Annotated in this window: 88 protein-coding genes, 2 tRNA genes, 1 other RNA gene and 1 riboswitch (1 of these 92 running past the window's edge); of the genes, 50 read left to right on the top strand and 41 right to left on the bottom strand. The window is 70.2% G+C overall.

The window, feature by feature from the left end:
• From GF068_RS38515 to GF068_RS38500, 4 genes are all read left to right on the top strand, one after another.
• Positions 1-158: the 3' end of a DUF4349 domain-containing protein gene (locus GF068_RS38515; RefSeq protein WP_153824549.1), read on the top strand. Its footprint begins 934 nt before the window's first position; the window shows 158 of its 1,092 coding nt (coding positions 935-1,092); its start codon lies beyond the left edge, outside the window; its stop codon occupies positions 156-158.
• Between the two features lie 20 nt (positions 159-178).
• The gene (locus GF068_RS38510) at positions 179-646 is read left to right on the top strand and encodes a serine/threonine protein kinase (protein ID WP_153824548.1); all 468 of its coding nucleotides are present in this window, start codon (positions 179-181) and stop codon (positions 644-646) included.
• Positions 647-664: 18 nt separating this feature from the next.
• Positions 665-1,423 carry a CDP-alcohol phosphatidyltransferase family protein gene (locus GF068_RS38505; RefSeq protein WP_153824547.1) on the top strand — a complete coding sequence of 253 codons (759 nt, stop codon included), beginning with the start codon at positions 665-667 and terminating at the stop codon, positions 1,421-1,423.
• An 87-nt stretch (positions 1,424-1,510) separates the two neighbouring features.
• A complete protein-coding gene (locus GF068_RS38500; RefSeq protein ID WP_153824546.1) occupies positions 1,511-3,055 on the top strand; it encodes a sensor histidine kinase in 1,545 nt (514 codons plus the stop codon).
• On the opposite strand, the gene GF068_RS38495 is transcribed toward GF068_RS38500, so the two are convergent.
• Complete coding sequence (locus tag GF068_RS38495) at positions 3,003-5,231, bottom strand: PAS domain-containing sensor histidine kinase (RefSeq protein ID WP_338046747.1); 2,229 nt, start codon at positions 5,229-5,231, stop codon at positions 3,003-3,005. The genes GF068_RS38500 and GF068_RS38495 overlap by 53 nt on opposite strands.
• A gap of 147 nt (positions 5,232-5,378) precedes the next feature.
• Between GF068_RS38495 and GF068_RS38490 the strand changes: the two genes are divergently transcribed.
• From GF068_RS38490 to GF068_RS38480, 3 genes are all read left to right on the top strand, one after another.
• Positions 5,379-7,019 carry a L,D-transpeptidase gene (locus GF068_RS38490; RefSeq protein ID WP_153824544.1) on the top strand — a complete coding sequence of 547 codons (1,641 nt, stop codon included), beginning with the start codon at positions 5,379-5,381 and terminating at the stop codon, positions 7,017-7,019.
• Positions 7,020-7,096: 77 nt separating this feature from the next.
• Positions 7,097-7,312, top strand: coding sequence for a hypothetical protein (locus GF068_RS38485; RefSeq protein ID WP_153824543.1), 216 nt, complete (start codon positions 7,097-7,099; stop codon positions 7,310-7,312).
• The gene (locus GF068_RS38480; RefSeq protein WP_153824542.1) at positions 7,290-7,793 is read left to right on the top strand and encodes a hypothetical protein; all 504 of its coding nucleotides are present in this window, start codon (positions 7,290-7,292) and stop codon (positions 7,791-7,793) included. Before GF068_RS38485 ends, GF068_RS38480 begins: the two co-directional genes overlap by 23 nt.
• Before the next feature lie 400 nt (positions 7,794-8,193).
• On the opposite strand, the gene GF068_RS38475 is transcribed toward GF068_RS38480, so the two are convergent.
• Complete coding sequence (locus GF068_RS38475; RefSeq protein WP_153824541.1) at positions 8,194-8,580, bottom strand: OsmC family protein; 387 nt, start codon at positions 8,578-8,580, stop codon at positions 8,194-8,196.
• Positions 8,581-8,602: 22 nt separating this feature from the next.
• The gene (locus tag GF068_RS38470) at positions 8,603-9,250 is read right to left on the bottom strand and encodes a GNAT family N-acetyltransferase (protein WP_153824540.1); all 648 of its coding nucleotides are present in this window, start codon (positions 9,248-9,250) and stop codon (positions 8,603-8,605) included.
• 98 nt (positions 9,251-9,348) lie between these two features.
• Between GF068_RS38470 and GF068_RS38465 the strand changes: the two genes are divergently transcribed.
• Both GF068_RS38465 and GF068_RS38460 read left to right on the top strand, forming a co-directional pair.
• Entirely contained in the window at positions 9,349-9,855 is a 507-nt protein-coding gene (locus GF068_RS38465; RefSeq protein WP_153824539.1) for a DUF4362 domain-containing protein, read from the top strand.
• Positions 9,856-9,913: 58 nt separating this feature from the next.
• Positions 9,914-11,215: a UDP-glucose dehydrogenase family protein gene (locus GF068_RS38460; protein WP_153824538.1), complete on the top strand. Its 1,302-nt coding sequence runs from the start codon at positions 9,914-9,916 to the stop codon at positions 11,213-11,215.
• A 58-nt stretch (positions 11,216-11,273) separates the two neighbouring features.
• On the opposite strand, the gene GF068_RS38455 is transcribed toward GF068_RS38460, so the two are convergent.
• On the bottom strand, positions 11,274-12,740 hold the full coding sequence (locus GF068_RS38455; protein ID WP_338046746.1) for a DUF4178 domain-containing protein: 1,467 nt from the start codon (positions 12,738-12,740) through the stop codon (positions 11,274-11,276).
• A gap of 83 nt (positions 12,741-12,823) precedes the next feature.
• Here GF068_RS38455 and GF068_RS38450 point away from each other — a divergent pair, with 83 nt between their 5' ends.
• From GF068_RS38450 to GF068_RS38440, 3 genes are all read left to right on the top strand, one after another.
• Positions 12,824-14,365, top strand: a complete 1,542-nt coding sequence (locus GF068_RS38450) for a polyamine aminopropyltransferase (protein WP_153824537.1) — start codon at positions 12,824-12,826, stop codon at positions 14,363-14,365.
• The gene (locus GF068_RS38445) at positions 14,365-15,960 is read left to right on the top strand and encodes an NAD(P)/FAD-dependent oxidoreductase (protein WP_153824536.1); all 1,596 of its coding nucleotides are present in this window, start codon (positions 14,365-14,367) and stop codon (positions 15,958-15,960) included. The genes GF068_RS38450 and GF068_RS38445 overlap by 1 nt, the downstream gene beginning before the upstream one ends.
• Before the next feature lie 178 nt (positions 15,961-16,138).
• Positions 16,139-16,915 carry a PP2C family protein-serine/threonine phosphatase gene (locus GF068_RS38440; RefSeq protein WP_153824535.1) on the top strand — a complete coding sequence of 259 codons (777 nt, stop codon included), beginning with the start codon at positions 16,139-16,141 and terminating at the stop codon, positions 16,913-16,915.
• 74 nt (positions 16,916-16,989) lie between these two features.
• Here the strand turns inward: GF068_RS38440 and GF068_RS38435 are convergent, their stop codons facing one another.
• From GF068_RS38435 to groES, 4 genes are all read right to left on the bottom strand, one after another.
• On the bottom strand, positions 16,990-17,757 hold the full coding sequence (locus GF068_RS38435; protein ID WP_338046745.1) for an MBL fold metallo-hydrolase: 768 nt from the start codon (positions 17,755-17,757) through the stop codon (positions 16,990-16,992).
• A 5-nt stretch (positions 17,758-17,762) separates the two neighbouring features.
• The gene (locus GF068_RS38430) at positions 17,763-18,410 is read right to left on the bottom strand and encodes a Crp/Fnr family transcriptional regulator (RefSeq protein ID WP_153824533.1); all 648 of its coding nucleotides are present in this window, start codon (positions 18,408-18,410) and stop codon (positions 17,763-17,765) included.
• Between the two features lie 137 nt (positions 18,411-18,547).
• Entirely contained in the window at positions 18,548-20,251 is a 1,704-nt protein-coding gene (gene groL, locus GF068_RS38425) for a chaperonin GroEL (RefSeq protein ID WP_153824532.1), read from the bottom strand.
• Between the two features lie 50 nt (positions 20,252-20,301).
• Complete coding sequence (gene groES / locus GF068_RS38420; protein ID WP_153824531.1) at positions 20,302-20,607, bottom strand: co-chaperone GroES; 306 nt, start codon at positions 20,605-20,607, stop codon at positions 20,302-20,304.
• Between the two features lie 440 nt (positions 20,608-21,047).
• Between groES and GF068_RS38415 the strand changes: the two genes are divergently transcribed.
• The 3 genes from GF068_RS38415 (at position 21,048) to GF068_RS38405 (ending at position 22,234) form a co-directional block, all read left to right on the top strand.
• Positions 21,048-21,118 (top strand) — tRNA-Gln (locus GF068_RS38415).
• 42 nt (positions 21,119-21,160) lie between these two features.
• Positions 21,161-21,235: transfer RNA gene (locus GF068_RS38410), tRNA-Glu, on the top strand.
• A 63-nt stretch (positions 21,236-21,298) separates the two neighbouring features.
• Entirely contained in the window at positions 21,299-22,234 is a 936-nt protein-coding gene (locus GF068_RS38405; protein ID WP_153824530.1) for an alcohol dehydrogenase catalytic domain-containing protein, read from the top strand.
• 1 nt (position 22,235) lies between these two features.
• On the opposite strand, the gene GF068_RS38400 is transcribed toward GF068_RS38405, so the two are convergent.
• Positions 22,236-23,495, bottom strand: a complete 1,260-nt coding sequence (locus GF068_RS38400) for a metallophosphoesterase (protein ID WP_153824529.1) — start codon at positions 23,493-23,495, stop codon at positions 22,236-22,238.
• A gap of 63 nt (positions 23,496-23,558) precedes the next feature.
• Positions 23,559-25,370: a bifunctional serine/threonine-protein kinase/formylglycine-generating enzyme family protein gene (locus GF068_RS38395; protein ID WP_170319928.1), complete on the bottom strand. Its 1,812-nt coding sequence runs from the start codon at positions 25,368-25,370 to the stop codon at positions 23,559-23,561.
• Between the two features lie 135 nt (positions 25,371-25,505).
• Here GF068_RS38395 and GF068_RS38390 point away from each other — a divergent pair, with 135 nt between their 5' ends.
• On the top strand, positions 25,506-26,360 hold the full coding sequence (locus GF068_RS38390; protein WP_153824527.1) for an alpha/beta fold hydrolase: 855 nt from the start codon (positions 25,506-25,508) through the stop codon (positions 26,358-26,360).
• 7 nt (positions 26,361-26,367) lie between these two features.
• Here GF068_RS38390 and GF068_RS38385 read toward each other — a convergent pair whose 3' ends face one another.
• Positions 26,368-27,975 (bottom strand): hypothetical protein, encoded by a 1,608-nt coding sequence (locus GF068_RS38385; RefSeq protein WP_153824526.1) that lies wholly within the window; start codon positions 27,973-27,975, stop codon positions 26,368-26,370.
• A 483-nt stretch (positions 27,976-28,458) separates the two neighbouring features.
• Between GF068_RS38385 and GF068_RS38380 the strand changes: the two genes are divergently transcribed.
• Positions 28,459-29,082 (top strand): hypothetical protein, encoded by a 624-nt coding sequence (locus tag GF068_RS38380; protein ID WP_153824525.1) that lies wholly within the window; start codon positions 28,459-28,461, stop codon positions 29,080-29,082.
• On the top strand, positions 29,069-30,325 hold the full coding sequence (locus tag GF068_RS38375) for a hypothetical protein (protein WP_153824524.1): 1,257 nt from the start codon (positions 29,069-29,071) through the stop codon (positions 30,323-30,325). The genes GF068_RS38380 and GF068_RS38375 overlap by 14 nt, the downstream gene beginning before the upstream one ends.
• Here GF068_RS38375 and GF068_RS38370 read toward each other — a convergent pair.
• A complete protein-coding gene (locus tag GF068_RS38370; protein WP_170319927.1) occupies positions 30,322-30,759 on the bottom strand; it encodes a hypothetical protein in 438 nt (145 codons plus the stop codon). The genes GF068_RS38375 and GF068_RS38370 overlap by 4 nt on opposite strands.
• A gap of 100 nt (positions 30,760-30,859) precedes the next feature.
• Here GF068_RS38370 and GF068_RS38365 point away from each other — a divergent pair, with 100 nt between their 5' ends.
• The gene (locus GF068_RS38365) at positions 30,860-32,605 is read left to right on the top strand and encodes a PAS domain S-box protein (protein ID WP_170319926.1); all 1,746 of its coding nucleotides are present in this window, start codon (positions 30,860-30,862) and stop codon (positions 32,603-32,605) included.
• Here the strand turns inward: GF068_RS38365 and GF068_RS38360 are convergent.
• The gene (locus GF068_RS38360; protein ID WP_153824521.1) at positions 32,592-33,005 is read right to left on the bottom strand and encodes a PilZ domain-containing protein; all 414 of its coding nucleotides are present in this window, start codon (positions 33,003-33,005) and stop codon (positions 32,592-32,594) included. The two genes, GF068_RS38365 and GF068_RS38360, sit on opposite strands and share 14 nt — an antisense overlap.
• 88 nt (positions 33,006-33,093) lie before the next feature.
• Between GF068_RS38360 and GF068_RS38355 the strand changes: the two genes are divergently transcribed.
• Complete coding sequence (locus GF068_RS38355) at positions 33,094-34,266, top strand: Kelch repeat-containing protein (protein WP_153824520.1); 1,173 nt, start codon at positions 33,094-33,096, stop codon at positions 34,264-34,266.
• Positions 34,267-34,269: 3 nt separating this feature from the next.
• On the opposite strand, the gene GF068_RS38350 is transcribed toward GF068_RS38355, so the two are convergent.
• On the bottom strand, positions 34,270-35,103 hold the full coding sequence (locus GF068_RS38350) for a J domain-containing protein (protein ID WP_153824519.1): 834 nt from the start codon (positions 35,101-35,103) through the stop codon (positions 34,270-34,272).
• A gap of 56 nt (positions 35,104-35,159) precedes the next feature.
• On the opposite strand from GF068_RS38350, the gene GF068_RS38345 reads away from it, so the two are divergent.
• From GF068_RS38345 to GF068_RS38320, 6 genes are all read left to right on the top strand, one after another.
• Positions 35,160-35,972 (top strand): hypothetical protein, encoded by an 813-nt coding sequence (locus GF068_RS38345; RefSeq protein WP_153824518.1) that lies wholly within the window; start codon positions 35,160-35,162, stop codon positions 35,970-35,972.
• Positions 35,969-36,799, top strand: coding sequence for a S8 family serine peptidase (locus GF068_RS38340; RefSeq protein ID WP_153824517.1), 831 nt, complete (start codon positions 35,969-35,971; stop codon positions 36,797-36,799). The genes GF068_RS38345 and GF068_RS38340 overlap by 4 nt, the downstream gene beginning before the upstream one ends.
• Entirely contained in the window at positions 36,796-38,544 is a 1,749-nt protein-coding gene (locus GF068_RS38335; protein ID WP_153824516.1) for a tetratricopeptide repeat protein, read from the top strand. The genes GF068_RS38340 and GF068_RS38335 overlap by 4 nt, the downstream gene beginning before the upstream one ends.
• A gap of 36 nt (positions 38,545-38,580) precedes the next feature.
• Positions 38,581-39,315 carry a ferredoxin--NADP reductase gene (locus GF068_RS38330; RefSeq protein ID WP_153824515.1) on the top strand — a complete coding sequence of 245 codons (735 nt, stop codon included), beginning with the start codon at positions 38,581-38,583 and terminating at the stop codon, positions 39,313-39,315.
• A gap of 161 nt (positions 39,316-39,476) precedes the next feature.
• Positions 39,477-40,121, top strand: coding sequence for a hypothetical protein (locus GF068_RS44605; protein WP_206079646.1), 645 nt, complete (start codon positions 39,477-39,479; stop codon positions 40,119-40,121).
• Positions 40,122-40,235: 114 nt separating this feature from the next.
• Complete coding sequence (locus GF068_RS38320; protein ID WP_153824514.1) at positions 40,236-41,096, top strand: SIR2 family NAD-dependent protein deacylase; 861 nt, start codon at positions 40,236-40,238, stop codon at positions 41,094-41,096.
• A gap of 100 nt (positions 41,097-41,196) precedes the next feature.
• Here GF068_RS38320 and GF068_RS38315 read toward each other — a convergent pair whose 3' ends face one another.
• The 5 genes from GF068_RS38315 to GF068_RS38290 all read right to left on the bottom strand — a co-directional run bounded on the left by GF068_RS38315 (position 41,197) and on the right by GF068_RS38290 (position 53,900).
• Positions 41,197-41,583, bottom strand: coding sequence for a DUF4215 domain-containing protein (locus tag GF068_RS38315; protein WP_338046744.1), 387 nt, complete (start codon positions 41,581-41,583; stop codon positions 41,197-41,199).
• A gap of 7 nt (positions 41,584-41,590) precedes the next feature.
• Positions 41,591-42,439, bottom strand: coding sequence for a right-handed parallel beta-helix repeat-containing protein (locus tag GF068_RS38310; protein ID WP_240808047.1), 849 nt, complete (start codon positions 42,437-42,439; stop codon positions 41,591-41,593).
• 215 nt (positions 42,440-42,654) lie between these two features.
• Complete coding sequence (locus GF068_RS38300; RefSeq protein WP_153824510.1) at positions 42,655-47,082, bottom strand: VIT domain-containing protein; 4,428 nt, start codon at positions 47,080-47,082, stop codon at positions 42,655-42,657.
• Entirely contained in the window at positions 47,079-51,716 is a 4,638-nt protein-coding gene (locus GF068_RS38295) for a VIT domain-containing protein (RefSeq protein WP_170319925.1), read from the bottom strand. The genes GF068_RS38300 and GF068_RS38295 overlap by 4 nt, the downstream gene beginning before the upstream one ends.
• Before the next feature lie 198 nt (positions 51,717-51,914).
• Positions 51,915-53,900: an OmpA family protein gene (locus GF068_RS38290; RefSeq protein ID WP_153824508.1), complete on the bottom strand. Its 1,986-nt coding sequence runs from the start codon at positions 53,898-53,900 to the stop codon at positions 51,915-51,917.
• A 429-nt stretch (positions 53,901-54,329) separates the two neighbouring features.
• On the opposite strand from GF068_RS38290, the gene GF068_RS38285 reads away from it, so the two are divergent.
• From GF068_RS38285 to GF068_RS38275, 3 genes are all read left to right on the top strand, one after another.
• Positions 54,330-56,399 (top strand): TIGR04551 family protein, encoded by a 2,070-nt coding sequence (locus GF068_RS38285; RefSeq protein ID WP_240808039.1) that lies wholly within the window; start codon positions 54,330-54,332, stop codon positions 56,397-56,399.
• Positions 56,400-56,429: 30 nt separating this feature from the next.
• Positions 56,430-59,165 carry an alanine--tRNA ligase gene (gene alaS / locus GF068_RS38280; RefSeq protein WP_153824507.1) on the top strand — a complete coding sequence of 912 codons (2,736 nt, stop codon included), beginning with the start codon at positions 56,430-56,432 and terminating at the stop codon, positions 59,163-59,165.
• A gap of 141 nt (positions 59,166-59,306) precedes the next feature.
• A complete protein-coding gene (locus GF068_RS38275; RefSeq protein WP_153824506.1) occupies positions 59,307-60,212 on the top strand; it encodes a PAS domain S-box protein in 906 nt (301 codons plus the stop codon).
• Position 60,213: 1 nt separating this feature from the next.
• Here GF068_RS38275 and GF068_RS38270 read toward each other — a convergent pair whose 3' ends face one another.
• Positions 60,214-62,454, bottom strand: coding sequence for a S9 family peptidase (locus GF068_RS38270; protein WP_153824505.1), 2,241 nt, complete (start codon positions 62,452-62,454; stop codon positions 60,214-60,216).
• A gap of 138 nt (positions 62,455-62,592) precedes the next feature.
• Between GF068_RS38270 and GF068_RS38265 the strand changes: the two genes are divergently transcribed.
• A complete protein-coding gene (locus tag GF068_RS38265; RefSeq protein WP_153824504.1) occupies positions 62,593-63,477 on the top strand; it encodes a serine/threonine-protein kinase in 885 nt (294 codons plus the stop codon).
• 51 nt (positions 63,478-63,528) lie between these two features.
• The gene (locus GF068_RS38260; RefSeq protein WP_153824503.1) at positions 63,529-65,016 is read left to right on the top strand and encodes a serine/threonine-protein kinase; all 1,488 of its coding nucleotides are present in this window, start codon (positions 63,529-63,531) and stop codon (positions 65,014-65,016) included.
• On the opposite strand, the gene GF068_RS38255 is transcribed toward GF068_RS38260, so the two are convergent.
• The 4 genes from GF068_RS38255 to GF068_RS38240 all read right to left on the bottom strand — a co-directional run bounded on the left by GF068_RS38255 (position 65,013) and on the right by GF068_RS38240 (position 71,220).
• Positions 65,013-67,220 (bottom strand): cyclic nucleotide-binding domain-containing protein, encoded by a 2,208-nt coding sequence (locus GF068_RS38255; RefSeq protein ID WP_153824502.1) that lies wholly within the window; start codon positions 67,218-67,220, stop codon positions 65,013-65,015. The genes GF068_RS38260 and GF068_RS38255 overlap by 4 nt on opposite strands.
• Positions 67,172-68,713 (bottom strand): flavin-containing monooxygenase, encoded by a 1,542-nt coding sequence (locus GF068_RS38250; protein WP_153824501.1) that lies wholly within the window; start codon positions 68,711-68,713, stop codon positions 67,172-67,174. The genes GF068_RS38255 and GF068_RS38250 overlap by 49 nt, the downstream gene beginning before the upstream one ends.
• 63 nt (positions 68,714-68,776) lie before the next feature.
• A complete protein-coding gene (locus GF068_RS38245) occupies positions 68,777-69,982 on the bottom strand; it encodes a cytochrome P450 (RefSeq protein ID WP_153824500.1) in 1,206 nt (401 codons plus the stop codon).
• A 38-nt stretch (positions 69,983-70,020) separates the two neighbouring features.
• Positions 70,021-71,220: a cytochrome P450 gene (locus GF068_RS38240; RefSeq protein ID WP_153824499.1), complete on the bottom strand. Its 1,200-nt coding sequence runs from the start codon at positions 71,218-71,220 to the stop codon at positions 70,021-70,023.
• A 157-nt stretch (positions 71,221-71,377) separates the two neighbouring features.
• Here GF068_RS38240 and GF068_RS38235 point away from each other — a divergent pair, with 157 nt between their 5' ends.
• On the top strand, positions 71,378-71,959 hold the full coding sequence (locus tag GF068_RS38235) for a TetR/AcrR family transcriptional regulator (protein WP_153824498.1): 582 nt from the start codon (positions 71,378-71,380) through the stop codon (positions 71,957-71,959).
• Here the strand turns inward: GF068_RS38235 and thiC are convergent.
• On the bottom strand, positions 71,944-73,824 hold the full coding sequence (thiC, locus tag GF068_RS38230; protein WP_153824497.1) for a phosphomethylpyrimidine synthase ThiC: 1,881 nt from the start codon (positions 73,822-73,824) through the stop codon (positions 71,944-71,946). The two genes, GF068_RS38235 and thiC, sit on opposite strands and share 16 nt — an antisense overlap.
• A riboswitch (TPP riboswitch) is annotated at positions 73,813-73,927 on the bottom strand. Its footprint overlaps the gene before it by 12 nt.
• 103 nt (positions 73,928-74,030) lie before the next feature.
• Between thiC and GF068_RS38225 the strand changes: the two genes are divergently transcribed.
• From GF068_RS38225 to GF068_RS38210, 4 genes are all read left to right on the top strand, one after another.
• Entirely contained in the window at positions 74,031-74,507 is a 477-nt protein-coding gene (locus GF068_RS38225) for a nuclear transport factor 2 family protein (RefSeq protein ID WP_153824496.1), read from the top strand.
• Between the two features lie 138 nt (positions 74,508-74,645).
• Positions 74,646-76,658, top strand: a complete 2,013-nt coding sequence (locus tag GF068_RS38220) for a lysyl oxidase family protein (RefSeq protein WP_153824495.1) — start codon at positions 74,646-74,648, stop codon at positions 76,656-76,658.
• A gap of 5 nt (positions 76,659-76,663) precedes the next feature.
• Complete coding sequence (locus GF068_RS38215; protein WP_153824494.1) at positions 76,664-77,443, top strand: glycerophosphodiester phosphodiesterase family protein; 780 nt, start codon at positions 76,664-76,666, stop codon at positions 77,441-77,443.
• A gap of 91 nt (positions 77,444-77,534) precedes the next feature.
• Positions 77,535-77,918, top strand: a complete 384-nt coding sequence (locus tag GF068_RS38210; protein ID WP_153824493.1) for a hypothetical protein — start codon at positions 77,535-77,537, stop codon at positions 77,916-77,918.
• Between the two features lie 11 nt (positions 77,919-77,929).
• Here GF068_RS38210 and GF068_RS38205 read toward each other — a convergent pair whose 3' ends face one another.
• Positions 77,930-78,604, bottom strand: coding sequence for a response regulator (locus GF068_RS38205; protein WP_170319924.1), 675 nt, complete (start codon positions 78,602-78,604; stop codon positions 77,930-77,932).
• Positions 78,605-78,758: 154 nt separating this feature from the next.
• Positions 78,759-80,258 (bottom strand): ATP-binding protein, encoded by a 1,500-nt coding sequence (locus tag GF068_RS38200; RefSeq protein ID WP_170319923.1) that lies wholly within the window; start codon positions 80,256-80,258, stop codon positions 78,759-78,761.
• 157 nt (positions 80,259-80,415) lie between these two features.
• Here GF068_RS38200 and GF068_RS38195 point away from each other — a divergent pair, with 157 nt between their 5' ends.
• The 6 genes from GF068_RS38195 (at position 80,416) to GF068_RS38170 (ending at position 86,510) form a co-directional block, all read left to right on the top strand.
• Positions 80,416-81,864: a porin family protein gene (locus GF068_RS38195; RefSeq protein WP_170319922.1), complete on the top strand. Its 1,449-nt coding sequence runs from the start codon at positions 80,416-80,418 to the stop codon at positions 81,862-81,864.
• Positions 81,865-81,885: 21 nt separating this feature from the next.
• Entirely contained in the window at positions 81,886-82,575 is a 690-nt protein-coding gene (locus GF068_RS38190; RefSeq protein WP_153824489.1) for a plastocyanin/azurin family copper-binding protein, read from the top strand.
• Entirely contained in the window at positions 82,572-83,786 is a 1,215-nt protein-coding gene (locus tag GF068_RS38185) for a multiheme c-type cytochrome (protein ID WP_153824488.1), read from the top strand. Before GF068_RS38190 ends, GF068_RS38185 begins: the two co-directional genes overlap by 4 nt.
• Positions 83,783-85,576 carry a PP2C family protein-serine/threonine phosphatase gene (locus tag GF068_RS38180; RefSeq protein ID WP_153824487.1) on the top strand — a complete coding sequence of 598 codons (1,794 nt, stop codon included), beginning with the start codon at positions 83,783-83,785 and terminating at the stop codon, positions 85,574-85,576. Before GF068_RS38185 ends, GF068_RS38180 begins: the two co-directional genes overlap by 4 nt.
• Positions 85,577-85,641: 65 nt before the next feature.
• Positions 85,642-86,133 (top strand): hypothetical protein, encoded by a 492-nt coding sequence (locus GF068_RS38175; RefSeq protein WP_153824486.1) that lies wholly within the window; start codon positions 85,642-85,644, stop codon positions 86,131-86,133.
• Complete coding sequence (locus tag GF068_RS38170; protein ID WP_153824485.1) at positions 86,130-86,510, top strand: STAS domain-containing protein; 381 nt, start codon at positions 86,130-86,132, stop codon at positions 86,508-86,510. The genes GF068_RS38175 and GF068_RS38170 overlap by 4 nt, the downstream gene beginning before the upstream one ends.
• Positions 86,511-86,664: 154 nt before the next feature.
• On the opposite strand, the gene GF068_RS38165 is transcribed toward GF068_RS38170, so the two are convergent.
• The 7 genes from GF068_RS38165 to GF068_RS38135 are packed head-to-tail and all read right to left on the bottom strand — an operon-like array spanning position 86,665 to position 95,295.
• Positions 86,665-87,708, bottom strand: coding sequence for an ABC transporter permease (locus GF068_RS38165; protein WP_153824484.1), 1,044 nt, complete (start codon positions 87,706-87,708; stop codon positions 86,665-86,667).
• A complete protein-coding gene (locus GF068_RS38160) occupies positions 87,705-89,228 on the bottom strand; it encodes an ABC transporter permease (RefSeq protein WP_153824483.1) in 1,524 nt (507 codons plus the stop codon). Before GF068_RS38160 ends, GF068_RS38165 begins: the two co-directional genes overlap by 4 nt.
• A 5-nt stretch (positions 89,229-89,233) precedes the next feature.
• Positions 89,234-90,604 (bottom strand): FHA domain-containing protein, encoded by a 1,371-nt coding sequence (locus GF068_RS38155; protein ID WP_153824482.1) that lies wholly within the window; start codon positions 90,602-90,604, stop codon positions 89,234-89,236.
• Positions 90,601-91,629, bottom strand: a complete 1,029-nt coding sequence (locus GF068_RS38150) for a trypsin-like serine peptidase (protein WP_153824481.1) — start codon at positions 91,627-91,629, stop codon at positions 90,601-90,603. The genes GF068_RS38155 and GF068_RS38150 overlap by 4 nt, the downstream gene beginning before the upstream one ends.
• Before the next feature lie 16 nt (positions 91,630-91,645).
• A complete protein-coding gene (locus GF068_RS38145; RefSeq protein WP_153824480.1) occupies positions 91,646-92,920 on the bottom strand; it encodes a Stp1/IreP family PP2C-type Ser/Thr phosphatase in 1,275 nt (424 codons plus the stop codon).
• Between the two features lie 7 nt (positions 92,921-92,927).
• Positions 92,928-94,562: an FHA domain-containing protein gene (locus GF068_RS38140; RefSeq protein WP_153824479.1), complete on the bottom strand. Its 1,635-nt coding sequence runs from the start codon at positions 94,560-94,562 to the stop codon at positions 92,928-92,930.
• Between the two features lie 49 nt (positions 94,563-94,611).
• On the bottom strand, positions 94,612-95,295 hold the full coding sequence (locus GF068_RS38135; RefSeq protein ID WP_153824478.1) for a hypothetical protein: 684 nt from the start codon (positions 95,293-95,295) through the stop codon (positions 94,612-94,614).
• A gap of 292 nt (positions 95,296-95,587) precedes the next feature.
• Between GF068_RS38135 and GF068_RS38130 the strand changes: the two genes are divergently transcribed.
• Positions 95,588-95,971 (top strand): hypothetical protein, encoded by a 384-nt coding sequence (locus GF068_RS38130; RefSeq protein ID WP_153824477.1) that lies wholly within the window; start codon positions 95,588-95,590, stop codon positions 95,969-95,971.
• Positions 95,972-95,980: 9 nt separating this feature from the next.
• On the opposite strand, the gene GF068_RS38125 is transcribed toward GF068_RS38130, so the two are convergent.
• The 3 genes from GF068_RS38125 to GF068_RS38115 all read right to left on the bottom strand — a co-directional run bounded on the left by GF068_RS38125 (position 95,981) and on the right by GF068_RS38115 (position 98,868).
• Positions 95,981-97,087, bottom strand: a complete 1,107-nt coding sequence (locus GF068_RS38125; protein ID WP_153824476.1) for a tetratricopeptide repeat protein — start codon at positions 97,085-97,087, stop codon at positions 95,981-95,983.
• Positions 97,084-98,121 (bottom strand): low-specificity L-threonine aldolase, encoded by a 1,038-nt coding sequence (gene ltaE / locus GF068_RS38120; protein WP_153824475.1) that lies wholly within the window; start codon positions 98,119-98,121, stop codon positions 97,084-97,086. Before ltaE ends, GF068_RS38125 begins: the two co-directional genes overlap by 4 nt.
• Before the next feature lie 81 nt (positions 98,122-98,202).
• Positions 98,203-98,868: a hypothetical protein gene (locus tag GF068_RS38115; RefSeq protein ID WP_153824474.1), complete on the bottom strand. Its 666-nt coding sequence runs from the start codon at positions 98,866-98,868 to the stop codon at positions 98,203-98,205.
• A 565-nt stretch (positions 98,869-99,433) separates the two neighbouring features.
• Here GF068_RS38115 and GF068_RS38110 point away from each other — a divergent pair.
• The 4 genes from GF068_RS38110 to GF068_RS38095 all read left to right on the top strand — a co-directional run bounded on the left by GF068_RS38110 (position 99,434) and on the right by GF068_RS38095 (position 105,419).
• Complete coding sequence (locus tag GF068_RS38110) at positions 99,434-100,102, top strand: hypothetical protein (protein WP_153824473.1); 669 nt, start codon at positions 99,434-99,436, stop codon at positions 100,100-100,102.
• A 111-nt stretch (positions 100,103-100,213) separates the two neighbouring features.
• Positions 100,214-100,732 carry a hypothetical protein gene (locus GF068_RS38105; protein WP_153824472.1) on the top strand — a complete coding sequence of 173 codons (519 nt, stop codon included), beginning with the start codon at positions 100,214-100,216 and terminating at the stop codon, positions 100,730-100,732.
• Between the two features lie 106 nt (positions 100,733-100,838).
• Positions 100,839-103,691, top strand: a complete 2,853-nt coding sequence (gene fdhF, locus GF068_RS38100; protein ID WP_153824471.1) for a formate dehydrogenase subunit alpha — start codon at positions 100,839-100,841, stop codon at positions 103,689-103,691.
• A gap of 207 nt (positions 103,692-103,898) precedes the next feature.
• A complete protein-coding gene (locus GF068_RS38095) occupies positions 103,899-105,419 on the top strand; it encodes an SBBP repeat-containing protein (RefSeq protein ID WP_153824470.1) in 1,521 nt (506 codons plus the stop codon).
• A 5-nt stretch (positions 105,420-105,424) separates the two neighbouring features.
• Here GF068_RS38095 and GF068_RS38090 read toward each other — a convergent pair whose 3' ends face one another.
• The 4 genes from GF068_RS38090 to erpA all read right to left on the bottom strand — a co-directional run bounded on the left by GF068_RS38090 (position 105,425) and on the right by erpA (position 109,304).
• The gene (locus GF068_RS38090; protein WP_170319921.1) at positions 105,425-107,065 is read right to left on the bottom strand and encodes an ATP-binding protein; all 1,641 of its coding nucleotides are present in this window, start codon (positions 107,063-107,065) and stop codon (positions 105,425-105,427) included.
• Positions 107,066-107,269: 204 nt separating this feature from the next.
• Positions 107,270-107,678, bottom strand: an RNA gene (gene rnpB, locus GF068_RS38085) — RNase P RNA component class A.
• Between the two features lie 60 nt (positions 107,679-107,738).
• Positions 107,739-108,590 (bottom strand): RNA polymerase factor sigma-32, encoded by an 852-nt coding sequence (locus GF068_RS38080; RefSeq protein ID WP_338046743.1) that lies wholly within the window; start codon positions 108,588-108,590, stop codon positions 107,739-107,741.
• Between the two features lie 387 nt (positions 108,591-108,977).
• On the bottom strand, positions 108,978-109,304 hold the full coding sequence (gene erpA / locus GF068_RS38075) for an iron-sulfur cluster insertion protein ErpA (protein WP_153824468.1): 327 nt from the start codon (positions 109,302-109,304) through the stop codon (positions 108,978-108,980).
• Between the two features lie 158 nt (positions 109,305-109,462).
• Between erpA and GF068_RS38070 the strand changes: the two genes are divergently transcribed.
• The 3 genes from GF068_RS38070 to GF068_RS38060 all read left to right on the top strand — a co-directional run.
• Positions 109,463-110,170, top strand: a complete 708-nt coding sequence (locus tag GF068_RS38070) for a hypothetical protein (protein ID WP_153824467.1) — start codon at positions 109,463-109,465, stop codon at positions 110,168-110,170.
• Positions 110,171-110,179: 9 nt separating this feature from the next.
• Positions 110,180-112,738: a homocysteine S-methyltransferase family protein gene (locus GF068_RS38065; RefSeq protein WP_206079644.1), complete on the top strand. Its 2,559-nt coding sequence runs from the start codon at positions 110,180-110,182 to the stop codon at positions 112,736-112,738.
• A gap of 50 nt (positions 112,739-112,788) precedes the next feature.
• Positions 112,789-115,343: HD domain-containing protein (locus GF068_RS38060; protein ID WP_153824466.1), on the top strand; the 2,555-nt coding region annotated here is incomplete at its 3' end.

Raw genomic sequence — 115,343 nt, 5'->3', positions numbered from 1 at the left:
CGACGTTCTCGACGATCACCGTCGACGTCACAGGCCGACCCAAGCAACAGCAGGTCGTGGCGCAAGGCACGAACGCGCCGCCGCCGCCGCGGATGATCGACCTGCCCATCGAGTGGCTCTCGAGGGTCGGCCTCGAGACGCTGATGAGCCTTCGCTGAGGCAAGGAGGCAAAAGGACCATGAACCACAAAGCTTCGCTGCTCCTCTTCTGCCTCGCCGCCTCCCTCGTGGGGATCGGCTGTGGCCACGGCTTCAAGCTCGTGACGCCCGACGGCTTCGTCGAGCTCGAGGACCAGGAGGAGTACGCCTACCGAGCGACCACGGCCCAGGGCGTCGTGATGAGCGTACGCGTCGAGCCGAACCGGCCGAGGGGCAACCTCTCCTTCTGGACCGACGCGATCGACCTCAAGCTGCGCAACATCGGGTACACCGCGGCCGAGGCGCGCGACGTGAAGACGAAGAGCGGCGCCGTGGGCAAGCAGCTCCGCTACACGCGCACGATCTACGACCGCCCCCACATCTTCTGGCTCACGGTCTTCGTCACCGACGCCGACGTGTTCGTCCTGGAGACCGGCGGCGACGCGCGCGAGTTCGACAAGGCGAAGGACGAGATCGGCAAGGCGATCGAGGGCTTCGTCCCCGGCTGATGCGCTAGAGTCCCGCGCATGCCGGGCAGCCCCGTCGAGGTCTACCGCCTCACCCGCAAGAAGCACGATCAGCTCTGGAACACGTACGTGATGCGCCCGCTCGCGGCCGTGTTCGTCGCCGCGATCCACCGCACGCCCCTCACGCCGAACCAGGTCACCCTCCTCTCCCTCTTCATCGCGGTGACGGGCTCCGCGCTCTTCATCGCGCTGCCGAGCTACCGCGGCGGCCTCGTCGCCGTGCTCGTCCTCGAGCTCGCCTACCTCCTCGACTGCGCCGACGGCATGCTCGCGCGGTACAAGAAGCTCGCCTCGCCCACCGGCCACCTCTTCGATTTCTTCGTCGACGAGGCCAAGGCCGTGCTGCTCGTCGCGGTGATCGGCGTCCACCTCCACAGGAAGGGCGGGCTCGGCATCAACGGCGCCGCGTGGCCCGCGGGTGACGTCGGGTTCCTCTATGCGGCCATCGCCGGCGCGGTGATCGTGGCCTCGGGCATCTCACTCACGAACTTCGTCCGCAGGCCCGAGCTCACGGGTCAAGCGACGCCGACCGAGGCGCACTACGAGGCCGTCGGCGAGAAAAAACCGCAGTCGATGGTCGGGCGCGCCGCGTCCCTCGTCATGACCTTCCTGCGCTTCCTCAACCACTACCCGAGCCACGTCTGGATCTTCGCGCTCACGGATCGGCTCGACCTGTTTTTCTGGATGTATCTCGCGCTGAACGCCCTCTACCTCGCCCGCGGCTGGCTCGGGCTCGTGCTCCGCTTCGGGCGCGGATAAAACGCGGACCACCTCCCGACGAGCCTGCCTCCTCGATCTCCCTTCCTTTCCGCCCTGGCCCTCGCGCATTATGTCCTCTTGGGGGAGATGACCGTCACCGACAGCCCGAGCCGGGCCATGCCGTGCCTGCGTTCGGTCGAGGTGCTCGCGAGCACGCTCGATCGGCACGGGTCCATCGCGTGGTTCGTCGACGGAAGGACCTTCGACGCCGTCTGGACGAGCACGCGCGCGGCGGCGCTCTTCGGGCATCGCTCGGGCTTCTTTGCGTTCCTCACGCCTCCGGGGGACGAGGCTCTGCGCGCATCCCTCGGCGCGCTCGTGCAGGGCGCAGCGCCGTGGACGGGGGACGCCTGGGCCACGACCGCCACGGGGCGAGCCGTGTTCATGCGCATCGCGGCGAGCGTGATCGCCGAGGACCGGATCAGCTCGCCGTACGTGCTCGTCACGATGACCGACATCTCCGACCTCGCCGAGGCGCGCGAGGCGCTCTTCCTCGTCAGCGACGTCGGCAGCATCGTGTGGGAGTTCGACCTCGCCGCGCGCCGCTTCACCTTCGTGAGCCGCCAGGCCGAGCGCATCCTCGGCTACCCGGTCGAGGAGTGGCTCGGCGATCCGATGTTCTGGTACCGGTACATGCACCCCGAGGACGTGGGCTGGGCGCCGGCCTACTGCGAGAACGAGACGAAGCGCCTCACCGCGCACGAGTTCGTCTATCGCATGATCGCGGCGGATGGCCGCGTCGTGTGGCTGCGCGACATCGTGACCGTCGTGGTCGAGGGCAACGTGCCGAAGCGGCTGCGGGGCGTGATGGTCGACGTCACCGCGAGCAAGCAGGCCGAGGCCGAGCGTGATCGCCTCCTCGCCGAGGAGCAGGCCAGGCGCGCGGAGCTCGAGCTTGCGCGCGCGCGCATGGAGGACGCGCTGCGACGCAGGGACGAGTTCCTCTCGGCCGCCTCGCACGAGCTACGCACGCCGCTCACGCCGCTCTCGCTGCAGATCCAGAGCCTGCTCCGCGACGTGGAGCGCGGCGAGCTCCAGCTCGGCGCGGCGCAACGCAAGAAGATCGAGCTCGCGGATCGGCAGATCGAGCGCCTGTCCGCCCTCGTCAAGACGCTGCTCGACGTCTCGCGCGCGCTCGGCGAGAACCTCGGGCTCACGCGGGAGCCCTGCGACCTGCGCGAGTTGACGCGCGAGGTGCTCGACGAGCTCGAGAGCGAGCGGCGGCGCGGCGGCGCGGTCATCACGTTGAACGCGGACGCGCCTGCGATCGGGGTCTGGGACCGCGCCGCGGTCCAGCTCGTCATCACCCACCTCGTCCGCAACGCGATCAAGTTCGGGCTGGGCCAGCCCATCACGTTGTCCCTGTCGTCGGGGGACGGCGCGGCGAAGCTCCGCGTCTCGGACGGCGGCATGGGGATCGCGCCCGAGGACCACGAGCGCATCTTCGAACCCTACGAGCGCGCCGACGCGGCCAAGGTCTACGGAGGCCTCGGCCTCGGCCTCCACGCGGCGCGCCGCATCGTCGAGGCGCACGGCGGCCTCATCGAGCTCCGCAGCGCCAAGGGTCAAGGCGCGGAGTTCACCGTGACGTTGCCGATGGCGAAGGGGCCTGCGGCGAAAGCGGCAACGTGACCACGAACTCGGCGCCGCGCCCGGGCTCGCTGAAGGCGCAGATCGAGCCGCCGTGCGCCTCGCAGATCTGGCGCGCGATGTACAGGCCGAGCCCGAGGCCGCCGTGGGCGCCAGACGCCGCGGCGCGCTCGAATCGATCGAAGATCCGCGGCAGATCCTCGGGTGAGATGCCCTTGCCCTCGTCCCGCACCGAGATGCGCGCGCCGCCTTCGTCGACCTCGACGTGCACGTGCACGGGGGCGGGGGCCGCGTAACGGAGCGCGTTGCCGAGCAGGTTCGTCAGGACCTGCTCGATCCGGAGCACGTCGCCGTGGATCGTCCGATCGCAGCGCGCCCGGAGGTGCACCTCGCTGCCCACGCCCCGCGCCTCCTCGGTGATGCGGTCGACGAGATCGGTGCAGAGCGCGCAGAGATCGACCTCCCCGATCTCGAGGACGAGCCTGCCTGCGGCGATACGCGAGACGTCGAGCAGGCCGTCGACGAGGCGCTTCAGCCGCGCGAGCTGCCGCCGCGTGCCCTCGACCCGCGTCAGGCACGCGTCGACGCTCACCCCGCCCCGGAGGCCCCGCGCGAGCATGTCCACCGAGAGGCAGACCGTGGTCAGCGGCGATCGCAGCTCGTGTGAGGCGATGGAGAGGAACTCGTCGCGCGCCCGGAGCGCGTCCTGCGCCTCCTGGTAGAGCCGCGCGTTATCCATCGAGATGCCCACGCGATCGGCGAGCGCGATCGCGAGCGCGAGATCCTCGCTCCGGTAACGAGGCCCGAGGTTGCGCCCGAAGCTGATGCTGCCGAGGACACGCCCGCGCGCGCGCACGGGCACGGCCATCGCCGTGCTGATGCCGATGCGGCGCCAGTGCGCTCGTTGCTCCGCGTCGACGCCGCGGCGATCGAACGTGGCCTCGTCGATCTCGGGGTCGAGGATGGGCTCGTGCGAGCGCGCGGGGATCGCGCCGGGCTGAGCGCCGCGCGGGAGGTAACGCTCGACCAGATCGACGAGCTGCCGCTCCTTGTCCGGCTCCACGTGGGCGCAGCCGAAGCGGCACGCCTGGCCCTCCTGGTTCAGGAGGTACATCACGCACATGTCGCCGAGGAACGGGACCACGAGGCGCGGGACGAGGCGCACGAGCTCGTCGACGTCGAGGGATCCCGCGAGGCGCTCGGCGGCCTCGCCGAGGAACCGTTGCGCCGCCTCCGCGCGCTCGAGCTCGTGGTAGAGGCGCGCGTTGTCGAGGTCCCCCGCCACGCGTTGCGCGAACCGCTCGGCGAAGGCGCGATCGTCGTCGTCGAAGGCGGTCGGGGTCACGTCACGCAAAAAGACGAGCGTCCCGAGCCGCCGATCGCGCCCACGTAACGAGACGACGAGCAGCGCGTGGGGCCCGAGCGCGGCGAGCTCGACCGCGTCCGCCGCGCTCGGGGTGAACGAGGCGAGCGTCGCCGGATCGATCTCGTTCAGCACGAGCGGCGCGCCGGCCTCGAGCGCGGCGCGGGCCGGCTCCGAGAACCTCTCGACGAGGTTCGAGGTCTCGACGAGCCGGCGCCAGCGCGCTTCTCGCGCGGGGTCCGAGTGCGCGACGGCGACGCGGGAGGCGCCGCTCGCCGCGTCGACGAGGAAGATGCAGCCGTCGCCGCCCACGGGCAGGGCCAGCCGCGCCACTTCGAAGAGCGGCTCGCCGCCGTCGGGCGTGAGCGCTGCGCTCGCCTGCGCGAGGATGCGCTGTCGCTCGTCGGCCCGCCTGATCCGCTCCTCGAGGAGCTTGCGCTCGGTGATGTCCTCGGAGATGCCGAGCAAGAAGCGCGGCTCTCCTCTGCCGTCGACGATGGGGATCTTCTTCGTGTGGAGGACACGCAGGCCGCGGCGCGTGTGGATGGGCTCCTCGGAGATGTCGACGAGGCGCTTGCCCGAGAGCACCTCGCGATCCTTCGCCACGAAAAACGCCGCTTGCTCCGTGGGGAACAGGTCGGCGTCGTTCTTGCCGATCAGGGCGTCGCGGCGCAGCCCGAGCAGCTCTTCGCCGGCTCTGTTGAAGAGGACGAAGCGGAGCTCGGCCGCGTCCTTGACGAAGACCATGTGGGGGATGTGCTCGACGATGGAGTCGAGGAACGAATCCGTACCCTCGGCCGGCGCCGCCGCGGTTGCGGTTGCGGAGCGACCGGGTTCTCCGTCTGCCTTCGCCACGTCCCCTCCCGATTTCCATAAGGTGGCCTTGTGGGCGCTGCAACTCGACCCGCGTAGAGGGCCGGAAAATGTGGTGACCGCGGCGACGAGAGGGGCCGCGGAAAACTGGACATCGACGCGCAGGCATGCGCAAACGAGCCACACGTCATGCGACGCCACTGCTACGCGCTGCTCGTCCTCGCGGCGGCTAGCCTCGGCGGCTGCCGTGAGAAACCGGGACCCTTGCCGGGCCTCGTCGCCGACGCTCCGTCCGAAGCCGGCGCGCCCGCGACCACGAACGCCGCCGCGGACGGCGCGCCTTCTGCGGCGGCGGACGCGGACGCGCCGCCTCCCGAGGCGAGCGCCGCAGCGTTCGTCGATCTCTCGGGCATCGCGCACTTGCCGCCCCCGATCCCGGAGAGCGCGCCGCGGCTCGCGAGCATCGCGATGCGCACCGACGTCATGTCGAAGCCGGATCCGAAGGCCACGCGCGTGGGCTTCTTGCGCGCCGGCGCGATCGTCGAGATGGATCCGGAGATCGCGGGGACCTCGGGCTGCAAGGACGGATGGCGCAAGATCAAGCCGTACGGCTACGTCTGCGTGGGCCCCGAGGCGACGGTGGACCTCGACCACCCGATCGTGCGCGCATCGACGCGGCGACCCGACATCACGCAGAGGCTGCCGTACATGTACGGCATCGTGACGCGCGGCGGCCCGGTCTACGCGCGTATCCCGACGCCGGAGGATCTGAAGACGTACGAGCCGAGCCTGAAGAAGCACCTCGCGAAGTGGGTGAAGGACGAGGAGAGCGGGGCGACGTACGGGCTCGACGTGTGGATGAAGTGGAAGTCCGTGGCATCGCCGCCCGCGCTCGAGGCGATGGAGCAGCGGATCACGGACGAGGACATCCCGTGGTTCCTGAAGGACGGCGGCCGCGTGCCGAACCTGTCGGGTCTTTTGAAGTCGAACGATCTCGTGAAGATCGACCAGGTCGATCGTCGCACCGGCGTGGCCTTCGTGGAGACGTTCCTGCACGAGGGGCGTCGCTACAACGTGTCGACGGACCTGCGCGTGATACCGGCCGACCGGTTCCGCCCGATCCGCGGGAGCGACTTCCACGGCTACGAGATCGGCAAGGACATCAACTTCCCGTTCGCGCTGGTGCGCAGGCCCGGGGCGAAGCGCTGGGTGTGGGACGAGGGGAAGAAGAAGCTGGTCGCGAGCGGGGAGGTCCCGTACCGCGCGGCGGTCGAGCTGACGGGCAAGCAGAAGTTCGTGGGCAAGATCCTGCACTACGAGATGAAGGACGGCGGCTGGATCGACGACCGCCACGCGGGCCGCGTGGACCCTGCGAAGAAGATGCCGGCGTGGGGGAAAAACGGCGAGAAGTGGATCGACATCAACATCACGAAGCAGGTGCTCGTCGCCTACGAGGGGACGAAGCCGGTGTTCGCGACGCTGGTGTCGAGCGGCGAGAGCGGCCTCGGTGATCCGGAGACGAGCAAGGCGACGAAGCGCGGGATCTTCCGGATCCACACGAAACACGTGAGCGTGACGATGGACTCGGACGCGGTGGGCGAGGCGTTCGAGCTACGCGACGTGCCGTACGTGCAGTACTTCCAGGACGGCTACGCGCTGCACGGCGCCTACTGGCACGACCGCTTCGGCCAGCCGAAGAGCCACGGCTGCGTGAACCTGTCGCCGGAGGACGCGCGAAGGCTCTTCCACTGGACAGAGCCACAAGTGCCGTACGAATGGCACGGAGCCGCGAGGAACCTGACGGGGACGGTGGTGTTCATCCATCCGTGAGGGGCGCGGAGCGGACGGGCGCTGCGGCCGGTCCTGCCGCAGTGCCATCCGGCTCCGCGTTTGGTAAGCTCGTCTCCGTGATGCGGCCGTGGCGCGTGGATCGAACGGACGAGGAGCGCTCCGAGGGGACGGTTGTCTTGTTCCTCGACGCCGAGATCGTCCAAGCCGCGGCCGAGGTCGATCGAACGCTGATCCAGCTCGCGCTCGGCCGAACGTTGCGGGAGCGGCTCCGCGCAGGAGCGTCGCTCGCGCGTGTGGCGTCGAGGTTCCGTGCAGCACCCCCGGGTCGTTGACTCGGAGGCGTTCCTCGCGGAGCTCTTGGCCGCAGGGGTGGAGTTCATCGTCGTTGGCGGCGCGGCGGCGCTGCTCCATGGAGCTCCGATCACGACGCAGGACCTCGACATCGTCCACCGCAGGAGCCCCGAGAACGTCGCGCGCTTGCTCGACGTGTTGCTGCGCCTGGACGCGGTGTTTCGTTACGACCTCGCCAACCGGCGGCTACGGCCGACCGCGGAGATCCTCGCTGGGCACGGTCAGCTCAACCTCTCGACAACGCTCGGGCCGATCGATCCGCTCTGCGAGCTCGGCGAAGGACAGGGGTACGAAGAGCTCTTGCCTCACACCGTCGTGATGACGGACGGCGAGCTGTCCCTTCGCGTGCTGGATTTGCCGACGCTCATCGACGTGAAGTCGAAAACGGGGCGGGCGAAGGATCGCGCGGTGCTGCCCGTGCTGCTCGCGACGCTGGAAGAGAGTTCGAAGACGCAGCCGTAAGCAAGGCTCGGCGCCGCCTCGACGAGCCCGCGTAGAGCGGATCACGCATGGCTTCGGCTGCCCCACGCCGAAACGAACAACCGAGGCCCTCGCCCCTCGTCGAACGTCGCAGATCAACGTGACGCGTGAGGGTCGAGGCGTTCGAACACCCTCGCGTCATCGTGACGCGGGGGGGTCGCGTGGGCTCGAGACACCGTCGCGTCGACGTGACGCGTGAGGGTCGGCGCGTTCGAACACCCTCGCGTCATCGTGACGCGGGGGGGTCGACGCGTTCGAAGAGCCCCGCGTGACCGTGACGCGCGCACGTCGATCTCGCTCGGACACCCTCGCGTCACCGTGAGGAGCGAGGCTCGACGCGTTCGAACACCCTCGGTCGTCGGTTTCTTGCGCCCTCACCGCCTCAAGCGAGCGCGCTCTCGATCTCGATCTTCCCCGTCAGCATCTTGTGCACCGGGCACTTGTTCGCGATGTCGAGCAGCCGCGCCTGTTGCTCCTCCGTCAGGTCTCCCTGAAGCCGGATCGACCTCTTCGCTACGAACGCGCCCTCGCGCTTCTCGCCCGCGACGTCCACCTCCACCGAGACGAGCGGCCAGCCCTTCCGATCCGCGTACATCTTGATCGTCATCGACGTGCACGCGCCGAGGCCCGCGAGCACGAACTCGAACGGGTCGGGGCCACGATCGTCGCCGCCCGCGCTCGGCGGCTCGTCGCCTCGCAGCTCGTGCGGTCCGACGTGGATCGACTGACCGAACTTCCCCTCGCCCGTCTTCACCGTGACGTTTCGCATGTCCCCTCGTATCGCAGAATCGTTACCTCTCGTCGACCTCGCCTCGATCGTCCGCCTCGCCGAGCAGGGCGTCGCGCGTGGCCTCCGCCGCGGCGCGCAGCACGCGGAAGATCGCGAGATCCGACCAGCTCGGGCGAGGCTCTTCGAGCGGCGTGTCGACCACGATCGTCTCGCCGTCGTCGCTCCGCACGATGCCCCCCGCCTCGTCGAGCAGCCGCCGCATCGGCGCGTTCGAGACGAGCACCGTGGAGCGGAAGACGCGGATGCCACGCTCGCGCGCCGCGCGCGAGATGACGTCGAGCAAGATACGGCCGAGCCCCTTGCCCTGGTACGCGTCGATCACCGTCACCGCCGCCTCGGCCACGTCAGGCTCCTCGGGCAAACGCAGGAACCGCGCGACGCCGACGCCCTCTTCTTCCTTCAGATCGAGCGAGTCCGCCGTCGCGATGATCGCCACGTGGTCGCTGCCGTCGACCTCCGTCAGGTACCGCGCCATCGCGGGGCTCAGGAAGGGCATGTCGGCGAGGAAGCGGCGGTACCGCGACTCGCGCGAGAGCTTCCCGAACGCGCGCACGAGCGCGTCACGATCCTCGGGACGGATGCATCGCAACCTGACGACGCGGCCGTCCTCGAGCTCCCGCGCCTCGTGATACCCCCGGTCGTATTGCACGCCTCAGCATACCGCGGCGCCGTCCGTGCAGAACGGCGCTTCGATCTCCTCGCCGCGCGCTGTTGCCGAACGCCGAACGCGGCGTACCCTGGCCCTTCATGCATGGCTTCGAATCCCCTTTGAACTCGCGCGATTCGGCGCGACGTCTCGGACACGTCGTCGCCTCGCTCCTGCTCGTCGCATGCGGGTGCAGCTCGCCGCAGACCCCGGCCGAGGGCGACACGCGCTCGACCGCCGTCGTCGAGGCCGGCCGCATGCCGTCGGAGGAGGACGGCGCGAACTCCACGTGCGGGCGCGAGACCAACGTGCACGGCGCCGGTTACGACGCCGCCGCGCGCGCGTGCCTCTGGGACGCGTGGCGGAACGGGAGCCCCGCGGGGCTCGTGATCACGATGCACACCGTCGAGGGCGATCCGATCACGTACACGCTGCGCGTGCGGCCGAGCCGCGTCATCGAGGTGGTCGAAGACAACCGCGACAGGTTCGGAGCGCGCGGCGTACACCGCTCGACCTGCAAGGATCTGGAGAGGCGCGCATCCGGTGATCGCTTCGGGTTCGTGCTGCGTGGATGCGAAGGACACGCCGCCGAGATCGTGATTCCCTGAGTCGGCGTGGGTCGCGCCACGTACACACGAGCCCTCGCGAAATGATAGGGTGCGCGCCATGCAGCTGGCGGTGATTGGTACGGGTTACGTCGGCCTCGTGGCCGGCGCCGGGTTCGCGGATTTCGGCAACGACGTCGCATGCGTCGACGTGGACGAGGGCAAGATCGCGCGCCTCCTCCGCGGCGAGGTGCCGATCTACGAGCCGGGCCTCGACACGCTCATCGCCAAGAACACGAAGGCCGGGCGCCTGTCGTTCTCGACGGACGTGGCAGGCGCCATCCGCAACGCCGAGGTCGTGTTCATCGCCGTCGGCACGCCCTCCGCCGCCGACGGCTCCGCCGATCTCTCCGCCGTCTACGCCGTGGCCGAGACCATCGGCAAGAACATGAACGGCTTCAAGGTCGTGGCCACGAAGAGCACGGTGCCCGTCGGCACGGCCGATCAGGTCGAGGCCATCATCTCACGCCACACGACCCAGCCCTTCGGCGTCGCCTCGAACCCCGAGTTCCTCAAGGAAGGCGACGCGATCAACGACTTCATGAAGCCCGACCGCGTCGTGATCGGCTCGAACAACACACGCGCGCTCGAGGTGCTCCGGAGCCTCTACGATCCGTTCGTGCGCACGAGCGACCGCATCCACGCGATGGGCGCGCGCTCGGCGGAGCTCACGAAGTACGCCTCGAACGCGCTGCTCGCGACGCGTATCTCGTTCATGAACGACCTCGCGCTGCTCGCGGAGAAGCTCGGCGCAGACATCGACCGCGTACGCAAGGCCGTGGGCGCCGATCCGCGCATCGGCCCGAAGTTCCTCTTCCCCGGCCCGGGCTTTGGCGGCTCGTGTTTCCCGAAGGACATCTCCGCGCTGATCCACACGGCGCGCGTGATGGGCCACGACCTCGAGCTCGTGCGCGCCGTCGAGGAGGTGAACAAGCGGCAGAAGCACGTGCTCGGCAGCAAGGTCCTGCACCACTTCGACGGCGCACTCGCGGGGCGCGTGATCGGCGTCTGGGGCCTCGCCTTCAAGCCGCAGACCGACGACATCCGCGAGTCACCCGCGCTCACGTTGATCGAGGACCTGCTCGCCGCAGGCGCGACGGTGCGCGCGCACGATCCGCAGGCGATGGACAACGTCCGCCCGCTCTTCGGTGATCGCGTGACGTTCGTGGACACGATGTACGCCGCAGCCGAAGGCGCCGACGGTCTCGCGCTCGTGACGGAGTGGCACGAGTACCGGCGGCCCGATTTCCACCGCATCAAGCGGCTCATGCGCACGCCGTCGCTCTTCGACGGCCGCAACATCTGGGACCCGGAGGAGCTGCGCTCGATCGGGTTCTGGTACACGGGGATCGGTCGAGGCTAGGCGGGGCGACGCTCTCACCCCCAAGCCCCCTCTCCCTCGCGGGAGAAGGGGGCTTTTGTCATTTGCCGCCGCCGAAGCTCGGGCCGCCGATGAAGACGCCGCCGCCGCCACCACCGCTGCCGCAGTCGCTGAAGACGATCAGGAGGATGAAGAGGATGACCACGATCACGATGAGCGTGCCGCATCCCTGGGTGCATCCGCCGTTCTCACCACCCGCCATGAGCGAGGCCGCCGGAGGCTTGATGCCGAAGGCCGCGCCGATGTCGCCCGCCGAGAGGCGCTCGCAGAACGAGTAGGTCACCTCTTTCGGCGTCTGCTCGACGCTGACCTTGCCACCAGGCCCCTCGTACTCCGTCGCCTGGACAGCCTCGCCGATCTCGACCTTCCAGTAGAACTCGCCGACGACGTACTCGGTCTCGGCGCGGACGCTCTGCTTCCAGTTGTAGTGCTGCTGGCGGAACATCGCGGCGCCGCCGGAGACCGCGACCTCGCCAGGCGGGATGGGCGTGACGAGCCACCACGCGCCGTCCTCCTCCATCAGCCACAAGTAACCAACGCGCGGACCCGCATAGAGCAAGTACTCACGCCACCGGTACCGCTCGCCCTCCACGGTGCAGCCGCGGATCGTGAAGCCGATGCAGATGACACGATTGCCACGCAGGTTGCCCTCGGCGCCGAGCGGGATGAACGGCTCGATCGGAGGCTTCGGCGCAGGGCCGAGCGCTCGCAGCGCGCCCTGGTCCAGGTCGCTCGCCATGCCGCAGTAACGGCAGACGATACGCTCGGTTTGTCCCGGGGTGACAAGCGGCAGGTTGCCGCCGCAGTTCGGGCACGCGACGCTCGTGACGTCGGCCTTCGCGGCTTCGACGGGCGCGCCCGAGTCGAGCACCATCACCGCGGGATCGATCTGCCGGCCGAGGTAGAGCTTCGGCGGGATGTTGCGGCCGTCGCCGTAGTCGATCGTGCCGAACGCGCCGTTCGGCGCGGCGATGTCCGCGTAACCCGTGGGCACGCCGGGCGCGGCCACCGCGGGCATCTCGCCTTCGCCGGAGATCACGCGGCGCTGCCCGACCTCCGCCACGGTCCACACGCCGTAGGTGCCGAGGTTGATCTGCTGCCCCGCGCGGAGCGCGTGGATCGGCGGCAGCTCGGGCGGCAGCGGGACCTCGCTCGTCGAGTACCAGCGCCCCTGCGCGCTCGCGACCCAGCACCACTTCCCGCTCATCGGGAACGTGATGAAGAACTCCTGCCACGGCGCGCCGGGCGCGCTCGCGCGATCGAGCTGCACGCGGCCGTCGACGGCGAACGGCTCGCCGCCGCTCCATCGGCCCGTGCCGCCGAGCTGCAGCGGCGACGGGATGTCGACGAGATCGGCCATCCTGCCGACGGCGACGAGGTTCCGGTCGGTGCGTGCGACGACGAAGTTGCAGTGCTTGCAGACCTGCGCCGCGGCGCCGGCGAAGCGGAACGTTATGGGCGCCCCGCACGACGGACACGCCGCCTGGCGGTCGAACGGGCTAGTCACGCCCCGGATGGTAGCCCATTTTCGTCGCGGGCGTGCGCCCTCATGTCACCGGCAAAGCCGACCCGGTGCTAGGAAGGCGCGGCATGTCGCCGCCGCAGTCGCCGCAGCGCCGCTGGGTCCACCCCGCGCTCCTCGCCATGGTGGCCATCATCGCGACCTCCGGGCTCGTGTACGAGCTCGTGACGGGCACGCTGGCGAGTTACGTGCTCGGGGACTCGGTCACCCAGTTCAGCCTGGTGATCGGCCTGTACCTCTTCGCGATGGGTATCGGCTCGTACCTGTCGAAGTTCCTCGAGGACCGCCTCCTCCAGCGCTTCGTCGAGATCGAGCTCTGCCTCGCCCTCGCGGGTGGCCTCTCGGCGCCGCTGCTCTTCAAGGTCTACACGGCGGCGGCGGCGTTCCGCTTCGCGCTCTACGGCGTCGTCTTGCTCATCGGCACCCTCGTGGGCCTGGAGATCCCGCTGCTCATCCGGCTCCTTCAGTTCCAGGTCGACCTGAAGGAGCTCGTCGCGCGTGTCCTCACGCTCGACTACATCGGCGCGCTCATCGCGAGCTTGCTCTTCCCGTCGCTGCTCTTGCCGAAGCTCGGCGTGCACCAGACGAGCCTCTTCTTCGGCCTGCTCAACGCGGTCGTGGCGCTGCTCGCGACGTGGCTCTTCCCGCTCGATCGCGCCGTGACGATCCGCCTGCGCGCGCAGTGTTTGCTCGTGGGCGCCGTGCTCGCCGCGGCCTTCGGCTTCGTCAGTCGCTTCGTCGATCGCGCCGAGACCGTCTACTTCGGCGCGCCGATCATCTACACGGCGCAGTCGCCCTACCAGCGCGTGGTGATCACGCGCTCGCCGCGCACGACGCGCCTCTTCCTCAACGGCAACCTCCAGTTCTCCTCGGACGACGAGCAGCGCTACCACGAGGTCCTCGTCCACCCCGCCGTCGCCGCGCTCGGGCGTGATCCGCGCAGCGTGCTCGTGCTCGGCGGCGGCGACGGGCTCGCGGCGCGGGAGCTCATCCGCTACCCGTCGATCGAGCGCGTCGTGCTCGTCGACCTCGACGCCGCCGTCACGGACGCGTTCCGCACCCTGCCCGTCGCGCTCGAGCTGAACGGCAACGCGCTGAACGATCCACGCGTCACCGTCCGCAACGAGGACGCCTACAAGTTCCTGGAAGAGTCGCGCGACTCCTTCGACCTCGCGATCGTCGACTTCCCCGATCCCTCGAACTACGCGGTCGGCAAGCTCTACACCGACGCGTTCTATCACCTGCTGCGCGAGCGCCTCTCCTTCCGCGGCGTCGCCGTCGTGCAAGCGACGTCGCCGCAGTACGCGCGCGAGTCGTACTGGACCATCGTGCAGACGCTCGAGGCCGCAGGCTGGAAGACGGCGCCGCTCCACGTGTACGTGCCGAGCTTCGGCGACTGGGGATTCGTCCTCGCGGGCGGCGAGCACCTCTCCGCGCCGGGCGCGCTGCGGATCGAACAGACGAAGCTGCGCTGGCTCGAGTCCTCGGGGCTGCCCGAGCTCTTCCGCTTCCCGCGCGACATCGGTCGCGTCGAGGCGCCCGTGAACCGGCTGAACGATCAGAAGCTCGTGTCGATCTACGCGCGCGAGTGGGGCGTCTTCACCCGCTGATGGACCGACGAGCCTTCCTCACGGCGGTCGCGGCGGGCTGGATGGTCGACACGATCCTGCCGAGCAAGGCGCCGATCGCGGGTCGGATCATCGGCGCCTCGCACGGCGTCGGGCACCTCGTGCGGGACGGCGGCGCGCCCGAGCCGAGCGGGCCGGCCGAGCGCGCGGACGTCGTCGTCATCGGCGCAGGCGTCGCGGGCCTCTCCGCGGCGTGGAGGCTCGCGCCCGCGGGGCTCGACGTGCGCGTGCTCGAGCTCGAGTCGTTCGTCGGCGGCACGAGCACGTGGGGCGACGACGGCGCCGCGCCGCACCCGTGGGGCGCGCACTACCTCGCCGCGCCGAACCCCGAGGCGCGCGCGGCGCTGCGCTTGCTCGAAGAGATGGGCGTGGTGCAGGGCTGGGACGCGGCGGGCCGCCCGCGCTTCGATCCACGCGTGCTCTGCCACGCGCCGCAGGAGCGCCTCTTCTACCGCGGCGCGTGGCACCCCGGGCTCACGCCGCAGGACGAGCTCGACGGGCGCGACCGCGAGGAGATGGAGCGCTTCGCCCGCTTCGAGGACGAGCTCACCGAGCGCGTCGGCGAGGACGGCAGGCACCTCTTCCAGATCCCGCTCGCGTTCTCGTCGCGGGATCCGGACACGCTCGCGCTCGATCGGATCAGCATGCGCGCGTGGCTCGATCGCGAGGGCTACACGTCGCCGTTCCTGCGCTGGTACGTGCGTTACGCGTGCCTCGACGACTTCGGCGCCGAGCCCGAGGAGGTCAGCGCCTGGGCCGCGCTGCACTACTTCGCGGGCCGCAAGCTGAAGACACCCGAGCTCGACGGCAGCCACTTCCTCGTGTGGCCCGAGGGCAACGGCAGGCTCGTCAAGGCGCTCTCCGCGAGGGCGAACGCGGCCGTCTCGCTCGGCGCGCTCGTGACGGGACTTCGCACGATCGAAGGCGGTCGCGTCGAGGTGCGCTGGCTCGACGTGCGTGATCGCGCCGCGCGCCGCATCCATGCGCGCGCCGTCGTCGTCGCCGCGCCTGCGTTCGTGACGGCGCGCCTCTTCCCTTCTTCTGCCGCGCGCTTGCCCGTGCGCGCGAGCTCGCCGTGGATCGTCGCGAACATGCACGTCGAGCGCCCGATCGATCCCGACATGGCGTGGGACTCCGTCCTCTACGATGCAGCGGGCCTCGGCTACGTCGACGCGCGCCATCAGCTCACCGAGCTCTCCTCGCGCACCGTGCTCACGTACTACCGCGCGTACGGCGGGCCCGATGTCGTGGGAGCACGAAAGAACCTCGTCACGCTGCCGTGGGAAGAGATCGCGAACGACGTGCTCTGCGACCTCGCGCCCGCGCATCCCGAGCTGCGCGAGCAGATCTCGCGTCTGGACGTGTGCGTGTGGGGCCACGCGATGCCGCGTCCGCGCCCTGGTTTCCTCGGCGAAAAGCCCTTCGAACCGCTCGTCTTGCTCGACGAGCGAGTGGCGTGGGCGCACGCGGATCAGCCCGGCATGGCGCTCTTCGAGGAGTCGCAGGCGTCCGGCGTGCGAGCGGCCGAGGCGATCGCGCCAGCGCTCGGGATCGAGCTCGGCTCGACCTGGTTGTAAAATCCAGGAAAATCGTAGCCATGAGCACAGAACCGACAGGTGAACACCACATTTTCGGGGTTCTGGTGGGCTTGCTGTCCTTCCGGGGGTGGGGTTCGGGGGGTCCTGGGCGGGAAAGGTGACGGGATCTGCTCACCGACCTTGCACGGCGCCCCCCCACCGCGTCTATTGTTCGGCCATGCGAACCCGGTTCGCCGGGATGACCGATGTCGGCCTGATGCGGGAGCACAACGAGGACAACCTCCTCGTGATGCCCGAGTACCATGTCGTCGCCGTTGCCGACGGAATGGGCGGGCATCGCTCCGGCGATGTGGCGAGCCGGCTGGCCGTCTCCACCCTCTCGGATTTCTTCTCGGTCACCGTCGGTCGCGACGGTACATGGCCATTTCCTGCCGATCCGAACTTGACGGAGGAGGAGAACTACGTCGTCACGGGCCTACGGCTGGCCAACCGTCGCATCTTCGATCGTTCGCTCAAGACCATGGCGGACTTCGGGATGGGCACGACGATCGTGACGGCGATGTTCGACAAGAACGCGACGCGCGTGACCGTGGGTCACGTGGGCGACAGCCGTTGTTACCGCATCCGGGGTGACAAGATCACGCAGCTCACGCGTGATCACTCGCTCGTCAGCGACGCCTTGCACATGGCGCCGTGGATGACGGAGGAGGAGATCAAGCGGCTGCCGCCGAACGTGATCACGCGCGCGCTCGGCATCCGCGAGGACGTGCTCGTGGATCTCTTGACCGAGGAGACGGCCGCAGGGGACATCTACCTGCTCTGCTCCGACGGCCTCTCGGGCCTCGTGAAGGACCCGGAGATCTGCGACATCGTCGTGAAGGCCCCGTCGCTCGACGAGGCGTGCCGCGTGCTCATCGAGCGCGCGAACTTCCACGGCGGGCTCGACAACATCACCGTCGTGCTCGCGCGCGTGGAAGCCGATCAGCAGGGCTGACCGACCCTCACCCCAAACCCCTCTCCCGCCCGCGGGAGAGGGGTTTTTGTTGCTTGCAGCGGGGCAAGCGACGCCTACAGCAAGAACTGATCGCCGATCTTCATGACCTCGAGGCTCACGCCTTCGAGCGCCGCGCACTCGCGCTCCACCTCGGCCTGGAACACCGGCTTGATGTGGTAGAGCAGCGTCGGCAGATCCTGCGGCCTGCGGAGCTTCTTCAGGTCGGCGCGTAACGTCTGCGGCGTGTGGTGACCGCTCACCGTGGCGAGGCGCTGCTCGCGGTTCGGGAAGCTCACCTCCATGAGCAGCGCGCGCAGGTTCGGCTGCTCGTCGAGCACCTGCCACAACCTGTCCGTCGGGCCCGTGTCGCCGCTGTAGGCGATGGCGCCGCCCGGCGCCTCGATCACGAACGCTGCGCTCTCGATCGTGTGGCTCACCATGATCGCGCGCACGTTGCAGCCCGCGAGGGGCACCGGCATCTCCGGCGTGAGCTCGAGGTAGCGGATCGTCGGGTTGTCCGGCGTCGGGATCGTCGCGAAATCGGGCCAGAGCTCGTTGTTGAAGAAGTGCTGCCGCAGGATGCGGATCGTCTCGCGCGTGCCCGCGACGATGAGCGGAGGCGCGCCCATCTGGCAGCGGTTGTCGGCGAGCGTCGCGAGATCGCGGATGTGATCGAGGTGCGCGTGGCTGACGAGGCAACCCTCGAGCTTGAGCTGGCCCTCGACCTCGAGCCCGCTCGTCAAGGAGCCCGCGTCGATCGCCAGGCGCTCGTCGAGGATGAAGGCGCTCGTGCGGTGCTTCGGGGTCTCGCCGCCGTGGCAGCCGATGACGCGGAGATCCACTCGGCTCAGCCTTCCCCGCCGAACTTCTGCGGCATCTCGAGGAACTCGACGAAGTCCTGGAGCCTGCCGACGTCGGCGACCACGATGCCCCCCGGCACCTCGCTCGCGAGGCGCAACCTGCGCAGCCGGAGCATCACGTCCGACGCCGCGACCGCGTCCACGCCGACGTCACGCGCGAGGTCCTCCGCGCGTGTACGGATCAGGATCCCGTCGGCCGTCTTCTCGCCGAACGCCTCCGCGCTCCGCGCCAGCGCGAGCATGATCCGCGCCTTCGGATCGCGGTGCATGAGCACCTCGATGAGCGCGTCCGCGGAGTCGAGCCGCTTCGCGAGCTTCTTGATGAGGCGCATCGCGATCTCGGAGTTGCCCGCGACCATCTTCTCGAGCGTCTTCGCCTCGATCAGCAGGCAGCGCGTCGTCTCCGTGACCGTGGCCGTCGCGCTGCGCGGCTTGCCGTTCAGGATCGCGAGCTCGCCGAGGAACTCGCCCGGGCCGAGCACCGCGATCACGCGCTCTTCGCCGGCGATCAACTTGGTGATGCGGACGGAGCCGGACTGGATCACGTACATCACGTCGCCGGGATCGCCCTCGCGGCACAGTATGTCCCCGGCTGAGAACTCGCGGCCAAACCGGGCGAAGAGCGGGTCCGACATCGTGGGGGGAGTTTACCGCCATACGGCAGGCCGGGTCAAAAACCGGAGGCCCTCCTGCCGAGCCCGCCGAAAAACGAAAGCCCCGGACGTCGAGGACGTCCGAGGCTTCCGTGCTCGGATACGGGGCTCTGGGGCGATCAACCCATGTCGAAGTCGCCCATGCCGCCCATGCCGCCCATGCCGCCCATGCCGCCCATGCCGCCCATGCCGCCCATGCCGCCCATGCCGCCCATGCCGCCGCCGCCGGCTGCGGCCGCGGTTTCCTTCTTGGGCTTGTCGGCGACGAGCGCCTCGGTGGTGAGCATCAGGGCCGCCACGCTGGAGGCGTTGGCGAGCGCGTGGTGCACGACCTTGGCCGGGTCGATGACACCGGCGGCGAAGAGGTCCTCGTAGGTGTCGGTCGCGGCGTTGTAGCCGAACGTGCCCTGCGCGGAGCGGACCTTCTCGACGACGACGCTGCCGTCGATGCCGGCGTTCGTGGAGATCTGACGGATCGGCGCCTCGGCGGACTTGCGCACGATGCGCACGCCGACGTCGCGCTCGTCGCCGAACTTGAGGTTGTCGAGCACCTTCGAGGCGCGGAGCAGCGCGACGCCGCCGCCGACGACGATGCCCTCCTCGACGGCCGCGCGCGTGGCGTGCAGCGCGTCCTCGACGCGGGCCTTCTTCTCCTTCATCTCGACCTCGGTCGCCGCGCCGACGCGCACGACGGCGACGCCGCCCGCGAGCTTCGCGAGGCGCTCCTGGAGCTTCTCGCGATCGTAGTCGCTCGACGTGTCGGCGATCTGCTTGCGGATCGACTCGATGCGGGCCTTGATCGCGGCCTTGTCGCCGGCGCCGTCGACGATGACGGTGTTGTCCTTGTCGATCTCGACGCGGCGGGCCGTGCCGAGGTCACGCAGCGTGGCGGTGTCGAGCTTCTGGCCGAGGTCTTCCATGAAGGCCGTCGCGCCCGTCAGGGTCGCGATGTCCTTCAGCATCTCCTTGCGGCGATCGCCGAAGCCGGGCGCCTTGATGGCGGCGACCTTGAGCGTGCCGCGCAGCTTGTTCACGACGAGCGTCGCGAGCGCCTCGCCCTCGATGTCCTCGGCGATGATGAGGACCTCGCGGCCGTGCTTGACGACCTGCTCGAGGACGGGGAGGAGATCCGCCATCGACGAGATCTTCTTCTCGTTCACGAGGATGAGCGGGTTGTTGAGGACCGTCTTCATCTTCTCGGGATCGGTGACGAAGTACGGCGAGAGGTAGCCGCGGTCGAACTGCATGCCCTCGACCGCGTCGAGCTCGGTCGACATGCGCTTGTTCTCTTCGACCGTGATCACGCCCTCCTTGCCGACCTTCTCCATCGCCTCGGCGAGGATGTTGCCGATCTCCTTGTCGCCGTTGGCGCTGATGGTGGCGACCTGCGCGATCTGCTCCTTGTCCTTGGTCGGGACGGCTTGCTTCTTCAGCTCCTCGAGGATCGCGGCGACGGCGGCGTCGATGCCGCGCTTGAGGTCCATCGGGTTGTGGCCGGCTTCGACGAGGCGGAGGCCCTCGTTGTAGATGGCCTGGGCGAGGACGGTCGCGGTGGTCGTGCCGTCGCCGGCCTTGTCGCTCGTCTTCGAGGCGACCTCGCGGACCATCTGGGCGCCCATGTTCTCGAGCTTCGAGTGCAGCTCGATCTCCTTCGCCACGGTGACGCCGTCCTTCGTGACGACGGGCGAGCCCCAGCTCTTCTCGATGACGACGTTCCGGCCCTTCGGCCCGAGCGTCACCTTCACGGCCTCGGCGAGCGTGTTGACGCCCCGGAGGATCGCGGCGCGCGCGCTACGGCTGTAAATGATCTGCTTCGCGGACATGGATCTTCTTCCCTTTGGGGTTGGTGAGGAGGAGGGCGGGGGCGCGAGGGCTAGCTCGCGGAGCCTTCGCCGCCGGTGACGGCGAGCAGGTCGTCCTCGCGGAGGAGCACGAAGTCCTCGCCGTCGATCTTCACCTCGTTGCCGGCGTACTTGCCGAAGAGGACGACGTCGCCGACCTTGATGTCGAGCGGCCGGAGCTTGCCGTCGCGGAGCAGCTTGCCGTTGCCCACGGCCACCACGCGCCCCTCGATGGGCTTCTCCTTGGCCGAATCCGGGATGATGATCCCACCCTTCGTCTTGGTCTCGCTCTCGAGACGCTTGACCACGATGCGGTCGTGCAGCGGCCTGATCTTCATGATGGCTTCCTCGTCAGTCTGTGTGCTGGGCACCGGCGGGCCGACCCCCCTCGCCCGTGGCTGTTGGCCACGAAGGACGTCGAGCACCAACGCCGCTGGCACTCGGCCATGCCGGTGGCTAAAACCGGCCGGGAAAATAGATCCCCCCTTTCCACCGTCAAGCCCGCCCTGGCCCGACTGGTCGTTTTTCCGAAGGCGCGCGCACGTCCAGGGAGGGCGCCGGAGATCCGTTTTTGACGGTCGCGGCGGACGCCGATGCACCACCCGGGTCCAAATTGAACGGAATTCCCGAACGATCTCGCGACGTTCCGAACATACGCGAAGAAGTGCTTGACAGGGCCGACGGGTCGGCTAATTTGCGCGGCCCGTGGACGACGGAGCGACTGCTCCGGTGCTCCGCCGGTCCCTTGGCCCCCCAGGCCTTTGGGAAAGCCGGTCCTTGGGGGATCGTCTAATGGCAGGACGACGGTTTCTGGCACCGTCTATCAAGGTTCGAATCCTTGTCCCCCAGCCCGAAGTCGGCTAAGAAGTGTCGCCGACGGATTTGAAAACTGGTCCCATCGTCTAGCGGTTAGGACACCGGCCTCTCACGTCGGTAACGCGGGTTCAATTCCCGCTGGGATCGCCAGCTCAATCCAAAAAACGAAAACGGCACCTTCGGGTGCCGTTTTTCGTTTTGTACGCTCGGACCATGAAGGCGCTCCAGTGCAAAGGCGACGGCGTCGCGCTCGCCGAGGTCCCCGATCCCGAGCCCACGCCGGGCGAGGTCGTCGTTGATGTCCGGTCGGCCGGCATCTGCAATACCGACCTGGAGCTCGCCCGCGGATACATGGGCTTCCGCGGCGTGCTCGGGCACGAGGTCCTCGGCGTGCACGCAGGCAAGCGGGTCGTGATGGAGATCAACTGCGCCTGCGGGCGCTGCGCGACCTGCCGCGCGGGCGGGCGCAACCATTGCCCCACGCGCACCGTGCTCGGCATCCTCGGCCGCGACGGCGGGATCGCCGAGGCCGTGCGGATCCCCGAGGAGAACCTGCATTTCTTGCCAGATTCGATCCCCGACGAGAGCGCCGCCTTCATCGAGCCGCTCGCCGCCGCGCTGCACGCCTTCGACGAGGCCGCGCCGAGGCCGGGCGACCGCGTCTGCCTGCTCGGCGACGGCAAGCTCGGCCTGCTCACGGGGCTCGCCCTCGCCGCGCGGCGCGGGGATCTCGGCCGCGCCGTCGCCGTGGGCCGACACCGGGACAAACTCGCGATCCTGGAGGCCGCGGGGCTCGACGTCGCGCTCGAATCCGGTTTTTCCGAGGCGGCTTTTGATATCGTCGTGGAGGCGACGGGGCACCCCTCGGGGCTCGCCCGCGCGCTCGCCCTCGTGAAGCCCCGCGGGACGATCGTCCTGAAGAGCACGTATGCAGGGGTCGCGAACGTGGACCTCGCGCCGGCCGTGATCCACGAGATCAAGATCGTCGGCTCGCGTTGCGGCGATTTCCAGCGCGCCATCGACGTGCTCGCGCGAGGCCAGGTCGACCCGCGACCCCTCATCTGCGCGCGGTATCCGCTCGCCGACGCCGAGCGCGCGTTCTCGCGCGCGGCCGAGCCGGGCGCCTTGAAGGTCCTCGTCGTCCCCTGAATCAGGCCGACACGAGCACGACCTTCGTCACCTCCGGCGGCGCGCCGATCCGCGCCGGCGGGCCCGCCGTGCCGAAGCCGCGGTTCACCCAGAGCCGCGAACCCTCACGCTCGTAGAGCCCCGCGACGTATCCATGAGGCAGGACGACCTTGCCCGGCTGCAATACACCGAGGTTGACCTGCCCGCCGTGCGTGTGCCCGGAGAGCTGCAAGGCCACCTGGCCCGCGGCCTCCGGGAAAAACACGGGGTTGTGACAAAGAAGGACACGCGGAAGGTCCTTCGGCACCTTCGTGATCGCGGCGCCGAGATCCGGCCCCATCCCGCGGCCCCGGCGCCGCGCCCACACGTCCTCCACGCCGAGCAGCGCGAGCCCGTCCTTTTCGTCGCCGATCACGAGGCCGTCATTCCGCAAGACCCGCGCGCCGGCCGCCGTGAGCGCCGAGACGACGTCGTCGATCCCCGCATACCAGTCGTGATTGCCCGGGATCGCCACGACGCCGTCCTTCGCGAGCGGCGCGAGCCTCCGGACGAGGCGCCCGAGCATCTCGGCGTACCTCGCGTCGTTGTCGACGAGATCCCCCGTGAGCACGACCCGATCGGGCCGCGCCTTGCGCACGAGCTCCTCGGCCGCGCGCATCTCGGCCTCGCCGACGAACGTGCCGAAATGAATGTCTGAGAGCTGGACGAGGGTATACCCGTCGAGGCGCCTCGAGAGGCCCGGGATGCGGACGGGCACCTCCTCGATCACGTAATCGTGTCGCCCGAAGAGCAGGCCATAAAAAGAGCTGCCCGAGCCCACGAACAGCGCCGATCCCGTGACGGCCTGGCCAAGAAAAACCCTGCGCGTGGGGAGCTGCGCGGGGGGCGGCGTGGGCTCCGGGGGCGCCGACGTCCTGGCCTCGGGCGCGGGCGCCGCGGGCGCGTTCGCGACGCCGAGCGCGGGCGCGGGCGTGGGCGCGGGCTTCACGCGTGACGCGAGCCACTGGAAAGGCAAGGCCCCGAGCTTCACGAGGTCCACGAGCAGGAGCAACCCCGTGCTGATCAGCAGGGCGAGCAGCAGCGTGAAGGCGACCTCGCCGAGCGGGCGCAGGCCGAGGGCGCGCGCGGCGATCATCGACGCGATGGCGCCGAAGACCACGGCGAGGCCGATACGTTCGGCCTTGACGCCGAGCCCGAACGTTCGCTTGACCCGGCGGCCGACGTACAGGCCCGCCCCGATCAGGACGAGCGTGACGATCACGAAAAAGAAGCCGATCCTCATACGCTCCCGTGCCCTCGACCGCGGAGCGTAGCGCACGCAAAGCGCCCACGCCCGAGCGGGCGCTCAGCGCGCCGAGCGAACGCAACGAAAGCCGCCGCCCGCGAAGCGATAATGCGGCTCGAATCGGGTGCGGGAGTAGGTCTTCAGCGATTGCGCGCCGAAGAGCCAGGAGCCGCCGCGCATCACGTAGAGCGGGTGGCGCGGCTTCGCGGTGTTCTTCGGGTTGCGCGAGGGGCCGTCCATGTAAAACGCCGGATCGTCGACGTCCTCGCACCACTCCCAGACGTTGCCGGCCATGTCGAGGACGCCGTACGGCGACGCGCCCTCGGGGTAGGAGCCGACGGGCGCCGTGCCGCGATGTCTTCCGCCGTAATGGGCGCGCGTCGGCGTCGGCTCGGCCTTGCCCCAGGGGTACCTTCGGCCGTCCGTCCCGCGCGCGGCCTTCTCCCATTCGGCCTCCGTGGGCAAACGCTTGCCGGCCCACGCGGCATACGCGCAGGCGTCGTCCCACGAGACGTTCACCACGGGGTGATCCTCGAGCCCGCGCGGCACGGCGCCGCGCGCCCAGTGCGCGAGGAAGCGGCCGCCGCTCTCGTCGGCCGGCGTGTATCCGGTGACCTGGACGAAGAGCGCGAATTGCCGGTTCGTGACGGGCGTGCGGTCGACGTAATACGCGTCGAGGAAGACCTCGCGGCGATCGGGGCCCATGAGAAAGGTCCCCGCGGGCACGAGCACGGCCTCGGCGCCGTCCGTGTCACGAAGGACCGTCGCGAGCGGGGGAACCGAGGTGTTCGACGGGCGCAAGGCGACGGATCCGGGCGCGGGCTCGTCGACGGCGACGAGCAGGCGCGCGCGGAACTCCGCGCAGGTCTGCGGCCGCTCCCCGGGGTTTTTCGCAAGCGCGGAGAGCACGAGCTCCTCGAGCGCGGGCGGGATCTCGACGCGATGGCGCGAGGGCGGCGAGGGCTCCGTCTGGACGTGCGCCATCATGAGCGCGAAATGGTTGTCCTCGGGGAAGGGCGGCCGGCCGGCCGCGAGCTCGTAGAGCGTGACGCCGAGCGAGTAGATGTCGGAGCGATGATCGGCCGTCTTGTCGCCCTTGACCTGCTCGGGCGACATGTACCGGCAGGTGCCGAGCAACGCGCCGCTGACGGTGTACGTCGTGCCCTCGAGGATCCGCGCGATGCCGAAATCGACGACCTTGGGGACGAGCTCGCCGCCGGGCCCCCGCATGACGAGCACGTTGTCGGGCTTGAGGTCCCGATGCACGATGCCCTGCCGGTGCGCCGCGTCCATCGCGTCGAGCACGGCGGCGAAGATCTCGCGGACCTCCTCGAAGGGCATGCGGCCGCGCCATTTCACGAGGTGATGCGCGAGGGTCTGGCCCTCGACGTGCTCCATCACGATGCCGAGCAGGTGATCGTGCTCGATGAGGTCGAAGACGGAGACGACGTGCGGATGCGAGAACGTGCGCAGGACGCGCGACTCGCGGACGAAGCGGCGCCGGATCTCGGCGTCGCCGGCGAGGTTCGAGTGCAGGCACTTGATCGCGACCGTGCGGCCGAGGGCGCTGTCGTGCGCGCGATAGACGACGCCCATGCCGCCCTCGCCGAGCACGCTCTGCACGGCGTAATTGCCCGAGAGCAAGGTTCCGGGCGGGATCCGCATGGGCGGCAGGCGGCTGTTCGGCGAGGCAGACGCGGGCGTCGGCTCGCGCTCCACCGGCGTCGTCGGCGCGAGCGCGGAGGGCGCCTTCATGAAGAGGACCGTGGGATCGGACGCGGCCACGACGGGCGCGCCGCAATCGGCGCAAAAACGCGCCTTCTCGCCGATCGCGGCGCCGCAACGCCGGCAGGAGAGCTCGCCCGAGGCCATCTGGGCAGCAGAGCTTCGCAGATCGCCAGGGCGCGAGGCAAGACATCCTCGCGCCCGAAGCCTGCCATCGCTAGGGGCTACGCTCGGACAAGCCGAGCTGCGCCCCCAAACCCCCCCGCGTGCTAAGAAGCGCCCATGGTTCTGCTGTCCGTCCTCGATCACGTCACGCGCGCGATGCTCGTGCGCCGCGGCGTCGAGAGCCGCTTCGTCGAGACGCCCGTCGGGCGCGTGCACGTCTACGACGCGCGCGGCGAGGGAGCGGCCACGCCGGTCGTGTTTCTGCATGGCATCGCCTCGTCATCCACGGTCTTCGCGCCGACCCTCGCGCGGATCCGAAAGGCGAGCCGCCGCGTGATCGCGCTCGACGCGCCGGGGCACGGCCTCTCGGGCGCGCCGTGGGTGACGCTCGCGCCCGAGCGCCTGTTCGAAGCGCTCTCGCATGTGCTCGATCGCGAGCTCGACGCGCCGGCCCTCGTCGTGGGCAACTCGCTCGGCGGCGCGATGGCGCTTCGGTACGCGCAGCGCAGGCCCGAGCGCGTCGCGGGCCTCGTGCTCACCTCGCCGGCCGGCGCGCCGGTCGAGGATCCGGACGAGCGCGAGCGGTTCCTCCGCGGGTTCGTCATCGAAAACATGGGCGACGCCCGCGCGTTCCTGGCGCGATTGAACCACGCGGTCCCGTGGTACGGGCCGCTCGTGGCGCCGGACTTGAAGCGCATGTTCAAGAACCCGTCCGTGCGCGCGATCCTCGAGTCCGTCGAGCCGCGGCACTTCTTCGCGCCGGGCGAGTTCGCCTCGCTCTCCATGCCGATCCACGTGATCTGGGGCAAATCGGACCGCGTGATCCCGGCCTGCTGCCTCGGGTTCTTCAAGGAACACCTGCCGCCGCACACGGTCTTCGAGGAGCCCGAGGGGATCGGGCACTCGCCGCACACCGAGGATCCGAGGGCGTTCTTCGCGCTCGTGCACCGCGCCCTCGAGCGGCTCTCGTGATCCGCCGTCAACCTGGGCCCGGATCGATCCGGGCGAACACCTCGTCCCGGGGCCGCGCGCGGTAAAACAAGCTGCGCTTCGGGGCCTCGGCCATGATGCCCTCCCAGGTGCGGCGGCGCGGGCGCTTCATTTGATCGGCGAGCCCGAAGGGAAAACCCGTCACGGGGTCGGCGCGCTCGACGAAGATCGCGTGCTGGTGGATGTGCTTGTCGCGCTTCTCGCCCTGGATGCTGATCACGTCGCCGGGGCGGATCTCGTCGGCGTAATCGCGTAGCTGCGCGAAGAACCGCGAGCGCTCGCCGAAGGGGATACGCTCCTCGCCGCGGAAGCGGCGCACCTCGAAGAGCTCGGGCTTCGATTCGGCGAACTCGCCGAACGAGACGACGCCCCGCCGATTCTTGATGCCGCTCTCGTTGAAATCGAGCCGCCCCGCGGCGCGGCCCGGTTTCTCCCCGCGCGGGCGATACCAGGTGCCCGCGGCGCGCTCGTAGGTGTCGAGGACGAAATCGACGCAGACCTCGGGCGGGCGCGGGCGGCCGGAGGCGTCGAAGACCTGATAAGGTCTGTCCTCGAACGTGAAGCCCTGGCGGCCCTGCAGATAGGCCGTCATCCATTGCGGCCGGAGGATGCCGTCGCGGAAATGGTCGGGCTCGGCGTCGGGGCGATCGAAGGGCAACGCCTCGTCGACGGCGCGGCTCACGGCCTGCCGGATCGCCTGCATCGCGCGGCGCTTGAACGCGGTTTTGTCCTGGAAGGCGCGGACAGCCTCGCGGACGGGGCGATCTTCGGCGAGGCATTCGAGCGACAGGTTGGCGCCTTCCGCGCGGACGAGCGCCGCGGCCCAGGTCTCGCCGAAGCGGAGATCGGCGACGATCGTCGATTCGGTCGTGTGGCGCAGGCGCGCGCGCTCGAAGCCGACCTCGTCGGCGAGGGCGGCGAGGTCGCGGTGGAGCGGCGCTCGGAGCTCGTCCTCCGTGACGGCCACGCGATCCCCGAAGAGCAGCTCGGCGCTTTTGCCCGAGGCGTCCTGGTAGCGGGCCTCGCGGCGGAGCTCGACGCGATCGAGGGCGCGAACCTCGTGGCCTCGCAAAAGGTGGATGCGGGGCTCGTCGAAGAGGTCGGTCAGGGTGATGTGCGTGACGAGCGCGAGGGCGTCCTGCGGGTCGGACGCGTAGACGTACCCTTCGCGGAGCAGGAGGGCGCGCAGGGCGCGGGGTTCGCCGCGGTGCCGCTTCCGCAAGGCAGCGACGCGGCCGCCCGGGCGCGCCTGGGTGAACAGGCGAGCCGACGGGACGAGGCGCGCGTCGAGGGCGTCCTCGGGTGTGGGCGCGGGCTCGCGGACGAGGACGAGGGGTTCGCCGCGGGCGCGGCCGAGGATCTCGATCCGCGCGGCCTCGAAGGCGGGCGCGCCGGGGGCGGCGGGGGAAACGAGCAGCTCCGCGACGCGGCGGCGGCAGGCGTTTGCCGCCTCGTCCTCGGGGTTCGGCGCGGGCTCTGCGGGCGCGGAGGCGGCCACCGCTGCCGTGCTGGCGAGCGCGGGCGCAGGCAGCGGGCCGCGATCGCAGGCGAGGCCGAGGAACGAGAGGAGGAGGGTCGGGAGGAGGGCCCAGCGCATCGGTGCCGATGGACGAACGAGGGTGCCCCGAGAATTCCCACGATCGAGGCGCGGCGTCCACGCGTCGACGCTCGTCGACGCGAGAGGGCGGGGCGGGGCCCGGGCTCGGTCGAACAATGTCCGATGCTCCATGAATACGACGACGCGCCGCGCCATGGACATTGTCGGTCCCATCGCCGGACATTCCGCTCGACAATCACGAGCGCGTCGGATCCAGCAGAAAACAAGGGCTCCCGGCTTTTTTCCAGGAATTCGGTTCGCGGACGGAGAATGTCCGACCGCAGGATCGATTCCATTGCGGCGAACGCGGAGATTGCGTAGACATGGTTTCACCGGCTCGCGAGACATGAGCCGGCGCTCGGGGAGGCGGCTCGCGTGGCAACGCGGCGTGGGCCGTCTTTTGTGCGGAGGCGCGTCCGACGTGGGCGCGCTCCCATTTCGAGCAAACGAAGTACGACCCGAACCATCTCCTCGGACCTGGCCATGCAAGGAATCGACGTCTTCCTGGATACTTACGTGCGGATCGACGAAGGAACGGCCGTGCTCCTCTGCTCGCATCGCGCCTCGGTGCGGACGGCGGCCTGGATGTACGCGGCGCTGTGGACGCGCGGCGTCGATCCCGAGACGTATTGCTTCGAAGAGGACGGCGACGAGGGGGACGCGGCCGTCACGGCGGCGATCCGCGCGCTCCGCGCCCGGCCGGGCGTCCGGCGCGTGGCGGTGATCGTCTGCGAGCCGGGCGGGCCATCCCTGCAAAATGCGCTCGCGGCCGCGCAAGGCGACAAGCCCGAGCGGACGCCCATCTTCCGTATCTCCGGGTGCGGGACGGGGATCTTCGAGACGGGATTCGGCGAGGCCGAGGAGGAGGCCGAAAACGAGGCCCTCGGGCTCACGCCGACCGACATCGACGACCTGCTCGCGCAGTGCGACACCGAAATGGGGGACCTCGACGATCGCGATATCGAGGAGGTCGCCGCGATGACGCTCGAAGAGGATGTCGACGCGCTGAGCGACGAGGAGCTCGCCGCGCTCGCGGAGCTCGAGGACAGCGAGCTCCTGGAGCTCGCGACGGCCTGGGGCGAGGAGGGTTTCCGTGTCCTTGCTTGAAGAGGTGCCCGTGCGACGAAATGCATTGCAGGCAGCGAGCGGCCCCGCGTCACGGAGGCGCGTGGACGGGCGGTTCATCTCGGACGAGCCGCTCGCGCCCTACGACAGGCACGTGCGGCGCGAGCTCGCGAGCTGGTCCGCCGAGGCGCTGCAAAAGCTGGAAGGGGCGCCCGAGGAGCCGATGGAGCGCGCCGCGGCGCTCGCCCGCGCCCACCAGGACGCGGCGCTCATCGCGAGTTACCTGGGCCGTCCGAACGAGGCGCGGCTCGTCTGCCACGCGGGGCTCGATTGCGTCGCGGAGCAAGCGGAGTCGTCGGGAGACGAGTCGATCCTGCTCTTCGGCTTCGGCACGCTCGTGGAGCTGTCGCGGCTCGACGCGCGGCTCGGGCGGACCGACGAGGCGCTCTGCGTGCTCGAGCGGCTGTCGGGGCTCTCGCGAGGCCAGGGGCTCTCGTTCGGCGCGCTCACGATAGCACCCGCGACCTGGGCGCGCATCGGGCCGGGTGAAGGCGGCGCGGAGGGCGCGCTCGCTTCGATGGTGGCGATCGAGACGCAACGGACGCTGCTCGGATCGGGCCGCCACGAGGCCGCGCTGGAAATGGCGCGAAGCCAAGGGCCGACGCCCGCCGATCCGGTGCTCGAAGCGATGCGGCGCGAGGCCTACCTGGTGTCGCTCTGCCGGCTCGGTCGCGGCGAGGAGGCGCTGCTCGTCGCGGCGCTCTGGGCCGCGGAAGCGCACCCGATCCGCAGGCCGATCTTCGAGGTGCGCCACGCAGAGGCGCTCGCCGCGTTCGGCGATCCGGTGCGGGCGCACGCGATCGCCGAGGAGTGCGGGCGCCGCGTGGAGTCGCGCCTGTCGGCCGGGCCCGTGACCATGTTCGATCTGACGATCGCGGCGCGTGTCTCGCGGCTGCTCGCGACGCTCGGGGATCCGCTCGCCGCCGAGCTCTGCCGGACGTCGCTCCCGGCGGCGACGGCGATCGGGGACGTGCCGCTCGCCGCGGAACTCGCGCTGCGGATCCTCGCGACCGATCGCCGCGACGAGGTGCGCGCCGACGCGCTCGAAGCGCTGCGCGCGATCGCGACGGGCAGCGGATACCGGATCCCGGCCGTGGAGCGCGCGGTCGAGGCCGAGGACGGGCCTCTGCTCGCGCGCTCGCTGAAGGCGCGCGCCCCGAGTTATCCGCGGCTCTTCGAGCGCCTGCTCGGCTTCCCGCCCGACGCGCTCGAGCGTCAATTCTAGGCGGAGATGGGCGTGAGCTCCTCGCCGCTCGTGAACCTCGCGAGCCGCTCGCGCGCGCCGGCGAGCCACGCTCGCGCCTCGGCCTCGTCCTTGCCGTGGAAGAGCAGCCTCCGATGCGAGCCGAGCAGGGCCGTCGCGCGCATGAGCATGTCGATGCCCACGCGCATCCCGAAGCCCCCGCCGTACGTGGCGAGCGCGCGGGGCGGCATCCGCGGATCGGGCGAGCGCAGGACCTTGCGCGCGAGCGGCGACATGCCGTCGCTCAGGCCGAGCGGGACGAGCACGAGGATGTAGGGACGCCGGAGGCTCCACTGCACCACGGTGTCCATGAGCTCGGCGTACTCGTCTCCGACGTATCCGTGGAGCTCGATGGTCACCAGATCGGGCTCCTCGAACACCACGTGTTGCGAGCCGAAGCGAAGTTCCCGGATCATCTTCCCCTCCCCCGCTGTGTTGACGCAGCCGCAGGAGGCGCGCACGCCGCGGGCAGGCTTCCGTCAACGCCGTCGACGGGCGCGCGCGCGTCGTGCGAGGATGCGCCCCAAACAGGCGCAGAACGCGCGCCGATTCACGAAGGACACGAAGCGGGCGATGGAGCATCGGGACGAGGTCGAGGCGCTACGCGCGGAGGTGAGCGCGCTGCGGGCAGAGCTCGCGGAGGTCCGCGCGGTGCGAGACCGAGAGACGCAGCTCGCCGCGGGTTATCGCGAGCTCTTCCACGGCGTCCCCACCGCCATGGCCATGACCGACGGCGAGGGGCGCGTCGTGGAGGTGAACGAGGCGTTCATCAGCCTGCTCGGCTACACGCAGGACGACCTGCGCGGCCGCTCCACCGACGAGATCTCCCACCCCGACGATCTGCCCGTCGAGCGGACGCTCTTCGCCTCCCTCGCGCGCGGCGCGCGGCCCTTCGTGGAGTTCGAGAAGCGCTACCGCCGCAAGGACGGAACCTGGATGTGGGCGCGCCTGTTCACCGGCGTCGCGCGGAACGAAGCGGGCGAGATTTTCGCCGCGTACGGGGTGCTGAAGGACGCGGAGGAGGAGCTCAGCACGACGGTGACGTCGGTGCGAGCGGTCGAGGCGCGTAACCGCGCCCTGCTCGACGCGGTGCCGGATCTGCTGTTCGTGATGAGCCGCGACGGTCGTTTCCTCGACTGCAAGCCGGCGCGGGACGTGCCGCTGCTCGTCTCGCCCGCGCAGTTCCTCGGCCGACGGCTCGTCGACGTGTTCCCGTTCGACTGGGCCAGGCGGCAGGCCGACGTCATCCGCGACGTGGCCGAGGACGGCGAGGCGAGGATGGATGGGTACGCCGTCGAGACGCCGGACGGGGTCATGCATTTCGAGTCGATGTTCTCACGGGCCAGCACGGGCGAGGTCGTCGTGGCGATCCGCGACGTGACGAAGCGCGTGCGGGCCGAGAAGGAGCGCGATCGGCTGGCCGAGGAGGTGAGCGCGCAGGTGAACGAGCTGCGGCGCTGGAAGGCGCTCGCCGACCGCGCGCCCGACGGGATCTCGATCGTCGGCCTCGACGGCGGCGTGACGTACGCGAACCCGGCGTTCGAGGAGATGATGGGGCGAGGGCCGCTCATCGGGACGAACGTGTCGAGCTTGCTCGCGACCGGCGAGGAGGCGCGCCGCATCGACGCGGTGCTCCGGAGCGAGGGCCAACACCGAGGCGATATCGTGCTCGTGCGCGGCGATCGGACGCAGATCACCACGCAGGGCGTGATGTTCGTCATGACGAACGAGGACGGGACGCCCGCGTCGTTCGGCAGCATCATGCGGGATCGGACCGAGGAGCGCCTCGCGGAGGAGGAGCGGCTCTTGCTCCGCGAGAAGCTCATCCAGGCGCAGCAGAAGCTCATCGAGGAGCTCGAGACGCCGATCCTGCCCGTGGCGCCGGGCGTGCTGGTGATGCCGCTCGTCGGGCGGGTGGACACGGCGCGCGCCGAGCGCCTGCTCGGCTCGCTCCTCGAGGGGACCACGACGCACGGGGCGCGCGTGGTGATCCTCGACATCACGGGCGTGCCGGTGGTGGACGCGGACGTGGCCGAAGGTCTCGTGCGGGCGGCGCGCGCCGTGCGGCTGCTCGGCGCCGAGACGCTCCTCACGGGCGTCGGCCCCCTCGTCGCGCGGCAGCTCGTCGCGCACGCCGAGGAGGTCTCGGTGCTGCGGCCCTGCAGCACGCTCGAGCGCGCCGTCGCGCTCGCGCTCGGGATGTCGCGAGCGCGAGGGGAGCGCGCCGGAGGCGGCCGGCAGGGCGACGCTAAAGCAGGCTGATCATGTCGACCGTGGCGGCGTAATCGACGCGGGGCTCGCGCGAAGACACGGCCGTGGGGTACACGCAGAGCGCCTCTTCGAGGGCGTGGCGCGTGCCGATCGACGGGAGCTCGAACGCGATGCCCACGGCGCGGCTGCCCTCGGTCGAGGCGTGCTCGTCGGCGATCCGCGCGACCTTGCCGCGGGCGTCGATCCACTGCTCCCGCCCGGGGATGCGCAGCGAGATCAGGACGTCGTCGCCCACGGCCGCGGGCGCATCCGCGACGAGGAGCATTCCGCAGGTGGACAGGTCGACGCCCTGCGCGCCGAGCATGGTGAAGTCGTCCTCGCGGACGACCTGACACTCGACGGGCACGGCATGGCGCGTGGCGCGCCGCTCGTTGGCAAGCAACATCTCCATCAGTGGCCTCCTCGCGCGGAGCCTACCGAGGCCCCTTCACGCGGCCAAGAAAGCGCCTTTTCCACGCCCGTTGGGATACGCTCGAGGCATGTCCTCGCGGATCTTTCTCCTCGCGCTGCTCCCCCTCGTCAGCGTCGCTTGCGTCGACGCGAGCTCGAACGAGCCGCCGGCCCCGGGAGGGCCGCCGCGCGAGATCGTCTGGAGCGCGTTGCCCACGGACGGCGCGCCCGCGCCGCGGTACGCGCACACGGCCGTGTGGACGGGCTCGAAGATGATCGTGTGGGGCGGTGATGTCGGCGGAAACCCGACCGCGACGAACACGGGCGGCATTTACGATCCGGAGACGCGCGCGTGGAGAGCCACGAGCACGACGGGCGCGCCGGCGGCGCGGTTCTCGCACACGGCCGTGTGGACGGGCTCGAAGATGATCGTGTGGGGAGGCTTCGGCGCCGCGGATCTCGAGGCCGCGGGCGGGATCTACGATCCGGAGACGGACACGTGGACGCCGATGAGCACGATGGGACAACCGCCACCGCGCTTCGCGCACACGGCGGTGTGGACGGGCTCGAAGATGATCGTGTGGGGCGGCGCGAGCGGGGCGAACGTGCTCGGCAACGGCGGCATGTACGATCCGGAGGCGGATACGTGGACGCCGACGAACGGCGCGGGCAGCCCGCCGCCGCGCCGCTATCACGGGGCCGCGTGGTCCGGGAAGCAGATGCTGATCTGGGGCGGGACGAACGCGTTCGATTGGCTGAACGACGGCGTGATCTTCGACCCCACGGGCACAGCGCAAGGCGTGTGGCTCGGCGCGGCGAGCTCGGACGGCGTCCCGGAGCGGCGCGAGCGCATGACCTTGGTCTCCACGGGTTTGTCGTTCCTCGTGTGGGGCGGATGGAACGGCGGCGACAACTTGAACACGGGCGGCCTCCTCGACGCGGCGTCGGACGAATGGACGGCGACGAGCACGGAAGGCGCCCCGGGCGCGCGCGCCGATCACATGAGCGTGTGGGCCGGCGATCACCTCGTCGCGTGGGGAGGTTGTCGAGAAACACCGTGCACGGCGAGCAACGTCGAGGGAGACGGGGGGCAATACGTGCCGGGCAAGGACGGGGGCACGTGGTACCCGATCGGCGCGCAGGCGAGCCTTTCGGCGCGGTACGGGGCGACGATCGTCCACGCGCAGAAGGCGGTGATCGTGTGGGGCGGGCGGACGGACCCGACGACGCGGACGAACACGGGCGCAGAAGCGCCGTTGTGAGGATCAGGCCACGAGGACGTGATACGCCGCGCTGACCTCGGCGAACCGCGCGGCGTTCCGATCCCGCGTGGCCGCGGGCGCCGTGGCGTGGCGATCGGGGTGGAGCTCGATCGCGAGCTTGCGGAACGCGCGCCTCACGTCCGCCTCGCCGGCCGTCTCCGAGAGGCCGAGCATCCGCAGCGCGCGGCGCCGCGCCTCGTTGTTCGGATGCGCGAGACGCGAGGACGTGGACGCGCGCGGCGCCTCCTTGCGCGGCGCCTGCTCGGACCGCGGTGCGCCGGGATAAAATCGCGGCGAGCGTGCGGGAGCGCGACGGACACGCACCTCGCTCGCGGGCACGAGATCCCGCTGGCGCGGCCGACCAAAGAGGAAATCAGGCGGCTCGAGCGGGTGAACGCGCCGGGCGAGGAGCTTCGTCGGTCGCGCCGTGTGGAACGCGACGGCCGCGTCCTCGAGCTCGAAGAGCGCGTCGAGCTTCAGGCGGAGCTGCACGCGCAGCGCGGCCTCGACCGTCGCTGCGTCCACGAGCCGCTCGGCGACGAGGATCTCGCCGCTCGGCCGCGGATCGCCACCTCCGATGCGGCGCAAGAGCGCGCGAAGCGCGACGTCGGCGAGGAAGCCCTCGCGCCGCAGGAGCTCGCCGATCGGCGGCGCCGGGAGGCTGGTCTCCACGCCGGAGACGAGGCCGGAGGCGAGGTGGATCTTGTGCCTCGACGAAGCCGCGCCCGGAGGTGCCCAGAGATCGGAGAGCTCGAGCGTGCCCGTCGTCCGCTGGCGATACAGCCTCCCGAGCAGATCCCCGAGCGTCGTCGCCGAGAGCCGGCTGGGCAGGATCATGGGCGTCGGTTACCCAAAACCTTTGATCGAGGCCAAGTTTTTGTAGGATGCGGGCCATGACCCTCCCCGCGCCCGCCGCCGACGTGGCCCGCGCCTCGCTGCTCGGCTTCTCGAGCCGGCTGCGAGATCTGCTCGCCACGCTCGAGTCCGCCGCCCTCGTCGGTCAATCGGAGGTGCGCATGCGCGGGCTCGGCGAGCACCTGCGCTTCGCTTGCCTCGCGCTCCCCTGCGCCGAGGCGCTCGTCGCCCTCGAGGTCGAGGCGCTCGGCCGGCTCAGCGTCCCCGTCGTGGCCGATCCCCAGGGGTATCGCCGCGCCACGCTGGAGTTCTTGCCGAGCGGGACGCCCTTCGCCTACCTGCTCGGCGGCGGCGGCGCGCACGCGGCGGAGCTCGGCCCCGACGACCCGATGATCGACGCCCTGCGCCCGGCCCTCGCCACGCGGCCGACGGCGGGGATCTTCGTGCCCATCCGCGTCGGCGAGTCCACGATCGGCGGCGCCGCGCTCTTCGCAGAGGGAGCGCCGCTCGGCGATCACCACCTCGAGATGGCCGAGCGGCTCGCCGAGGTGCTGGCCTTGACGGTGGAGTCGTTCCGCACCGAGCAGATGATCTTCTCGCTCTTCGCGCGCGCGCTGCCCGACCTGCTCGCCGAAGACGCGCCCACCTCGCTGCGCGAGTCGCTCGCGCAATACATTCACGCGCTCCGCCTCGGGCCGACGTACAAGGAGCGGCTCGCGCTGGCGCTCGCCGTGGGCAAGCTCTGCGATCGCGGTCCCGCCGAGGCCACGCTCTGCGCCGAGGTGCTCGCGCGTTTCGACGCCTACGCGGCCTCGATGGGCGGCGCGGTTCCCTACGACGGTACGCCATGACGGAGACGAACCCACAGGCGCCTGCAGAGGCGCGGCGCGTGCGTGTCGCCCTCGTGGACTCGGGCGTGGACGCCTCGCACCCGTGGCTCGCGGGCGCGGAGATCCGCTCGCTGCGCGTGGAGAAGAAGGGGGAGGGCTTCACGGTCTGTCCCGACGAACCCGTGGATCGATCGGGGCACGGCACGGCGTGCGCGGGCATCATCCACAGGCTCGCGCCGTTCGCCGAGATCACGAGCGTCTGCGTGCTCTCGCCCGAGGGCAGGTGCTCGCGCGACGGCCTGCTCGCGGCGACGCGCTTCTGCGTGCGCGAGGGCTTCGACGTCGTGAACCTGAGCCTCGGGATCGACCTGCCCAAGGGCGCGCCGCTCCGGCCCACGGACTACAAGTCGATCGTGGAGCTCTACGAGATCGCGGACGTCGCGTACACGGCCGGCGTCGTGCTCGTCGCGTCGGGGCCCAACGCCTCGGCGTTCCGGACCTACCCGGGGCGCTTCAAATCCCTCATCGGCGTGGGGCGCGCGTCGTCCGACGACCCCGAGTTCTTGAAGACCGAGATCACGGTCGACTGGGAGATCCTCGCGCCGGGCAACGACGTGCTCGCGCCCGCGCTCGGCGGCGGCGAGCGACGGTGGACGGGCACCTCGTTCGCCGCGCCCCACGTGGCCGCGCACGTCGCGCGGCTCCGCGAGGCGCGCGCCGATCTCTCGATCCAGGACATCAAGGCCGCGCTGCACGCGCTCGCGGCCCGGCGGCTCGAGCGCGACGCAGGCCTCTCGCGCGCCTCGTCACCCCCTGCGCAGATCGACCACGGAGGCGCGCTCTCATGATCCGTCCCCTCGACCCTCTGCACGAGGTCTCCTCGATCACGCGGCTCCTCAAGAGCGCACCGGCGGAGGAGGCGCACGCCGAGATGGCGCGCCTCGAAGCGCTCGATCTCGATCCGCTGCGATCGGCCGCGCGCCTCTTCGCGAAGGGCGCGCTCGGTCAACGTGAAGGCGCGCTCGACCTTGCCCGCGAGAGCCTGTCCGCGGCGGCCTCCGCGTTCGCGGACCTCGGCGAGATCCGCGCCGGCAAGATCGCGCGCTGCGAGGCGATCCTCGCGGCGGTGCGGCGCGGACCACGCGTGGTGTATCGCGAGTCGATCACGACGCTCGAGGCGATCACGCGGGAGGCGGACGGCGACGCGCTCGTCGAGGTCGTCGCGACGCACTACCGCGGCGCCGCCGAGCGCCTCCTCGGCGACGCGGCCGCGACACAACGCAGCCTGCTCTGGGCGCTCGAACGATCGCAGCCCTTCCTCGACGAACGCGCGAAGATCCTGAACTCGCTCGGGACGCTCTACGTGGTCATGGGCGCGCACGGCGCGGCGCGGGATCTGCTCGAGCACGCGGCCGAGCTGCACCACCAGCACGGCGACGTCATCGGCGAGGCGATCTCCTTCGGGCAGCTCGGCTCGGCCGCGCTCGCGCTCGGCAACCTCGAGCGCGCGCGGCATTTCTTGCAGCGACAGGAGTGGCTCTGCTCGCGCGTCGGCGACGTCTTCGGCCAGGCCCGCGCCTTGAACTTCCTCGCCGACGTGGCCACCGCGCGTGGCCGCCCCGACGATGCCCTCGCCCTCGCGACCCGCGCCCGCGAGATCGCCGCCTCCGCCCGACCGCCGCTCCGCCTGTGGATCGCCTACGCCACGCGCGCGATCGGCCGCGCCCGGATGGATCTCGGCGAGCCGAACGCGCGCGAGGATCTCGAGGCCGCCGCCACGCTCTTCGGCGACGTGGGCAACCCCCTCGGCGCCGCGCTGACGAGCTGGGATCGCGCGAAGCTCGAGGCGCGCGCCGACGCCGCCGCGCCCGAGCCCGGCGTCCCCTCGCGTTTTTTTGGCCCCGCGTCGCAGCTCGCCGCGCTCGGCCTCGCGGGGCGCATCGCCGAGGTCTTGCGCGACGAACGGACGTCCTCGGCGGTGAAGGCCGAGGCGCGGGCGTCGGAGAAGGCCATCGCGGCCGCGTCCCAGGGCCTGCCGCACCTCTCGGTGGCGCAAGAGGTGGAGCTCTTGCACGCCGAGCCCGACGAGCTCGCGCGCCTCGCCGAGGCGAAGACGACCGCGCAACGCAACCTCGCGCGCCTCTCCTCGTTTTGCCTCGCGCCGCCGGGCCTGCTCGTGGCGGCCGTGGCGAGCCCGAGCGCCGGCACGGGGCGCCCTTCCCTGCCCTCCGAGCGCAGCGCGGCGGCGGCGATCGCGGACATGCCCGGGCTCGTCGTGTGGGCCTGGCTCGGGGGCACGCCGCTCGTCGAGGTGGGCCGGGATCTCGCCTCGTTGAAGGTCGCGCTCGGCGGCGACGCGCGCGCGCGACTCTCGCGTGTCTCCGGCGCGCGTGTGCTCTCGGCGCCGCTCGCGGGCGAGGTGGGGCCTCTGGTCGAGGGGCTCGACCTCGGCCCGATCGTGGCGGCGGCGCTCTCCGTGCCGCCGGGCACGCTCGAGATCGGCGCCGGCATCACGTGGGATCCGGAGGCGGAGGCGCGCGCCGTGATGGCGGGCTTCTCGACGCGCAGGGATCCCACGGACGGGCCCGCTTGACGTGACGGCACCTCCCCCTATGTTCCGCGTCGCCGGATGAAAAAACCCGAGACGTTCGAGGTGCGGCTCGTATCGGCGACGATGATCGCGCCGATGGTGCGGCAGCTCGTGTTCGAGCGCGTCGACGGCCAGCCCATCGGTCACGAACCCGGTCAGTGGGTGAACCTCGCCTTGCCGCTGCCCGAGGGGGAGCGGCGCCGCGCGTACTCGATCGCGTCGGCGCCCGACGGATCGAGCCGCTTCGAGATCGCGGTCACGCGTGTCCCGTGCGGCACGGGCTCGATCTACCTGCACGATCTGCCCGAGGGTTCGGTCCTCTCGGCGATCGGCCCGCATGGCCTGTTCACGCGCGCCTCCGAGGATCCGAGCCCCTCGCTCTTCGTCGGCACCGGGACGGGCGTGACGCCGCTCCGCGCGATGATGCAGGCCGCGCTCACGAAGGGCTCGGGCGCGCCGCTCTGGCTGCTCTTCGGCGCGCGTTTCGAGGAGGACATCCTCTACCGCGCGGAGATGGAGGCGTTCGTCCGCGCGCACCCGCACGTGCGGTACGAGATCACGCTCTCGCGCCCCGGCGAGGGATGGAAGGGCAAGAGCGGTTATGTCCAGGCGCACGTCCCTGCCCTGCTGCGCGAGCTCGAGGCTGCGGGCGCGCCCGTCGCGCCGCACGTCTACGTTTGCGGCCTCGAGCGCATGGTGAAGGCCGTGCGCGAGCTCTGCCGCCGCGAGCTCGGCGTCGACCGCAAGCACGTGCACACCGAGCGGTACGACTGATCGATCCAATCCTCCGAGCACGGCGGCGCGGCGCTCCTCCCAGAGACACGCGCCGAAATGCGGCCTCGTTGGTGGACGGACGCTGGCGTCGAGGGTATAAATTTTCCATGTTACGTCGACTATCTGAACTTGGAAAAGCTTTCTCGATGCGAGGAGGGACCATGCGTTCGGTCTTGCTGGCGCAGGTGGCGGGTGCCGCGTTGTTTTTGGCTGGATGCCCGGGGACGGAGCAGGTCGAGCCCACCGGCGGCACGAACTGCCCGTCCGGCCAGGTTTGCCCTCCCGGCACGGGCGGCGGCGGAAACGGCGGCGATGGCGCGGGCGGCGCGGGCGGCGAAGGCAACGGCACGTCGCAGGGCGGCGCGGGCCAAGGCGGCGCGGGCGGCAATGGCCAGGGTGGCTCCGGCGGCGCGGGCGGCAATGGCCAGGGCGGTTCCGGCGCGGGCGGCAATGGCCAGGGTGGCGCGGGCGGCAATGGCCAGGGCGGCGGCGGCGGAAATGCGGTCTGCGAGCCGCTCGAGAACGACGTGAACGTCACGATGGTCGGGGCGACGAAGTGCTTCCCGCTCCAGCCCGAAATTCCGCAGTGCAAGGAGACCATCGACGGCCCCTGCTGTGTGATCAGCGTGGTCACCAAGGACGACCCTGAGGTCATCGCTTACCTCGAGGCCTTCGAGAAGTGGAAGGCCGCCGGCTGCATGCCGACGGGCTGCCCGCCGATCCCCTGCCCGGACATGCCGCAATTCCAGTGCACGCCGGACGCGAACGACCCGACCACGGGGACGTGCACGCCGGTCATGCCCTGAAGGCCTGACCTCGGTCGGCTTCGGCCCCTTCGTCCTCGCCGCGCGAACGCGAAGACGAAGGGGTCTTCGCTTTTTCGGCCCCCTCAGCGCCCGCCGGCGGGATGATTCGTCGCCATGAACCCGCATGAAGACCTCTTCGCGCAGGCCGCGCGCGCCCTCGAAGCCGCTCGCGCCCTCGTCATCACGGCGGGCGCGGGCATGGGCGTCGACTCCGGCCTGCCGGATTTTCGCGGCAACGAGGGATTCTGGCGGGCGTATCCGCCGTACAAGGACCTCGGCCTCGGTTTTTCGTCCCTCGCCAATCCGCGCTGGTTCGCCACGGATCCCAGCCTCGCCTGGGGTTTTTATGGCCACCGCCTCGCGCTCTACCGCAAGACCCAGCCCCACCCCGGCTTCGAGGTGCTCGCGCGGCTCGCGCGGCGCATGACCGACGGGTTTTTCGTGTTCACCTCGAACGTCGACGGCCAGTTCCAGCGCGCGGGCTTCGAGGACGAGCGCATCGTGGAGTGCCACGGCGCCATCGACTTCATGCAATGCACGCGCTCCTGCGGCGCCGGCATCTTCCCGGCGGACGCGCACCACGTGAAGGTCGACCCGCAGTCGTTCCGCGCCGAAGAGCCGCTCCCGAAGTGCCCACGCTGCGGCGCGCTGGCCCGGCCGAACATCCTCATGTTCGGCGACCCCCAGTGGGACGATCGTCGCACGCACGCGCAGGAAGAGCGACTCGAAGCGTGGCTCGCGGCGCTGCCACGGGAGGCGCAGGGCCGCGTGGTCGTCATCGAATGCGGCGCCGGCACCGCCATCCCCACGGTCCGATCGTTCGGCGAACGGATCGCAGAGGGCCTCGGCGGCCTGCTCGTCCGCATCAACGTGCGCGAACCCGAGGTCCCCGCGGGTCACGTGGGGCTGCCCCTCGGCGCGCGCGCCGCGCTTACGGAGATCGAGCTCCGGCTCGCGCGCGGCGCCCGGGTTTGACCTTCCAGACCACGCCCGTTCGATTGTCGAAGCCAGCCTCAAAAAACGAGCGGCGGCATCCCGGAGGACGCCGCCGCTCCTTTGGGTTCAGACGGACAAACTAGGCTGCCTTGCGCCGTCGGCGCGCCGCGATGAGCGCGCCAGCGAGCCAGTCGTCGAAGTTCGACGCGTTGCCGTCGTCGCAAGCCTCGCCCGGCTGCACCACGCCGTCGCCGCACGTCGCGCTCGTGCACAGGTTCGAGCAGCCGTCGTCGTTGATGTCGTTACCGTCATCGCAGGTCTCGACGCCGATCTCGACGTACCCGTCGCCGCACGCCGCGAGCTTGCAGTCCTGCGCGCACGCGTCGGAGTTCGAGACGTTCTTGTCGTCGCACTCCTCGACGCCATCGAGGACGAACCCGTCGCCGCACGTGGCGTTCTTGCAGGTCACGAGGCACGCGTCGCCGTTCGACAGGTTGCCGTCGTCGCACTCCTCGTTCGGGCCCACGATGCCGTCACCGCAGCCCGGCAACGTACATGCCGTACGAGCCGTTGTTCGCCGTGGGGTTCTTCAGCGTCGGCGTACCCGCCGTGAGGTAGTAGCCGTAGTTCGACGTGTCACTCGACACGTTCGTCAGCGAGAGCGCCGCGCCTGCCGCGGCCGAGCGCACCGCGTACGACGCGTACTGCAGGTTCACGTTCGTGAGCGTCGCGCCCTTTGATTCCTCGGGCAGCACCACGCCGTACCAGTTGCGCGAGCCCGCCGCCGTCAGCGTCGTGTTCACCCACAACGTCCCGTGGTAACCCGGCGTCGCGTCGTTCACGTAGTCGAGCGGCCCGAGATCACCACCCGCGTCACCCGCGAAGCGCGACGGCGAGTTCGACGTCAGCCGCATGTTCGTCGGGATCGACGCGTAGAGCGGGTTCGCCGAGATGCAACCCGTGCCCTCCGACGCGTTCGTGTAGTTGCCGAGGGAGTTGCCCCAAACGTTCGAGTACGTCGTCGTCGCCGTCGTCGAGCCAGAGCCCGTGACGCGATAGATGCCGTACTGCTGCCCGCTCCCCGTCAACCCCGTCACGTTGCTGTTCTTCACGTTCGCCGTCGACGACGCGCCCGTCGACGCCGAGATGTACACGCCGTACGTCCCGTTGCCGTGAATCGTGTTGTTCGTCAGGTTCACCGTCGACGTCGCCCCCGAGCTCGCGCCCAGCCGCACGCCGTACGTCCCGCTCCCCTGGATCAAGCAGCCCGAAACCGTCGTCGTCGCCGCGGCGCCGCTCGGGCCCACGTACACGCCCGTGTTCGTGTTGTTCCGGAACGTGCAGCCGGAGACCGTCGCGGATGCGCTCTGCGCGACGTACAGGCCGTACGAACCGCCGTTCGCCGTGACGTTCGTGAACGTCGGCGTACCCGCCGCGCCAACGCCGAAACGCCCGAGCGCTCGGACGGTCTCACCGAAATGATCAGGTGTTTCGATGATTTACGTTCGCTTCAGAACGTCTGAGAGAAAAAGTACAACCGATCCCGGGCGGCGACGTCAAGCGGCGGACCCTGGATCCGCCGCGGTTCGACGGCTGTTCAGTTGGGCAGGAAGGCGCTGCCCGTCCAGCGGAGCGTCACGGGCTTACCGGTCGGCGGGAGCTCGACGTCGAGGGACACGAGCTTCGGAGGCTTGCCGCCCTCGTCGGGCACGAGCGCGTCGACGCGTACCTTCGTGGGGCGCGCGGGCGCGAGGTCCTCGGGTCGCGCGAGCCGCAGCGAGATCGGCGCCTTCTCGGCGACGCCGAAGCGGAGCGCGTAGAGGCCGACGCCCGCCGCGGAGACCTCGGGCCCGAGGAAGTCCTCGACCTTGTCGCGCAGGAGCTTCACGTCGAGCGCGAGAGCGCCGGCAGGCGCGCGGACGAGCGCGAGCACGGCCCCGTTCGGGTACGGCAGCTCCAGCGAGGCCCGCACGAGGCGATCGGCGTCGGCCTCCGAGAGCCCCGCTCGACCGCGCCCCTCGGCGAGCAGGACGTGCGCGAGCCGGCCCGCGAGCGTGCCGAGCTTCTCGTCGCCCGCCCGACCGCCCGTCTGCGCCACGCGCGCGAGCATGCGGTGCGCGATGTCGAGCCTGCCGGCGCCGGCATGCGCGAGCGCGAGGCGAATGACGGCCGCAGGCTCCTCGGGGACGAGCTCCTCGAGCACGGCGTACGCGAGCGAGGCGTCATCGAAGAAGCCCTCGTTGCGCAGGCGATCGCCGAGGAACGCGCGCGCCCAAGGGTCACGCGGGGCGCGCTCGGAGAGCTCGCCGAACGTCCTCCGCGCCTCCGCCTCGTCGCCGATCCGCAAGAGCGCCGAGGCCGCGTCCGCGAGCAGGCCCGCGTCCGCGAACGGATCGCGGCGGACGCGCCGGATCTCCTCCGAGAGCTCGGCCTTCATGTCGAGCGACTCGAGCAGCGCGAAGAGCCGGCGCCGGAGCCGCGCGTCGTGCGGCGCGATCCCCAGGAAGCGACGCACGACCGCGAGCCGCCCCTTGTCGTCGCTCGCCGCGCGGTACTGCTTGCGGAACGTGCCGACGGGGTAACGCTCGCTGCCCACGAGCTCGCGCTTGATCGCGAAGAGCTCCTCGGGGCTCTGTGCGCGGCGGATCGCCTCGCGCCGGAGCAGCGCGGCCGCGTCGCTCTCGCCGAGCAACTCGAGCTTCCCTGCGACGGCGACACGCGCGAGGCCGTTCGGCTCGTTCACGAGGATGAGCTCGAGCAGCGCGCGGCGATCGGTCCACGTGGGCAGCTCGCACGACTGCTTCGCCTCCACGTAGACCACGTCGGCCTGGCCGCGCTCGAGCCGCTCGCGCCACACGCCGCGGCGGAGCGGGAGCGGCAGGAACGAGGTCGGCGAGCACTTGCGTCCCCGCAGCGTCGCGCGCGGCGGGGGGAGGCCGAGCGTGCGCGACACCTCGATGGACACGGTCAGCCCGCTCGCGGGGAAGATCATCCCGCGCACGACGACCTCGACGCACCGGCCGAGCGCGTCGTCGTCGGCGCCCGCGACGCCCTTCACGCGGACCTTGTCGGCGCGGCCCTCTCCGTCGATCGAGAAGCGCACGTCGAGCTTGCCCGTGAGCTCGGGCCGGAGCGCCGCGCGCGAGTCGCGGCACGCGCGGACCGAGGGGCCCGCCTCGTCGAGCAGCCGGGCCGCGGCCTCGGCGACCGCGGCCTTGTAGGCAGCCTCGTCGTCGTCCCCCTCGGCGGACTCGGTCTCCTGCGGGACGTTCATGAGCGTCCCGGCGGCCGCGCGCGGCGTCGCGAACGCGGCCGAGAAGCCCGACTCGGGCCCGGCCGAGAGATCGAGGATGCGGGTCTGCAGGAGCGACGGCGCGTAGACGCGCGGGCCGCCGATGACGAAGCCCGTCCACGGCGTGAGCAGGCCGGCGCGCAGCGCGACGTCGGTCGCGGCCTCGCGGCCCTTGCCCTTCAGCGCGATCTCCTCGACGCGCGCCGCGGCCCAGCGCCGCGCCACGTCCTGCTCGCGCAGCGCGCGCTCCACGACCACCGAGCGTTTCTCCTCGTGCACGCCCTGCGCGTCGCGGTACCGCAGCGTGATCGAGCGCGGCGGATCACCCCGCACGCGGCCGACCGCGAAGACCGTCTCGCCGGCCGTGATCGCCCGCGCCGATCGCGGGTAGATCCGATCGACCTCGGTCCCGAAGACGACCTCGACGCCCGCCACCGCGGGCTGCAGGGCCTCGGCGATGAGCTCGGTCGCGACGCGCGCGGCGTCCGTCGTGTCCGCGATCTCGAGCAGCGGCCCCGAGCCGCGCACCAGGCTCGCGAGGGCGAAGCGGTTGACGAGCGGCCCGACGCCCACGGCGCCGAGCCGAGGCGCGCCGCCCTGCCTGCGCGCGAGCCGCGCCTGGATCCGATCGACCGTTGGATCTCCAACGGTCGGCCAGCCGTCACCCACGTAGATCACCATGCCCGCGGGGGCGTCGATGGGGAGCGCGTCCGCGCCTGCCTCGAGGGCGCGGCCGAGATCCGTCGCGCCGCCCGTCGAGATTTGCCCGAGCGCCTCGCGGATCGCCTTGCGGCGCGCCTCGTCCACGGGGCCGATCGCCGGAGGGCCGATGGGACGAACCGTCTGATCGGCCGCCAGCACCACCACGCGATCACGCGCCCCGAGGCCCGCGAGCACCGCGTCGACGAGCGCGCGCTCGGCGTCGAGCAGCGCAGGCTCCACGCTCGACGAGACGTCGAGCACGAGCGCGAGCGTGACGCCGTCCTCGGCGCGCGCCTCGGGCACCTCGGTGCGCACGAGGATCGTGGAGGCCGGATCGTCCTCGTCGCCCTCGAACGGCGGCGCCACGAAGAGCCGCGCGGGCGCCGAGGAGGGCTCGATCGCCACGTCCACCACGAGGTCCGCCGTCGGGCGGTAATCGGGCCGCCGCACCTCGACGGTGCTGCCCGTCACGCGCGCCCCGAGCCCGGCGCCGATGGACTTCGGGCTCGACTGCGTGGCGTCGATCTTCGCGGAGAACTCGCCGATGAGCGGCGGCGCGGCGTCCGACACCATCGGGTAGCGGTACTGCACGATCCAGGTCCCATCGCCCTTCGGTCGCGGCGAGAGCCACTCGACGTACCGCACGATGACCTGCACCGTCGCGCCGGGCGCGATGCTCGGGATCGTCGCGCGGACCCAGCCCTCACCGGCCCACTCGAGCACCTCCCCGCCCGAGCCGTTGTGCTGGCGCGTGTCGCGCGTCGCGAGCGCGATGTGCCCCTCGTTCGTGCTCCCGCCGCGCACCGAGGCGAAACGCGCGACGATCGCGCCCGGCGGGATCGCCAGGCGATAGTCGCCCGTCACGGCGCTGCTGCCGGCGTTGAAGAACGTCGTCCGCACCTCGGTCTCGGCGAGCTCGCGCGCGACCTTCGCCTCCACGTCGTGCGCGCGGATCGTGAGCGGCGAGCCGGCGTCACCGGGTTTGTCCGGCCGACCCCAGAGCTCACCGACGGCCCTGCGCGGCGCGCCCTTCGCGCCCCAGGGCGCGGCCATGCCGCCCGTCCAGTCGTCGTAGCCGCGCTCGGGCGCGACCTCGACTTTGTTGCCGGTCACGGTGGCCGTCTCGCCGCCGCGCACGGTCTTCTCGACGCCGCCGGCGCGCACCGTGATCTCCTCGGTCGCCGCGTAGAGCTTCGCGCTCGCCGCTCGCTCGCGCGGGCGCTCGATGCCGGTGTTCGCGCCGCTGACGATCCCCGTCGCCTCGCCGAGCTCGATCTCGGTCCGCGCGCCGAGCGCGCCTTGCACGAAGATGCGCCCGTGATCGAGCGCCACGCCCTTCTGCGTGAGGCGCAGCCGCGTCGAGCGATCCAGCACGAGGCCCGTGCCGTCATCGAGCCGCAGGCGCGCTCGACCCTCCACGTCGGTCTCGACGACGTCACCCTCGGAGAGGCGCCGCGTCTTGTGCACGGGAGCGCCTGCGGCCGTCACCGACGCGTGTACGGCCTGCAGATCGGCCACCGTCGGCACGAGCGGCTGGCTCGGCTTGCGCTCGCCTTGCCCACGCAAGAGGACGACGGTCACGAGGATGACCACGATCGAGCTCACGATCGCGAAGAGCGCGGGCGGGATGCTCGCCCCCTCGGGCGGCAAGGGCGCGGCGGGCGTCCGCCGGATCTGCTCCTGCGCGCGGGGATCACGGACGGGCAACCACTCGACGGTGTCGAGTTTGTCGCCGCGCGTGACGACGAGGATACGGCGCTCGTCGACGCGCGGAGGCTCGGGAGCCGCGGCCGCGGGCTCGTCGTCTTCGTCGTCTTCGTCGTCGTCTTTCCCGTTGCCGCTCCCGTTGCCGCTCCCGCTCCCGCTGCCGTCTCCGCCTCCGCTTGCGTTACCGCCCTCGCTCGCGCTCCCCTTTTCTTCTGCGCCGGCCGGGGGTTCGTCGGGACAAAGCGGCGCCTCGGCGTCCGTCACGCTCGTTTCGGCGGGGGCCGGGTCCTTCACGTCTTGCTCTTCTCGTCGCTCGTCGCTCACGGCTCGACCTCCCGGGCCTCACCCTTCGAGATGGCGAACGCCCGCACCGGCTTGCCGCCGCGCGCGAAGCGGATCGTTTGCTTCACGATGGTCTCGCCGTCCTCACCTTCGTCGAAGATGACCGTCAGGACCGCCTCCGCGCCGAGGCGCGCTGCGTGCTCCACGTCCTCACCTTCGATCCGCACCTCCACGCGTGCGTCCGGGCGCATCGGCAGGAGGGCCTGCGAAATGCCCAGCGTCACGTCGCCCTCCGGCGCCGGCATCTGCGTACCGAGCGCGTTCGTCCAGAGCGACGGGTGGAACTCCGGGTGCGACCACGTGAGCGACACCCGCGCCCCACGCGGCGCCTTGCCCGCCGCGCGCTCGGTCGAGATCACCCGCAAGAGACGCGCGCGCAGCGTCTGCTCCTCGTCCTTCTTGCCGGCCTTCTGCGCCTCGAGCCGGCCCCACGCGAGGTACGTCGCCGCGAACGCTCGCGCCGTCACGGCCGGGCTCTGCTCCGCGTCGGGCGCGCCTGCCGCGCCGCCCTTCTCCGTCCACTTGATCGCCTCTTCGAGCTTGCCCGTCCCCTCGGCGGCCGCCGCGAGCAGCAGCGAGACGCTCGTGTCGTCGGGCGCGAGCCGCGCCAGCGTCTCGTACTGCCGCGCCGCGTCCGCGTACCAACCGTGGGCCCTCAAGAGATCACCGAGCCTGCGCCGCGCCACCGGATCGTCGGGGGCAAACTCCACGATCTCGCCGAACGACCTGCGCGCCTCGGCCTCGTACGCCGCCTTCTTGCCCGCGTCCGTCTCCTTCACCGCGAGGCGCAGGTAGAGCTCGCCCACCGCGGTCCGCACGCGCGCGTCCGCGTCGGGCCTCGACCGGAGCGTCCGGCCGAGCTCACGCGCGCCCGCGTCGTCCCCTGCGTCCTCCAGCATGTCGAGCAGCCGCAACGCGAGCGCGAAATCGTTCGGCCACTGCGCCACGAGCTCGCGCAGCTTCTTCACCCGCTCGTCGGGCGACTTCGTGTCCTTGATGAGCTTCTCGAGGAGCCCCGGATCCATCGTCTTCAGCCCGAGCGCCGCGTGCAGCTCGCGCATCTCTTGCGCCGTGCGCACCCGCGCGAGGATCCCGCGGTAGAGCGCGTCGGCCACGCCGAGATCCGTGAACATCACGCGCCAGAGCGACACCTTCGACGCGATCGACGGCATCGCGTCGAGCATGAGCGAGACGAGCTTCGACCTCTCGCGCCACGTCGGCGCCTCACACGCCGACAGCGCCGCGCGGTAGACCGACTGCACGCCCAGCGGGTTGCCCGCGACGCGCCCGAACCGCTCGCGCCACAAGCCCACCCGCTCCCCGAACGGCACGAGCGCAGCCCCGCTGCACGGCGACGCCTTGTGCGGCACGTCGCCCACCTGGACCACGAGCGTGAACCGACCGCTCGACCCCGCGGCGCCCTTCGCCTTCTTCTCGGCCGCCTTCTGGGCCTCGTCGGCCTTCGGCACATCGACCTCTCCCGCGGTCGCCTTGCCGTCCAGCACCTCGGCGCCTGTGAGCGGATCCCCGGGCGCGTTCGATTGCTTTGCGAGGCCGGCCGGCAACGACGGCGCCGCCTGCGGGGCAGGTCGAGGCGCCGCCGGCGCGGCCGTCGCCGCGGAGCTCGGCATCGCGATCGGCGCCTCCATGATCTTCGGCGGCGCGCTCCTGTGGGATCCGCCGAGCCGCCCCGCGCCCGAGCCGAACCCTTGTCCCGTGCCCGTGCCTGCGCCGTGCCCGATCGTCCCGATGTTCCCGAGCCCGATCCCCTCGCCTCGCCCGCCGCCGCCCGCGGCGACGCCCGAGAGCCCGAGGCCGCCCGCGCCGAACGAGTCGCCGGTCGTGTCTCCCCACTGGTTGCCTCGCGCGGAGAGCGCATCACCGCCGAGCGAATCGTCGCGGCCCCACGGCGCCGTGGGCGCGTTTGGATCGCCGCCCGATCCCGCGTTGAGCAGGCCGATCATCCCGAACTCGGCCGCGTCGCGCATCGCGGCTTGCCGCGAGTCGGCGTTGTCCGCGGGCCCTTGCACGCCGTAGCGGTTGCCCGAGGAGCGCGTGGGGTTGCCCATCGAGCCCTCTTCGCCCTTCGCCCGCGTGCCCGTGCCACCTTCCTTGTTGTCGGCGTTCGGCGCAGCGGCGAGCTCGGCCTCGGGCTTTGCCTCCTCCTCGTCGACGTCGACGTCCGACTTGATGATCGGCGTCCATCCCATCCGGCGCTTCGTCTCCACGAGGCTGCGCGCCATGCCCTTCTTGCGCTCGAGCTCCGCGCGCTCCTCGGGCGTCATCTCGTTCTTCGTCGGCACGTAGAGCGACGTGACCGGCGTGATGATCGCGTGCCGCGAGCCGAGATCCACCATCGCCGCGCGCCCCGTCGCCTCGGCCATCATCTGCAAGAGACGCCCCTCCGCCCATCGACGCCGCAGGTCTCCGTGATCCTCGATCCGCGTCACCTGCATGTTTGTCTTGACCGTACCCGCGGGCCCGGTCAGCGCCACCGTCGTGGGCAGCCCTCCGGCCGTCACGCGGCCGATCACCGCGATGCTCTCGTCCGCCACCAGCGCGCCGAGATCCCGCGGGAAGATCCGCTCCACCGTGGGCCCGAGGTCCACCTGCGCGCCCAGCCAAACCGGACGCTCCGCGTGCTCGAGCAGCCTGAGCGCCACGCGCGCCGCCGCGTTCGCGTCGGCCACGCGCTCGGCAAAACCACCACGCGCGAGGCCTTCGAGCAGCGCCATGTCGGCCTCGTCGCCCACGCCCACGCCGAACATCCGCACCGGCCTCGGCAGCTTCGCCATCCGATCGCGCAGCTCCTGCAGCCGCAGCTCGCCGACCGTGGGCGCGCCGTCGCCGACGTACACCACCGCGCCGCGCCGCGCCGGATCCAGGAGCGCCGCGGCCTGGCTCAACATCGCACCGAGATCCGTCGCTCCGCCCCGCTCGATCTGCGACATCCGCGCGAGCACCTCGCGCCGCCCGGCCTCGTCGATCGTCCCGAGGCCCGTTTTTCCTGGCACCAGGGGCACGAGCGACGTGTCCCCTCCGAACACGCCCACCCGATCGTCCTTGCCGAGGTGCGCGAGCAGGGCCGCCGTCGTCGCGCGCGCGATCGCGAGCGACGCCGCGTCCGTCGCCGCCGACGTGTCGATCACGATCGCCAGATCGAGCCCGCCCTTCGAGAGCGGCACGTCGGCCGCTCGCACAGGCACGATCACGTAGTCGGCCTCCGTCTTCGCGCGCTTCGCCGCGTCTGCGCGCTCGGACGGCGGCACCGTCTCGAGGTCCATCGTGTGGGGCGCGCTGTATCCACGCGGCGCGACGAGGCCGTCGTCGAAGAGCTCGATCGCGAGATCGGCCCTCGGCACGAAGTCCTGCGCGCGCACCGTGATCGTCCCGCCCTCGCGCGCGCCGCTCATGCCCGTGCGCACCTCGCGCGCAGAAGCACGCGCGAGATCGATCGTCGCCGTCAGCTCCTCGATGTGTGGCAGTGACCCTTCTGCGCCTTCGGCGGCCATCGGGTACACGTAGAGCCGCCGCTCGCCGCGTGGCCCCGTTCGGCCGAGCCACTCGGCGTAACGCACCACGACCCGCCGCGATTGTCCGGGCAGGATCGGGTAGAGCCGCGCCTTGTACACGCCGGGCGCCTCCCACTCGAGCAGCGCGGGATCTTCCTTGCTGCCTTCGTAGACGTTCGCCTGGTACTGCGCCGCGGCGGCCTGCTTCTCCTTGACGTAGCCCCAGAACACCACGCCGTCGCGATCCACGCCGAACTTGTGCAGCGTCGCGCCCGCGGGCGTGCGGAAGCGGTAGATGCCCTCGACCGTCGCCGAGCTCGGGTTGAAGAAGACCTCGTCGACCTCGGTGATCGCGAAGTCCTCCTGGATCGACACGCGCACGTCGAGCCTCTGGATCGCGAGCGGGAAGCGCGGCGCGCCTTGCTCGCCCGGCCGCCGCGCGCCCACCGTGCCCACGCCGTAGGGCGAGGGTTCGGCCGAGCGATCCGTCGTCGCGAGCCCGCCCGTCCAGTCCTCCCACGTCAGCACCGGCGACGTCCTCGCGATCGGCTGGCCTTTGTGCGGCTCGAGCAGGAGCCGCTCCCCGGCCGTCGCGCGCGCCGAGCCGTCCGTGCGGACCTCGCCGGCGAGCACGTACACGTCCGTCGCGCCGTCTTTCCGGGCCACGTCGATGCTCGCGCGCACCTGCGCGAGGTGCAGCGGGCCCGTCGGCGTCTCGAGCTCCGTGGTGATGGTCGCGGGCGTATCCACGAAGACGCGCCCGTGCTTGATGGTGATCACGTCGGCGTGCAGGGCGAGCTCGGCGGGCCCTCGGACGAGCAGCGTCGCGCCCCCGTCCCGACGCAGCCACGCGAGCCCGTCCTCTTGCACCCGCACCACCTCTCCGTCCACGAGCCGTTCGCGCGGGTATGGAGGCCGCTCCGGCTCGCCGGGTGGCGCGACCGTCACGTCGCGCCGGACCGTCCGTAGCTCGGCCCAGGTCTGGGATCGTGGGTGGAGCGGTCGCTCCGGCTCACGACATGCGGTGAGGAGCCCTGGACAAACCAGGGTGAGGAGCGCCAGCACGACGACGGCCAAGCGCGGACGGGCGAGGTTCGAGGACATCCTGGGGTGCCTCCGCATCGACGAAAGACGGAGGCACAGGAAGCCCCCGATCCTGTCGAGAAGACTCTACCAGGACACCCGGCGCGGGATTTGGTTCCTTTTGGATCGAATCAGGGATCGCTCTCGGACCGAAAGCGCGGGGGGTGGGGGGGGGCAGAGGAAGGACTGCAACGCAGTCCGACCGGAGCCCCCTCACCGTCACGGAGGCGGGGCCGCCTGGGTCTTCTTCGCCGACTTCAGGATGTTGAACTCGACGCGGCGGTTCTTCTGGCGGCCGGCAGCGAACTTGTTGTCGCCGATCGGCTTGTCGGGCCCGTAGCCCTTCGCCACGAGCCTCGCCTTGTCGATGCCCTTGTCGACCAGGTACTTGACCACGGCCTCGGCGCGCTTCTGCGACAGAGCGCGGTTCTCCTCGACCTTGCCCACGTTGTCCGTGTGGCCTGCGATCTCCACGAGGAAGATCTCCTTGTGGATCTCGAGCACGCTCGCCACCGCGTTGAGCACGGCGAAGCTCGTCGCGCCCTGGATCTTGTCGCTGTTGGTCGCGAAGTCGACGCGCTGGAGGATCTTGACGTCGTCCTCCGTGATCTGGACGAGCGACGGGCCCTTGTCCGGGCAGCCGTCCATGTCCTCGAAGCCGTTGAGGTTCTCCGGCTTCTGCGGGCACTTGTCCTTCTCGTCCGGGATGCCGTCCTTGTCCGAGTCCGGCGACTCGTCGGGGCAGCCGTCCGTGTCCTTGAAGCCGTTGTAGACCTCGGGCTGCTCGATGCACTCGTCGAGCTCGTCGTTGATCTTGTCGCCGTCGTTGTCCGGATCCGGGCAGCCATCGGTGTCGGCGAAGCCGTCCGTGTCTTCCGGTTGATCGGGGCAGCCGTCGGCCTTGTCGGCGATGCCGTCCTGGTCCTTGTCCGGACAGCCGTAGAACTCCTTCACGCGCATCTTGCCGAAGTCGTCCGGGCACTTGTCGTCGGCGTCGCCGATGCCGTCCTTGTCCTTGTCCGGCAGCTCGTCGGGACAGCCGTCGTCGTCTTGCAGGCCGTTGATCGTCTCCGGCTTCAGCGGACACTTGTCCTGGAGGTCCGGGACCTTGTCCTGATCGTTGTCGTCCTCGAGGCAGCCGTCGTCGTCTTCGAAGCCGTCCTTGTCCTCGGCGATCGACGGACACTTGTCGTCCTTGTCGTTGATGCCGTCGCCGTCCTCGTCGCCGACCTCGGCCACGAAGGCCACGCCGCCGAGCGCGCGGAAGAGCGGCACGCCCACGCCTTGCAGCACGCCGCCGCCGCCGCCCAGCGTGAACGCGACAGGCAACGAGAGCGGCGTGATCTGGATGGCGCCGTCGACCTCGAGCGAGTTCGTCCCGTTCTGCGAGCTGAACTTCGTCCCGCCGAACCCTTCGGCGAGCACCCGGACCGTCGGGCTCACGCGGTAGCCGACCGCAGCGCCGTAGCGGAACTCGAAGGGACCCACGACCGTCGAGCCGAGCCGCGCCTCCGGGCGGTAGACGCCGCGCAGGTTCAAGCCGAACGAGACCGGGCCGAACGAGCCGTCGAAGATCAGCCGGCCGCCGGCCGTGATCGGCATGCTGTTGCCGATGTACTTGTCCTTCGCCGTGATCGTCCCGAGCGGCGCGGACACGTCGACGGCGCCGCCGAGCACCACGGCGCTCGTCTTCGGATCACCGAAGAAGCGGAACTTGCCTTCGAGCGTCGCGTCACCCACGCCGAACGCCTTCAGCCCGCCGTCGGCCGGGCCGCCGTCTGCCAGGTCGATGCCCGATCCGCTCACGTACGTCACGGGCAGGCGCAGACCGATCTGCACCATCGGCACCGGCGTGAGCGACGCCAGCACGTCGGCCGTGAACATGTCGTTGATCACGGGGACGTCCTCGGTCGTCGCGTTCGGCGCGCTGCAGTCCGTCTGGGCCCTGCAGCTCTTCACCACGAACGGCTTGTTCGCGTAGTTCACCATCACGCCCGCGGTGAAGCCCATCGCGGCGTCCATGCGGGCGCCCTCGACCGTGAGGTAGTTCTTCGAGCCCGGCGCGGCTTCGAACCGCTGGACGGAGAACTCTCCCTCCTTCGCGCCATCCGCAGCGGACTGTTGGGCCAGCGCCGCGGTCGGTACGAGCGAGACGGAGGCAAGTCCCAGAAGTGTGAGCAGCCTTGGCGATAGTCGCGTTCTCATCAACCCTCTTGCGCGGACCGCAAACCGGCACGCTGGGAACGGCGGTACACGAGAATTGCAGGAATAGAAGACCGTCCCGAGCGTGGCAACGGGGATCCTGGATTCGGGTGACAATTCGGGCCGTTCTGGCCGTACTGGACGGGGATCGGCGGCCGGCTGACGTTGCGGAAGCTTGGTGCGGAGGCACGGGCGCGCCCCGTCCGCGACGCCGGGCAGGGCCGGGTTTTCCCCGAGGCACGTCGCTCCAAACCCCATGGCCCTCTAGCCAACATCGATCCACGTTGACCACACCCGCCCGGCGTGAGACATCGCCCCTGCCCGAGCGCCCGGCAAAACCGGCGCGGGCATGGTGAGACGGACCTCGTTACGACCCACGCAGCAAAGCCGATGCGAACTTCGTCGCGGTACCTATCCCTCGTGGGGCTCCTCATGAGCCTCTGCGCTCCGGCCTCTGCCCTGGCCCAGCCTGCGGCGCCGGCGCCGCCTCCGCCCCCGCCCACGGATGCCCCCACGACCCCGCCGGCGGACGCCGCGCGCCCTGCGGACGAGCCGCTCGTGCCCCCGAACGGCACGACGCCCGAGGCCGCGCCCGAGGCTACGCCCGAGCCTGCGCCCGAGACCACGCCGAAGCCCGCGCAGAAGCCCGCGGCGCCGGTCGCTGCGACGCCGGATCCGGATCGCGACACGCGCGCGCTCACGCGCCAGGGCGCGGACAGGCCGCCGCCCACGGGCGACGTCGGCGTGCGGCCGAGCGACGTCTTCGCCGAAGACTGGTGGTCGCAGGCCCGACCGAGCCTCGAGATTCACGGCCTCTTCCGCGTCCGCGCCGAGCTCTTCCACCACTTCGCGCTCGGCCGCCGCGACGCCGCCGATCGCGCGCTCTGGCCGCAGCCGCCCGACAACGCCTACAACCCGATGACGGGCGAGGTGCAGACCGTCCGCCTCTGCGGCGACGATCCCGCGGCGACCACGCCTTGCGAGAACAACACCCAGGCGGGCGCCAACATGCGCTTCCGCCTCACGCCGGAGCTGCACATCAGCGACAACCTCCGGGTCCTCTCGCAGATCGACATCCTCGACAACTTCGTCCTCGGCTCCACGCCCGAGGGCTACTGGAACACCCCTGCGGCGGGCGGCGGCTACACCGTCGGCGCGCGCGGCGGCTACGCGCCGCTCGGCTCGCTCGCGACCACCTCGTGGGCGCCCGTGGCCGGACAAACGAGCACGGTCGACAGCATCATCGTCAAGCGCGCGTGGGGCGAGTACGTCACGCCCGTCGGCCTGCTCCGCTTCGGCCGCATGCCGAACCAGTGGGGCCTCGGCATCCTCAACAACGAGGGCAACGGCTACGACTCCGACTGGCAAAGCACGGTCGATCGGATCATGTTCGTGACCGGCATCAAGAAGTACGACCTCTACTTCGCCGGCGCGTGGGACTTCATCAGCGAGGGCCCGACCAGCGCGGCGCTCCGCGAGCAGCAGGGCCAGCCCTACGATCTCGGCCAGCTCGACGACGTGAGCCAGTACGTCTTCATGGCCGCGCGCCGGCGTGATCCCGAGCTCGCGCGGCTCGACCTCGCCAAGGGGCTGCCGGTCATCAACGGCGGCCTCTACTTCGCCTACCGCAACCAGGTCCTCGCGAACGACACCACCGATCCCACGACGAGCGCCACGTTCGGCCAGCCGTCGAACAACGTCCGCGTGGGTTACGCCCGGCGGGGCGCGCAGTTCTTCACGCCCGACATCTGGTTCCAGTTCCTCTACAAGAAGTTCCGCTTCGAGGCCGAGGCCTCGATGACCTACGGCACCATCGACAACCTCCAGACGGCGGGCGGCACCACCGTCGAGCGCAACCCGCTCGACACCGAGGACAAGGGATGGACCGTGCAGAGCTTCATCGTCGCGGCGCAGAGCGAGTTCCGCGCCCTCGACGACAAGCTCCGCCTCGACCTCGGCTTCGGCTGGGCCTCGGGTGATCCCGACGTCGAGGGCCTCGCGCCGCCTCGCAACGGCGTCGAGCGGCAGCTCACGGCGGACCGGACGTTCTCGACGGGCCGGTTCCACCAGGACTACCGCGTCGACCTCATCCTCTGGCGCAACATCATGAGCCGCGTGCAGGGCGCGTATTACTTGCGTCCCTCTGTGCAGTACGACTTCGCGCGCGACCCGAACGGACAGCGCCTCGGCGGCAGCGCGGCGGTCATCTGGAGCCGCGCGAGTGAGTTCATCCAGGCGCCCGGCAACAAACGCGACCTCGGGGTCGAGCTCGACTTCTCGCTGTATTTCCAGGCCAAAGACGGCACGCTCAACGACAAGCCCGATCAGATGGGCGGCTTCTACACGATGCTCCAGTACGGCGTGCTCTTCCCCCTCGGCGGCCTCGACTACTTGCCCGGCGAGGTCAGCCGTTACGGCAGCGCGCCCGAGAACCGCAACGCGCCGGCGCTCGACAGCGAGACGGCGCAGACGCTCCGCTGGTACCTCGGGATCATGTTCTGACGCCTGAAACATGGTAGATGGGCGGGCGCCATGTCCGCCTCGAGCCATCAGATCCGCCGCACCTTCCTCGATTTCTTCGCCTCTCGCGGCCACGAGGTCGTCCCGAGCGCGCCGATCGTCCCGCAGAACGATCCCACGTTGATGTTCGTCAACGCCGGGATGGTCCCGTTCAAGGACGTCTTCACGGGCAAGGAGCGTCGCCCCTACACGCGCGCCGCCAGCAGCCAGAAGTGCATCCGCATCAGCGGCAAGCACAACGACCTCGAGAACGTCGGCGTCACCGCGCGCCACCACACGTTCTTCGAGATGCTCGGCAACTTCAGCTTCGGCGACTACTTCAAGGAAGAGGCCATCACGAGCGCCTGGGAGCTGCTCACGAAGGTCTACGGCGTCCCGAAGGAGCGGCTCGTCGTCACCGTGTTCAAGGGCGAGGGCGGCTTCCCCGCGGACGAGGAGGCGGCCTCGCTCTGGCGCAAGGTCACGGGCTTCGGCGACGATCGCATCCTCCGGCTCGGCATGGCCGACAACTTCTGGAGCATGGGCGACACCGGCCCCTGCGGCCCCTGCTCGGAGATCCACTTCTTCACGGGTGACGAGGTTGACCTCTCGCGGTTCGGCGAGGAGCCCCGGCTCGACGGCTCTGGCTGGACCGAGATCTGGAACCTCGTCTTCATGCAGTACGACCGCGCGGAGAAGGACGCGCCCGTCGCGCCGCTGCCTGCGCCGAGCATCGACACGGGCATGGGCCTCGAGCGCATTTCGTTCGTGCTCCAAGGGGTCACGTCGAACTACGACACCGACCTGCTCCGCCCGCTCGTCGAGCGCGCGGCCGAGATCGCGGGCAAGAAGTACGGCGCGAGCCAGGCGCCCGACGACGTCTCCATGCGCGTCATCGCCGACCACGCCCGCACCACGGCCTTCCTCGTGGCCGAGGGCGTGATGCCCGAGAAGCAGCGGCGCGAGTACGTGCTCCGCCGCGTCATGCGCCGCGCGATCCGGCACGGCTACCGCCTCGGCATCGAGAAGCCTTTCCTGCACGAGGTCGCGCTGCTCGTCGTGGATCGGATGGGCGACGTGTACCCCGAGCTCCGCGAGCGGCGCGAGCTCATCGCGCGCGTCACCGAGGACGAGGAGGTCCGGTTCCGCGCCACGCTCAAGCGCGGCATCAAGATCCTCGACGAGCGTTTCGTCGAGATGCGTGCGAGCAGCGAGGGCACGTTGTCTGCGCCCGCGGCGGCGGATCTCTACACGACCTATGGGTTCCCGCTCGACCTCACGCAGGTCATCTGCGCCGAGCACGGCTACGGCGTCGATGTGGACGGGGCTGAAAAGATCATCAAGGGCGCGGACGAGGCCGACGGGCCGATCGATCCGAACGCGGCCGTGGATCCGTCCTACCGCCTCGCGCGGGAAAAACTCGCGTCGCCCGTGGCCTTCACCGGCTACGAGCGCGAGGCTGGTGAGAGCGAGATCGTCGCGATCATCCTCGTCGAGAAGAAGGACGGCTCGGACAAACCCACGCGTACACTCGTCGATCGTGCGCCGAGTGGCGCGCGCGTCGAGCTCGTCGTGAAGGAGACGCCCTTCTACGCCGAGAGCGGCGGTCAGGTCGGCGACATCGGCGTGATCACGGCGGGCGATCTGAAGTTCCACGTCGGCGACACGCAGCGCCCGCTCACAGGGCTCGTGGTGCACGAGGGCGAGATCGAATCGGGCGAGGTGAAGGTGGGGGAGAAGGTCTCGCTCGTGGTTGATCACGCCGCGCGCTCGGCCACGCGGCGCAACCACTCCGCGACGCACCTGCTCCACTGGGCCCTGCGCAAGGTGCTCGGCGAGCACGCCCAGCAGAAGGGCTCGCGCGTGGGGCCCGACATGCTCCGCTTCGACTTCGCGCACAACAAGCCGCTCACGCGCGAGGAGATCGAGCGCATCGAGGACCTCGTGAACAACAAGGTCCTGGAGAACGCGCCCGTCCTCACGGAGGTCCTGCCCGTCGACGAGGCGCGCAAGCGCGGCGCCGTCGCGATCTTCGAGGAGAAGTACGGCGACGTCGTTCGTATGCTGACGATGACCCAGGACTCGATCGAGCTCTGCGGCGGCACACACGCGCGGGCGCTCGGCGACATCGGCCTGTTCAAGATCACGGGCGAGGGCGGCGTCGCGGCGGGCGTGCGGCGTGTCTTCGCGGCGACGGGCAAGAACGCGCTCGGTTACGTGCGTGGCCTCGAGGACGACATCCAGAAGGCGCGCCAGGTCGCCAAGGCGCAGGGCGGTGATCTCGCGGAGAAGATCGGCAAGATCGTCGCGCACGAGCGGGAGCTCGAGAAGAAGCTCGCCGAGCTCGAGCGCAGGCTCATCGAGGGCGGCGGGCCCGGCGGCGGCGGCGGCGGCGGCGGGATCGACGCGATGCTCGCCGAGGCGCGCGACGTCTCGGGCATCAAGGTCCTCGCGCGGCGTATGCCCGACGGCACGCAAGCGGCGGCGCTGCGCGAGATCGCCGAGAAGCTCCGGGACAAACTCGGTGAGACGAGCCTCGTGCTCGTCGGCGCCGTGGACGCGGGCAAGGCGCAGCTCACCGTGATGGTGTCGAAGGCCGCGACGGGCCGGGTGAAGGCCGGCGACGTGATCAAGAACGTGGCCGCGATCGTGGGCGGTCGCGGCGGCGGCCGGCCCGACATGGCGCAAGCCGGCGGCCCCGAGGTCGGCAAGCTCGACGAGGCGATCGCGGCGACCTACGGCGAGGTCGAGCGGCTCGTCACGGCGTAGCCCTCCTGCGCAACGCCGCCCCGAGTACCTCAACCCACACATGAGCGCCCGCGCCAGCACGGAGGACATTCCGATATGTCCTCGGTGTTGCTCTTACGGCCCCTTTGCCCTAGTGTCGTTCCCCACGACGAGGGGATGGGGATGAGTTTCGATAGGGACGCGCTCGCGGCGCAGGTGGCGGAGCTCCAGCGCCAGAATGCAGAGCTCGCGGCGGAGCTGCACTACACCACGCAGATGTACGCCACGCTGGTGGAGGACCAGCGCGAGCTCATCTGCCGGTTTCACAAGGACGGCAGGCTCGAATTCGTCAACGACGCTTATTGCCGTTTCTTCGGCAAGACGCGCGACGAGCTGGTCGGCCGCCATTTCGCGCCGCTGATCCCGGACGAGGACAAACCCATCATCGACGACGTGCTCGCCCGGCTCGGGCCGAAGGAGCCCGTCCTCACCTGCGAGCACCGGGTGCTGACGCCCGGCGGCGAGGTGCGCTGGATCAACTGGATCGATCGCACGCTCTTCGACGACGCGGGCAACGTCGCGGGGTTTCAGGCCGTCGGAATCGACGTCACCGATCGCCGCCTCGCGGAGGATCACGCCTTGCGGAACGAGGTGTTACGCGCGGAGCTCATCGCGGCGCAGGAGCAGGCGCTGCGGGAGCTCGCGGCGCCGCTCATCCCCATCGCCGACGACGTCCTCGCCATGCCGCTCGTGGGTCGCATCGACGAGAAGCGCGCGCAGCTCGTGCTGGAGACGTTGCTCGAGGGGGTCGTGAACGCGGCCGCGGAGACGGTGCTGCTCGACGTGACGGGCATCACGACGATTGACACCCAGGTCGCCGAGGCGCTCGTGCGCACGGCGCGGGCCGTCAACCTCCTCGGCGCCCGCGCCGTCCTGACCGGCATTCAGCCGCACGTGGCGCAGACCCTCGTGACGATGGGCATCGAGGTCCACGGCATGATCACGGTGCGCAGCCTGAAAGACGGGATCGCGTGGGCGATGAAGGAGCGCGGCAAGGGCAAGAAGCGCGCGCCTTCCCGCCCCATCTGATTCACTTTTTTGCGTCGGTCACCCCGAGCCTGTCGAGCAGCCACGCATACTTGAACGCCATCTCCTGCATTTTCTCGTAACGGCCCGATTTGCCTCCGTGCCCGGCCGGCTCGAGGTGGGTCCGCAGGAGCAGCGGGTTTGCGTCCGTCTTCATCTCGCGCAGCTTGGCCACCCATTTCGCGGGCTCCCAGTACATCACCTGGCTGTCGTTGTACGACGTGTTCACGAGGATCGACGGGTAGGCCTTCCGCGCCACGTTCTCGTAGGGGCTGTAGCGCGCGATGTACTCGAATTCGTCCTTCTTCTTGGGGTTCCCCCACTCCTCGAACTCCTGCACCGTGAGCGGGAGGGACTCGTCGAGCATCGTGTTGATCACGTCGACGAACGGGACGTCGGCGATCGCCGCTCGATAAAGATCGGGGCGCATGTTGAGCACCGCGCCCACGAGCAGCCCGCCCGCGCTCCCGCCCTGGATCGCGATTCGATCCTTCGCGGCCCAGCCCATCTGCGCGAGCCCCTCGGTCACGTCCACGAAATCGGTGAACGTGTTCATCTTCGTCTTCATGCGCCCGGCCTCGTGCCACGTCTCGCCGAGCTCCCCGCCGCCGCGGATATGGGCGATCGCGCAGACGACGCCGCGATCCACGAGCGAGAACGCCGGGGCCGAGAACAGCGGGAAGATGGGGAACCCGTAGGACCCGTACGCATAAAGGAAGAGCGGGCTCTTCCCGTCCGGGCTCGTGCCCTTCTTGTAAAGCAACGAGACCGGGATCTTCGTGCCGTCCTTCGCCGTCGCGTGCACGCGCTTCGACGCGTACCGGCTGGGATCGTAGTTCGGGACCTCCTGTCGCTTCTTCAGCACGAGCGCGCGCTTCTTCGGTTCGTAATCGTAGACCGTGGAGGGCGTCGTCGGTGATTCGAAGCGGAACCTGTAGGTCGTCGCGTCGAATTCGCGGTTCTCCCCCTGCCGCAACGTGAAGATCGGCTCGGGCAGGCTGATCCGGTGCGAACCGCCGAGCGTGAGCTTCTTCGGGTCGAGCACCCGGATCTGGCGCAGGCCGTCCTCGCGCTCGAAGGCCACGGCGAACGTCGAGAAGAGCTCGACCGACTCGATCATCACGCCCTGCCGGTGCGGGATCGTCTCCTTCCACGACGACCGCCCCGGGGACGCGACCTTCGTCACGACGAGCCGGTAGTTCGTCGATTTCGGCCCGCCCGGCGCCGCGGGGCTGTTCGTGCGGATCACGAGCTCGTCGCCCCGATGATCCACGTCGTACTCGTGATCCTGCGCCCGCGGCTCGACGAGCGTGAGCTCCGCCTTGGGTTTGTCCGCAGGGAGGAACCGGACCTCGCTCGTCGTGTGGCTGCTCGATTGGAGGAAGAGGAGCTGCTTGCTGCTCGATCGCGACGCATACAGGCGGAACCGCTCGTCCTTCTCCTCGTAGAGCAGCGCGTCCTTCGCCGCGTCCTCGCCGAGGGTGTGGCGGTAGAACCTGTACGAGCGCTTCGTGGTCGGATCCTCGACCGTATAAAAGAGCGTCTTGCCGTCCTTCGCGAACACGATCGACGTGACCCGCTCGGCCCGATCCGTGAGATCCTTGCCCGTCCGGAGGTCACGCACGTGGAGCACGAATTGCCGGAACCCCGTGGTGTCGAGGCCGTACGCGAGGAGATGGCCGTCCGCGGAGAGGGCCATCGGCCCGAGGCCCACGTATTTCTCGGTCTTCGCGATCTCGTTCGGATCGATCACGATCTCCTCGGGCGCCTTGTCCCCGCCCTTGACCGATTTGCGCGCGTAAATGGGGTACTGCTTCCCTTTTTCGGTGCGCGTGTAATAAAGATACGCGCCCTCCCGGAACGGCACCTCCACGTCGGACTCCTGGAGCCGGCCGAGCATCTCGCCGTAAATGCGCTCCTTCATCGGCGCGAGCGAGGCGGTCATGGCCTCGCTGTAGGCGTTCTCGGCGCGCAGGTGCGCGAGCACCTCGGGCGCGTCCTTCTTGCGCAGCCACGCATAATCGTCGACGAGCTTCAGGCCGTGCAGCTCGGTGACCTTCGGCTCCTTCCGCGCGACGGGCGCCGCCGGGCCCTTCGGGGCGGGCTTCTCCGCGGCGGCGGCGCTGGCCTGCGCCGAGGGCGCCTCCGGCGGCAGGCTCGGGCCCGGCGCGGGCGCCGGGTGGAGGCTCTCGCCCGAGCAGCCGAGGACCAGGAGCGCGAGGACGAACGAGGTGCGTCGGATCATCGCCCCGACGATACCACGCGCGGCGGGTCGAGCAGCCGGGAGCACCGAACCGTTCGGCGCCTGGTTGCGGAGATCGGGCCCCCCTCGGTATCGTAGGCGCCTGCCGCGGCCCAGCGACGCGGCAGCACGAGGAACACCATGTCGTATCGAGCGGGTGATGTCGTCGACGGTCGGTACAAGCTCCTCGACCTCATCGGCAGCGGCGGGCACGGGTACGTGTTCCGCGCCGAGGACATGGACCTCAGCGCGCCCGTGGCCGTGAAGTGCCTCTTGCCGAACATCACGAGCGAGCCCGTCTTCACGACCCGCATCGCGCGCGAGGCCCGCGCCATGGGCCTGCTCAGCGGCACGGCCGCGACGCAGATCCTCGCCTTCAACCGCTCCGACAACGGCACGCTCTACATCGTGATGGAGCTGCTCGAAGGCAAGGACCTCGAGGCCTACGTGCGCGGCGTCGAGGCCAAAGGCGCGCCCATGTCCATCGACAGCGCCCTCTCGATCATGCGGCCCGTCGCCGAGACGCTCTCCGCCGCGCACGCGCGCGGCATCGTCCACCGCGACGTCAAGCCCGCGAACATCTTCGTGCTCCGGACCCGCGCGCGAGGCCGCGTGCGGCTGCTCGACTTTGGCCTCGCCAAGGAGGTCGGAGGCTTCACGGTCACGCGCGACGGCACCATCGCCGGCTCGCCGACGTACATGGCCCCCGAGATCTGGGCCGGCAAACCCAAGGACCTCGATCACCGCGCCGACGTCTACTCGTTCGGCGCCGTCGTCTTCCGCATGCTCGGCAGCCGGCTGCCCTTCCCCGCGCGCAGGATGGTCGAGCTGCTCCGCGCCGTCTCGACCGACCCGCGCCCGAGCCTGCGCGCGCTCCGCCCCGATCTGCCCGAGGCCGTGGACCCCTGGGTCGCGCGGGTGCTCGCGAGCCAGCCGGCGAACCGGTACCCGTCGATGCAAGAGGCGTGGGCCGAGCTCTGCGCGGCGCTCGGTCGACCCGCGGAGCTGCCTGACGACGACGTATAGGCGCCCTCGGCGTCGCTTGAATCGCCGTTTGTCTCCCTCTAGGCTCGACCCATGTCGGACTCCGGCGCGGACACGGTGTCGATCGTCGCCCTCGCCCCCGCGCAGCTCTTCCATGGGCGGTACCGCATCGTGCGCAGCATCCGCATGGGCGGCATGGGCGCGGTCTACGAGGCGACGGACGAGCGCACGGCCGGCCGCCGCGCCCTGAAGATCATCCACCCGAACCTGCTCGCCGAGCACGCGGACTTCAAGCCGCGCTTCGAACGCGAGGCGAGGATCCTCGGCGAGCTCGAGAGTGATCACATCGTCCGCGTCATCGACGCCGGCGTGGACGGCCCCTCGGGGTTGCCCTTCCTCGCGATGGAGCTCCTGCGCGGCAAGGACCTCGGCGTCGTCGTGGCCGAAGAGGGCCCGCTCTCCCCGGCCGAGGTGCGCACCTACCTCGCGCAGGCCGCGTTCGCGCTCGACAAGACCCACGCCGCGGGCGTCGTGCACCGCGACATCAAGCCCGACAACCTCTTCCTCACGCACCGCGACGACGGCTCGCCGTGCATCAAGCTGCTCGACTTCGGCATCGCCAAGGCCGACGGCCACCTCGGCATCGGCATGCAGACGAAGACCATCCTCGGCAGCCCTTACTTCATGGCGCCCGAGCAGATCTTCATGGATCAGCCGATCGGCCCGGCCGTCGACGTCTACGCCCTCGGGCACACGGCCTACATGCTGCTCGTCGGCACGCCATACTGGTCCGAAGAGTTCGAGCGGGCCCCGTCGCTCATCACGCTCGCGCGTTGCCTCGAGAACCCGCTGCCCGAGCCACCCTCGGCGCGGGCGCAGCGCCGCCACGACGTGGCAATCCCCACGGCGCTCGACGCCTGGTTCGTGCGGTGCGTCGCGCGAAACCCCGAGGACCGGTTCCCGAGCGCGTCGGCCGCGATCGTCGCGCTCGCCGAGGCCCTCTTCCCCGCCGAGCTGCCGAGCCTGCTCCCTCCCGTGATGCCAGCGCGGGAACGGCTGCCCTCGGTGACGTTCGAGCCCGCGTCGAGCGCGCGTGGCTCGCGCCCCTCGAACCCGCCGCCGAGCGACGACGCGAGAAACCGACAAACCCGGCACTCGACGCCGCCGGCCTCGGGGGAGCGCCCGCGATCTTGGACGTCGCGGCCTCGCAGCGGCCACGTGATCCGCGTGGAGCGGGAGCGCAGGCTGGTGCGGCTCGAGGTCTGGGGTTTCTGGACGGTCGAGCAGGCGCGGGCCTACTACGACGAGTTCGCGCGTGTCACGCAGCCGCTCTGGGGCAAGCGCTGGCGCGTGCTCGCGAACACCGCGGAGTTCGCGGCCCAGAAGCCCGACGTGAGCGCGTTCGTGGAGCGGACGATGGAGGTCGCCCAGAAAAACGGCTGCGTGCGGGCGGCGAACATCGTCTCGAGCTCGCTCACGAAGATGCAGCTCGCCCGCATGTCGGCGGAGCAAGGCCTGCCCTCGTTCGCGTTTTTCCAGGACGAGGGCGAGGCGCTCGGCTGGCTGCTGAACGGGACCTAACCGAGCAAAAACTTCCGGATCCGCCCCGCGAGCCCCTCCGGGCTCGCCTGCTTCGTGCGGTCCTCGCGGCCCCGCTGACGCGCCGCGATGAGCAGGCCGAGCTCGACCACGAGCTGCGGGCGCGACTCGATGATCGGCGAGAGCGCCTGCTTGCTGATCTCGTAGAGCGTCGACTCGCACGTCGTGCGCACGGTCGCGGTGCGCTCGCCGCCGAGCAACAAGGCGACCTCGCCGAAGACCGCGCCGCGCTCGAGCGTCGCGACGGGCACGTCCTGGCCGCTCTGCTGGCGCACGAGGACCTCGACCGAACCCGAGGCGAGCACGAAGAGCGACGAGCCCCGCTCGCCCTCGCGCACCACCCGATCGTGCGGGCCGTAGACGACGGGGCGCGTCTTCTGCGCGAGCCTCTCGACCTCGCGATCGGTGAGCGGCTTGAAGACGGGCACGCGCCGGAGCAACGCGGCGATCTCCGCGTGCGTGGGCTCGGCGCCGAGCGAGACCGGCTCGGCCGCGTCGAGCCCGCCGCCGTAACCGTCGCGCCGCTGGAGCGCGTCGACGAGGGCGCTGTCGCCGCGCATGTAGGCCTCGAAGAGGCTCGCGGTGCGCGGGATGCACTCGTCGCCCGTGTGATCCATGAGCTGACGCTCGCGGGCGAACCGCGCGACCTCGTTCATCGATTGCCGGTACTGCCGGCACGCCGAGGGGAAGAGCCCGTCCTGATCGCCGAAGGCGCCCGTGAGCGACTCGGGCAGCGCGTAGCTGCCGAAGACGCCGCGCTGGTGCCACATGGCGAAGTCGCGCGTGCGCTTGTCGAGCCAGCCGAGCTCGGGGAACGCGGCGAGCCCGTTCTTCAGGACCGCGCGCTCGGCGTCGCGGAAGACGCGGTGCCAGGTCTCCTGCGCGTTGTCGACGTTTGGCCCGGCGAGCGCGATCGCGTGCTTGAGATCCTCGTGGTGCGCGTGGAGGAACGCGAGCGTCGCCTTCTGCTTGCGCAGGAGGTTCGTGAAGCTCACGGGCCCGGCCGCGAGCAGGTCCGACGAGCTCGGCACGATGTCGCGCATCGCCCAGACCTTCTTCCACGCCGCGACGTCGAGCCGCTCGCGGATCTTCTCGAAGACGGGGCTCTCCTCGAACACGGCGCGCTCGGCCGGCGAGAGCAAATCCGGGTGCACGTCGCGCACGGCCTCGAAGATGCCGAGGCACGTGAGCAGCTCGAGGTAGAGGCCGACCCGGAGCAACCACGCCGGATCGGGCAGGTTCCGGCGCTGCTCGCCGAGGTCCTGACGGATGGCGTGCAGGTAGAGCATCGCCTTGTCCATGCCGATCGTGAGGACCGGGAACCACGGGTGATACCCGACGTGCAGGTCCCCGATCCCCAGCGCGTCGGCCTGCATCGTCGTGTCGGCCGGGATGAGCCGCTCGAGCAGCCGCGCGTAGAGCGAGCCGAAGCGGCCCGTGTCGTAGATCTCGGCGTCGATCGTGTCCTCGGCGAGGTGCTTGCCGTCCGTGTGCAGGGCCAGCGTGACGCGGATCTTCTGGTGGAAGAGGTTCGCGAAGGTGAACGGATCGGCGCCGTCGGGCGTACGCGCGCGCAGGGGCTCGCCGACCTCGGACCAGGTGAAGCCGCGCGCGTCCGGGTCGTCCTCGCGGCGCGGGACGAGGCCCTGCGGGTTCAACGTCGCCGCGTAGACGGTCTTGTAGAACTCGCCCCACGACGCCTCCGCGATCGCGGGGAACGGGTAACCGGCGGCCGAGACGACCTGCGGCTTGAGCGCCACGTCCGTGAGCCCCGGGACGGGGCAAGGCGCGCCGTGGCCCTCGACGTGTGGCAGGAACGCGACCGACATGCGCACCTCGAACGTCCGCTGGAACGGCGCGACGTACGCGTAGAGATCCTTCACCTGGTAGAGCAGGACGAGGTCGTCGGCGGGCGGGTTGCGCGTGAGCGTCGACACGAGCCCTGCGTGTTCACTCGCGCCGAGCCCGGGGCCGAGCGCCTCGTCGATGGGCCTGCGCCCGGCCTCGAACGGGATGATCTCGATCGCCGGCTCGAGCTCGGCGGACTCCTCCATCGGGTCCTTGCGAGACTCGAGCTCGCGCATGTACGCGCGCACGAACGCGAGCTTGTCCTCCCAGGACATGCCCGCGACGGGGCTCAGGAGAAGGCGCTTGAAGAGCTTCTTGAAATCTCGGGGGTTTTGCATGCGCTGTCGCGATCACGCGCCTCGCGGGCGCGTGTTTCGAGCTCCTCGGCGAGGTCCGCGTAGAGCGAAGGATCCACTGGAAGCATGAACTCGCGGAAGGGATTTTCGGGGAGCCTGCGGACCCGCGCCCCCATGTCCCGGCAAAGATCGTCGATGTACTGGAAGTTATGGGGCACGACGCAGACGCCCACGAACCCGTCCGGCCGCTCGCGCCTTCGATAGGCGATCTGCTCGTCGACGCGGGCGATCATCTCGTCCCGCGGCGGGAGCTGCATCCGGCCGAGGAAGAGCTCGCAGAGCCAGCGCGCGCCGACCTCCGAGGTGAGCTGGCTGTAGAGGCTGTTCACGAAGCCGCAGAAGCCGAGGCCCGGCGCGTCGGGGTGGTAGAGGCCGCGGTAGAGGCGGAACGTGCCCTGCTCGTCCTGCACGGCGCGCTTCAGCGACGGCTCGAGGAAGGGGATCTCCTGCTTGAAGCCCGTGCCGAAGATCACGACGTCCGCCTCGATCCGCGCCCCGTTCGAGACCTCGACGCCTCCCTCGTGAAAACGCGTGATCTCGCCACGCGAGAGCTTCAACGTCCCGCGCTGCGCGGCCTCGTAGAAGCCGACGGGCGCCATGTTGAGGGTGCAGCCGACGCCGGAGAGCGGCAGCTCGGGCCGCAGGCCGGTCTTCGTGAGCCCGAGGTCCTTGTCGAGGGCGTCCATGACCCCGTTCCAGTAAAAGGCGACGAACTTGCTGGCCTTCTCGTGCAGCGCGCGCTCGAAGCCCTCGGCCTGCGGGTAGCGGAAAAACAGCTCGGAGAAGCGGTTCAGGAGCAAGAACTTCGTGTTCACGAGCCCGAAGAGGAACCGCGGCGCCTTCCAGCCGACGCTCCTGTGGACGAGCGTCACCTCGCGCGCGTGCGCCACCGCGGTCGCGGCCACGTCGCAGGCCGATTTCGAGAAACCCACGACGACGACCCGCTTGCCCCGAAGGACGTCGAGGTCGTGCAGCGCGGTCGTGTGCAGGACGACGCCGCCCTTCGCCTCGAAGGCCTCGCGCCCGGGGGCCTCGGGGATGAACGGCTGGCTGAAGAGCCCGCTCGAGATGATCACGTGGTCGAACGTGTGGGTCTTCTTCTCGGACGCGGGGGCGCCCACGGGCCGGGTGTCCACGGAGAACCCGCCCCCTTCGCGGCGGCGGATCTCGTCCACCTGGGTGCGGAGGCGGACGCGCGGCGTGACGCCGAAATGGTCGGCGTAGCTCGAGAGATATGCCTGGACCTGCGCGCCCTCGGGCCACTCGGGGTAGTGGCTCGGCATGGGGAAATCGGAGAATGCGTAGGTATCGCGGGCGTTCTGGGTCTGGAGGCCGGGGTAGCGGCGCGAGCGCGCCCACACGCCGCCGACCTCGTCCTCCTTCTCGAACACCGTGACGTCGAACCCGCTGCGCGAGAACGTCTTCGCAGAGACGAGCCCGCTCAACCCGCCCCCGATGATGCCGACCGAGACCATGCGCCCTCCGTGGTGGTGCAAGGAAGGATCGGGAGGGTACGGCAAAGGCGGCGCCGCGTCACCTCACCAGGTGACGGGGAATGACCGCATCCCGTAGACCGTGGCGTCGTCCTTGAACGAGAGCTCCTCGAAAGGCACGGCGGGCTTGAGGCCGGGGATGCGCCGGAAGAGTGTGTTGATGACGATCTCGAGCTCCAGCCGGGCCAGGTTCTGGCCGAGGCACTGGTGCGGACCGAAGCCGAACGCGAGGTGTCTCCGCGTGCCGCGCGAGAGGTCGAGCTCGTCTGCCTTCTCGAAGACCTCCGGATCCCGGTTGCCCGTATTGGCGAGGAGGAGGACCCCCTCCCCGACCCGGACGGTCGCGCCGCCGATTTCCACGTCCGCCACGGCGACGCGGCCGAGCGCCGACTCCGCAATGGTAAAATACCGCAAGAGCTCCTCGACGGCGCCCGGGGTCTTCGAGGGGTCCTCCTGGAGGGCGGCGATCTTCTCCGGATGTTGCAAGAGCACGAGCGTGCTCAGCGAGATCATGTTCGCGGTGGTCTCGTGCCCGGCGAGGAGGAGCAGGAACGCCAGGCCGACCATGTCCTCGAAATCGATGCGGCCGGTCTCGTGGAGCTGCTTCTGGATCTGGCGGCTCAGGAGATCGTCGGCGGGGCTCTGCGCTTTGGCGCCGATGAGCTTGCCCAGGTACTGCATGAGCTCGATGACCGATTGCCGGACCACCTCGACCGGCGAATTTTGATTGACCAGGTGCCCGGAGCGCGCCTGGAAGAAATCGTGATCGGCGTAAGGCACGCCGAGCAGCTCGCAGATGACGAGCGAAGGCACCGGCAGCGAGAGCGCTTGCACGAGGTCGACCGGGCGCGGCCCGGCGAGCATGGCGTCGATATGCTCGTCCACGATCTCCTGGATGCGCGGCCCGAGCGCGGCGGCCCGGTGGACCGTGAACTCGCCGATCACGGCCCTTCGTGCATGCCCGTGCTCGGGCGGATCGAGCTCGAGCAGGAGCGGCTTGAGCCCGCTGTCATTGGGCTGCTCCTCGCGGGTCAGCCGGGGGAAGCCGGGGTGGCGGCGGTTCGAGCTGAACCGGGGATCCTGGAGGATCTCCCGGATGAGCTTGTGGCTCGAGACGGCCCACACCGTCGACCCGTTGGGCAGCTCGACCTTGGCGATGGGCGCCTCCTCGCGGAGCTTTTGGTGCTCCGCAGGCGGCGCGAACGGGCAGGTCCGGGTCATGGGAAGCGTCGGAACGGCAGCGGCTGTCATGGTTTTCTCCTCGATGCGGGGATCGGCTCGTGCGGGGCTCACCAGGTCACGGGGAACTCGTGCATGCCGTACACCAGCGCGTCTTCCTTGAAGGAGAGCTCCGACTCGGGCACGGCGGGGCGCAGCTCGGGGATACGCCGGAACAACGTGTCGATGACGATCTGCAGCTCCAGCCGGGCCAGGTTCTGGCCGAGGCACTGGTGCGGGCCGAAGCCGAAGGCCAGGTGATTGCGGGCGCCACGCGCGAGGTCGAGCGTATCCGCGTCCTCGAAGACCTCGGGATCGCGGTTTCCGACGTTGGCCAGCACGATGACGCCCTCCCCGGCCGGGATACGCACGCCGCCGAGCTCCACCTCCTCGGTCGTGACGCGACCGATGCCGCTCTCCGCGATGGTGAAATAACGCAGGAGCTCCTCGACGGCGGCCGGCGTCTTTTCGGGGTCCTTCCGGAGGGCCGCGAGCTTCTCGGGGTGCTTCAGGAGCACGAGCGTGCTCAGCGAGATCATGTTCGCCGTCGTCTCGTGCCCGGCGATGAGGAGGATGAAGGCGAGGTTGAGCATGGCGTCGTGATCGTACGTGCCCTCCTCGCGTAACTTCTGGATCTGCCGGCCGATGAGGTCGTCGGTTGGCTTCTCCTCCTTGTCGGTCACGAGCTTGTTCAGATACCCGAGGAGCTCGAAGAAGGCGCTCGCCTTCTCTTCCATCGGCGTGTTGCGATTCACGAGATTCGTGGAGCGCGTCTGGAAAAACGCGTGGTCGGCATAAGGCACGCCGAGCAGCTCGCAGATCACGAGGGACGGCACGGGCAGGGAGAGCGCCTGCACCAGATCGACCGGGCGCGGCCCGGCCAGCATCACGCCGATGTGCTCGTCCACGATTTGCTGGATACGCGTCGCGAGCGCCGCGCTGCGCTTCACGGTGAATTCACCCACCACGGCCCGGCGCGCGGCCGCGTGCTCCTGCCCGTCCATGTCGATCAGAAACGGCCTCGGATTCAGCGGCGGCAGCACGAACGGCGTCAGGTGCGGAAAGCCGGGGTGGCGCCGGCTCGAGCTGAACCGCGGATCGGACAGGAGCGTCCGGATGTCCTCGTACCGGGTGACCGCCCAGGCCGTCGCGCCCGAGGGCAACTTGACCTTGGAGATGGGTGCCTCTTTTCGGAGCGCCTGGTGTTGCGCAGGCGGCGCGTAAGGGCAGGTCCTGGCAATGGCGAGCGGCGGAACGGGATCGGCTGACATGAATGCCACCTCCTGTGGGATCCCGAAACTAGCCGATCGGCTAGTGCATCGCAAGCCGATCGGCTAGGAGGTGACGCGTACGCGGCGAAGCGTTCGGAAAGCGTGCCGGACGGCGAGGAGCGGGCTACTGTCCCCGCGTTCCGCGAGGAGAGCGCAGATGGCCGGCCTTTCTGGAAGCGACACCCGAGCGAGGCTTCTCGACACCACGCTCCGGCTCTTCAGCGAGCGCGGGGTGGAGGGCACGTCGCTGCAGATGATCGCCGACGAGCTCGGCGTCACGAAGGCGGCCGTCTACTACCATTTCAAGACGAAGGACGAGATCATCGAGGCCGTCGCCGCGCCCGCGCTCCAGGAGCTCGACGCGGTGATCGAGCAGGCGCGGACGAAGCGGAGCCGGGGCGCGCAGATCGATCACGCGCTCGCCGGGTTCGTCGAGATCATCGTTCGCCAGCGCTTGCTGGTCGGCCTGTGGAACAGCGATCCCGGGATGCGGCGTGTCGTGAACCGGACGTTCCAGGCCCCCCAGGGCGAGGACCTGTCGACGAAGATGAGCACGGTCTTCGCGGGCCCGAGCCCGAGCCTCGCCGACGCGATCAGCGTGCACGTCATGCTGGCGGGGCTCGCGATGGCCGGCGGCGCCCCCGAATACGCGGGCATCGACGACGAGACCCTGCGAAGGCACCTGCTCGACGCGGGCAGGCGCCTGCTCGGGCGCCCCCGGCGTCAGACCTTCTTGTAAATCTCGCTCCCGCCGCCCACGAACTCGGCGCTTTTCTCCTTCATGCCACGCACGAGCGCCTTCTCCGGCAGGACCTCGCCCCTCTCGGCGGCGTATTTGCGCACGTCCTCGGTGATCTTCATCGAGCAGAAATGCGGGCCGCACATCGAGCAGAAATGGGCGACCTTCGCGTTCTCGCTGGGCAACGTCTCGTCGTGGAAGGCGCGGGCCCGCTCCGGATCGAGGCCGAGGTTGAACTGGTCCTCCCAGCGGAACTCGAAGCGCGCCTTGCTCATCGCGTCGTCGCGCGCCTGCGCGCCCGGGTGGCCCTTGGCGAGATCCGCCGCGTGCGCCGCGATCTTGTAGGTGATCACGCCCTCCTTCACGTCGTCGCGGTTCGGCAGGCCGAGGTGCTCCTTCGGCGTGACGTAACAGAGCATCGCCGTGCCGAACCAGCCGATCATGGCGGCGCCGATGCCACTCGTGAAATGGTCGTAGCCGGGCGCGATGTCCGTCGTGAGGGGCCCGAGCGTATAAAAAGGCGCCTCGTGGCAGATGCGCAATTGCTCGGTCATGTTGTGCTCGATCATGTGCATCGGCACGTGCCCCGGGCCCTCGATCATCACCTGCACGTCGTGCTTCCAGGCGATCTGCGTGAGCTCGCCGAGCGTCGCGAGCTCGGCCATCTGCGCCTCGTCGTTCGCGTCCGCGATCGAGCCGGGCCGCAGGCCGTCGCCGAGCGAGAAGCTCACGTCGTAGGCCCGCATGATCTCGCAGATCTCCTCGAAATGCGTGTAGAGGAAGTTCTCCTCGTGGTGCGCGAGGCACCATTTCGCGAGGATACTGCCGCCGCGCGAGACGATACCCGTCAATCGGTTCGCCGTGAGCGGGACGTAACGAAGGAGCACGCCCGCGTGGATCGTGAAGTAATCGACGCCCTGCTCGGCCTGCTCGATCAAGGTGTCGCGGTAGATCTCCCAGGTGAGGTCCTCGGCCTTGCCAGAGACCTTCTCGAGCGCCTGGTAAATGGGCACGGTGCCGATGGGCACGGGGGAGTTTCGCAGGATCCACTCGCGCGTCTCGTGGATGTTCCGGCCCGTGGACAGGTCCATCACGGTGTCGGCGCCCCAGCGGATCGCCCAGACCATCTTCTCGACCTCCTCCTCGATCGAGGAGGTGACGGCGCTGTTGCCGATGTTGGCGTTGATCTTCACGAGGAAGTTCCGCCCGATGATCATCGGCTCGAGCTCGGGGTGATTGACGTTCGCCGGGATGATGGCCCTGCCGCGGGCGACCTCGTCGCGGACGAACGCGGGCGTGATCCGCTCGGGGATCGCCGCGCCGAACGAGCGGCCCGGGTGCTGCTTGCGGATCCGCTCGGCCGCGCGCTGCTGCTCGCGCACGGCGACGAACTCCATCTCGGGCGTGATGATCCCGCGCCGCGCGTAATGCATCTGCGTGACGTTTTTCCCGGCCGCGGCGCGCAGCGGGCGGCGGCCCGCGTGGAAACGTAATGCGTCGAGGGAGGGATCCTCGAGGCGCTTCCGCCCATACGCCGAGCTCACGCCCGAGAGCTCCGTCACGTCCTCGCGCGAGCGGATCCACGCGGCGCGCAGGGGCGAGAGGCCCTTCTTCACGTCGATCTCGGCCTCGGGGTCGGTGTACGGGCCGCTCGTGTCGTAGACGCAGACGGGCGGGTTCGGCACGAGGCGCGCCGTATCGCCGTGCCCTTCCCGCGTCGGCGTTTGCTCGATTTCGCGCAGCGGGACGCGCAGGTCGGGGTGGAGGACGCCCGGCTGGTACGTCTTCTTCGATCCGGGCAGCGGCCCGCGCGTGATGGTCTGGAGGCGGGCCTCGTCGACCCGCTGCTGTTTCACCGTGCTCATGACACTTCCCTCCGCCGGTACGAACCGGTTCAGGTTCCGAGGGTTCGGCCCGCCCGCAAATCACGAGAGGCCGTCTCAGCCAGAGGCTCCCCTAGGTCGAGCCGACGGTCTGATCGAAATGTGACGCGGCGTCAACGGCCGAACGACACGCCCGAGCGCGGCGGCTTGACGGCCCGGCCGGGCCGTGGTCCGCTCGCCCGCCTGCCATGCACCCGAATCAAGCCTTGATCGAACAATTTTATCGGTCCTTCCAGAAGCGCGACGCCGAAGGAATGGTCGCCTGTTATCACCCGGACGTCGTCTTCACGGACCCGGCCTTCGGCGAGCTCCGCGGGGCCGAGGCGCGCGGGATGTGGCGCATGCTCTGCGAGCGAGGGAAAGACCTCGAGCTCGAATTCAGCGACGTGCGCGCCGATGATTCCACGGGAAGCGCGCACTGGGAGGCGAGGTACACGTTCTCGGCGTCGGGCCGGAAGGTGCACAACGTGATCGACGCCTCCTTCGAATGCAGGGACGGCAAGATCACGCGCCACACGGACCGATTCAGTTTCTGGCGCTGGAGCCGGATGGCGCTCGGCCCCGCGGGGCTCGTCCTCGGGTGGACGCCGTTCCTGCAGAACAAGGTCCGCACCATGGCAAAGAAGGGGCTCGCCGAGTACATGGCGACGCACCCCGAGGGCTGAGACTTCGACGCGACGCGTTAGAGATTTCGTCGACCTTCCGTCCGTCGACGTCTTCCTGCCGGACCACGACGTCTTCCTGGCAAAGAAGCAACACATTTCCCGCGTGGAAGACGTCGTGGCTCGCTTATCATCGACCGTATGCGTTTTCGTCGGCTGCTCCCGCTCTGCTTCCTCCCCGCGCTCCACCTCTTCGTCCCCGGCTGCTCGGTCGACGTCGCCGAGTTCGACATCGCGGACGCCGTCGCCACGATCGACACGCGGGCCAGGCCCGGCGACGTGGTGAACGTGCAGGTCGACGCGCGAAACAGCGGGCAAGCGACGTGGGTGCCCGGCGAGGTGACGCTCGCGCTCGGCGAAGGACAGGCGTTCCCGAGCGCGTCGCTCGCGCTCGCGGGTGAGGTCGAGCCGGGCGCGAGGGGCACGTTCACGGGCAAGTTGACGTCCCCCGTGCGCACGGGCCTCTTCAAGCTGAACCTCGACGCCAACTACGAGGGCGCGCGGTTCGGCGACACGATCACGACGCCCGCCACGGAGCTCACCTGCAGCGACGGCGTCTACTGCAACGGCGCGGAGCGGCTCGTCGCGGGCCAGTGCGTGAGCGGGACGAACCCGTGCGACGACGGCGCCGAATGCACGACGGACACCTGCGACGAGGCGAAGGACACCTGCGCGCACGAGCTCGGCCCGAGCTGCGCGGCGTGCACGTCGGATTGCACGCCCGATTGCACGGGCAAGGCCTGCGGCGACGACGGCTGCGGCGGGGTCTGCGCGACCTGCCCCGCGGGCGAGGCGTGCGTGAACGCGACGAACGAGTGCAAACCCGCGAACCAGCCCGGATCCTGCGCGGCGCCGCTCGAGCTGCTCCCGGCGGGCACGGCGCTGCTCGGGGTCCACCAGATCCAGGGGGACACGACCGGCGGCCTGCACGAGTCCGTGCCGACGTGTAATTCGACGAGCACCGCGGCGGAGACGGTCTACACGTTCACGCTGACGGAGAAGATGGGCATCGAGGCGCGCGTCTCCGGCTACGACACGGTGATCCACCTCCGGAAGGACGACACGGCGACGCCCGGGAACGAATGCATCGGCTACAACACCGCCGCGAACGCGGGCTGCAGCGACGACGCCTCGCCGCCCGGCGATTACGGCTCGCGCGTGGACGCGGCGCTCGATCCGGGGACGTATTACCTCATCGTCGACGGGTTCGACGCCTCGCAATACGGCCCGTTCGATCTGCAGGTGAAGTTCACGGTGGACGGCTGCGTCCCGCATTGCGACGGCCTGTTCTGCGGCACGGACGACGGCTGCGGCGGCGACTGCGGGACCTGCCCCGCGGGCGAGGCGTGCACGGCCGAGGGCCGCTGCCGGCCCGACCCGTGCGTGCCCGACTGCGGGGGCAAGCAATGCGGCGACGACGGCTGCGGCGGGACGTGCGGCACCTGCGCGGAGGGCTCGCTCTGCGTGCCGGCGACGTCGAAATGCCAGGTCTTCGCGGACTGCGACAACGAGGCCCCGGTCTGCGATCCGCCCTGCGGCGCGGGCGAGTTCTGCGGGACGGACTGCGGCTGCCACGCGGCGAACGAGGCGATGCCGGACCTCGTGATCGACGAGAAGCGCCTCCTCGAGGAGATCCTCTTCGACGAGCTCGACGTGAGCGAGAACTCGTGCGCGTTCATCGAAGAGTGCGTGGGCGGGACGGGCAAGCGCAAGCTCCTGCGCTTCAGCGTGGAGGCGAAGAACCAGGGCATGGCGACCTTGACGGTGCCGCCGCCGGCGGAGCGGCCGGACCTCTTCCTCTTCTCGCCCTGCCACGGCCATTACCACTTCAATGGCTTCGCGACGTACGCGCTGCTCGACAAGGACGGCAAGGAGATCGTGGCCGGGCGCAAGCAGGCGTATTGCATGGAGGACACGCAGCAGATCGCACAGGGCCCGAACGTGGGCTGCAACAAGATCTACTCCTGCGAGGATCAGGGCATCCAGCGCGGCTGGTCGGACCTCTACGGCAACACGCTCGATTGCCAGTGGCTCGACATCACGGACGTGGCGCCGGGGGAGTACTTCATCCAGGTGAAGCTGAACCCGAGCCGCGAGTTCGAGGAGGTGAGCCTCGACAACAACACGGCCACGGTGCCGGTGACCATCCAGTAATCACCATGCATTACAAGGACGGCCCCCGCCCCCGCCTGTTCGCGCACCGCGGCGCCTCCGGCGTGGCGCCCGAGAACACGCTGCCCGCCTTCGCCGCCGCGCTCGCGGCGGGGGCGGACCGCCTCGAGCTCGACGTGCACCTCACGGCCGACGAGGAGGTGATCGTGCTGCACGACGAGGACGTGGCGCGCACGACGGACGGGGCGGGGCCGGCCTCGAAGATGCGGCTCGGCGAGATCAAGGAGCTCGACGCGGGTCACCATTTCAGGGATCCGGACGGCGAGCTGCCGTTCCGGGGCCGCGGCATCCGGGTGCCGACGCTCGCGGAGCTCCTGACGTCGCTGCCGGACGTGCCGCTCAACATCGAGCTCAAGGTGGACGACGAGGCGCTGGTCTCGGCGGTGAAATGGCTGCTCGATCGGCACGACGCGCGGGAGCGGGTGCTCTTGACGGCGGAGCCGGGGTCCTTGATGGCGAAGATCCGGCGGCGGATGCCGGCGGTCTTGACGGGGATGTGTCTGCCCGAGTCGCTGGAGTTTCTCTGCAATGGCGGAAACCCGGGCTACGTGGCGCGGGGGTTCGCGCTCCAGGTGCCGACGGACCACGCGGGGATCCCGATCGTGACGCCACATTTCGTGGCCGTCGCGCACGCGTGCGGGCTGGAGGTGCACGCGTGGGTGATCAACGACGAGGCCGAGATGCGCGCGCTCCTCGCGATGGGCGTGGACGGGATCATGACGGATTTCCCGGAGATGGGCGCGCGCGTGTTCGGCCGCGGCGATTGACGCCGGACGGACGGGCGCCATGTCCTCTGCAGATGGGGCTGTCCGCCCGACCCTGTTGGTCGGGCGAGGCATTCCCTCGGAGGGGCATACCATGAAGATCCAGTTGACCATCGCCGCGGCGCTCCTTTCGGGCCTGCTCACGAGCGGGACGGCCAGCGCCTACTGCACGAACAATGCATTCCAGATGGGCTGGGACGCCGCGAACCAGGCGTGTACGGACATCGCGCAGGGGTACCTGCCCATGCCCACGGACCGGGGCTATCGCCGCCACATGGGCGCGGAGCCGGAGCAGACCTGTACGTGGCAGCAGGTCGTCGAGTGCAAGAACGCAATGGCCCAGTATCTCCGGCGGTTCCGGACGTGCAGCAACCTCATCCGGCGCAACATCCGGGTGACGAACGCGTCCGGCAGGACCATCGGCCGCGCGCAGGACGTCTGGCGCACCTACGTCAATACGACCTGCAACCTGCCGTAGTCGCGGCGATTCTAGAACTTGCCGCGCACCCAGCCGGTCGAGGACGTCACCGTCCGCTGCGAGTGCGGCGCCGCGTCGGGCGAGCGTTGCGAGAGGGGCGCCGCGTCGAAGCTGCGCTGCGACATGGGCGGGGCGTCCGTGTTGCGGGACGAGATCGACGCCGCGGTCAGGGGAGGCAAGGACTGGGACGAGGTGCCCGAGAGGGCCGGCAGCTCGGAGGAGCGCGGGACCCGCGGCGGGACGTCGGTGCGCGGGCCGGGCGGCGCCGTGCTCGGCCGGATGCTCTCCGGGGCGCGATCCCGCTTCTGCCACGTGCCATTCAGGTACTCTTCCACCCGCGACGCGAGCTCGTCGGCGTCGTTGGTCTTCGGGATGAACCCCGAGGCGCCCGTGCTCAAAACCAGGCTCTGCAGCTCACGCGCCGGCCGGTCGGAGTGAAACACGATGGGGCACGTGAGGATGCCCTTCTGGATCGCCACCTCGACCAGCTTACCCCCGGGCAGCGCCGGCATGTTCACGTCGACGAGCACGAGATCGGGCTGCTCGCGCGCGACCGCCGCCCCGAACCCGAAGGGCGAGTCGAGCGTGACGACCTCGAATCCACGGGATTGCAGGAGCAGCTTGACGAGCTCGCGGCAAATCTCGCTGTCGTCGACCACGAGAATCCGTCGCTTCGTCGCGCTCATCGATGCCTCTCGTCGGACGAGGGTGGGGTCCCGGGCGACATGCACGGGGCCATTGACGGTCATCGTATCCGACTCGCCCGAGCCACGGCAAGAAGGACGTAACCATAGGGCACGATTCACGCGCGCGGCGGAAAAACCGGGGGTATGGACGGACTCAGAATACCTCGGGCCGCACGAGCAGCACGTCCATCCCGTCGACACACACGATCTCCGCAGGGCATTCGTCAGCCGTGGGACAAAGCCGCGTGGCCAGGGCCGCCCAGGGCTCGCCGCCGCCACGCAAGGTGAAGCGGGCCTCGCCGCGCCGCACCTCGATCCGCACGCCCTCGCCGCTCCGCGCCCCGCCCGGGGGCGCCATATCGAAATATTCCACCGGATCGACGGCCGGCATCCCCCCCTCGGCCGGCACGACGCGGACGCCGCCGCTCGTCGCCACCGCGAGCACGAGATCCGCCCCCCGCGCCGGGAAACAGACAACAGGCAGGAGGTGGCTCGCCTGAGGGACGCGGATCCGGAGCGTCGCGCCCTGGCCGCGCCGCGTGCTGAGGGCGACGCGGCCGCCGACCCGCTGGATGGCGGCCCGCGCCGCGTCGAGGCCGATCCCGCGGCCCGAGACGTCCGTCACCTCGGTGCGCGTGCTCATCCCAGGGCGGAAGAGCAGCTCCGTCAGGTCGTCGTCCCGCGCGCGCGCGGCCCCCTCCGCCGTGGAGAGGCCGAGATCCACCACGCGCTCCCGCACGGCGTCGAAGTTCACGCCCGCGCCGTCGTCCTCGACGGACATCTCGACCTCGGCGCCCTTCTGCCGCGCCGAGACGACGATCGACGCGCGCTCGGGCTTGCCCGCGGCGCGCCGCACCTCGGGCCGCTCGACGCCGTGATCCACCGCGTTGCGGAGCGCGTGCAAGAGGACGACCTCCACCGCCTCGGCGACCTCGGCGCGCACGCGCACGTCGCCCACGTCGAAGGCCACGCGGACGTCCTTGCCGAGGCTCTCCGCGAGGGCCCGCGCCGCCTCCTCGTGAGGCGAGAGGCGCGGCGCGAGGGGGATGGCCGAGAGCGAGCCGACCTCCTCGGCGAGCGCGCGGAAGACGTCGCCGAGCCGGCCGCGCGCGCGCCCCGCCGCGACGTGCTCGACGAAGACCCGCGCCGCGAGGGCCGCGAGGCGCTGCTGCGTGACCATCGAGACTCGATCGGGCAGGTCGAAGGCGGCCGAGCGTGGCTCCGGGACGGGCACGGGCGCCTCGGGCTCGGCGTCGGCCGAGATCTCGGCGAGGACCTCCTCGATCTGCCGGACGAAGCCGTCGACGTCCATGCCCGCGGCGGGGGCCGCGTCCTTGCGCCGCAGGATCACGACCATGAAGCGGATGGCCATGGTGACGACGGGGTCGACGTCCTCGGGCACGCGCCGGCCGCGCCGCGCGACGGCCGCGACGAGGCCCTCGAGCGCGTGGCAGAGCGTGGCGAGCCCGCCGAAGTGCATCATCCGGGCCTCGCCCTTCAGCGTGTGCAGCTCCTGCTGCATCTCGGCCGCGAGCTCGAGCCCGCCCTCGCCGTGCATGAAGTTGCCCCAATGGCCCTCGACGCGATCGAGCCGCGTGAGCGCGACGCCGCGGAAGCGCACGACGAGCTCGCTGGGGAGCGCGGCCGAGCTCAAGGCTGCCCTCGCGACACGGCAGGATCGCACACGGGTTCGAACAACAACGGGCCCCCTTGCCGGGAGGCATCCTACCGAATCCGAAGGCGGAGCGTGAGCGCAATCAACGCTCGACGAGGACGGCGCGGCCCTGTAGGGTCGCGTCGGAGCCCAGCGCATGAGGAAGCCGTTCTCGATCGTGCTCTTCATGGCCGTCGGAATCGTGCCTCCCGCGGCGCGCGCGGCGGAGGGGGAGGCAAAGGCCGAGGGGCCGGGACGAACGGTCGACGACCGGCTCCGCGCGCTCGAGGAGGAGAACCGGCGCATGCGCGAGCGCGTCGCGGAGCTCGAGCGCGCGGCGAAGCAGAACGAGGCGGCGCGCGAGAAGGTGGCGAAGCTCGAGGACGACGCGAGCTTCTTCGACCAGCAGATCCAGAAGCTCCTGCCGATCGCGAGCAAGCTCGGGGGCTACCTCGACTTCGGTTTTTTCCGGGCGACGGGCACGGGGGCGGGGATACGGAGCGACATCGGGCACCGCCATTTCCCCGAGTGGCGGGGGGAGGTCCCGCAATCGTGGGTGTTTTACGGCGACCCGCTCTCGACGATGGTGAACGCGCGCGGCGAGCCCGCGGACACCGGCGAGTCGCGGGCGCTCACGTTCGACTCCGTCGATAGCGGCGGCAAATCGTCGTTCGCCGTGAACGCGCTCAACATGCAGCTCTTCGCGGCCCCGCGCGAGGATCTCACGCTGACGGCCTCGATCGACTTCGTGCCGCGGGCGAGGGACGTCTCGGCGCCGGGGGACCGGGCGCTCGGCGATTTCATCGACGTGAAGCTCGCCTACGCGGAGTACCTCGTGCCGATCGAGCGCTTCGAGCTCAGCCTCTATGCGGGGAAGTTCGATTCGGTGCTCGGCTGGGAGTACCGGAGCCGCGAGGCGCCCGACCGGCTCGGGGTGACGCCGTCCTTGCTCTGCCGATACACCTGCGGCTCGCCGCTCGGCGTGAAGGCGCGCGGGAAGTTCTGGGACGGGGCGATGATCCTGAACGTGGCCGTGACGAACGGGAGCCACGGGGCCGAGACGTTCCCATTTCACGGCGAGATCGACCGGAACGACTGGAAGACCGCGGCAGGCCGGATCGCCGCCCGCGCGCCGCTCGGCGCCGGGCTCGAGGTCGGGCTCTCGGGCTCGATCGGGGCGCAGGACCTGCAGAGCGCCGAGGACGCGCTGCACACGCACGTCGGCGTGGACCTGCACCTCGATTGGCGCGATTTCGACGTGACGGCCGAGCTCATGCAGGGCGTCGTCGACGGCAAGGCCGCGCCTGGAGAGGCGCCTTGCAGCCTCGCTCCTTGCCTGCGGTACCGCGGCGGTTACGTGCAGGCGGGCTACCGGGTCTTGAACTGGCTCACGCCGTATGCGCGGGTCGACGTGCGCGACGCGCTGCATCGAAGCGGCCGGAGCTTCGTCTATGTATCCCAGGCCCTTCGCGCGACGGCCGGGGTGCGGATGGAGCTCGGTCCCCATCTCCTCCTCAAGGCCGAGTACAATCTCAACCGCGAGCTGGGCCGCGCCCCCCAGTTTCCGAACGACGTGTTCACGAGCTCGATGCTCCTGAAATACTGACGACCCCGAGGAGAATGGCGCATGCGTGGTTGCTCTCGGCTCCTGGCTTTCGTGATCACCCTCGGCGCGGTGACGGCGCCGCTCGTCGCCTCGCGGGAGAGCCACGCCGAAGCGCCCGCCGCGGGCAACGTCGCGGGCGTGGTGACGGTCCTCGTGGACGACGCGCCGAAGGCTGATCGGTCGGGCGTGGTGGTCTACCTGGAGAACGCGCCCGGCGCGCCCGCCCCGGCCGGCAAGCGGCAGATCCGGCAGAAGAACCTCACGTTTTCGCCGGGCTTGATGGTCATCGTGAAGGGCACGACCGTCGAGTTCCCCAACGACGACAAGGTCTTCCACAACGTCTTTTCGGTCTCGAAGGCCGCGCGCTTCGATCTCGGGCTGTACAAGAGCGGCGAGAGCAAATCCGTCACGTTCCGCGAGGCGGGCGTGGTGGACGTCTACTGCAACATCCACCCGCAGATGGTCACGAAGATCAAGGTGCTCGACAACGGCTTCTACGCCGTGACGGGCAAGGATGGATCGTTCCAGATCAAGAACGTCCCCGCGGGGACGTATCCCATCGTCGCGTGGCACGCCCACGGGCAGGAGGCGCGCGGCGAGGTGACGATCGCGGCGGGCGGCGCGGCGTCGTTCCGGCCGACGGTGAAGGAAGGCGCGGCGCCGAAGCGGCACCTGAGAAAGGACGGGACGCCATACGGCCGCTACAAGTGACGGCGCTCGTCGCCTGCGTCGCCTGCGCCTGCGAGCCCTCCGCGCCGCGTGAGGGCGCCGCGCCCTCGAACCGAGCGGCCTCATCCGCCGCCGCCGCCTCGCCCTCCTCGGACAAACCGACGCCCCCGCCCCCGCGCGCCCGCGCGTTTCCAGCCGATCGATGCGGCGAGTGCCACGACACGCTCCACGCGGAGTGGAAGACGTCGGCGCACGCGGCGGCGCGTCGATCGCCGCTGTACGTGGCGATGCGGGAGCGCGCGAAGGACCCCGGCTGCGAGGCGTGCCACGCGCCGCTCGCGGCGCTGACGGATCCCGCGGAGATGGCGGTGGACGAGGGCGTGACGTGCGAGGCCTGCCACGCGATCCGCGAGGTCACGGAGAAGGGGGACAGGCCGCAGCTTTCGTTCGACCTCGAAGCAAATCGCAAATTCGGCCCGTACTGCGACGCGAAAGACAACTACTTCCACAAGATGGGCTGCGCGCCGTCGTTCCGCGAGGCGCGCATCTGCGGCGGTTGTCACGCGTTCTCGATGCCACTCGGCAGCGGCAAGAGCCTGCCGATCTTCACCGAGTACGCCGAGTGGCGCGCGTCGAGCTTCTCGATCTCCGGCACGGCCTGCCAGGAGTGCCACATGCCGGCGGAGCTGACCCACGCGGCGACGGGCGCGGAGCGGAAGGTGCGCGTGGGGCACCACGGGTTCATGGGCCAGGGAGGCGAGATCATCCGCAAGGCGCTCGGGATCGTGGCGTCGGCGGCCGAACGAGCGGGTAAACTCGAGGTCTCCGTGGTGCTGAAGAACGAAGGCGCAGGACACGCGGTGCCGTCCGGGATGCCAGGGAGGCAGGTCGTGGTGCGCGTCGAGGCGCGCGACGACGCGGGCCCTTCGCAAGCGCGCGAGGAGCGCGTGCTCGGGCGGGTGCTCGTGGACGACGCAGGGCGCGAGGTGCCGTTTTACGCGGCGCGGGCCGAGAAGAGCGACGAGCGGATCGCGGCGGGCGGGGCGCGGACGTTCACGTTCGAGCTCGACGCGCCGCGAGCAGGCTCGCTCGTGATCGAGGTCGCGTGGAGGAGCGCGTCGCCCGCGATCACGGCGGCGCTCGGCGTGCCGGCCGAGGAGCGATCGATGGGGAGGATCGAGATCCCGTTCGGCGAGAAACGAGCCGGCAAGGGGCGCGAGCACCTGCCGAAGACGGTGGTGATCAGGCCATGAAGCTCAGGAGCACGTTGCTCCTCTGGATCGTGCTCCTCATCGCGGCGATCACGGTCGCCACGGCGGGGAGCGCGGCGATCGTGCTGGAGCGGCGCGCGCGGGAGGAGCTCGGCGAGGCGCTCGAGCGAAGCGCGCGGGTCTTCGAGGCGCACCGCGGAGCGCGGCTGCGCGCGCACGCGGACAAGGCGCACGTCGTGGCGGAGGAGCCGCGGGTCAAGGCCGTGGTGGCGACGGAGGACGTGTCGCCGGAGACGGTGTACGGCGTGGCCGTCGAGCTGCGCAAAGCGGTGCAGAGTGATCTGTTCCTGATGACGGACGGAGCGGGGAGCCTGCTCGCGGACGTGGCCGATCCGAAGGCGTCGGGCTTCGACATGTCGAAGGATCCGATCGTCTCGGGCGCGCTGCGCGAAGGCGAGGCGTCGGGGCTCTGGACGAACGAGGGCAAGCTCTACGAGGTGGTCGCGCGGCGGCTCTCGTTCGGGACCGAGACGGTCGGCGTGCTCGTGCTGGGCTTCGCGCTCGGAGACGCGCTCGCAGAAGAGGTGCGTCTGCAGACGGGGAGCGTGGTGGCAGTGACGGACGGCCCCGCGGTGGTGGCGCACTCGAAGCTCGAAGATGGAACGGACGCGCCGGAGGAGGTGCTCCGCATGTTCACGGCGCCGGCCGCGGGCGAGGGCGGGCCGTACATCACGACGTCGCGGGCGCTCGGCGCGGGCACGGGCGCGGCGCGAACGGTCCACCTCGCGCGCTCGCTCGATCGAGCGCTCGCGACGTCGCGCGAGCTCGAAGCACGCGTGGCGCTCATCGCGCTCCTGGCGCTCGTGGCGGCGGCGGCGGTGGCGCTCGTGCTCTCGCGCAGGCTGTCGCGGCCGGTCGACGGGCTGATGGCGCTCGTGTCCGACGTGTCGAAGGGAAACCTCGACACGCAGGCGGCGACGTCCGGGCCGACGGAGCTCCGCGCGCTCGGAGAGGCGATGAACCGGATGGCGCGTGAGCTCGCGGAGTCGCGCAAGCAGATGGCCGCGAAGGAGCGGCTCGAGAAGGAGCTCGAGATCAGCGCGCGCATCCAGACGTCGATCCTGCCGCGGCGCCTCGACGTGCCGGGGCTCGAGGTGGCGGCGCGGATGATCCCGGCGAGCGAGGTCGGCGGCGACTACTACGACGTCTTCCCGGTGGAGGGAGGCGGCGTGCTCGCGATCGGCGACGTGGCGGGGCACGGGCTGCAATCGGGGCTCGTGATGCTCATGGTGCAGAGCGCGATCGCGGCGCTCGGCCGGGAAGACCCGAACGCGGCGCCGAAGGACATCGTGCGGGTCCTGAACCTCGTGCTTTACGACAACATCCGGAACCGGTTGCGCAACGACGAGCACGTGACGCTGACGGTGATGCGGTATCATCGGAGCGGCCGCGTGGTGTTCGCCGGCGCGCACGAGGACATCGTGATCCTGCGGGCGAGGACCGGGAAGGCCGAGATGATCCCCACGCTCGGGCCCTGGGTCGGCGCGATGCGTGACATCACGCGGACCGTGCAAGATGACGAGCTCGTCCTGGAAGACGGCGACGTGATGGTGCTCTATACGGACGGCGTGACGGAGGCGCGGAGCGCGTCGGGCGAGATGTACGGGATGAAGCGGCTCACGGAGCGGATCGAAGCGCTCGGGGCCGAGCCGGTGGAGAAGATCCGCGACGTGATCCTCGACGACGTGGCGGCCTTCGCGGAGGCCCAGGACGACGACGTGACGCTGCTCGTGTTGCGTTACCGAGCGATCGAGACGGCCGGGGCGGGTTAGGCTAGATTCTGCGGCAGATCCACGGCCGCGCCTGTTCGTGAGGACCGCGAGGACCGCGAGGACCGATGACCCTGACCCCAACCGCGTTCGAGCTTTCGTTCCAGCCCAACGTCGAGCTCATCTCGATCGTCCGGAGGTTCGTGTCCGACTTCTACGATCGGATGATCGAGGACCGAGACACCGTGTCGCGGATGGCGCTCGCGACCCACGAGCTGCTGGAGAACGCCGTCAAATACGCGAGCGACGGCGCGACGTTTTTGTCGATCACGTTCGAGCCCGGAGAGACGACGAGCACCGTCTCCATCCGGCTCGTGAACCGGGCGGACGCCGAACACATCGCCGCGGTCGCCGCTATCTTCGAAGAGATGAGCCGGCACGACGATCCCTTCAGCCACTACCAGGTCGCGATGGCGCGCAGCGCCAAGCGGAAGGTGGGCTCGGGGCTCGGTCTCGTGCGTGTACGTGCCGAAGGGGAGATGACGATGAGCCACACCATCGAGGACGACAGGGTCACGATCCTGGCGCAGACGACCGTCAGGGCGCGGAGGAGCTCGTGAGCGCGCTCGGGGATCTCTCGGTCTCGCTGCGCGACTTCGCCGCGAACGCCGACGCCGAGGGACAATCGCTCGTCCTCACCCTCTCGGGCAACGCGGACATGGCCGCGAAGGACAGCCTGGACGCGCTGCTGCCGCGCCTGCACGGCGAGGCGCTGCGGCTCGGCGCGGCCGAGGTGCGCGTGGATTTCCAGAAGCTCGAGTTCATGAACTCGTCCTGCTTCAAGAGCTTCGTGTCGTGGATCAGCGAGGTCGTCGATCTCGACCCGAGCAAGCAGTACAAGATCCGGCTCGCCTCGAACCCCGAGATGCACTGGCAACGACGGAGCCTGCACGCGCTGCGGTGCTTCGCGGTCGATCTCATCACCATCGAGCCGTGACGCCGACGCGATCGTTGGGGCTCAAATGAAAGAGGCCCGGCGAGGTTGGTCAGCACGCCGGGCCGCGCCCAAGCCTTCCAAGGAGACCGGGCTTTTTTCAACGTACGTCGGGAGCGCGACGTGTTGCAAGCCCATCACGGGTGGTGACGTATCGTCATCCGGAGGCGCGTGGCTCGTCCGCGGGAGGCCCGAACGAACGATACGTTTCGTTCCGTCGCCTCCCGACCGCGCGCGGATCCATCGCGTCACGCAAGGCATCGGCGACGAGGTACGAGCCGCCCACGGTCACGAGGAGCAGGAAGGCTGGCAGGACCAGCAAGCGGAGCGCCGCAGGGTTGCGCGCGCCTTCGGCGAGCGTCTCGCCCCACGACGCCGCCGACGTCGGCGCGCCCATCTCGAGGAACGAGATCGCCGCCTCGAGGAGCACGATGGAGGCCACGCCGAACACCGAGCTCACGGTGACGGGGCCGAGCGCGTTCGGGAGCACGTGACGCAAGAAGATCCGCGCCCGCGAGGCGCCGAGCGCGCGCGCCGCGAGCGCGTAGTCCTCCGACGCGCCACGCAAGGTCTCGGCATGCACGAGGCGCGCGACCTCCGCCCAGCGCACGAAGGCCACCGCGAGCACGAGCGAGAGGGCCGAGGGCTCACGCTCGATCGCACGCACGAGCGCGACGACGAGGATCGCCGGGAACGTATCGACAGTCTCGACGAGCCGCACGAGGATGTCCCGCGAGGTGCCGCCGCGGATGCCCGAGAGGCCGCCGAGGAGCACGCCGAGGAAGGCGCTCACGAGGACCGCGACGAGCGAGAGGCCGAGCGCGGTGCGAGCGCCGTAGACGAGGCGCGCGAAGAGGTCGCGGCCCTTCTCGTCGGTGCCGAGCGGATGCGCGCGGGACGAGGGCGCGAAGGGGCCGGCCGCGCTCGGCGCCGCGGGGCCGGATCGCACGAGCGGCCAGACGGTGAAGGCGCCGTCGTACGAGCGCGCGACCTCGTCCGCGGAGAGGTGCTCGTACCGATCGACGTGCACGATCGCAGGGAGGATCTCGACGCCACGTGGCCCGACGGCGAGGAGCGGCGCGGGCGCCGCGAGGATCTCGGCGAAGACACCGACGAGCACGAGCAATCCGAGCAGCGCGGCGCCGAGGCCCGCGCGGCGGCTCTGCGCGACGCGCCGGATCACGTTCGAGCGGTGGCTCATGCGCGCGACCTCTGACGCAGGATGCTCTGCGCGAGCCGAGGATCGAGCCGGGTGTACACGAGATCCGTCAGGATGACCCCGAGCGTCGCCGTCGCGGCCGTGAAGATCGAGACGGCCATGAGCCAGCTCGTGTCGCGCGATTGCACGGCGACGATCGTGGCCGCGCCGAGGCCCTCTAGGGCGAAGACGCGCTCGACGACGAAGGCGCCGCCGAGGGCCATCGGCGCCTCGAGCGTGGCGAGCGTGACGACCGGGAGGAGCGCGCTCGGGAGCGCATGCACGAAGAGGGCGCGCGCGCGGCTCGCCCCCCGCGCGAGCGAAGCACGCACGTGATCCTGCTCGAACGCCGACGCGAGGCCCACGCGAGCCTGGCGCGCCGGCGCGGCGACGAGGCCGAGGGCGAGGACGACCGTGGGCAAGAAGAGGCCGCCTCCGACGGAGGCGCGCGCGGCCAGGATCGCGAAGAAGGCGGTGGGGATCGCGTACAGCACGAGCACGATGGCGGCCGTGATCCCGTCACGACGTCGCCCGCGCGACGCGGCTCCGAGGAGCCCGATCGGCACGGCCGCCGCGTAGGCCAGGGCGATCGCGCCGAACACGAGCGTGAGCGTGACCGGCGCGCGCCGGAAGATGCCGTCGAGGACGGGCACGCCGTCGATGCCCACGCCGAGCCGACGCGTGACGGCGCCGAGCGCCCACTTGCCGTACCGCGTCTCGAGCACGATGGCCGCGAACCGCGAGGGGCCGTCGAGCGTCACGAAGTCGTTCTTGTAGACCATCCAGAACGAGGCCCATCGCTCGACACAGGCGAGCGCCGTCTCGTAGTCGTCGCCAGGCGAGATGCGATCTTCGCGGCCCGTGACGTGGGCGGCGATGTCGACGAGGGCCCGGGCGCGCTCGAACGAGGCGGCGTCGCTCGGGCGCTCGAGCGCGCCGAGGACGTCCTCCAACACGAAGGTGTCGAGATCGCGGAGCTCGGCCGCGCGCGAGGCGCTGCCGTACCGCGCGAGCCTGCGGACAGCGCTGCGCACGGAGGCGCGCCGGAACTCGATGCCGCGGTCGTCCCAGAAGCGGGTCCAGAAGGCCACCGCGCGCGCCGGATCCGAGAGCCTCTCGCCCGACAAACCCATACGCTCGCCGACCGGCGCGAGCGCGAGCGCGACCTCGGCGCGTGGCCCGACCGCGAGCGTGTCGAGCGCGGGCAGGACGTGAGGCAACGCCGCGCCGCCGAGCCGCGCGAGCTCGGCGCGCCCTCGGGCCTTCTGCTCGGCGTCACCCTCGACGATCGCGTGCATCGCGTCGCCTGCCCGCGCGCGCACGTCGCGCGTCCCGAAGTTGATGAACGTCGGCAGATCGAGGAAGCGCTCGCGGCGGAGGCGCGCGCGCTCGGACGGCGTGACGGGGAGCGACGGATCGTCCGTCGGATCGGGGACGTACGAGAGGAACAGGAACGTGACGAGCGAGACCCCGATCAACGTGGGCAGGATGAGCAGCAACCGTCGGAGCGCGAGCCTGAGCATCGTGACTACTTGAGCAGCGCCTCGACGAGATCGATCCGCATGCCGAACTTGTACGGCGAGGCCTTCACGACCTCCGTCTTTCGACCCGCGATCTTCTCCTCGCCCTCTTCGAGGTAGCCGCCCGAGTTCACCGCGATCACCTTGCCCTGGCCGCTCCACACGGGGCTGCCGTTCGAGCCGCGCGTGGTCGCGGCGTCGTGCTGCACGAGCCAGCTCTCCTGGTATGGCGCGGGCCGGCCGGACGCGCCCGTGACGCGGCCGATGTGCGCGGCGAGGAAGGTCGCGGCGGGGTTCGTCGTGTCCATCAAGCGACCGGGGAAGCCGATGAGGTAGACGTCATCCCCCGCGCCCATCGCCGAGAGCTCCTGCTTCGACGCGAGCTCCAGCACGACGGCCGAGCGGCCGCGGATGGTCACGACCCCGACGTCGGGCGTGATGCTGTCCTGATCGGCCGGGCGATAGCCGGGGTGCGTGCGCATCTCGATCACGTCGAAGCGCGCTTGCCCGCGCCCCTCGTTCTCCAGCGCGACCACCGAGCCCTTCGCCTTCGCCTCCCGGATGCAGTGCGCGCTCGTCGCGAGGATCGAGGGCCGGACGGCGAACGCGGTGCAGAAGCCCTCCCCCTTCGAGGCGAGCATGAAGATGCCCTTCTTCGACCGTTCGTAGAGGTTTCTGCCGAAGCTCGCGTTCGCCGGGTGCAGGTTGCCGAGCCGCCCCTCGATCTCCTTGCGGCGCGGATCCTCGGGCGGCATCTGCGCGAGCTCCTCGCGCAGGTGCTGGATCTCGTCCTGCGAGCGGGTGCTCCAGAAGATGAGCCCGCCGAGCGCGCCGAGCGCGACGACGAGCAGCCCGCCGAGCGCGTACGCGGTCCTCCGCTGCGACGCGGTCGCCGCCGTGACCTTCTGCTCGACGATCGCGTTGAGCTGCGCCGTCTGCCCGAGCTGCTTGTTCCGCCCGCTCGCCACGGCCACGGCCTGCGAGATCATCATCGCGATCGTCCGCTGCCCGACGCGCGCGCCCGCAGGAGGCGCAGGCTGCGGCATCGGCTGCGGCGCGAGCCGCTGCGCGACGGGCACGAGCTCGATCCGGATGCGCGGGCCTTTCGCGCCGAAGCTCACCTCGGTCCCCGCCGCGAGCGCGTGCCTCTGGATCCGCTGCCCGTTCGCGAACGTGCCGTTGCGGCTGCCGAGATCCACGACGAACCACGCGCCGCCCTCGCGGCGCAGCTCCGCGTGGTAGCCGCTCGCCTCTCGGTCGTGGTTCGCGTCGAAGACGACGTCGTTGTCCGGCGCGCGGCCGAGCCGCACGAGGTCACGCTCGAAGGTCTGCGCCGCACCTGCCCTGGCCCCGGCGACGTGCACGATGCGCAGGTTCACGGCGTGGGTACCCCGCGCACGAGGTCGATCCGCATGCCGATGCGGTAAGGAGACGCTTGCACGATCTTCGTCTTCTGCCCGGCGATGGAGATGTCTTCCTCGTCGTCCACGTGGGCCGCGTGGACGCCGATGACGTGCCCGTACTGGTTGAAGATGGGGCTGCCGCTGTTGCCGCCGCGCGTGATCGCGTCGTGCAGGATCACCGTGGCCTTGTCGGCCGACGTGGCCTGCTCGTCGAAGCCCATCAGCCGGCCGAGGTGCCCGCTCAAGAACGTCGCCGACGGGCTCACCGGATCCATCACCCGCCCTGGGAATCCGAGCACGTACACGTCGTCGCCAGGCCCGAGCGCGCGCAGCTCCGTGTCGCTCGCCAGCGTGACGGCCACGGGCAACGTGCCCTTCACGCGGAGCAGCGCCACGTCGGGCGTGTCGGCGCGCTTCGACTTCGTGTTGTACGTCGGGTGCGCGCGCTGCGCGATGACCTCGAGCTCGACCTTCCCGCCCGACTCGTTCTGCACGACCACGGGCTTTCCGCCGCGGGTCCCGCACGACGTGACGCAGTGGGCGTTGGTCACGAGCAGGCTCTTGCCGATCGCGAAGGCGCTGCAGCAGCCGCTGATGCGCCGGTTCTGCGTGTAGGCGAGGACGAAGAGCGCGCCCTTGTTCTGTTCGTAGATCTCGCGCCCCGAGAGCACCTTCGTCGGCAACGTCCCCACGGGCGCCTGCACCGGGCCCTGGTCGAGCCCCGCCTCGGCCGTGAGGATCGCCGCGGCGCGCTGCGAGCGGTAGACGACGATCGCCGCCACCACGAGCGCGACGAGCGTCATCACCACGCCGAACGTGAGCAGCGCGTTCAGCCGCGCGCCTCGCCGCGTCGCCTCCGCGACCTTCGCGTCGACGATCTGCGCGCTCTTATCGTGGCCCCTCGTCGCGTGCGCTACCGCGTTCTCGACGATGCGTTGCGCGGTCGCGACGTCGACCCGTCCGTCCGCGTCCATCGCCTCGCGCGGCAGCTCGCTCGGCATCCGGCGAGTATACGCTCTAGGGTTTGAGCAGGTAGTACCCGGCGATCGTGATGCACGCGAGCGCGCTCACGATCATCATCACGATGAGCCACTGCGGCGCGCCGTCGGTCGGGATGTGGATCGGATCGTCGGAGCCGTGCGAGCGCGGCCCGTACGAAGATGGACCCTCTCCGTCCTTCGAGGCGTCTTCCCGCCGCTCGGAGTCGCTCTCGCGGCGGTGCCCCTCGGAGGACGAGGACGGCAGCGGCGTGAGCGGCACCGAGATCTTCGGCTGATCGAGCTCCTTGACACGGCGGCTCGGATCGGGGGCCGAGAGCGAGCTCGGCGGCATGGGCTCGGGGAGCTGGTACTTGCGGTAGCGCAGCCCCGTGATGTCCTCTTCCGTCGGCTCGGGCAGCGCCTCGCCCTCGAACTTCGACACGACGACGGTGATGTTGTCGTGGCCGCCGGCCTGGTTCGCCCGATCGGTCAGCGTCTTGCAGATCTCGAGCGGGTCATCGACCGTGCGCAGGACCTCGCGGATCTCCTCGTTGCGCACCATGCCCGAGAGCCCGTCGGAGCAGAGCAGGAGCGTGTCGCCGCGCTTGAGCTCCACGAACGTGAGGTCCACCTGCACGCTGTCCGAGGTGCCGAGCGCCTGCAGGATGATGTTGTTGTGCTCGAAGGTCTCGGCCTCCTCCTCGGTGAGCTGACCGGCCTCGATGAGCTGGTTCACGAGCGACTGATCACGCGTGACCTGCACGAGCCTGTCGCCGCGCAGGATGTACGCGCGGCTGTCGCCGACCTGGCCGATGAAGAGGTGATCGTCGACGAGCGCCGCCACGGTGGACGTCGTGCCCATGCCGCGCCGCGTGCGATCGAGCTTCGCCTCGCTGAAGATGCGCAGGCCCGCCGACTCGATCGCGTGTACGAGGCGCGCGGCGATCTCGTCGTGATCCTTCGGCGGCTCGCCCGAGATCATCTTCTGGAAGATGATGTCGACCGCGAGCTGGCTGGCGACCTCGCCCGCCGCCGCGCCGCCCATGCCGTCGCAGACGCCGAGCAACACGCCGCGCTCGCCGACGAGCTGGTTTCGGTCCGTCTCCATCAAGCCGCGGCTCGCCTTCGTCAGGTCCGCGACGATGAAGTTGTCCTCGTTGTGCTCGCGCACCTGACCGACGTCCGTGCGACCGAACAAGCGGAGCTTGATCGGCGTGGGCTTCTCCACCTTGCGCTCGCTGGGTACACCCTGGGCGCTGTCCGCGGAGCGGTTCGAGTCGGGCTGCGTCTCTCGGGAGGCTTGTTCGCTCATGGGCTCACTACGAGAGGTCCACCCGGAACAGGTGCTGGCCGATGCGGAGGAAATCGCCGTTGTCGAGGGTCACGTCGGATCGGATCGCGACGTAGGTGCCGTTCGACGAGTCCAGATCCATGACCGTGAACTCGCCGCTCATCGGGCTCCTGCGGAGCACGGCGTGCCGCCTCGACAGGAACGGGTCGGCCGTGAAAACGATGTCTCCCACCTCTCGACCGATCACCGTTTCATCCCGGAACAAGTGGTAAACGTCGCGGGTCACGCCCTCGACCGTCCGCTGACAGAGCCGCGCGCGCCGCGGCGTCGAGGGAGACCCGAACAAAAGGGTCCCGTGCTGGGTTGCATGCCCGAGCCCTCGCTCCGCGTCGTTCACGGTTTCGAACTGTAACACTTCGAGGCCCAGGAGGAGCAAGTCGCCGTCCTTCAGCGCGTGCGGTTCCCGGATACGCCGGTAGACCCCGTTCGTGGAGTGAAGGTTCCGGAGGATCCAGTGACCACCCTGGGGCAGCAGGCGCGCATGCCGCGGGGAGACGTACAGATCGTCCGAGAGGAGGATGTCCCCCTCGGTCCGGCCCACGTCGACCTGCCGGTCCACGAGCGGAAACGACTTGCCTTCGCTGCCATCCTCCACGATCACGACGAGCCGGCCCGTCTGGAGGCGGCCCGGGGTGACCGAAGGGCTCGCGGGCGAAGGCGCCACGAAGGCCGACACCAGGCGCTCGTCCCGGCGGGTGGGGGTCGCCGACACGGGCTCGGCGAACGAGGGCTCGGCTTCGACGCGGACGGCCTTCTCCCCCTCGTCGAGCGGCGCGCCGCAGTACTTGCAGAAGCGCATGCCCTCGGCGGAGTGGCCATGGCACCGAGCGCAACGGACGAGGCGCGGAGGGCCGGTCCGGGCCGTCGCGATGCCCACGACGGGCGCGCCGATGATCTTGTCACCCGTGTCGTCGGGGTTCGCGACCGGAGCGCTCTCCGGGGTCGGCGCGGGCATCGAACGAGGAAGGACGGGCCGAGGCGCAGGGGCCGGCGCGGCAGGCACGGGGGAGAGGCGCGCGGGCGGCGCGGCGACCGAGTCGGGCTCGGGCTCGGACGCGCGACGGACCACCGCGGCCTCGGTCGGCGCCGCCGCGGGGCGACCGAGCGAGGCGCCACACGTCACGCAGAAGCGATACCCAGGCGGGTTCGACGAGCGGCAGCTCGGGCACGTCGTGATCGCGTCGGCGCCGAAGGAGACGGTGAACTGAAGCGCGGGGGCTTCGGGGCGGGAGCGCGGCTGGGAGGGCCTCGGGGACGAAGACGAGCCGCCGGACGTGGGGCTGCCAGACGCGGGGCTCCCCGACGTCGGGTTCGCGGACGTCGGGTTCGCGGACGTCGGGTTCGCGGACGTCGGGTTCGCCGAGGGAGCGGGGTTCGAAGCGATCGCGGGAGCGGAGCTCGGCTCGTCGTCCGAGGCGCGGGGCTCGGCGACGGCAGCGCGCTCGACGCGCTCCATGCCGTGGGGCGGCGTGGGCGGCACGCCGCGCCCTTGCCGGAGGCGCCTTCCACAATCGAGGCAAAACGTCAGGTTGTCGGCGTTTTCACGACCGCAGACGTCGCAGATCACAGCCGCGAGAGGACCGCGGAGGCGCTTTCGAGTCAAGTGCCCGAGCGCAAGATCGTCACGAAAAGGGGGGCGGCATGGCCCCTGCTTACCGCCTCCCGATCTCGCTGCGGAGCTCGAACTGGAACTCGGCGCCCAGGAAATGCGCGACCCCCGTGGCCCGGACGGCGCCCGCCGTGTCGGTCCAGCCGGCGATGAGCATGGGCCGGTAGACGAGGCCAAAGCCGAGGAGGGCGACCCGGGAGAGCTCGATTTCGACGCCGAGGCCACCGAAGAGCAGCCCGCCGCCCGTCTCGACGCCCCACTCGTTCCCATAAGCGAGCGCGCCGATCCCCCAGGAAGCGTAGGGCGCGGCGCGGGTCCCGAGGTCCGGCAGGTACCGCATCTCGAAGCGGAGCTGCTGGAAGATCCCGAGCCGGTAGAGGTTGCTCGAGTCCATCTTGGCGAACTGGTACGCGCCGCCGATGTACCAGGGACCTGCGGAGCGGTACCCGCCGCGGATCGCGAGGCCCCCGGCTCCGCCCAGGATACATGGCGCGGCCTTCCCACCTTGCGGCGCGCAGACCGCGCCCGGGTCGAGGTTCGTCTCGGCCACGATCGCCACGCCGTACTGAAAATACTCGACGTGGAGCGGCGGTGGACGGACGCCTCCGAGGCCACGCAGAGGCTCGTTGGCAGGAGGCAGCGAGGCGCTCGGCTCCCCGCGCGCCGGGCCGGAGGCGGCGAGCAGAGAGACGCAGAGGAGCAGACCGAAGGGCCGTCGCGCGCTCACCGGCGCTCACGCTACGCCCCTGGCCGGGGCCCCGCAACCACGCGCGGAGCGGCGTCGCGGACCGGCGTGACGCAGGCGGGCCGGCATCGCGTGCTCCCCTGCCCTTTCCGCTCGGGGCGCGGCCCCGGAAGGTCCGGCCCGACGTGAGGGGCGGGCGGGTCCTGGTCACGCGGCTCTCCGCCGCTCTCGCCTTGACGCGGCGCGCGCTCGCGCCATCGTCTCGGAAACCTTGATGCCGATCATCGGCGCGCTTGACGTCGCCATGGTTGGTCGCCTAAACGGAGCCACGCTCATGGAGATCCACCTCGACAAGCGTGCGGTTAAGCAGATCCGCCTCTCCGCTGCGGACGCGATCGACGAAGGCGACACCGAGGCCCTGCGCGAAGACGTCCTCGAGGCGTTCAGCGAAGAGCAGGTCGAAGAGATCGAGCGCCGGCTCGATAGCGGAGATTTTTTCGAGTTCTTGACCGACGTCCTCGACGAGTGGAGCGGCGACGACGTCGACGAGCTCTTCGAACTCCTCGAGACGCAGCTCGGAGAGATGGGCATCGATCTCAAGTACGAGCAGCGCGAAGAAGAGGACGAGGAAGAGGTCGATGACGATCTCGACGACGACGACGACGACCTCGACGACGACGACGAGGAGCTCGAGGAAGAGGACGACGAGGCAGACTGACGTCCGCCGTCAATCCCCGTCGCCGCTCGCCCCTCGCTCGATCTCTCGCTCGATGTAGCCCGCGCACGGCTTCTCGTTCGGCGCGGGCCTGATCTCGTCGCAGACGAGGTGCGCGCAGCGCGCGTATCGCGAGTCGAAAAAGTCCTTGCGTAAACGCTCGGCGAGGTCGCAGGCCTCGTCCTCGTCGCCGTCGTCGCGCGCGAGGCGCGCCTCTGCCCAGAGCGCGTCGTCGCGCAAGGTCGACGTCGGGTGATCCGTGGAGAGCTTGCGCAGCTCGCGGCGCGCGGCCGCGTGATCGTGCAGCTTGTCCCGGTAGAGCTCCGCGATCCGCATCTGCGCCGGCGAGTAGCGCGGCCGCTCGTAGCTGCCCGTGAGGTGCGCGGACTCGCGCGCGGCGAGCAGCGCGCGCAGGTGCGTGATCGCCGCCTCGTGCCGACCGAGCTTCTCCTCCATCAGCGAGGCGTGCCAGAGCGCGTCGTCCGTCAGCGTCCCGAACGGGTACGGATGCGCGCGCGCGATCGAGATGAACGCGTCGCGGGCCTCCGCGTGCCGGCCAAGGCGGTCGAGCGCGTGCGCCACCTCGTAGTCGACGTTCTCTTCGAGGTCCGTGTTCCGCAGGGCCCGCGCGGGCCCCTTCGCCCACGCGAGCACCGCCTCGTCGCCGCCTCGCTCGTGTTCATGCTCGACGAGCCGCTTCACGGCCCTGCGCGCGAGGCCGTGTTTCGTGTGCTTCGCGGTCGCGTCGAAGAGCATCGTGTAGCCGCGCTCCACGTCGCCGTGCTCGATCTCGAGGTCGGCGAGCTCGAACGCGGCGCGCCCCGCGCGAGGTCCGTCGGGCGAGGTCTCGGCGAGCCGCCGCAAGGTCGCCTTCGCCTCGGCGTGCGCCCCGCGCCGCTCGTGCATACGCGCCACGAGGAAGAGGGCCTCGTCGCGGTCCTTCACGCGCTCGGCCGCGCGCGCGGCCTCCTCGTAGCTCTTCGCGGCCTCCTCGTAGCGCCCCGCGTGGTAGGCCCTCTGCCCTGCGGCGAACGAGCGCTCGTACGCGTCGCCGAGGCTCGGCCCGCAGCCCGCGAGCCAGGACGCGAGGACGATGCCGGCGAGGCGCCTCGTGCTCACGCGGGCGTCGCCCCTCGCGTGAGCACCTCGCGCGTCGCGGCGGCGAGCGCGGCGGCGGCCTCGGCGACACGCGCGGCCGGCAGATCGAGGTGCGTCACCACGCGGACGCGCCGCGCGCCCGACGCGCCCACGAGCACGCCGCGCGAACGCGCCGCCGCGACGAGCTCGCCTGCCGCCACGGGCAGATCCACCTGCACGATGTTCGTCTCGACCTCGGGCACGGACGCGCCGGGCACCTCGCGGATCGCCTCAGCGATCGCGCGGGCCGCGGCGTGATCTTCGGCGAGGCGCGCGCGGTGATGCTCGAGCGCGTAGAGAGCGCCCGCGGCGAGCACGCCGATCTGCCGCATGCCGCCGCCGAGCATCTTCCGGAACCTACGGGCGCGTACGATCGTCTCCGCGTCTCCGCAGAGCGCGGAGCCCACCGGCGCGCCGAGGCCCTTCGAGAAGCAAATGCTCACCGTGTCGAAGGGCTCGCAGAGCTGCGCGACCGAGAGCCCTGTCGCGACGGACGCGTTCCACAGGCGCGCCCCGTCGAGGTGCATCACGAGCCCGTGGGCCCGCGCGACCTCGGCGATCGCCCGCACGTCGCGCTGCGGGAAGACCCGCCCTCCCGCTCGGTTGTGCGTGTTCTCCAGGGCGACGACGCGCGGCCGCGGGTGGTAGTCGTACGGCGGCTTGATGACCTCTTGCAGCTCGTCCGGCCCGAACAGCCCGCCGCGGCCGGCGATCTCGAACTGCACACCCGACCACGCGGCGCCTGCGCCCGACTCGTAGAACGCGCAGTGCGCGCCTTCGCCGATGATCACCTCGTCGCCGCGCTGCGTGTGGCAGAGCAGGGCGATCTGGTTGCCCATCGTCCCGCTCGGGACGAAGAGCGCCGCGGCCTTGCCGGTGATCTCGGCGATGAGCCTCTCCAGCCGCTCGGCCGTCGGGTCCTCCCCGTACACGTCGTCGCCCACCTCGGCGCGGGCCATGGCCTCCCGCATCGCGGCAGTGGGCCGCGTCACGGTATCCGACCGCAGATCGATCATGCCCCTACTTCGCCCGGAAGGAGCGCGCTTGGCAACGCCTTGTTTGCGGGAAAGCGGGCGTCACGGACGGACGCGGGCGTTCTAGCAGAAGAAGCACTTGTTCCGCTGGGGCGGCTCGATTTCGAACCGCACGCGGCCACATGTGTCACAAACGCACAGGTTTTGCGCGTAAAACTCTCGACGGCCGAGGATGTCGGAGACGAAGAGGCTCGTCACGATGTCGCTCAGGATGTCGTGGCTGCGCGGGCGCGGGACCCACTGCATTTCTTCGCCCACGACGACCCTGCGCACCCGGCCGGCGAAGATGGCGGCCGAGAGGAAGCGGTCGTCGACCGGGCTCTGGATCAGCCCGCGCAGGTGGCCGACCACGCGCGCGCGGGTGCGGACCAGGATGGCGGCCGTCTCGTCCGTCGGCGGCACCTCGGGCAAAAACGCGCTGCAATGCTTGTCGTTCGGCAAGGCGCCGAAGAGCGGCTCCTGGATCCGCCAGGGGCGGGCCATGTAGCCGGGATGCACGAGGTTGCGGTCGATCCACGAGCGCAGCTCTTCCCGGCACATCCGGCGCGAGGCGACGCCCTCGAGGAAGGTCAGGGCCGCGGCGAGCGTGTCGCTCGGCGGGGACAGCGGGCTGGGGCTCGTGATGCGACGGACGCCGCTGCCCCGGTTCGACGAAACGGGCCCCGGGTCGCTCGTGTCTGCGCTCTTCGTGGTGCCGAGAACGTTCCTGGGCGAGGGCCTCGTCGACATGGCGCAAAAACACGAGCAAGCGCTGGACCAGCCGTCGGGGCTCCGCTGTCGTCGCACGGCGGATGCCCAGGCTGAACGCCGGGGGCCCTGCGCGGCGGGGGGAGGGGGTGCGGGCGAGCAGCTATTGCCATGCGGCTCGGCAACGATTGCATTCCGACGGTGTCTCGACCGGCGCCGGTGTGCGGCGCGGGTACGGTCGTTCCAGGGTCGACGTCGTTTTCCTGCAATTGACCCTCCCTAGGGGCGATCTCCATTCTCTACAGATCGTACCGACCGTCCTCCATTCGTAGGAAACACGTGACCCGAGAATCGGACCCTCGGCGCCTCGGGGGGATGGCGCATGGATGGCCCGGAAATCGCGCCCGGCGGGCATCGTTAGCAAAAACACAACCACCCAGATCTCCGCGTGGATCGTGGATATCGCGCCATGGAACCGTCCGTCCTCGCCGCGCGTAAATGTCGACTCCGACCTCCTTTCGTCTCGGGCGAGCGCCTCTTCGCGAGCGTTTTCGCGGCGAGCGCCCGAGCCTCGACGTCCTGGTCGGAGATGGAGAGAGTGCTTTACATGACCAAGCGTGGACTTCTTTTCCTGGGTGCTTTGCTCGCTTCGACGTCCCTCCTCACGACGACGGGCTGCGGGGACGAGAACACCGGCGGCAACGGCGGTTCGGGCGGCTCCGGCGCGGCGGGCGGCATGGGCGGCAGCGGCGGCGGCGCGGGCGGCATGGGCGGCTCCGGCGGCGGCGCGGCGGCCGTCGACTGCGACAAGTATTGCACGGACATCGCCGCGGACTGTACGGGCGAATTTCAGCAGTATGCCGACAAGGCGAGCTGCATGGGCACGTGCGCGGGCCTCCCGGACACCGGCAAGGACGCCGACGCGGTCGGCAACACGATGCAGTGCCGCATCTACCACGCGAGCGTGGCGGCGACCGATCCGGCGCTGCACTGCCCGCACGCCGGGCCGAGCGGTGACAGCACGTGTGGCTCGCTCTGCCAGGCGTTCTGCTCCCTCGCGGTGGAGGCTTGCCCGACCCAGTGGCCGCAGGAGGGCGAATGCATGGAGTCGTGCATGGCCTGGACGGCCGCGGGCATGAAGTACAACGCGACGAACTTCACCGCCGGCAATACGACCGAGTGCCGCCTCTACCACCTCACGGTGGCGGCGACCGACGCGACGCAGGCGGCGACGCATTGCCCGCACACGATCGCGATGTCGGACACCTGCCAGTAATCGACGCGCCCTCGCGGAAGCGAGGCCGCTCCTTTCGAAGCCCCGCGCCGTCCGCGGGGCTTCGTCTTTTCAGGCGACGCCACGCCCGCCCGGTTGCGCTATTCTCCCGCAATGCCCCTTCTTCCCCCTCGCCTCGCGCCGCTCGCCCTCCTCTTTTTCCTCGCCGCCCTCGGCCCCGCGTGCACCGCGGAGCTCGAGGAAGGGTGCCTCGACGGTCAATGCGTCCCGCCCGGCCAGCCCCCCATCCCTCCCCTCCCGACGACCGGCTCGGGCGGCGGCGGAGGCGGCGGCGGGGACGTCGATGCCGGCGACGCTGGCCCGACCACCTGCGACGTCACCCCCGAGACCGGCGATTTCCCCTGCGATGTCTTCGCCGTCCTCCAGACCCACTGCCACACGTGCCATCAATCCCCGCCGGTCTCGGGCGCGCCTTACTCGCTGCTCACCTACGAGGACACCCGCGCGCTGCACGGCATGACCACGAAGCCTCGCTTCGTGCGTATGGCCGAGGTCGTCGAGAGTGGCTTCATGCCCCTCGGGGCCACGCTCCCCGAGGCGGAGAAGCAAACCCTGCTCGACTGGCTCACCACCTGCGGCCTGCCCGCTCCCGACGGAATGGGCTGCGAATGACGGACGCTCGCCCGCCGCCCATGACGCGGCTCGGGCGCTCATGACGCGCCGAGCCGATGCATTTCCCCGGGTTCGGTCGAGGCCCGCTCGTGCCACAATCCGCCGCATGCAAGCGCCCGCGGCAAAGGATACCTCCCCGCGCCAAGTCACGCTCACGATCGACGGCCGGAGCGTCACCGTCCCCGAGGGCACCACGATCTGGGAGGCCGCGAAGGCGCTCGGGATCAACATCCCGGTCCTCTGCCACGACGAGCGCCTCCGCCCCGTCGGCGTCTGTCGCCTTTGTGTCGTCGACGTCGGCGGCCGGACCCTCGCGGCCTCGTGCGTGCGGCCTTGCGAGCCGAACATGAAGGTCGCGACGGCCTCGCCCAAGGTCGAGCGCCAGCGCAAGGTCCTGCTCGAGCTGCTCATGAGCGATCAGCCCGAGGTCTGCCCCAAGGAGAGCACCACCGGCGGCAACGAGCTCCTCGCCCTCGCCCGCCGGTACGACGCCGACGGCAGCCGCTTGCCGCGTGGCCCCGCGCGCGGCGAGGACCCGTCCTCCAAGGTCATCGCCGTTCACCACGACGCCTGCATCCTCTGCGATCGTTGCGTCCGCGGCTGCGACGAGATCCAGCACAACGACGTCATCGGCCGGACGGGCAAGGGATACGGCGCGCGGATCGGCTTCGACCTCGATCGACCGATGGGCGAGAGCACGTGTGTCTCGTGCGGGGAATGTATGGCCGTCTGTCCCACCGGCGCGCTCGTCAACAAACCCGTGAGCGCCCCGCTCGCGCCGCGCGTGCATTTGAAGCAGGTCGACAGCGTTTGTCCTTATTGCGGCGTCGGCTGCGCGCTCACGTACAACGTCGACGAGGAGACGAATCGCATCGTGTACGTCGACGGCCGCGACGGCGAGGCGAACCACGAGCGGCTCTGCGTGAAGGGTCGTTATGGCTACGATTACGCCATGCACCCGCAGCGGCTCCAGAAGCCGCTCATCCGCGTGCGTTATCCGAAGGGCTCGCTCTCCGATGCATCGCAGAGCGCAACCGAGGCGCGCGGCGGGCGCCGGAAGGGCCACCTCGTCCGGTACGAGGACGTCCTGCCCGCGTTCCGCGAGGCGAGCTGGGAGGAGGCGCTCGACCTCGTGGCGAGCCGCCTGCGCGAAACACGAGACACGCACGGCCCCGCCGCGCTGGCCGGCTTCGGCTCGGCGAAATGCTCGATCGAGGAGGCGTACGTCTTCCAGAAGCTCGTGCGCGCCGCCTTCGGCACGAACAACGTCGACCATTGCACGCGCCTCTGCCACGCCTCGAGCGTCGCCGCGCTGCTCGAGACCATCGGCTCGGGCGCCGTCACGAACACGTTCGCCGGCATCGCCGAGGCCGACGTCGCGCTGCTCGCCGGCACCAATACGACGGCGAACCACCCCGTCGCCTCGTCCTTCTTCAAGCAGGCCGCGTCTCGAGGCACGAAGCTCATCGTCGTCGATCCGCGCCGCCCCGACGTCGCGCAGTACGCCTGGCGATATGCCCGCATCCGCCCCGGCACGGACGTCGCCTTCTACAATGGCCTCCTCCACGTCATCCTCGCCGAGGGCCTCTACCGCGCCGATTACGTCGAGAAACACACGACCGGCTTCGAGGCCCTGAAGGAGACCGTGGCCCGCTACAGCCCCGAGGTCGCGAGCGAGATCTGCGGCGTCGCGCCGGATCTCATCCGCGAGATCGCGCGGGCTTATGGCTCCGCCCGGGCGGCGATCACCTTCTGGGGCATGGGCATCTCCCAGCACACGCACGGCACGGACAACGCGCGTTGCCTCATCTCGCTTTGCCTCGTCACGGGCAACGTCGGCCGCCCCGGCACGGGCCTGCACCCCCTTCGCGGGCAAAACAACGTCCAGGGCGCGAGCGACGCCGGCCTCATCCCCATGATGTACCCCGATTACCAGCGCGTCTCCGACCCGGCCATCCGCGCCAAATTCGAAAAAGCCTGGGGCGTCCCGCTCGATCCGAAGCCCGGCCTCACGGTCACCGAGATCACGACGGCCGCGCTCGAGGGCAACCTCAAGGCCCTTTATTGCATGGGCGAGAACCCGTTCCTCTCGGACCCGAACGTGAACAAGGTGAAGAAGGCCCTCGGGAAGCTCGATTTCCTCGTCGTGCAGGACATCTTCCTCACCGAGACCGCCGAGTTCGCCGACGTCATCCTGCCGGCCACGAGTTACCTCGAAAAACTCGGCACCTACACGAACACCGACCGCCGCGTGCAGATCGGCCGCCCCGCCCTCGCGCCGCCGGGCGAGGCGCGGCTCGACTGGCAGATCGTCTGCGATATCTCGAGCCGCATGGGATACCCGATGCCCTACCAGCGGGTGGAGGAGATCTTCGACGAGTTCACCTCGCTCACGGACGCCTACCAGAACCTCGATTACGACATCCTCGGCAAGGAAGGCCGCCTCTGGCCGGCCCCGGATCGGGCGGCCGAGGACGGCGTCCAGATCCTCTTCGACGACGGCTTCCCCACCCCCGACGGCCGCGGGAAGCTCGTACCCTGCGAATACACCCCGGCCCGCGAGACGCCCGACGCCGAATACCCGTTCGTCCTGAACACCGGCCGCCTGCTCGAACACTGGCACACGGGCACGATGACCCGCCGCTCCTACGCCCTCGACGCCCTCGCCCCCGAGGCGTTTGTCGAGGTCCACCCCGAAGACCTCGAGCGGCTCGGGGTTCGTCCGGGCGAACGCGTCCGCGTGACCTCGCGCCGCGGCACGATCGAGCTCGTCGCGAAGCCGACCACGAAGGTCGGCGTCGGCAGCGTCTTCATCGCGTTCCATTTCCGCGAGGCCGCGGCCAACGTGCTCACGATCGACGCGATCGATCCCTTCGGGAAGATCCCCGAATTCAAGTTCTGCGCGGTGCGCCTCTCGCGCGCGGACGGGGACGGGCACGCCGCGGAGGCGGCGGAGTAACTCCAGGCAGGGTCCGCGCGGAGGCGCGAAGACAGAGTCTTCGCGTGAGCTGACGCGTCAGCGGTCCCGTTGACGTCACCCGCGCGCGATGGACGCGTCAGCCGCCCTCCACGGCCACACCCGCTCGAGCTTTTACCCGCTATTTTTGGCTTCCCGAGCGCTGGCCCGGTTCCTGCCCATGCTGCCTCCGACAACTGGAGGCACACGATGAATCCTGCGCATACCTTGGGCAAAGCGACGATGACGACGGGCCGATGGACGGCTGCGGGGCTCTGTTTGGCCTGCCTCGCGCCGGCGATGCTGGGTTGCGCGCCCGTGGACGAGATGGACGTCGAGGCGTGGGAGGAGGTCGAGGTGAGCGGCGGCTCCGACGTGGTGAACGAAGAGGAGAACGTCGCCGAGGCGACGGACGCGCTCACCTCGCTGGGGTTCTCGACGTTCGTCGGAGGAACGGAAGGCGTCTGGTACGGCAGGACGGGGGTGGACCCGGCGGGGAACGTGTACATGGCGGGCGAGCGCAACGGGGATATCTTCGTCGCCAAGTACAGCCCGAGCGGCGTGCTCCTGTGGACGGCGGCCTTCGGCGGCACCGGCACGGAGTTCGTCCAGGATATGGCGGTGGACGGCGCGGGGTGCGTGTACGTGCTCTCGAAGACCTTCTCGTACGGCCCGACGCAGCGGATCCTCGTCGCGAAGCTCAATGCCGCGGGCAATGCGCTCGTCTACTACAGCCGGTTCGGCGGTAGCGGTGACGATGAGCCGATGGGGATCGCCGTGGATCCCGCTGGAAACGCTTACGTGACGGGCTGGACGTATTCGAGCGATTTCCCTGTCACGCCCGGGGCCATGCAGAATACACGCCGCGGGGACACGGATGCATTCGTCACGAAGCTGAATGCGTCGGGCTCGAGCCTCGTGTACTCGACGTACCTCGGAGGGAGCGGCTCCGAGGACGCCATGGACATCGCCGTCGATGCGGCCGGGTATGCATACGTCGTCGGGAGCACGACCCCTCCGCCGAACGGCGTCGGGGTCCCCTTCCCGACGACGCCCGGCGCCTATCAGAGGGTCTACGGTCACCCCGGGTATGGTTCGGATGTCTTCGTCACCGAGCTCATCCCGAGCGGGGCGGCGCCTTATTATTCGACCCTGATCGGAGGGGACTCGGGCGACGCCGGTTACGGGATCGCGGTGGACAGCGCTTACAATGCCTACGTGCTCGGGCTCTCGGACTCCCCCAACTTCCCCACGACGCCGGGCGCGTTCCGCAGCGTGAAGAGCGGACCCGTCGGTGAATGGGACGTATTCGTGACGAAGGTCAACGAGCCGGGCAGCGCCATTGTGTACTCCACCTGGGTGGAGAGCGGCCTGAATCCGGGGGGCCACCCGCCCTACATCGCCGTGAGCAAAAGCGGAAAGGCGTACGTCGCGGGGATGACGGACTCGACCAGCCTCCCGGTGACGGTGAATGGGCTCCAGACGTCTTACCGCGGCGGCTGGATCGACGGATTCTTGATGGAGCTGAATGGTTCGGGATCGGCGGCGGCGTACGCGACGTATCTGGGCGGAACCAACACCGATTATGTGTACGGCCTCGCCGTCGATGGGTATGGAAGCGCCATCGTGACCGGCTGGACGAACTCCGCGGACTTCCCCATCCACAACGCCGCGCAGTCGACCCTCTACTTCGGCGGGGCCGGCTTCGTCACGAAGATCCTGGGCCCCTGACGCTCCTACGCCGCGGAGACGCGCCCGGCGGGATCACAAACCTCCGCGAGCAGCCGCTCCAGCATTTTGACGTCGAGCGGTTTCGCCAGGTGCCGGTCGAAGCCCGCCGCGCGCGAGAGCCTCCGATCCTCGGGCGAGGCATACCCCGTGAGCGCGATCAGCACCTTGCGCCGGTGCGCCGGATCCGCGCGCAGCACCCGCGCGACCTCGTAGCCGTTCATCCCGGGCAGACCGAGATCACACAGGATGACCTCCGGATCGAAGGAGCGCGCCATCTCGATCCCCTCGGGGCCGGAGTGGGCGACCACCACTTGCACGTTACGCCGCCCGACCGCGAGCGCCTCGGCGAGGCTCGAAGCGGCGTCGTGGTTGTCCTCGATGACCAGGATGCGGCCGCAGCGGTGCTCTTCGCGTTCCACGCTCGACGCGCCACGCGCGGCCGCGGGCTCCCGCGCGGGCAGCGTGATCGTGAAGCAGGAGCCCTTGCCCGGGCCGTCGCTCTCGGCGCGCACCTCGCCGCCGTGCAGCTCGACCAGGCCCCTGACCAGCGAGAGCCCGAGGCCGAGCCCGCCGCGGCTCCGCGCGATCGTCCGGTCGGCCTGCGTGAACGGATCGAAGAGCTTCGGCAGCATCTCCTTCGCGATCCCCATGCCCGTATCGCTCACGCAGAGCGAAGCGCGCTCCGGCCCGTCGAGCGACACCGACACCCGCACCCGCCCGCCGCGATCCGTGAACTTGGCCGCGTTGTGCAGCAAATTGCCCACGACCTGCGCGAGCCGCGTCGCGTCGCCGTTCACCCAGACGGGCCGCTCGGCGCGCTTGACGGAGAGCGTGACGCCGTTCTGCTCGAAGACCGAGCGGTGATCCTCGGCGGCGCGACGGACGAGCTCGCAGAGGTCGAGGGGCCCGTGCTGGAGCTCGATCTTGCCGCGTGAGATACGCGTCACGTCGAGCAGGTCGTCGATGAGCCGCGTCATGTGGACGATCTGCCGCTCGATCACGCGCTCGGCGCGCCTGGCCTGCTCGCTGCCGGGCGCGGCGCGGCCGAGGACGTAGAGGCTGTTGCGGACGGGGGCCAGGGGGTTTCGGAGCTCGTGCGAGAGCATGGCCAGAAACTCGTCTTTGCGCCGATCGGCCTCTCGTAATGCCTCGACGAGGGCGCGGTGGCGCTCCTCGCTCTCGTGCAGCGCCGCCAGCGAGGCGCGGGCCGCGGCGACGGCGCGCTCGGCCTCCCGCAACGATTGCTGGGCGAACACGCGCTCGGCCTGCGCGCGCCGCCGGGCCTGGCGCTCCGACTCCGCCGCCAGGATGACGACCGTGCCTGTCACGACGAACGCGACGAGCCTGAATACTTCGGCGAACCCGAACCCCGGCACGTGGTCGGCGGACGCCTCGGACCAGAAGCAGAAAGCGAACCCGATCGTGCACAGGCCGAGCGAAAACAGGCTCGGGAGGCTGCCCACCGCGAGGCTGAGCAGCGCGACGAGCCCGATCGGCGCCATCAGGAAAAGGCCGCCGAGCGGCCGCATCATCATTGCGCCGACGGCGACCGAGAGCCCGGCGACGGCGACCGCGAGCAGCCATGGTCCGATCGCGGCGAACCTGGAATGCGCGCGGAGGACTTCCGGGGTGGCAATTTGCTGCATTGGGAATCGAAAACGAGCGGGGACGCGGAACGTAACATACAGAGAGGGGCACGCCAGGCGAGGCGGGGACGTCCCTGTCGCTTTCGGTAAAACCCTCTCATGGCCGACGTCGCCCGGCGGCATCGCCACGGGGCGGGCTCGAGCGTGGGCGGCCGCGAGACCACAAAAAAACGAAAGGCCCCGATCTTTCGATCGGAGCCCCTCGGTCGCAGCGGCTCATAAGCCGAGTTCTGTGTCGCTCCAGGGTCACCCCCGGAGCGGCGGCGATCATTCCTCTAGGGCACGCATTGCTGCGTGCCTCGAGCAGCCAACCCGGAGGCATCGGACGGGCCATCCTCCCGGGACCTCTCGGTCCCATCGCCTCCCTATGCGGCCTTGCACCGGGTGGGGTTTGCCATGCCACCCCCGTTACCGGGGGCGCGGTGGGCTCTTACTCCACCGTTTCACCCTTACCGACTGGACGAGCACCACGAGGGCACCTTCGAGCCGGCGGTCTCTTCTCTGTTGCACTCTCCTCGAGATCACTCTCACCGGGCGTTACCCGGCACCCTGCCCTGCGGAGCTCGGACTTTCCTCCCGCGGAAGACCCGCCGGCGACCACCTGCTCCGCTGCGACAGGGGCGAAGATAACGCCCCCCGATCCGAAAGTCGAGGTGGTGAGGTGGGGACGAGATCAGGCCGCGAGGGGGAGCAGCCGATCGCGCAGCTTGCGCTTGGCGCGCGCCTCGAGCTGGCGGGCCCGCTCGCGCGAGACGCCGAGGCGCCTGCCAATCTCGGCGAGCGAGAGCTCCTCCTCTGGATCGGCCATCATGCGCGTCTCCACGATGTACCGCTCGCGTGGGTCGAGGTTCTGCACGGCCTGCTCGAGCCGCTCGCGCAGGAGCGCCCCCTCCTCGGCGCGCGAGAATCGCTCCTCTTGATCCTGGTCCTCGGCGACGAGCGTATCGACGAGCGAGCGCGCGCCGTCCTCGAAGACCTTCGTGTCGAGCGAGACGTCCCGGGCTTCGAGCCGGCGGGCCATCTCGACGACCTTCTCCGCGGGCGCGCCGAACTTCTCGGCGAGCATCTTGTCGCCCGCCTCGCCCTCGCCCACGAGCCCCGCGATACGCGCGCGCTCCCGGCGAAGGCGGAAAAACATCTTCGACCGGAGCGGCCCGGATCCGACGCCGACGAGGCTCCACGAATGAATGACGTGGTTCAGGATGTACGCACGGATCCAGTATGCCGCGTACGTGACGAACCGATTGCCTCGATCCGGGTCGTACTTGCGGATCGCGTGCACGATCCCGAAGTTCCCCTCGGCGATGAGATCGGCGAGAGGAATGCCATAACGCCGGTAGCTGATCGCGATGGACACGACATGCCGCAGGTTGGCGAGCGCCAGCTTCGCGGCGGCGCGCTCGTCGTTCCGATCCCGGAATGCACGGGCGAGCTCGACCTCCTCCTCGCGTGAGAGCTCCGGAATTTGCCGAACGTGCGCGATGTACCGAGAAACCGCGCTGCTTTGGTCTCGAGAGGTCTGCACGTCTTCCCTCATTCTCATGAAAGGTGCGATTGCCGTGGGGCGCACCGCGCCGTCGCTCGGGCCTGCCCGCCGTGGACGCCGTTTCGAGGGGGCCTTCGAGGACGTCGGCCCCGACGGACCAACTCCCTGCACGACTCACGCCGCCCGCAATTCGACTGGACCTGGTCCGCGCGTGGCACGCCCCTGGCTCACGGGGTGACATGGCCCCAGGAAGGAAGGACCATGGGTGCGGCATGGCTGCACGCTGTGCGACCGGAACGGTCGCGAGAGTGCGCTTCGGGCGAGGCCGAAGAACGCAGAAAACCGGGATTTGAAGGGGATTTCAGGAGCCCGCGGAGGGCCGAAGGAGCGCCCGTGACGAGCGCTCGGGCCGCCTCGGGCGTCGGCTCAGGCAGAGAACGAAGAGCCGCAGCCGCAGGTGCTCTTCACGTTCGGGTTCGAGAACTTGAAGCCCGAGCCGTGCAGGCCCTCGACGTAATCGATCTCCGTCCCCTCGAGGTACTGGTAGCTCAGGGGATCGATGTAGAGCTTGATGCCCTTGTCCTCGAACGTCTCGTCGAGGTCGGTCGGCTTGTCCTCGAAGTAGAGATCGTAGGAGAAGCCGGCGCAACCGCCGCCGATGACACGCAGACGCAGGCCCTGCCCCATGAGGTCCTCGGCCGTCGCAATCTCGACAACCTTCTCGGCCGCTTTTTGCGTGATGCTGATAGACATAGTTCTCCTCGTGGCCTCGTCCGGAGGAGCCATGGACGCGAGTTCGTGTGCGCCCGCAGAGCCCGCGCTGAGGCCGGCGGCTCCCAGACGCTCCCTAAGATAGGCAACCTCGAAACCACTTGCCAGTGGTAGATGACGCTACGGAACAAATCCTACGTATGAGGCTGCTGGGTCGGCGCGTGATCGTGGTGCGGGGGGCCGTTCCGGCGCCGGACGAGCGCGAAGTCCTGCGCGCGCTCCGGGTGCCTCACGCGGCGCGGCTCGCCGACATCGAAGAGCGCGGGGTGCGGGAGGCGATCGAGCTCGCGCGCCGCCGCGCGCTCGTGATGGCCACGTTCGAGGGGGTGTTTCGAACGGCCGAGGTCGAGCGTGTCGACGAGGACGAGGTGGTCGTGCGCGGGGCGCCGCCGGGCCTCTTGCGTTCGCCCGTGCTCGCGCGGCGGTTCGCCCGGGCGCGCGAGGTGGCGCTGACCGCGGTCACGCTCGGGGAGCGCTGGGACGAGGCGCTCGACGAGCTCGCGCGCCGGGGAGAGCCGGCGGAGGCGTGGTTCCTCGACATGCTGGGCACGTACCTCGTGGACCGGGCGGCGCGGGTGGTGGAGGCGCGTGTCGAGGCGGATCTGGCGCGGGCAGGGCTCGCGCGGGCGGGGAGGTACCGGCCCGGGTACGAGGGCTTCCCGCTCGAGGCGCAAAGCGCGCTTTGCCAGGTCGTGGAGGCTTCGCGCATCGGCGTGACGGCGAACGAGGCGATGAGCCTGTGGCCACGGAAATCCGTGACGACGGTGGTGGGGTTCGGGGCGCGGGAGGACGGACGAGCGCCGGAGGACGAGGGCGATCCGGTCGTCGCCGGGGCGAAATCGAGCTAAGGAGAGCGCGTGAATCGTCAGGAATTCGCGAGGCGGCTGCGGAGCGAGGTGCTGATCCTCGATGGCTCGATGGGCGCGTTTCTGCAGGCGCGCGGGCTGCCCGACGGCTACGCGCCGGACCTCTGGAACGTGGAGCAGCCGGACGCGATCATCGCGGTGCACCGCGAGTACGTGAACGCCGGGGCGGACCTGCTCCTGACGAACACGTTCGGCGCCTCGCGCCTCCGCCTCGCCGAGTACGACGCGGGCCACCGGGTGCGCGAGATCAACGCAGCGGCCGTGGAGAACGCGCGGCGGGCGATCGGCGACAGGCGCGCGCTCGTGGCGGGCGACATCGGCCCGTGCGGGACGACGCTGCAGCCGGGCGGGGAGCTCGCGTTCGAGGAGGCCGTCGCGATCTTCGCCGAGCAGGCGCGCGCGCTCGTGGACGCGGGCGTGGACGTGATCGCGATCGAGACGATGTTCGACCTCGTCGAGATGAAGGCGGCGCTGATCGGCGTGCGCGACGTGTCGCGCTCGGTGCCGATCATCGCGCACATGACCTACACGCAGCGCGGGCTGACGGACACGGGCACGGATCCGGAGACGGCGGCGATCGTGCTCGAGGCCTGCGGCGCGGACGTGATCGGCGTGAACTGCTCGGTCGGCCCGGAGGACATGCTGGAGGTCGTGGGGCGGATGGCGCGGGCGACGTCGCTGCCGCTCTCGGTGCAGCCGAACGCGGGGCTGCCCGTGATGCGGCACGGCCGGACGGTCTTCCCGCAGACGGCCGATCAGATGGCGCCGTTCGCGAAGCAGTTCGTGGATCGTGGCGCGGCGATCGTGGGCGGCTGCTGCGGGACGACGCCCGACTACATCCGCATGATCGCCGCGGAGGTCGGGCACAAGCCCCACGCGCCGACGAGCCGCCTGCCCGGGACGTGGATCACGTCGCGGAGCCGGAGCCTGCGTATCGGCAAGGGCGCGCCGTTCGTGACGATCGGCGAGCGGATCAACCCGACGGGGCGCAAGGTGTTCTCGCAGGCGATCCGCGAGGGCCGGACGGACCTCATCGTGCAAGACGCGCGGGCGCAGGCCGAAGGCGGCGCGATGTCGCTCGACGTGAACGTCGGCGTGCCACTCGTGGACGAGGCGGCGATGCTGGAGAAGGCCGTGCTCGCGGTGCAAAACGTGACGGATCTGCCGCTCGTGGTGGACTCGGCGAACGTGCAGGCGCTCGAGCGTGGGATCCGGGCGTACCCGGGGCGGCCGCTCGTGAACAGCGTCGATCCGGTGAAGGAGAAGGCGGACTTTTTGCTGCCGATCATCAAGCGTTACGGCTGCGCGGTGATCGGCATGTGCGCCGAGAGCGAGATCCCCGAGCGGGCGATCGATCGGGTGCGCAACGCCGAGAAGATCCTGCGGATGTGCGAGGAGCACGGGATCCCGAAGGAGTGGGTGGTCTTCGACTGCATCTCGATCCCCGTGAGTGCGGCGCCCGCGGCGGCGGCGCAGACGATCGAGACGATCCGGATCATCACGAGCGAGCTCGGCTGCGCGACCACGCTGGGTTTGTCCAACGTGTCGTTCGGGATCCCGCTCCGGAAGAGCGTGCACAACACGTTCCTCGCGCAGGCGATCGCGGCGGGCCTCGACAGCGCGATCTGCAACGCGGTCGACCCGCTGCTGAAGGAGACCGTGGCCGCGGCGAGCCTCTTCGCGGGCCGCGACCCGGGCTGCCGGCGGTACATCGACATGGCCGTGCCGCTCGAGGCAGAGCGCAAGCGTGATCAGGCGATGCTGAACGCGGCGAAGGCGGGGCAACTGCTCAACGTGGCGACGCCGGGCGGCGACGAGCCGAAGGGCGAGGCGGGCGGGAGCCGGGCGAAGGGGACGAAGGACCTCCTCTGGGACGCGGTCGTCGAGGGCGACAAGGACGGCGTGCCCGGGCTCGTGAAGCGCGCGCTCGCGGAGGGGGTGGATCCGTTCGTCATCTTCCTCGAGGTGCTGACGCCGGCGATCCGGCACCTCGGCGATCTGTTCGGCTCGGGCAAGAAGTTCATCCCGCACCTCATCGCGAGCGCAGACGCGATGAAGGCAGGCGTCGCCGTGCTGATGCCGCTGCTCGAGGCGTCGGGCAACATCGAGAAGAAGGGCACGGTCATCCTCGCGACGGTGAAGGGCGACATCCACGACATCGGCAAGAACATCGTGGGCCTGATGCTCCGGAACTTCGGCTTCGACGTGCACGACCTCGGGCGCAACGTGCCGCTCGAGGACATCCTCGCCGCCGCGCGCGAGCACAAGGCCCAGATCATCGGTCTGTCGGCGCTGATGACGACCACGATGATGCGGATGAAGGACGTGATCGACGCCGTGCGCGGGCAAGGCTTGCCGCACGTGGTGATGATCGGAGGCGCCGTGACGACGCCCTCGTTCGCCGAGGAGATCCGCGCAGACGGGTACGGCAAGGACGTGGGTGACGTGGTGACGATCGCCGAGCGGATGCTCGTGATGCACAAGGAGCGGTTCCCGCGGGAGGCGCCGGAGAAGGGCGCGACGCAGGGGCCACCTTCGCCTTCGGCGTGACGAGCCGAACGCAGTAGAGCCCCGGGCGGAGTCGGAATACCCTCGGAGCGATGGCGCATCTCGAGACGACCACGCTCTGGAAAAGCACGCTCGCGCCCCACGACGCCGACGAGGCCGCTGCCCCGCGGAGGACGCTGCGCGACGCGCTGATGCGGCTCCGCGCGCGCGCCACGGCGATCGCGAACGAGATGGTCGAGGCCCGGACGGACGATCCGAGCATCTCGGACATCCTGCACACGGACGATCTGTGGATCAGCGTGGACACGATCGCAGGCGAGAGCTTTCCGCTCACGCCGCCCGAGGCCTTCGTGCTCTCGTCGGCGCTCGTCGTACACGACCTGTCCCTCGCGCTGGCGACGCTGCACGGCGGGACGGACGCGCTGAAGGGCGAGCGCACGTGGCTCGACGAGGTCGTCGGCATGCTGGTCCAGAAGCTCGGGCGCGCGCCGACGGCAGCCGAGCTGCAGCAGCCGCCCGAGGACATCGAAGAGGACGCGATCGCAGAGACGTTGCGCACGCTCTACGCGAGGCACGCCGAGCGGCTCGCGCTCGCGCCGTACGGAGACGCGCAGGGGCAGGAGCACCACCTGGTCGAGCCTTCGGAGCTCAGGCAAGCGTACGGGCCGACGATCGGGCGCATCGCGCGGAGCCACCTCTGGCTCGCGACGGAGCTGCCGAACCACTTCCACGAGACGATCGCGCCGCTCGCCGGGATGCCCTCGAGCTGGACGGTGGACGCGTTCAAGCTCGCGTGTCTCCTGCGCGTGGCAGACGTGTCGCGTATCGATTTCTCGCGCGCGCCGCACTTCTGGCGCGCCGCGCGTAGGCCCGCGGGGGCGCGGCGAGAGCACTGGATCCTGCAAGAGAAGTTGCGCGAGCCGTACGTGGCGAACAGCCGGCTGATCTTCCTCGCGGACAGCCCCTTCACGGTGGAGGAGGCGCCCGCGTTCTGGCTCGGGATGGACACGCTCTGCGCGGTGGACCGCGAGCTCAGGGTCGTCGACACGTTGCTCGCGGAGGCCGGTCGGCCGAGGCTTCAAGCCCGCGGCGTGGCAGGCGTGGAGGATCCGAGCCGGCTCGCAGACTTCCTGCCGGTCGAAGGGTGGACGCCGGTGGACACGCGCGTGTCGGTGACGGACATCCCGTCCCTCGTGGAGCGGCTGGGAGCGACGCGGCTCGACGAGAGCGACGCGTCGACGCCGCTGCGAGAGCTCGTGCAAAACGCAGCGAGCGCGGTGCGCGCGCGGCGCATGCAGGAGGAGTGGCCGAGCGACTGGGGCACGATCACGGTGCGGCTCGGCGAGGACGAGGAGGGGCACTGGCTCGAGGTGGAGGACACGGGCACGGGGATGCCCGCAGAGGTGCTGTCGGCGCCGCTCCGCGACACGTCGAGCGAGTACTGGTCGTCGCTGCTCCTGCGCCGAGATCCGCCGGGGCTCTTGGCGAAGGGGTTCCGCCGCGGAGGCGGAGGGCTCGGGCCGTTCGCGGTGTTCCTTTGGGGTCAAAGGGCCCGGATCACGACACGCACGTCGGAGCGAGGGCGCAAGGACACGAGCGTGCTCGAGCTCTACGCAGGCGGGACGACGCGGCCGATTCTGCGCGCGTCGAACGACAGCGAGGTGATGAGCGACGCAGGGACACGCGTGCGGGTGTGGCTACGCGCGGCGCCGGACGCGCCGGACGGGATCTTCTACCGGCGAGGGCACGATCGCTGCTGGACGCTGGAGGAGCTCTGCGCGTGGCTCTGTCCAGCGCTCGACGTGCACCTCGACGTGGAGGACGCACACGGGAAGCGGACGCGGGTGGTGCCAGCGTCGGACTGGATGACGATCGACGGCTACGAGCTGCTCGGTCGAACGTGGAGCCCGGAGCCAGAGCCCTTCGAGCGGCTGTGGCCCCGCGAGATCCCGGAGATGGCGCTGAACCTGCGTCCCCTCGTGACGTCGTCGGGCGACATGGTGGGGCGCGCCTGCATTCACCCGACCTACGCAGGCGTGGTGGCGGTGGGAGGTCTACGCGCCTGTTCGATGCGAGGGATCTCGGGGGTGCTCGTGGGTCGGCCAGGCGCGACGCGGCAAGCAACGGCGGTGCCGGTGGTGGAGCGGCAGGAGCTCTCGCGGTGGGCGTCGGAGCAAGCAGCGTTGCTCCCAGCGCTGGTGAAGGAGCCCGCGGAGCAGATGGCGTGCGCGCAGATCGTACGCGCCTGCGGCGGGAGGCTGGGGCCGCTGCCGATCGCGGAGGGCGCGTCGGGGTGGCTGTCGGAGCAAGCGATCGCAGCGTGGGACGAGGTGCCGGACGAGGTGCTGCTCGTGCGGGATCACCAGAGCGGGCGAGGTCCGTGGTGGCGGTCGAAGATCACGCTCGCGCGGAACGTGCTGGTGGTGCGGATGCATCTGCCGGCGATTTTGGACGCGCGAGATCCGACGTTGTGGCCAAGCGAGGAGGCGCCGAGCGGGGAGCCGTGGAGAGCGGTGCTCAGGACGCTGGCAGGGGCGGTGCTTGAGGCGTTGGCGCGGGCTTGGGGGGCGGCGTTGGATGAGGTGGTTCGATCGACGGGGCCGTCGCGGGAGACAAGGGTGATCGGGGTGGTGGAGGGGCGGACGGT

The organism is Polyangium spumosum (genome assembly GCF_009649845.1).
Taxonomy (GTDB): domain Bacteria; phylum Myxococcota_A; class Polyangia; order Polyangiales; family Polyangiaceae; genus Polyangium; species Polyangium spumosum.
The sequence above is the reverse complement of the archived record's forward strand: the minus strand, read 5'-3'. Positions and strand labels throughout refer to the sequence as shown.

What these genes read in the sequence shown, in the direction of transcription:
- GF068_RS38510 (WP_153824548.1), top strand. Translation starts at nt 179, where the DNA reads ATGAACCACAAAGCTTCGCTGCTCCTCTTCTGCCTCGCCGCCTCCCTC.
- GF068_RS38505 (WP_153824547.1), top strand. Translation starts at nt 665, where the DNA reads ATGCCGGGCAGCCCCGTCGAGGTCTACCGCCTCACCCGCAAGAAGCAC.
- GF068_RS38500 (WP_153824546.1), top strand. Translation starts at nt 1,511, where the DNA reads ATGACCGTCACCGACAGCCCGAGCCGGGCCATGCCGTGCCTGCGTTCG.
- GF068_RS38490 (WP_153824544.1), top strand. Translation starts at nt 5,379, where the DNA reads ATGCGACGCCACTGCTACGCGCTGCTCGTCCTCGCGGCGGCTAGCCTC.
- GF068_RS38475 (WP_153824541.1), bottom strand. Translation starts at nt 8,580, where the DNA reads ATGCGAAACGTCACGGTGAAGACGGGCGAGGGGAAGTTCGGTCAGTCG.
- GF068_RS38465 (WP_153824539.1), top strand. Translation starts at nt 9,349, where the DNA reads ATGCATGGCTTCGAATCCCCTTTGAACTCGCGCGATTCGGCGCGACGT.
- GF068_RS38460 (WP_153824538.1), top strand. Translation starts at nt 9,914, where the DNA reads ATGCAGCTGGCGGTGATTGGTACGGGTTACGTCGGCCTCGTGGCCGGC.
- GF068_RS38450 (WP_153824537.1), top strand. Translation starts at nt 12,824, where the DNA reads ATGTCGCCGCCGCAGTCGCCGCAGCGCCGCTGGGTCCACCCCGCGCTC.
- GF068_RS38445 (WP_153824536.1), top strand. Translation starts at nt 14,365, where the DNA reads ATGGACCGACGAGCCTTCCTCACGGCGGTCGCGGCGGGCTGGATGGTC.
- GF068_RS38440 (WP_153824535.1), top strand. Translation starts at nt 16,139, where the DNA reads ATGCGAACCCGGTTCGCCGGGATGACCGATGTCGGCCTGATGCGGGAG.
- GF068_RS38430 (WP_153824533.1), bottom strand. Translation starts at nt 18,410, where the DNA reads ATGTCGGACCCGCTCTTCGCCCGGTTTGGCCGCGAGTTCTCAGCCGGG.
- groL (WP_153824532.1), bottom strand. Translation starts at nt 20,251, where the DNA reads ATGTCCGCGAAGCAGATCATTTACAGCCGTAGCGCGCGCGCCGCGATC.
- groES (WP_153824531.1), bottom strand. Translation starts at nt 20,607, where the DNA reads ATGAAGATCAGGCCGCTGCACGACCGCATCGTGGTCAAGCGTCTCGAG.
- GF068_RS38405 (WP_153824530.1), top strand. Translation starts at nt 21,299, where the DNA reads ATGAAGGCGCTCCAGTGCAAAGGCGACGGCGTCGCGCTCGCCGAGGTC.
- GF068_RS38400 (WP_153824529.1), bottom strand. Translation starts at nt 23,495, where the DNA reads ATGAGGATCGGCTTCTTTTTCGTGATCGTCACGCTCGTCCTGATCGGG.
- GF068_RS38395 (WP_170319928.1), bottom strand. Translation starts at nt 25,370, where the DNA reads ATGGCCTCGGGCGAGCTCTCCTGCCGGCGTTGCGGCGCCGCGATCGGC.
- GF068_RS38390 (WP_153824527.1), top strand. Translation starts at nt 25,506, where the DNA reads ATGGTTCTGCTGTCCGTCCTCGATCACGTCACGCGCGCGATGCTCGTG.
- GF068_RS38385 (WP_153824526.1), bottom strand. Translation starts at nt 27,975, where the DNA reads ATGCGCTGGGCCCTCCTCCCGACCCTCCTCCTCTCGTTCCTCGGCCTC.
- GF068_RS38380 (WP_153824525.1), top strand. Translation starts at nt 28,459, where the DNA reads ATGCAAGGAATCGACGTCTTCCTGGATACTTACGTGCGGATCGACGAA.
- GF068_RS38370 (WP_170319927.1), bottom strand. Translation starts at nt 30,759, where the DNA reads ATGATCCGGGAACTTCGCTTCGGCTCGCAACACGTGGTGTTCGAGGAG.
- GF068_RS38365 (WP_170319926.1), top strand. Translation starts at nt 30,860, where the DNA reads ATGCGCCCCAAACAGGCGCAGAACGCGCGCCGATTCACGAAGGACACG.
- GF068_RS38360 (WP_153824521.1), bottom strand. Translation starts at nt 33,005, where the DNA reads ATGGAGATGTTGCTTGCCAACGAGCGGCGCGCCACGCGCCATGCCGTG.
- GF068_RS38355 (WP_153824520.1), top strand. Translation starts at nt 33,094, where the DNA reads ATGTCCTCGCGGATCTTTCTCCTCGCGCTGCTCCCCCTCGTCAGCGTC.
- GF068_RS38350 (WP_153824519.1), bottom strand. Translation starts at nt 35,103, where the DNA reads ATGATCCTGCCCAGCCGGCTCTCGGCGACGACGCTCGGGGATCTGCTC.
- GF068_RS38345 (WP_153824518.1), top strand. Translation starts at nt 35,160, where the DNA reads ATGACCCTCCCCGCGCCCGCCGCCGACGTGGCCCGCGCCTCGCTGCTC.
- GF068_RS38340 (WP_153824517.1), top strand. Translation starts at nt 35,969, where the DNA reads ATGACGGAGACGAACCCACAGGCGCCTGCAGAGGCGCGGCGCGTGCGT.
- GF068_RS38335 (WP_153824516.1), top strand. Translation starts at nt 36,796, where the DNA reads ATGATCCGTCCCCTCGACCCTCTGCACGAGGTCTCCTCGATCACGCGG.
- GF068_RS38330 (WP_153824515.1), top strand. Translation starts at nt 38,581, where the DNA reads ATGAAAAAACCCGAGACGTTCGAGGTGCGGCTCGTATCGGCGACGATG.
- GF068_RS44605 (WP_206079646.1), top strand. Translation starts at nt 39,477, where the DNA reads ATGCGTTCGGTCTTGCTGGCGCAGGTGGCGGGTGCCGCGTTGTTTTTG.
- GF068_RS38320 (WP_153824514.1), top strand. Translation starts at nt 40,236, where the DNA reads ATGAACCCGCATGAAGACCTCTTCGCGCAGGCCGCGCGCGCCCTCGAA.
- GF068_RS38295 (WP_170319925.1), bottom strand. Translation starts at nt 51,716, where the DNA reads ATGTCCTCGAACCTCGCCCGTCCGCGCTTGGCCGTCGTCGTGCTGGCG.
- GF068_RS38290 (WP_153824508.1), bottom strand. Translation starts at nt 53,900, where the DNA reads ATGAGAACGCGACTATCGCCAAGGCTGCTCACACTTCTGGGACTTGCC.
- GF068_RS38285 (WP_240808039.1), top strand. Translation starts at nt 54,330, where the DNA reads ATGAGCCTCTGCGCTCCGGCCTCTGCCCTGGCCCAGCCTGCGGCGCCG.
- alaS (WP_153824507.1), top strand. Translation starts at nt 56,430, where the DNA reads ATGTCCGCCTCGAGCCATCAGATCCGCCGCACCTTCCTCGATTTCTTC.
- GF068_RS38275 (WP_153824506.1), top strand. Translation starts at nt 59,307, where the DNA reads ATGAGTTTCGATAGGGACGCGCTCGCGGCGCAGGTGGCGGAGCTCCAG.
- GF068_RS38270 (WP_153824505.1), bottom strand. Translation starts at nt 62,454, where the DNA reads ATGATCCGACGCACCTCGTTCGTCCTCGCGCTCCTGGTCCTCGGCTGC.
- GF068_RS38265 (WP_153824504.1), top strand. Translation starts at nt 62,593, where the DNA reads ATGTCGTATCGAGCGGGTGATGTCGTCGACGGTCGGTACAAGCTCCTC.
- GF068_RS38260 (WP_153824503.1), top strand. Translation starts at nt 63,529, where the DNA reads ATGTCGGACTCCGGCGCGGACACGGTGTCGATCGTCGCCCTCGCCCCC.
- GF068_RS38255 (WP_153824502.1), bottom strand. Translation starts at nt 67,220, where the DNA reads ATGCAAAACCCCCGAGATTTCAAGAAGCTCTTCAAGCGCCTTCTCCTG.
- GF068_RS38250 (WP_153824501.1), bottom strand. Translation starts at nt 68,713, where the DNA reads ATGGTCTCGGTCGGCATCATCGGGGGCGGGTTGAGCGGGCTCGTCTCT.
- GF068_RS38245 (WP_153824500.1), bottom strand. Translation starts at nt 69,982, where the DNA reads ATGACAGCCGCTGCCGTTCCGACGCTTCCCATGACCCGGACCTGCCCG.
- GF068_RS38240 (WP_153824499.1), bottom strand. Translation starts at nt 71,220, where the DNA reads ATGTCAGCCGATCCCGTTCCGCCGCTCGCCATTGCCAGGACCTGCCCT.
- GF068_RS38235 (WP_153824498.1), top strand. Translation starts at nt 71,378, where the DNA reads ATGGCCGGCCTTTCTGGAAGCGACACCCGAGCGAGGCTTCTCGACACC.
- thiC (WP_153824497.1), bottom strand. Translation starts at nt 73,824, where the DNA reads ATGAGCACGGTGAAACAGCAGCGGGTCGACGAGGCCCGCCTCCAGACC.
- GF068_RS38225 (WP_153824496.1), top strand. Translation starts at nt 74,031, where the DNA reads ATGCACCCGAATCAAGCCTTGATCGAACAATTTTATCGGTCCTTCCAG.
- GF068_RS38220 (WP_153824495.1), top strand. Translation starts at nt 74,646, where the DNA reads ATGCGTTTTCGTCGGCTGCTCCCGCTCTGCTTCCTCCCCGCGCTCCAC.
- GF068_RS38215 (WP_153824494.1), top strand. Translation starts at nt 76,664, where the DNA reads ATGCATTACAAGGACGGCCCCCGCCCCCGCCTGTTCGCGCACCGCGGC.
- GF068_RS38210 (WP_153824493.1), top strand. Translation starts at nt 77,535, where the DNA reads ATGAAGATCCAGTTGACCATCGCCGCGGCGCTCCTTTCGGGCCTGCTC.
- GF068_RS38205 (WP_170319924.1), bottom strand. Translation starts at nt 78,604, where the DNA reads ATGAGCGCGACGAAGCGACGGATTCTCGTGGTCGACGACAGCGAGATT.
- GF068_RS38195 (WP_170319922.1), top strand. Translation starts at nt 80,416, where the DNA reads ATGAGGAAGCCGTTCTCGATCGTGCTCTTCATGGCCGTCGGAATCGTG.
- GF068_RS38190 (WP_153824489.1), top strand. Translation starts at nt 81,886, where the DNA reads ATGCGTGGTTGCTCTCGGCTCCTGGCTTTCGTGATCACCCTCGGCGCG.
- GF068_RS38180 (WP_153824487.1), top strand. Translation starts at nt 83,783, where the DNA reads ATGAAGCTCAGGAGCACGTTGCTCCTCTGGATCGTGCTCCTCATCGCG.
- GF068_RS38175 (WP_153824486.1), top strand. Translation starts at nt 85,642, where the DNA reads ATGACCCTGACCCCAACCGCGTTCGAGCTTTCGTTCCAGCCCAACGTC.
- GF068_RS38165 (WP_153824484.1), bottom strand. Translation starts at nt 87,708, where the DNA reads ATGAGCCACCGCTCGAACGTGATCCGGCGCGTCGCGCAGAGCCGCCGC.
- GF068_RS38160 (WP_153824483.1), bottom strand. Translation starts at nt 89,228, where the DNA reads ATGCTCAGGCTCGCGCTCCGACGGTTGCTGCTCATCCTGCCCACGTTG.
- GF068_RS38150 (WP_153824481.1), bottom strand. Translation starts at nt 91,629, where the DNA reads ATGCCGAGCGAGCTGCCGCGCGAGGCGATGGACGCGGACGGACGGGTC.
- GF068_RS38145 (WP_153824480.1), bottom strand. Translation starts at nt 92,920, where the DNA reads ATGAGCGAACAAGCCTCCCGAGAGACGCAGCCCGACTCGAACCGCTCC.
- GF068_RS38130 (WP_153824477.1), top strand. Translation starts at nt 95,588, where the DNA reads ATGGAGATCCACCTCGACAAGCGTGCGGTTAAGCAGATCCGCCTCTCC.
- ltaE (WP_153824475.1), bottom strand. Translation starts at nt 98,121, where the DNA reads ATGATCGATCTGCGGTCGGATACCGTGACGCGGCCCACTGCCGCGATG.
- GF068_RS38115 (WP_153824474.1), bottom strand. Translation starts at nt 98,868, where the DNA reads ATGTCGACGAGGCCCTCGCCCAGGAACGTTCTCGGCACCACGAAGAGC.
- GF068_RS38110 (WP_153824473.1), top strand. Translation starts at nt 99,434, where the DNA reads ATGACCAAGCGTGGACTTCTTTTCCTGGGTGCTTTGCTCGCTTCGACG.
- GF068_RS38105 (WP_153824472.1), top strand. Translation starts at nt 100,214, where the DNA reads ATGCCCCTTCTTCCCCCTCGCCTCGCGCCGCTCGCCCTCCTCTTTTTC.
- fdhF (WP_153824471.1), top strand. Translation starts at nt 100,839, where the DNA reads ATGCAAGCGCCCGCGGCAAAGGATACCTCCCCGCGCCAAGTCACGCTC.
- GF068_RS38095 (WP_153824470.1), top strand. Translation starts at nt 103,899, where the DNA reads ATGAATCCTGCGCATACCTTGGGCAAAGCGACGATGACGACGGGCCGA.
- GF068_RS38090 (WP_170319921.1), bottom strand. Translation starts at nt 107,065, where the DNA reads ATGCAGCAAATTGCCACCCCGGAAGTCCTCCGCGCGCATTCCAGGTTC.
- erpA (WP_153824468.1), bottom strand. Translation starts at nt 109,304, where the DNA reads ATGTCTATCAGCATCACGCAAAAAGCGGCCGAGAAGGTTGTCGAGATT.
- GF068_RS38070 (WP_153824467.1), top strand. Translation starts at nt 109,463, where the DNA reads ATGAGGCTGCTGGGTCGGCGCGTGATCGTGGTGCGGGGGGCCGTTCCG.